General features: G+C 67.6%; 94 protein-coding genes and 5 pseudogenes (2 of these 99 only partly in view). 53 read left to right on the plus strand and 46 right to left on the minus strand.

Going from position 1 to position 115,343, the window contains the following annotated elements:
* The 10 genes from V9G19_RS20445 to V9G19_RS20490 all read right to left on the minus strand — a co-directional run.
* On the minus strand, positions 1 to 73 hold the start of the coding sequence (locus V9G19_RS20445; RefSeq protein WP_462287250.1) for an FtsK/SpoIIIE domain-containing protein. Its footprint begins 4,346 nt before the window's first position; only the first 73 of its 4,419 coding nucleotides appear in the window; its start codon is at positions 71 to 73; its stop codon lies off the left edge, out of view.
* A gap of 285 nt (positions 74 to 358) precedes the next feature.
* Positions 359 to 1,549 carry a WXG100 family type VII secretion target gene (locus tag V9G19_RS20450; protein ID WP_462287251.1) on the minus strand — a complete coding sequence of 397 codons (1,191 nt, stop codon included), beginning with the start codon at positions 1,547 to 1,549 and terminating at the stop codon, positions 359 to 361.
* Between the two features lie 80 nt (positions 1,550 to 1,629).
* Complete coding sequence (locus V9G19_RS20455) at positions 1,630 to 1,902, minus strand: WXG100 family type VII secretion target (RefSeq protein WP_462287252.1); 273 nt, start codon at positions 1,900 to 1,902, stop codon at positions 1,630 to 1,632.
* 83 nt (positions 1,903 to 1,985) lie between these two features.
* Positions 1,986 to 6,416 carry an FtsK/SpoIIIE domain-containing protein gene (locus V9G19_RS20460; protein WP_462287253.1) on the minus strand — a complete coding sequence of 1,477 codons (4,431 nt, stop codon included), beginning with the start codon at positions 6,414 to 6,416 and terminating at the stop codon, positions 1,986 to 1,988.
* Positions 6,413 to 7,174 (minus strand): FHA domain-containing protein, encoded by a 762-nt coding sequence (locus tag V9G19_RS20465; protein WP_462287254.1) that lies wholly within the window; start codon positions 7,172 to 7,174, stop codon positions 6,413 to 6,415. The genes V9G19_RS20460 and V9G19_RS20465 overlap by 4 nt, the downstream gene beginning before the upstream one ends.
* Positions 7,171 to 8,802: a serine/threonine-protein kinase gene (locus V9G19_RS20470; protein ID WP_462287255.1), complete on the minus strand. Its 1,632-nt coding sequence runs from the start codon at positions 8,800 to 8,802 to the stop codon at positions 7,171 to 7,173. The genes V9G19_RS20465 and V9G19_RS20470 overlap by 4 nt, the downstream gene beginning before the upstream one ends.
* Positions 8,799 to 10,283 (minus strand): FHA domain-containing protein, encoded by a 1,485-nt coding sequence (locus V9G19_RS20475; protein WP_462287256.1) that lies wholly within the window; start codon positions 10,281 to 10,283, stop codon positions 8,799 to 8,801. Before V9G19_RS20475 ends, V9G19_RS20470 begins: the two co-directional genes overlap by 4 nt.
* Complete coding sequence (locus tag V9G19_RS20480) at positions 10,283 to 11,158, minus strand: PP2C family protein-serine/threonine phosphatase (protein ID WP_462287257.1); 876 nt, start codon at positions 11,156 to 11,158, stop codon at positions 10,283 to 10,285. The genes V9G19_RS20475 and V9G19_RS20480 overlap by 1 nt, the downstream gene beginning before the upstream one ends.
* Positions 11,159 to 11,167: 9 nt before the next feature.
* Positions 11,168 to 12,514: a PP2C family serine/threonine-protein phosphatase gene (locus V9G19_RS20485; protein ID WP_462287258.1), complete on the minus strand. Its 1,347-nt coding sequence runs from the start codon at positions 12,512 to 12,514 to the stop codon at positions 11,168 to 11,170.
* Entirely contained in the window at positions 12,511 to 13,209 is a 699-nt protein-coding gene (locus V9G19_RS20490; RefSeq protein ID WP_462287259.1) for a vWA domain-containing protein, read from the minus strand. Before V9G19_RS20490 ends, V9G19_RS20485 begins: the two co-directional genes overlap by 4 nt.
* A gap of 53 nt (positions 13,210 to 13,262) precedes the next feature.
* On the opposite strand from V9G19_RS20490, the gene V9G19_RS20495 reads away from it, so the two are divergent.
* A complete protein-coding gene (locus tag V9G19_RS20495; RefSeq protein WP_462287260.1) occupies positions 13,263 to 14,552 on the plus strand; it encodes a protein kinase domain-containing protein in 1,290 nt (429 codons plus the stop codon).
* Here the strand turns inward: V9G19_RS20495 and V9G19_RS20500 are convergent.
* The 13 genes from V9G19_RS20500 to purL form a co-directional block, all read right to left on the minus strand.
* Positions 14,549 to 14,986: a hypothetical protein gene (locus V9G19_RS20500; RefSeq protein WP_462287261.1), complete on the minus strand. Its 438-nt coding sequence runs from the start codon at positions 14,984 to 14,986 to the stop codon at positions 14,549 to 14,551. The genes V9G19_RS20495 and V9G19_RS20500 overlap by 4 nt on opposite strands.
* Positions 14,983 to 16,035, minus strand: a complete 1,053-nt coding sequence (locus V9G19_RS20505) for a hypothetical protein (RefSeq protein WP_462287262.1) — start codon at positions 16,033 to 16,035, stop codon at positions 14,983 to 14,985. The genes V9G19_RS20500 and V9G19_RS20505 overlap by 4 nt, the downstream gene beginning before the upstream one ends.
* An 8-nt stretch (positions 16,036 to 16,043) precedes the next feature.
* Positions 16,044 to 17,144: a hypothetical protein gene (locus V9G19_RS20510; RefSeq protein WP_462287263.1), complete on the minus strand. Its 1,101-nt coding sequence runs from the start codon at positions 17,142 to 17,144 to the stop codon at positions 16,044 to 16,046.
* A complete protein-coding gene (locus V9G19_RS20515; RefSeq protein WP_462287264.1) occupies positions 17,144 to 17,731 on the minus strand; it encodes a hypothetical protein in 588 nt (195 codons plus the stop codon). Before V9G19_RS20515 ends, V9G19_RS20510 begins: the two co-directional genes overlap by 1 nt.
* A gap of 26 nt (positions 17,732 to 17,757) precedes the next feature.
* On the minus strand, positions 17,758 to 20,118 hold the full coding sequence (locus V9G19_RS20520) for a transglutaminaseTgpA domain-containing protein (RefSeq protein WP_462287265.1): 2,361 nt from the start codon (positions 20,116 to 20,118) through the stop codon (positions 17,758 to 17,760).
* Positions 20,115 to 21,350, minus strand: coding sequence for a DUF58 domain-containing protein (locus V9G19_RS20525; RefSeq protein ID WP_462287266.1), 1,236 nt, complete (start codon positions 21,348 to 21,350; stop codon positions 20,115 to 20,117). The genes V9G19_RS20520 and V9G19_RS20525 overlap by 4 nt, the downstream gene beginning before the upstream one ends.
* A 43-nt stretch (positions 21,351 to 21,393) precedes the next feature.
* Positions 21,394 to 22,362: an AAA family ATPase gene (locus V9G19_RS20530; protein WP_462287267.1), complete on the minus strand. Its 969-nt coding sequence runs from the start codon at positions 22,360 to 22,362 to the stop codon at positions 21,394 to 21,396.
* A 21-nt stretch (positions 22,363 to 22,383) separates the two neighbouring features.
* The gene (locus V9G19_RS20535; protein WP_462287268.1) at positions 22,384 to 28,542 is read right to left on the minus strand and encodes an Ig-like domain-containing protein; all 6,159 of its coding nucleotides are present in this window, start codon (positions 28,540 to 28,542) and stop codon (positions 22,384 to 22,386) included.
* Positions 28,543 to 28,674: 132 nt separating this feature from the next.
* Positions 28,675 to 30,273: a serine/threonine protein kinase gene (locus V9G19_RS20540; protein WP_462287269.1), complete on the minus strand. Its 1,599-nt coding sequence runs from the start codon at positions 30,271 to 30,273 to the stop codon at positions 28,675 to 28,677.
* Entirely contained in the window at positions 30,270 to 32,150 is a 1,881-nt protein-coding gene (locus tag V9G19_RS20545; RefSeq protein ID WP_462287270.1) for an FHA domain-containing protein, read from the minus strand. The genes V9G19_RS20540 and V9G19_RS20545 overlap by 4 nt, the downstream gene beginning before the upstream one ends.
* 2 nt (positions 32,151 to 32,152) lie before the next feature.
* Complete coding sequence (locus V9G19_RS20550; RefSeq protein WP_462287271.1) at positions 32,153 to 32,932, minus strand: PP2C family protein-serine/threonine phosphatase; 780 nt, start codon at positions 32,930 to 32,932, stop codon at positions 32,153 to 32,155.
* Between the two features lie 45 nt (positions 32,933 to 32,977).
* The gene (locus V9G19_RS20555) at positions 32,978 to 35,287 is read right to left on the minus strand and encodes a sensor histidine kinase (protein ID WP_462287272.1); all 2,310 of its coding nucleotides are present in this window, start codon (positions 35,285 to 35,287) and stop codon (positions 32,978 to 32,980) included.
* 411 nt (positions 35,288 to 35,698) lie between these two features.
* Positions 35,699 to 39,628 carry a phosphoribosylformylglycinamidine synthase gene (gene purL, locus V9G19_RS20560; RefSeq protein ID WP_462287273.1) on the minus strand — a complete coding sequence of 1,310 codons (3,930 nt, stop codon included), beginning with the start codon at positions 39,626 to 39,628 and terminating at the stop codon, positions 35,699 to 35,701.
* Between the two features lie 79 nt (positions 39,629 to 39,707).
* Between purL and V9G19_RS20565 the strand changes: the two genes are divergently transcribed.
* Positions 39,708 to 40,049: a hypothetical protein gene (locus tag V9G19_RS20565; protein ID WP_462287274.1), complete on the plus strand. Its 342-nt coding sequence runs from the start codon at positions 39,708 to 39,710 to the stop codon at positions 40,047 to 40,049.
* A gap of 30 nt (positions 40,050 to 40,079) precedes the next feature.
* Positions 40,080 to 40,682: a class I SAM-dependent methyltransferase gene (locus V9G19_RS20570; protein WP_462287275.1), complete on the plus strand. Its 603-nt coding sequence runs from the start codon at positions 40,080 to 40,082 to the stop codon at positions 40,680 to 40,682.
* Here the strand turns inward: V9G19_RS20570 and V9G19_RS20575 are convergent.
* Positions 40,657 to 41,313 (minus strand): carbohydrate ABC transporter permease, encoded by a 657-nt coding sequence (locus tag V9G19_RS20575; RefSeq protein ID WP_462287276.1) that lies wholly within the window; start codon positions 41,311 to 41,313, stop codon positions 40,657 to 40,659. The genes V9G19_RS20570 and V9G19_RS20575 overlap by 26 nt on opposite strands.
* Positions 41,314 to 41,449: 136 nt before the next feature.
* Here V9G19_RS20575 and V9G19_RS20580 point away from each other — a divergent pair, with 136 nt between their 5' ends.
* Entirely contained in the window at positions 41,450 to 42,973 is a 1,524-nt protein-coding gene (locus tag V9G19_RS20580; protein WP_462287277.1) for an IS1380 family transposase, read from the plus strand.
* Between the two features lie 732 nt (positions 42,974 to 43,705).
* Here the strand turns inward: V9G19_RS20580 and V9G19_RS20585 are convergent.
* The 3 genes and pseudogenes from V9G19_RS20585 to V9G19_RS20595 form a co-directional block, all read right to left on the minus strand.
* Positions 43,706 to 44,008, minus strand: coding sequence for a transposase (locus V9G19_RS20585; protein ID WP_462286629.1), 303 nt, complete (start codon positions 44,006 to 44,008; stop codon positions 43,706 to 43,708).
* 34 nt (positions 44,009 to 44,042) lie between these two features.
* Positions 44,043 to 45,403 (minus strand): annotated as a pseudogene (locus V9G19_RS20590) (IS1380 family transposase).
* A 135-nt stretch (positions 45,404 to 45,538) separates the two neighbouring features.
* Positions 45,539 to 45,829, minus strand: coding sequence for a transposase (locus V9G19_RS20595; protein ID WP_462287278.1), 291 nt, complete (start codon positions 45,827 to 45,829; stop codon positions 45,539 to 45,541).
* Between the two features lie 48 nt (positions 45,830 to 45,877).
* On the opposite strand from V9G19_RS20595, the gene V9G19_RS20600 reads away from it, so the two are divergent.
* The 3 genes from V9G19_RS20600 to V9G19_RS20610 all read left to right on the plus strand — a co-directional run bounded on the left by V9G19_RS20600 (position 45,878) and on the right by V9G19_RS20610 (position 49,424).
* On the plus strand, positions 45,878 to 46,342 hold the full coding sequence (locus V9G19_RS20600) for a PfkB family carbohydrate kinase (protein ID WP_462287279.1): 465 nt from the start codon (positions 45,878 to 45,880) through the stop codon (positions 46,340 to 46,342).
* A gap of 148 nt (positions 46,343 to 46,490) precedes the next feature.
* Positions 46,491 to 47,714 carry an amidohydrolase gene (locus V9G19_RS20605; RefSeq protein ID WP_462287280.1) on the plus strand — a complete coding sequence of 408 codons (1,224 nt, stop codon included), beginning with the start codon at positions 46,491 to 46,493 and terminating at the stop codon, positions 47,712 to 47,714.
* Positions 47,715 to 47,717: 3 nt separating this feature from the next.
* Positions 47,718 to 49,424, plus strand: a complete 1,707-nt coding sequence (locus V9G19_RS20610) for an MFS transporter (RefSeq protein ID WP_462287281.1) — start codon at positions 47,718 to 47,720, stop codon at positions 49,422 to 49,424.
* A gap of 6 nt (positions 49,425 to 49,430) precedes the next feature.
* On the opposite strand, the gene V9G19_RS20615 is transcribed toward V9G19_RS20610, so the two are convergent.
* The 3 genes from V9G19_RS20615 to V9G19_RS20625 all read right to left on the minus strand — a co-directional run bounded on the left by V9G19_RS20615 (position 49,431) and on the right by V9G19_RS20625 (position 51,657).
* Positions 49,431 to 51,224 carry a hypothetical protein gene (locus tag V9G19_RS20615; protein WP_462287282.1) on the minus strand — a complete coding sequence of 598 codons (1,794 nt, stop codon included), beginning with the start codon at positions 51,222 to 51,224 and terminating at the stop codon, positions 49,431 to 49,433.
* Positions 51,225 to 51,323: 99 nt separating this feature from the next.
* On the minus strand, positions 51,324 to 51,512 hold the full coding sequence (locus V9G19_RS20620) for a hypothetical protein (protein WP_462287283.1): 189 nt from the start codon (positions 51,510 to 51,512) through the stop codon (positions 51,324 to 51,326).
* Positions 51,513 to 51,525: 13 nt separating this feature from the next.
* On the minus strand, positions 51,526 to 51,657 hold the full coding sequence (locus V9G19_RS20625; protein WP_462287284.1) for a hypothetical protein: 132 nt from the start codon (positions 51,655 to 51,657) through the stop codon (positions 51,526 to 51,528).
* An 88-nt stretch (positions 51,658 to 51,745) separates the two neighbouring features.
* Between V9G19_RS20625 and V9G19_RS20630 the strand changes: the two genes are divergently transcribed.
* From V9G19_RS20630 to V9G19_RS20645, 4 genes are read left to right on the plus strand one after another with little or no spacing between them, the layout of a single operon-like run.
* Positions 51,746 to 52,198: a hypothetical protein gene (locus tag V9G19_RS20630; protein WP_462287285.1), complete on the plus strand. Its 453-nt coding sequence runs from the start codon at positions 51,746 to 51,748 to the stop codon at positions 52,196 to 52,198.
* Positions 52,195 to 53,013 (plus strand): PucR family transcriptional regulator, encoded by an 819-nt coding sequence (locus V9G19_RS20635; protein ID WP_462287286.1) that lies wholly within the window; start codon positions 52,195 to 52,197, stop codon positions 53,011 to 53,013. Before V9G19_RS20630 ends, V9G19_RS20635 begins: the two co-directional genes overlap by 4 nt.
* A complete protein-coding gene (locus tag V9G19_RS20640) occupies positions 53,010 to 53,714 on the plus strand; it encodes an SDR family oxidoreductase (protein WP_462287287.1) in 705 nt (234 codons plus the stop codon). Before V9G19_RS20635 ends, V9G19_RS20640 begins: the two co-directional genes overlap by 4 nt.
* Position 53,715: 1 nt before the next feature.
* On the plus strand, positions 53,716 to 54,702 hold the full coding sequence (locus V9G19_RS20645; RefSeq protein WP_462287288.1) for an NADPH:quinone oxidoreductase family protein: 987 nt from the start codon (positions 53,716 to 53,718) through the stop codon (positions 54,700 to 54,702).
* 9 nt (positions 54,703 to 54,711) lie between these two features.
* Here V9G19_RS20645 and V9G19_RS20650 read toward each other — a convergent pair whose 3' ends face one another.
* Positions 54,712 to 55,500, minus strand: coding sequence for an SDR family NAD(P)-dependent oxidoreductase (locus tag V9G19_RS20650; RefSeq protein WP_462287289.1), 789 nt, complete (start codon positions 55,498 to 55,500; stop codon positions 54,712 to 54,714).
* 56 nt (positions 55,501 to 55,556) lie between these two features.
* Here V9G19_RS20650 and V9G19_RS20655 point away from each other — a divergent pair, with 56 nt between their 5' ends.
* The 5 genes from V9G19_RS20655 to V9G19_RS20675 all read left to right on the plus strand — a co-directional run bounded on the left by V9G19_RS20655 (position 55,557) and on the right by V9G19_RS20675 (position 59,820).
* Positions 55,557 to 56,504, plus strand: coding sequence for a phosphotransferase (locus tag V9G19_RS20655; protein ID WP_462287290.1), 948 nt, complete (start codon positions 55,557 to 55,559; stop codon positions 56,502 to 56,504).
* Positions 56,505 to 56,606: 102 nt separating this feature from the next.
* Positions 56,607 to 57,857, plus strand: coding sequence for an IS110 family RNA-guided transposase (locus V9G19_RS20660; protein WP_462287291.1), 1,251 nt, complete (start codon positions 56,607 to 56,609; stop codon positions 57,855 to 57,857).
* Positions 57,858 to 57,897: 40 nt separating this feature from the next.
* Positions 57,898 to 58,206 carry a hypothetical protein gene (locus tag V9G19_RS20665; protein ID WP_462287292.1) on the plus strand — a complete coding sequence of 103 codons (309 nt, stop codon included), beginning with the start codon at positions 57,898 to 57,900 and terminating at the stop codon, positions 58,204 to 58,206.
* An 18-nt stretch (positions 58,207 to 58,224) separates the two neighbouring features.
* On the plus strand, positions 58,225 to 58,518 hold the full coding sequence (locus V9G19_RS20670; RefSeq protein WP_462287293.1) for a hypothetical protein: 294 nt from the start codon (positions 58,225 to 58,227) through the stop codon (positions 58,516 to 58,518).
* 54 nt (positions 58,519 to 58,572) lie between these two features.
* The gene (locus tag V9G19_RS20675; RefSeq protein ID WP_462287294.1) at positions 58,573 to 59,820 is read left to right on the plus strand and encodes an ISAzo13 family transposase; all 1,248 of its coding nucleotides are present in this window, start codon (positions 58,573 to 58,575) and stop codon (positions 59,818 to 59,820) included.
* A 19-nt stretch (positions 59,821 to 59,839) separates the two neighbouring features.
* Here V9G19_RS20675 and V9G19_RS20680 read toward each other — a convergent pair whose 3' ends face one another.
* Together V9G19_RS20680 and V9G19_RS20685 are read right to left on the minus strand one after the other, a co-directional pair.
* Entirely contained in the window at positions 59,840 to 60,844 is a 1,005-nt protein-coding gene (locus V9G19_RS20680) for an NADPH:quinone oxidoreductase family protein (protein WP_462287295.1), read from the minus strand.
* Complete coding sequence (locus tag V9G19_RS20685; protein WP_462287296.1) at positions 60,844 to 61,365, minus strand: MaoC family dehydratase; 522 nt, start codon at positions 61,363 to 61,365, stop codon at positions 60,844 to 60,846. Before V9G19_RS20685 ends, V9G19_RS20680 begins: the two co-directional genes overlap by 1 nt.
* Positions 61,366 to 61,454: 89 nt before the next feature.
* Here V9G19_RS20685 and V9G19_RS20690 point away from each other — a divergent pair, with 89 nt between their 5' ends.
* The 5 genes from V9G19_RS20690 to V9G19_RS20710 all read left to right on the plus strand — a co-directional run bounded on the left by V9G19_RS20690 (position 61,455) and on the right by V9G19_RS20710 (position 67,532).
* Positions 61,455 to 62,708: an acyl-CoA dehydrogenase family protein gene (locus V9G19_RS20690; protein ID WP_462287297.1), complete on the plus strand. Its 1,254-nt coding sequence runs from the start codon at positions 61,455 to 61,457 to the stop codon at positions 62,706 to 62,708.
* A gap of 10 nt (positions 62,709 to 62,718) precedes the next feature.
* Complete coding sequence (locus tag V9G19_RS20695) at positions 62,719 to 63,876, plus strand: helix-turn-helix transcriptional regulator (protein WP_462287298.1); 1,158 nt, start codon at positions 62,719 to 62,721, stop codon at positions 63,874 to 63,876.
* Between the two features lie 103 nt (positions 63,877 to 63,979).
* Entirely contained in the window at positions 63,980 to 64,960 is a 981-nt protein-coding gene (locus tag V9G19_RS20700; protein ID WP_462287299.1) for a quinone oxidoreductase family protein, read from the plus strand.
* Positions 64,961 to 64,978: 18 nt separating this feature from the next.
* A complete protein-coding gene (locus V9G19_RS20705; RefSeq protein ID WP_462287300.1) occupies positions 64,979 to 65,761 on the plus strand; it encodes an enoyl-CoA hydratase/isomerase family protein in 783 nt (260 codons plus the stop codon).
* Positions 65,762 to 65,864: 103 nt separating this feature from the next.
* Positions 65,865 to 67,532 (plus strand): AMP-binding protein, encoded by a 1,668-nt coding sequence (locus V9G19_RS20710; protein WP_462287301.1) that lies wholly within the window; start codon positions 65,865 to 65,867, stop codon positions 67,530 to 67,532.
* 5 nt (positions 67,533 to 67,537) lie between these two features.
* On the opposite strand, the gene V9G19_RS20715 is transcribed toward V9G19_RS20710, so the two are convergent.
* Both V9G19_RS20715 and V9G19_RS20720 read right to left on the minus strand, forming a co-directional pair.
* Entirely contained in the window at positions 67,538 to 69,448 is a 1,911-nt protein-coding gene (locus tag V9G19_RS20715; protein ID WP_462287302.1) for a 1-acyl-sn-glycerol-3-phosphate acyltransferase, read from the minus strand.
* Positions 69,445 to 70,917, minus strand: coding sequence for an HAD-IB family hydrolase (locus V9G19_RS20720; protein ID WP_462287303.1), 1,473 nt, complete (start codon positions 70,915 to 70,917; stop codon positions 69,445 to 69,447). Before V9G19_RS20720 ends, V9G19_RS20715 begins: the two co-directional genes overlap by 4 nt.
* A 78-nt stretch (positions 70,918 to 70,995) precedes the next feature.
* Here V9G19_RS20720 and V9G19_RS20725 point away from each other — a divergent pair, with 78 nt between their 5' ends.
* The 3 genes from V9G19_RS20725 to V9G19_RS20735 all read left to right on the plus strand — a co-directional run bounded on the left by V9G19_RS20725 (position 70,996) and on the right by V9G19_RS20735 (position 75,091).
* A complete protein-coding gene (locus V9G19_RS20725; protein ID WP_462287304.1) occupies positions 70,996 to 72,426 on the plus strand; it encodes a wax ester/triacylglycerol synthase domain-containing protein in 1,431 nt (476 codons plus the stop codon).
* Positions 72,423 to 73,379: an alpha/beta fold hydrolase gene (locus V9G19_RS20730; RefSeq protein ID WP_462287305.1), complete on the plus strand. Its 957-nt coding sequence runs from the start codon at positions 72,423 to 72,425 to the stop codon at positions 73,377 to 73,379. The genes V9G19_RS20725 and V9G19_RS20730 overlap by 4 nt, the downstream gene beginning before the upstream one ends.
* A gap of 68 nt (positions 73,380 to 73,447) precedes the next feature.
* Entirely contained in the window at positions 73,448 to 75,091 is a 1,644-nt protein-coding gene (locus tag V9G19_RS20735; protein WP_462287306.1) for an AMP-binding protein, read from the plus strand.
* Here the strand turns inward: V9G19_RS20735 and V9G19_RS20740 are convergent.
* Complete coding sequence (locus tag V9G19_RS20740) at positions 75,075 to 75,950, minus strand: PaaX family transcriptional regulator (protein ID WP_462287307.1); 876 nt, start codon at positions 75,948 to 75,950, stop codon at positions 75,075 to 75,077. The genes V9G19_RS20735 and V9G19_RS20740 overlap by 17 nt on opposite strands.
* A gap of 79 nt (positions 75,951 to 76,029) precedes the next feature.
* Between V9G19_RS20740 and V9G19_RS20745 the strand changes: the two genes are divergently transcribed.
* Positions 76,030 to 77,190 (plus strand): acyl-CoA dehydrogenase family protein, encoded by a 1,161-nt coding sequence (locus V9G19_RS20745; RefSeq protein WP_462287308.1) that lies wholly within the window; start codon positions 76,030 to 76,032, stop codon positions 77,188 to 77,190.
* 3 nt (positions 77,191 to 77,193) lie between these two features.
* Here V9G19_RS20745 and V9G19_RS20750 read toward each other — a convergent pair whose 3' ends face one another.
* Positions 77,194 to 77,997 (minus strand): SDR family NAD(P)-dependent oxidoreductase, encoded by an 804-nt coding sequence (locus tag V9G19_RS20750; protein WP_462287309.1) that lies wholly within the window; start codon positions 77,995 to 77,997, stop codon positions 77,194 to 77,196.
* A gap of 132 nt (positions 77,998 to 78,129) precedes the next feature.
* Here V9G19_RS20750 and V9G19_RS20755 point away from each other — a divergent pair.
* Positions 78,130 to 79,296, plus strand: a pseudogene (locus tag V9G19_RS20755) (AMP-binding protein); the annotation flags it as partial.
* Positions 79,297 to 79,440: 144 nt separating this feature from the next.
* Positions 79,441 to 79,773, plus strand: coding sequence for an AMP-binding enzyme (locus tag V9G19_RS20760; RefSeq protein ID WP_462287610.1), 333 nt, complete (start codon positions 79,441 to 79,443; stop codon positions 79,771 to 79,773).
* A gap of 31 nt (positions 79,774 to 79,804) precedes the next feature.
* On the opposite strand, the gene V9G19_RS20765 is transcribed toward V9G19_RS20760, so the two are convergent.
* From V9G19_RS20765 to V9G19_RS20780, 4 genes and pseudogenes are all read right to left on the minus strand, one after another.
* The gene (locus V9G19_RS20765) at positions 79,805 to 80,683 is read right to left on the minus strand and encodes a PaaI family thioesterase (RefSeq protein WP_462287310.1); all 879 of its coding nucleotides are present in this window, start codon (positions 80,681 to 80,683) and stop codon (positions 79,805 to 79,807) included.
* Positions 80,644 to 81,015 (minus strand): BadF/BadG/BcrA/BcrD ATPase family protein, encoded by a 372-nt coding sequence (locus V9G19_RS20770; protein WP_462287311.1) that lies wholly within the window; start codon positions 81,013 to 81,015, stop codon positions 80,644 to 80,646. The genes V9G19_RS20765 and V9G19_RS20770 overlap by 40 nt, the downstream gene beginning before the upstream one ends.
* Positions 81,016 to 81,052: 37 nt before the next feature.
* A pseudogene (locus tag V9G19_RS20775) lies at positions 81,053 to 81,589 on the minus strand (acyl-CoA dehydratase activase); the annotation flags it as partial.
* Between the two features lie 41 nt (positions 81,590 to 81,630).
* A pseudogene (locus V9G19_RS20780) lies at positions 81,631 to 84,088 on the minus strand (2-hydroxyacyl-CoA dehydratase subunit D).
* Between the two features lie 73 nt (positions 84,089 to 84,161).
* Here V9G19_RS20780 and V9G19_RS20785 point away from each other — a divergent pair.
* Positions 84,162 to 85,919, plus strand: coding sequence for a CocE/NonD family hydrolase (locus V9G19_RS20785; RefSeq protein ID WP_462287312.1), 1,758 nt, complete (start codon positions 84,162 to 84,164; stop codon positions 85,917 to 85,919).
* A 14-nt stretch (positions 85,920 to 85,933) separates the two neighbouring features.
* Here the strand turns inward: V9G19_RS20785 and V9G19_RS20790 are convergent, their stop codons facing one another.
* Positions 85,934 to 86,686: a FadR/GntR family transcriptional regulator gene (locus tag V9G19_RS20790; RefSeq protein ID WP_462287313.1), complete on the minus strand. Its 753-nt coding sequence runs from the start codon at positions 86,684 to 86,686 to the stop codon at positions 85,934 to 85,936.
* Between the two features lie 133 nt (positions 86,687 to 86,819).
* Between V9G19_RS20790 and V9G19_RS20795 the strand changes: the two genes are divergently transcribed.
* The 6 genes from V9G19_RS20795 to V9G19_RS20820 are packed head-to-tail and all read left to right on the plus strand — an operon-like array spanning position 86,820 to position 92,291.
* Positions 86,820 to 87,836 carry an amidohydrolase family protein gene (locus V9G19_RS20795; RefSeq protein WP_462287314.1) on the plus strand — a complete coding sequence of 339 codons (1,017 nt, stop codon included), beginning with the start codon at positions 86,820 to 86,822 and terminating at the stop codon, positions 87,834 to 87,836.
* On the plus strand, positions 87,833 to 88,909 hold the full coding sequence (locus V9G19_RS20800) for a DODA-type extradiol aromatic ring-opening family dioxygenase (RefSeq protein WP_462287315.1): 1,077 nt from the start codon (positions 87,833 to 87,835) through the stop codon (positions 88,907 to 88,909). The genes V9G19_RS20795 and V9G19_RS20800 overlap by 4 nt, the downstream gene beginning before the upstream one ends.
* Positions 88,906 to 89,745, plus strand: coding sequence for an alpha/beta fold hydrolase (locus tag V9G19_RS20805; RefSeq protein WP_462287316.1), 840 nt, complete (start codon positions 88,906 to 88,908; stop codon positions 89,743 to 89,745). The genes V9G19_RS20800 and V9G19_RS20805 overlap by 4 nt, the downstream gene beginning before the upstream one ends.
* A 2-nt stretch (positions 89,746 to 89,747) precedes the next feature.
* Positions 89,748 to 91,013, plus strand: a complete 1,266-nt coding sequence (locus tag V9G19_RS20810; protein ID WP_462287317.1) for an aromatic ring-hydroxylating oxygenase subunit alpha — start codon at positions 89,748 to 89,750, stop codon at positions 91,011 to 91,013.
* Positions 91,014 to 91,023: 10 nt separating this feature from the next.
* Positions 91,024 to 91,506 (plus strand): aromatic-ring-hydroxylating dioxygenase subunit beta, encoded by a 483-nt coding sequence (locus V9G19_RS20815; RefSeq protein WP_462287318.1) that lies wholly within the window; start codon positions 91,024 to 91,026, stop codon positions 91,504 to 91,506.
* Positions 91,503 to 92,291: an SDR family NAD(P)-dependent oxidoreductase gene (locus V9G19_RS20820; protein ID WP_462287319.1), complete on the plus strand. Its 789-nt coding sequence runs from the start codon at positions 91,503 to 91,505 to the stop codon at positions 92,289 to 92,291. Before V9G19_RS20815 ends, V9G19_RS20820 begins: the two co-directional genes overlap by 4 nt.
* Before the next feature lie 113 nt (positions 92,292 to 92,404).
* On the opposite strand, the gene V9G19_RS20825 is transcribed toward V9G19_RS20820, so the two are convergent.
* Genes V9G19_RS20825 through V9G19_RS20835 form a run of 3 tightly spaced genes read right to left on the minus strand, consistent with a single transcriptional unit; the run spans position 92,405 to position 94,259 of the window.
* The gene (locus tag V9G19_RS20825; protein ID WP_462287320.1) at positions 92,405 to 93,421 is read right to left on the minus strand and encodes a hypothetical protein; all 1,017 of its coding nucleotides are present in this window, start codon (positions 93,419 to 93,421) and stop codon (positions 92,405 to 92,407) included.
* Positions 93,421 to 93,819, minus strand: coding sequence for a MaoC family dehydratase (locus tag V9G19_RS20830; RefSeq protein ID WP_462287321.1), 399 nt, complete (start codon positions 93,817 to 93,819; stop codon positions 93,421 to 93,423). The genes V9G19_RS20825 and V9G19_RS20830 overlap by 1 nt, the downstream gene beginning before the upstream one ends.
* Positions 93,816 to 94,259, minus strand: a complete 444-nt coding sequence (locus V9G19_RS20835) for an FAS1-like dehydratase domain-containing protein (protein WP_462287322.1) — start codon at positions 94,257 to 94,259, stop codon at positions 93,816 to 93,818. Before V9G19_RS20835 ends, V9G19_RS20830 begins: the two co-directional genes overlap by 4 nt.
* Before the next feature lie 70 nt (positions 94,260 to 94,329).
* Here V9G19_RS20835 and V9G19_RS20840 point away from each other — a divergent pair, with 70 nt between their 5' ends.
* From V9G19_RS20840 to V9G19_RS20860, 5 genes and pseudogenes are all read left to right on the plus strand, one after another.
* The gene (locus tag V9G19_RS20840) at positions 94,330 to 95,505 is read left to right on the plus strand and encodes an acyl-CoA dehydrogenase family protein (RefSeq protein WP_462287323.1); all 1,176 of its coding nucleotides are present in this window, start codon (positions 94,330 to 94,332) and stop codon (positions 95,503 to 95,505) included.
* 6 nt (positions 95,506 to 95,511) lie between these two features.
* Positions 95,512 to 97,530: an AMP-binding protein gene (locus V9G19_RS20845; protein ID WP_462287324.1), complete on the plus strand. Its 2,019-nt coding sequence runs from the start codon at positions 95,512 to 95,514 to the stop codon at positions 97,528 to 97,530.
* 222 nt (positions 97,531 to 97,752) lie between these two features.
* Positions 97,753 to 98,400: an alcohol dehydrogenase catalytic domain-containing protein gene (locus V9G19_RS20850; protein ID WP_462287325.1), complete on the plus strand. Its 648-nt coding sequence runs from the start codon at positions 97,753 to 97,755 to the stop codon at positions 98,398 to 98,400.
* A 53-nt stretch (positions 98,401 to 98,453) separates the two neighbouring features.
* Positions 98,454 to 99,602: pseudogene (locus V9G19_RS20855) on the plus strand (aldehyde dehydrogenase family protein); the annotation flags it as partial.
* Complete coding sequence (locus tag V9G19_RS20860) at positions 99,595 to 99,921, plus strand: 2Fe-2S iron-sulfur cluster-binding protein (protein ID WP_462287326.1); 327 nt, start codon at positions 99,595 to 99,597, stop codon at positions 99,919 to 99,921. The pseudogene V9G19_RS20855 and the gene V9G19_RS20860, both read left to right, overlap by 8 nt.
* A 12-nt stretch (positions 99,922 to 99,933) precedes the next feature.
* On the opposite strand, the gene V9G19_RS20865 is transcribed toward V9G19_RS20860, so the two are convergent.
* Positions 99,934 to 100,641, minus strand: a complete 708-nt coding sequence (locus V9G19_RS20865) for a FadR/GntR family transcriptional regulator (RefSeq protein ID WP_462287327.1) — start codon at positions 100,639 to 100,641, stop codon at positions 99,934 to 99,936.
* 161 nt (positions 100,642 to 100,802) lie between these two features.
* Here V9G19_RS20865 and V9G19_RS20870 point away from each other — a divergent pair, with 161 nt between their 5' ends.
* From V9G19_RS20870 to V9G19_RS20935, 14 genes are all read left to right on the plus strand, one after another.
* The gene (locus V9G19_RS20870) at positions 100,803 to 101,879 is read left to right on the plus strand and encodes an acyl-CoA dehydrogenase family protein (protein WP_462287328.1); all 1,077 of its coding nucleotides are present in this window, start codon (positions 100,803 to 100,805) and stop codon (positions 101,877 to 101,879) included.
* A gap of 74 nt (positions 101,880 to 101,953) precedes the next feature.
* The gene (locus V9G19_RS20875) at positions 101,954 to 103,129 is read left to right on the plus strand and encodes an acyl-CoA dehydrogenase family protein (protein WP_462287329.1); all 1,176 of its coding nucleotides are present in this window, start codon (positions 101,954 to 101,956) and stop codon (positions 103,127 to 103,129) included.
* Positions 103,129 to 103,878 (plus strand): SDR family NAD(P)-dependent oxidoreductase, encoded by a 750-nt coding sequence (locus V9G19_RS20880; RefSeq protein WP_462287330.1) that lies wholly within the window; start codon positions 103,129 to 103,131, stop codon positions 103,876 to 103,878. Before V9G19_RS20875 ends, V9G19_RS20880 begins: the two co-directional genes overlap by 1 nt.
* On the plus strand, positions 103,878 to 105,071 hold the full coding sequence (locus V9G19_RS20885; RefSeq protein WP_462287331.1) for a thiolase family protein: 1,194 nt from the start codon (positions 103,878 to 103,880) through the stop codon (positions 105,069 to 105,071). Before V9G19_RS20880 ends, V9G19_RS20885 begins: the two co-directional genes overlap by 1 nt.
* A 1-nt stretch (position 105,072) precedes the next feature.
* On the plus strand, positions 105,073 to 106,332 hold the full coding sequence (locus V9G19_RS20890) for an acetyl-CoA hydrolase/transferase family protein (RefSeq protein WP_462287332.1): 1,260 nt from the start codon (positions 105,073 to 105,075) through the stop codon (positions 106,330 to 106,332).
* Between the two features lie 10 nt (positions 106,333 to 106,342).
* Positions 106,343 to 107,269 (plus strand): hydroxymethylglutaryl-CoA lyase, encoded by a 927-nt coding sequence (locus V9G19_RS20895; protein ID WP_462287333.1) that lies wholly within the window; start codon positions 106,343 to 106,345, stop codon positions 107,267 to 107,269.
* 37 nt (positions 107,270 to 107,306) lie between these two features.
* Positions 107,307 to 108,068: an SDR family NAD(P)-dependent oxidoreductase gene (locus V9G19_RS20900; protein WP_462287334.1), complete on the plus strand. Its 762-nt coding sequence runs from the start codon at positions 107,307 to 107,309 to the stop codon at positions 108,066 to 108,068.
* A 104-nt stretch (positions 108,069 to 108,172) separates the two neighbouring features.
* Positions 108,173 to 108,961, plus strand: coding sequence for an enoyl-CoA hydratase/isomerase family protein (locus V9G19_RS20905; protein WP_462287335.1), 789 nt, complete (start codon positions 108,173 to 108,175; stop codon positions 108,959 to 108,961).
* A gap of 157 nt (positions 108,962 to 109,118) precedes the next feature.
* Positions 109,119 to 110,354 (plus strand): ABC transporter substrate-binding protein, encoded by a 1,236-nt coding sequence (locus V9G19_RS20910; protein ID WP_462287336.1) that lies wholly within the window; start codon positions 109,119 to 109,121, stop codon positions 110,352 to 110,354.
* Between the two features lie 127 nt (positions 110,355 to 110,481).
* Entirely contained in the window at positions 110,482 to 111,321 is an 840-nt protein-coding gene (locus V9G19_RS20915; protein ID WP_462287337.1) for a branched-chain amino acid ABC transporter permease, read from the plus strand.
* Positions 111,318 to 113,114, plus strand: a complete 1,797-nt coding sequence (locus V9G19_RS20920; RefSeq protein WP_462287338.1) for a branched-chain amino acid ABC transporter ATP-binding protein/permease — start codon at positions 111,318 to 111,320, stop codon at positions 113,112 to 113,114. The genes V9G19_RS20915 and V9G19_RS20920 overlap by 4 nt, the downstream gene beginning before the upstream one ends.
* Positions 113,111 to 113,803, plus strand: a complete 693-nt coding sequence (locus V9G19_RS20925; protein WP_462287339.1) for an ABC transporter ATP-binding protein — start codon at positions 113,111 to 113,113, stop codon at positions 113,801 to 113,803. The genes V9G19_RS20920 and V9G19_RS20925 overlap by 4 nt, the downstream gene beginning before the upstream one ends.
* 14 nt (positions 113,804 to 113,817) lie before the next feature.
* Positions 113,818 to 115,059, plus strand: coding sequence for a CaiB/BaiF CoA transferase family protein (locus tag V9G19_RS20930; protein ID WP_462287340.1), 1,242 nt, complete (start codon positions 113,818 to 113,820; stop codon positions 115,057 to 115,059).
* 1 nt (position 115,060) lies between these two features.
* Positions 115,061 to 115,343, plus strand: partial view of an enoyl-CoA hydratase/isomerase family protein gene (locus V9G19_RS20935; RefSeq protein ID WP_462287341.1) — the start only. 524 nt of this gene lie beyond the right edge of the window; the window shows 283 of its 807 coding nt (coding positions 1–283); it begins with the start codon at positions 115,061 to 115,063; its stop codon lies off the right edge, out of view.

A 115,343-nucleotide genomic window follows, 5' to 3' on the forward strand; every position in this document is an offset into this window, starting at 1 on the left:
TCGCATCGGCCGTGACTTGAATATTCACAGCCGGGCCGGAAGCGCCGCGGCGCAAGGTAACGCGCAGCTTCATTTCGGGCTACCTCCCACCTGCCGCACGCACACACTCCTCAACTGCCGCCCGGCGGGCAGCTCCTCCACCCTCCCTATCTCAGTGCCCGGGCCAACCATCCGGGAGTCCCACAAACGAGGGACTACCACTGCCAGTTGGACTGAAGGAGCAGGTCGGGCCTTGGTAGACCTGGCACGACGGGTAGCTCCCTGAACCGGGTCCCGCTTCGTCCGCGTCTCCGGCGTCGGGCTCTGGTAGACCTGGCACGACGGTTGGCTCCCAAGGTGAGGTCAAGGTGAGGCGGTCCTACTGGAACCCGGACGTCTCGGCAGCGCGTATCAGGCTATCTATGCCGCCGACCGCCGCCTGGCGATAAGCCTCCGCGGCAATGTCGTAAGCCACCGCTTCTTTGCCGTAGTTGCCGAGCACTTCCGCACCGCTGACACCTTGTGAAACCATCGGCACGACTTTGAGTACTCCACGCAATGCGCTGTCTGCGGGCGTGCCCGTGCCGGTCATGAAGTCGAATGCACCCACCTTTTCGGTTTCGATGACCATTTGGTTTAGGCGTCCACCAAACTCGCTCGTGTGCATGTCCATGATCGCCGCACCCGTGACTACGGAACTGGTGGTGGAGGAGTGAGCGCTTTCGTACAGGCTAGCGAGGTAACTATCGGCCCGGGCGTCGTATAGGCGCACGATATCACTCACATTGCCGCCCGCTACCGCCTCAACCCCCAGGCCACGAAGAGTCGCCTTCCCCCAGTCAATGGTGCCACTTGCGAACCCAACGACGCCGCTCGAAATGCCCTCGGCCCCAGAAACGCCGCGGATACTCTCCATATATCCGGGTGGAGCCTTCGCCAGACCTGCCGCAGCCACTACCGCCTCTATTCCTGCTTTAGAGCCCTCGGAATAGTTATCCACAGCGATCTTGGCAAAGCTCGAAACATCTGACCGATTCACGTGGGCCAAGGTAAGGAGATAACAGTACTTCTGAAATGCGGCGACCTCAGCAGCGCTTGCGGACGGGTTAGCCTTCAGCTCAGCTCCCCACTCGGCCGCCCTTGCGTAGGCTTCCGGATAATGGTCTTTGATATTTGGGTTTGCGATCACCTTCAAGCGCGCTTTTATGTCGCGAAGTTGCGCGTCTGTTGCCGGCTCATCGCGCGTGTATGCCCGGTGGCGTTGCCCCCCATCGGTCGTCCCGCCGGTCGAGGCACCGTGATAATCGCCACTGACGCGCCGCTGGTCGGTTGCCTGGGCCTCCAGTTTGCGGCCGAGCTTTTCTAACTCCTGCGCCAGGCGACGAAGCTGCTGCGCCGATGCCCGCCAATCGGCGAGGAACGTGCTGGCGTCCCGTCCCTTCCAGGCCGCCTGTGATTCGCTGACAATGCGCCCGACCGTGTTCTTGATCGCGGTGACCTGGCTCGCTGATGTGCGCAGACTGCGTGCGGCCGCCTCGACGGCATCGACGTCCATTCCGAGGCGCGCCATGACATCCAGCTTTCTTCTTAACGAGCGTGAGCGGATGGGGTCGCATCGGGCCGCGCGCTTTCGGCGCGGCCCGACGTCCCTTATCGGCCGGAGACCTCGCGCTGGGCGCGGGCGTTCTCCCTGGCCTTCTTGCTGAGTTCCTCGATGGCCTGGGACATCTTCTGCAACGCGGGGCGGTAGTTGCTCTGCCATTCGTCGTGGAACTGGCGCGAGTCCTGGCCTTCCCACGCCTGCACGGCCTGCTGCACTGCCTGCCCGATCTGGTTCATCGCCGTAGTGAGTTGCGTGGATTGCTGGTGGAGAGTGCCGGCGACCCGCTCGACCTCGTCGACATCCATTCCGAGACGTGCCATGATCTTGCCTTTCGTTGTTTGTTTGTTTCGATGGGATAAGTCAATCCGAGTTCGTCAAGGCTGTCGATGGGAGGGACAACCCGTCAGTCGACGAGGGGTAGCTGGACCTTGACCGCCTTGCCCGCCTTGACCCAAAAGCCCCGTCCGGGAGGGAAGTCGGCTCGCTTGACGCGTGGCAGCGGGGTCTTCAGGATCGAGTCGCCGTCCATCTGATCCGGTTGGAGCATGAACCCGACCTTCGAGCTCTTCAACTCCCCGACCAGCCCCCACGACCCGCCCCAGACCCCGACATCGCCATCCGCGATCAGCAGGTGGCCGTTCTGGCGGGCCCGCGCGGCGAGTTCCGTCAGGTCGGCATCCACGCTGGTGTCTGCAAACTCCGGCGCGTTCTCGATGATCAACGCTAATTCGCAGGTGGCGGGGTCGGCCTGGCTGTCGAAGACCGATCGGATGCGTTCGAGCACACTGGCAGTCTCTTCGACGCCTTGCGCCGTGTCTGCCCAACATTTGAGGGACACGAGGGGACTGCGCCGTGGGCTGACGAGAACCAGGTGGATGGCCGGGAAGCGGCGGCGCAGTGAATGGGCGAACCACGACAGCGCGGCGGTGCGGCCCGACTGCGGCGGCCCGGCCACCACGAAGGGGGCGGTCACATCAAAACCGATCGGTGCGAGGTCGGTGTCGCTGAGACCCAGGGCCGGCAGCCCCGCCACGTTCGCGGGCATCGTCGATGCCGGAATGTGCCCTGGCAGGGACATGATCTCGGCGGGACGCGAGCGGTGGTGTCGGGCAACGGAAGCGGCCATCTCGCGCATCAGCCGCACCTGCTCGGCCATGTTGCCGCTCTGGCCAACGATGGCGAGTTGCAGCTCTTGCGGCTTGTCAACCTGCATGGCCCGGCCGGGAGGACTGTTGGCACTGAGCACATCCTTGGGAAGGCCGTAGATCGTGTACCCGTCCTCATCAGCCTGGCGCAGGATCACCTTCCGTTGGAACGCCGTGCTGATCGCGTTGGGAACGGCTGCGGGCCGGTCCGCGGACATGGCCACGTGCACGCCCACCGCGCGCCCCTCGGCCAGGATCCGCTGGAACAACATGTAGGGCGACCCGGCCGTCAAATAGCCCTCGTACGCGTTACGGAAGGCGGCAAACCCATCAAGAAGAAGCAACAACCGCGGTTCGCTCGGCCGGTCAGCATTGGCGCGATACTCGACAATGTCCGAAGCGTCGACCGTGCGATACCGCGCCGCCCGTTCGTCGATTGACTCGACCAGCATGCGCATGAGCCGGGCCACCCGCTCCTCGTCGTCGCCACTGACGATCGAGCCGACGTGGGGCATGATCTCCAGGCTCTTCAATGCCCCTCCGGCGGCATCGATACCGTAGACGTGCACGAAGCCACCGCGGGGGGTGACCGCGCTCGCGAGGGCCAGCGTGCGCAGCGCTGTGGTCTTGCCCGAGCCTCCAGCGCCGAGATAGAGGATGTGCCCATCGGCATCGGGCAGGAAGTACTCGTGCAGCTGCCGTTGACTGTCGGGATCATCCAGAATCCCCAAGACAATGGCCGCATCGTGCCGCTGCGGCATCCGTTCGATGTTGTAGGTCGGAGCGAGGGACTCCAGCCACGGCTTGCGCGGATCCGGTATGCCGCCCTCCCGGCAGGCGCGCACGACTGCGTTCACGACGCGATCGATGTCCTGCGGCAAGTCCGCGGAAACCTCGGCTCGCTGGCGCATCTTCCAGGGTTTGCTCCCGCCGAAGTCCAGCTCGACGATCTCGATCGGAGGCGTCGGCGGGACGAGCGGAGTTCTCGATCCCGGGAATGCCGACTGGAACTGGGTGATTCGCCCGGGACCGGTTTTTGCCGCGCCACGGCCCGGGATCGACGGATCGAAGTGTGCCGCAAGGGGAGTGCCGAGAACATCCGAGGAGTCCTCCTCGTCCGCCATCCGCAGGGCCACCCGGAGGTTGGTGTTGGCCCGCAGGTTGTCCTTGATGACACCCGAAGGTCGTTGCGTCGCCAAGACGAGGTGCAATCCCAGCGAACGTCCCCGTTGCGCAACGTCCACCACACCGTCAACGAACTCGGGTATCTCCCCCACCAGGGCGGCGAATTCGTCGACGATGATGATCAAGCTTGGCGGGCACTCGGGGTCCCCGCTCTTCTCCAACTCGACCAGGTCCTTGGCGCCCTTGCGGTTGAGTAGGTGCTCGCGGTAGCGGATCTCGGCGCCCAGACTGCGCAAGGCGCGCCGGACAAGGTAGGGCGAGAGGTCCGTCACGAGGCCGACACAATGCGGCAGCTCGATGCACTTGGCAAACGCGGCGCCCCCCTTGTAGTCGACGAACAGGAAACTGACCCGGTCGGGGCTGTTGGCGTGCGCCATACCGAGAATCCACGCCTGGAGGAACTCGCTCTTGCCGGCCCCGGTCGTGCCCCCGACGAGGGCGTGCGGTCCCTGGGTGCGCAAGTCCAAAGTCAGCGGTTCGAGGCCGGCGTGCCCGACGACCGCGCGCAGGTCCGCCGGCCGGTCGCGCCGACGCGGCGGGTCGCCCGAGCGATCGGAGATCGAATGATTCTCCCGCCAGCGCCCAAGCACCTGGGCGGGGTCGTCAACGGAGTCCGCGCCGAGCAGGGTGACGACGGGAACCGAGCGGGGCAGGTCAGATTCGTCCTCCGTCGGCCGGCCGCCGTCAACGATGGGAGCCAACCCTCGGGCAACTCGCGTGGCGGTTGCCAGGTCGACCGCCTCACACCGGACAGGCGTTAGTTCGCGTTCGGTGCGAACCAGTCCGACGACCCCAGCCTTGCCCGGCGCGATCTGCAAGAACGCGCGACACACCCCGGGAAGGTTGGCCAGCGCGTCGGCGACCCACAGCACGAAGACGCCGACATCGCTGCCTTGCTCGGCGAGGCGCACCAGCCGGGACGCGTCAAGCTGAGGATCGTCGATAATCACGAGGACGCTGGGAACGATTGGAGCAGAATCAGATTCGTCCTGGCTCCGCTGCAGCGGACCCCGGATCACGCTGCCTTGGCCTTCTGTGCCCCGCGTTGCGACCAACCCCTCCAGGTCGTCCAAAAGCACACGTGCGCCCGCCGAATCGGCGGCCAGATGCTGGCGCAGCGGCGAATGGGGAGAGGAGGTGTGCGGTAGCCAGTCGAGCCAGGACCAGGTTTCCCGGCCAGCGGCGGACGTCAGACAGGAAACCACGACCTCCGCCGGCGAGTGCAGAACCGCCAGCTGGAGAACCAACCCCCGCAGGACCCCCGCAATCTCCGCGCGAAGTCCACAGGCGCCCACGGCGCCCACCTGCCGGAAATCAACGGCCACGGGAGCCTCCGGGAGTCGCCGAGCCACGGACGCGACGGCGGCATACTCCTCCACGGCCGAGCTGGGGGGTTGACGGGACAGATCGATCTCCACGGCGGGCATGATCTCCCCGGTGCCGAGTCGGACGCCGAGGAACTCCGGATGCTCCGGTCGACGCGACCACAAGGGATTGACGATCTCGGTCGCCGCGGCGAGGCATTCGCCCACGGTGGGGAAGAGCTTTTCGAGCTGGTTGCGCTCCCGGGCATGGCCCCCCTCGATCGTCTCTCGCAGCCGAATCAGGCCAGCCCGGTATTCGGCTTCGGCGACCTTGGTCCGACGGCGATTCTCCAGGCGTTGGTCGACATAGCTGCCCACCATGAGCAGCGGGCTGAGCGCGACGAACAGGATGCTCATCAGTGACTTCGTTGCCAGATAGAGAACCAAGCCCATGATCAGCGGTGCGATCATGGCGAGATAGGGAAAGCGCTGGTTCTCGGGTGGACTTGGCGGGTCGGGAGGAGCCAGTTTGCGCAGCTCCGGACGGTGGAGAACCAGAGGGGGCCGCAGATAGCCAAAGTCCGTGCTCTGGAGGTCACCGGAAGCCGAGAGGCGAAGCTGCACAACGGCTATCTCGTCGGCGCCGAGCAGGGCGCGATCCCCGGGCGCGAGTACGGCACGTGAAACGCGGACGCCGCCGACGAGGAGTCCGTTCGCGGAGTTGGCATCCACGATCTCGATCCGGTCGGTGACGTTCACCCTTGCGTGCCTCTTGGAGACGCTGGGATCTCGCAGCTGCACGTCGTTGTCCGCCCCACGGCCGATGGTTGACGAGCCGGACGACAGCGCGACGTCAAGCCCGGTGTCGGGCCCGGCGACGACCTTGAGCATGGCTGTCTTGGGGCCGCGATCGCGGCCGAAGTCGTGCTCGGGATGGGCGAGTTCGACGGTTGCGCCCGACCGCAGACCCGTGTCGAGCACGAGGGAATGGGGCGGCAACGTCAAGGCACGTCGACCGGCCAGGTCGAACACGCGCAACGTCAGCTGTCGTTGCGTGGCTCCGGCGTCGGTGCGCGCGTCCGGGCCCGAGGCGAGCGCGGCAGCGACGTCGGCGACGGTCGCCGTCGCATCGGCGGTGACCTGGACTGTCGTTTCTGGATTGGCGGAACCCGGTTGACGCAGAACGACTTTGAGTCTCACCGACGGCTACCGGTGGCGGGGCCCTCGTCGGATTCGTCACGCAACCGCATCGCGTTCGAGCGGGCTTCGCGGTCGAGCATCGTCAAGTCGCTGGCGGTGACGAGCAGGGTGGAGACGGCATACTCCACCAGACTCAGTCGGCGATTGGTGGCGCTCGCGCCCACTTCGCCGCGCAGCCCGGTCACGCCCGCCTGGATCAGCTTGTCGCAGACATTGTCGAGCTTGCGGTTGAACCGCGTTTGGGTCCAGCCGAGCCGGCGGGCCGCGGCGACGGCAGTCGGGACCTCGGCCGCGCCCGTGCCCACGCGCCGGAGCAACGGTTCCGCCAGAGCAAGAACCGCCAGCAGTTGGGACTCGGTGAACGCCGTGGGCGCGATGGTCGTGTCGCCAGCGGCGGGCAAGCGGTGCGGTTGCGGGTCATAGTCGTGCGCCGTCGTCGTCAGGATCAGCTCGTATGCCGTGGAGCCGGCCGTGAAGGTGAGTAGCGACTCGGGAAACACCAGGGGACTGCGGGCGCCGGGCGCCAAGGTGGCGCGCATCAGTCCACTGCGATCGGTCAGATGTGTGGCCAGTCGCGAACCGACATTGGCCACCCACCACAGACCGTCCTGGAAGTCGATGGTGACAAAGACGCGGTGGAGGTAGGGGTTGTCGTCGATCGCGAGATCGCCGTCGCGGCCGATCGTGAAGGTCTCGCCGGGCTTGATGGTGAACAACTCCCCCGCGAAGTCGAGCGTCAGATCAGTCTCGGTTGTCATAGGCACGCCCTTTCCGGTTCCGAGGATGTGCCGTCTGAGCGACCCACCATCACGCTGACACAGTCCTCGCCTGCATGATTGCTGGTTACCCGCCGGGATGTAGTGTGCCGAATCGGTCCCGCGTCGGGATCGTCCGGGCGGTAGAACGTGTAGAGGTACTCCTCGCCCTGGTTCAGCGCCGGACCAGTCCAGCTCGCTTCGACCAGTTTGCCTTTCGCACGGATTTCCAAGCCGCTCACGGGAGACGCACGTTGAGCCGCGAGCGGGTCTGCTGGGGTAGCCGAGGTGGTCGAGTGGGAGGAGCTTGGGCTGGCGAATCCGAGACTCGCCCGCAATGGCGTCACGGTGATCGCCACGACGAGCAGTCCGAGTGCCGCCGCGATCATGGCAATGGCCAGTCCGCTGCGGCGGGACCCAGGTGCACCGGCGTCCGCCGGGGGGACCTGAGAACCGGCACCGTGGTCGGCTCCGCCGACGTGTGGCTGGGCCTGTCGGATGACCGTCTGTGCGACGTCCTCGGTGGGGAAGCCGCGGGCGATGAACTCCTGCTCCGGCGCGGGACGTCGCCCGGCATGCGTGCCCCCCAACTGCGGGCTGGTGTCGCTTTGCTCTCCGGCAAACCCGGGCCGAGTTCTTTCAGGGCCAGGCACACCGGCGCCACGTTGCGTCGGTGGCGATTCGGGATCCGGATCGATGGATACGAAGCCGACGACCCGCGTGCCCGAGCGTTGCTTCGGTTCCGGGTCGACGCGTCCGTCTGGGCCAACGACTTCGATTGCTTCGAGAATCGTTTGGGGCAGGTGCAACTCGGCCTCGACGGCTTGCAAGGCGCGCGCGAACGCCTCGGCGCTCGCATAGCGTTCGTCCGCCTTCTTGGCCAAGGCCGTGTGCAACGCGCGTTCGAGCGACTCGGGAACGTCGTGGCGCCCAATGCGCGGTGGCGGCTCGGTGCGAACCCGTTTGCTCAGCGACAGGGTGTCGTTGGGGCCGCCCAGCCGCTCGAACGGAGACCGGCCGGCCAACAGCGTCCAGAGCGTCGCGGCGAGGGCGTAAACATCGGCGGACGGGGTCAGTGGTGTGCCGCTGGTCAGTTGTTCCGGGGGTGCCCAGGGAACCGAGACGCCCTCCGAATGTGCCGAGTGGTCGTCCAGCGCGGACGCGATCCCGAAGTCGGTCAAGGCGGGGCGGTTGTATGCCGTGATAAGGATGTTCGCGGGCTTGATGTCCCGGTGAAGGATGTGCAGGCGGTGCGCGGACTCGACCGCGCCGGCGATTTGGATGCCGGTCTGCAGGGTCTTGGCGACAGAGTACGGCTCGCGCTGCTCGCGGATGCGGACCGCAAGGTTGGGTGGTGGGCAGTACTCCATGATCAGGTAGGCGCTGCCGGACGGAGTGCGGCCGACGCCGTAGATGCTGACGACGTTGGGGTGCTCGGAAAGCTTGCCCATCGTGCGGGCTTCTGCCTCGAACGCACGCTGGTTGTCGCTCCCGAGACTGTTGTGCAGCACTTTGACCGCGACGAACCGACCGAATTGCTCGTACTTGTAGACGTCCGCGAATCCGCCCTCCCCGAGGAACTCGACATACCGGCAGCCGTCGAGTTCTGGGGGAGTGGTCTTCTTGCTCACGGGAGGAACTCGAAGGTGATCTTCACGTCGTCGCCGAAGTCCAGGACGTCCCCGGCATACAGCGGAGTCGGCGAGTCCGGAATGCGTTTGGGTGGGGCGTCCCCGCGGCGCAGGAAGGTGCCATTGGTCGAGTTGAGGTCCACCGCCAGCAGGGACCAGCCGTCCACCCGGAGCTCGAGATGTGATCCGGAAATGTGGGCAAAGGGGAGCGACAACAGCCGAGGGATCTGGCTGCCCTGGAAACGCGAGGCACGGGGATTCCTGCCGACGATCACCGGGCCGGTCAGGTCCACCGACTCCCCCATCGAGGTGTGGAGACGGCCGATCATGGGCTGGGGGATGCGTGCGACTCCCCCGTCGACGGCCCGCCCGCAGATCCGGCATTGAGCGCTCTGAGGCGGGTTGGGATGGTGCTCATGACACATGCTCGCCAACACCCCGCCATCGCCCTCGCGCGGTTTCGGGGGAGACACGCGGCCGAGTTCGTCTCGCGCGACCGTCTCGCCATCGTGGTCACCCGCGGGCATCGCGTCCACGACCGGTGGCCGGACCGGTGCCGGCGGTGACGGATAGTGCCTGGGCACCGCGTCGATGAACACGTCCGAGCGGGCAGGCGGCGCAGACAACTCTCGGGGTTCTGGCGGCGCGGCGGAACCTGCTTCGGTATCCGGGGCAGTGTGTGGCTGGCTCAACGTGTCTTCGGCGGGGCGAGGGGGCGGGGCGACCTCATCGTCTGCCTGCACCCGAACCGCCGCCTCTTCGACAGAGTGCGCGACAGTCTGGCCCCACAGGGCGTCGAATCGACCCCCGGTGGCTCCGCTGTCCGCAGCGCCCGGGTCTACCGCCGACGCGACCGGGGTTGGTGCGGGGTTGGGCGTGGGTGGCTCGATCCCGCCGGCTTCGGCGTCTCCTGCGTCCGGTTGCGTCACAGCGCGTTGCGTCGCCATGGGCCGCGGCTCCGCGGCCTGCGGCGGGCGGTCGACCGTGTCCGGATTCGGCGCTGGGGTGGGCGAGGAGGCTCGGTGGGGGTCGAATGAGGCAACCGATCGTCGCCATACCAGCATACGCGCCGGGACGACACCGCCAACGAGGATCAGTCCTGCGGAGGGGCTGGTGCCAAGACGGCTCACGCTCACCTCCTGTCCGCCCGCGATCAGCCGCTCGGTCCAGGTCGTGACGCCCGCGCCCTCGACGCGGGTTTGTTTGGAGTCGTCGGCGACGACGGCGCAGAAATCCCCGCGAACGGCGAGGTGCATGTGCTGTTCGGTGGCCAGGCCGATCGCGAACCCGGGCAGGCCGAGCAGACCCGACCCGCATGCCTGGCTCAGTCCTTCGAGGAAGCCGGGCAGGTCTGCCCCACCTTCGAGAAGCAGCCACATTCGTTCCACGACATCGGGGCTCACGGAGCCCTCAAGCAGCGCCGCTCCGCCGCTCCAGACCAGACCATGGTCGGAGCCGGGGACCCAGACGGCGCGCGGCATCAGGTGTTGCCCCCCTGCCCGCGCCGGGCCGGCCTCGTTCTCGCGTCGAGATCGACGGGTGGCAACTGGTCAAGGTCAATCTCGCGCGTGGGATCTGTTGCAAGAGGGGCGCCTGCGACGGCCACGGCGTCGACGACGACGACCGTGACGTTGTCGCGGCCGCCCGCACTGATGGCGGCCGCCACGAGGTCGGCGGTTGCCTGCTGTGCGTTGGACACGCTCAGCAGGGTCGCCGCGATGAGCTGGTCGGTGACCTCACCGGTGAGCCCGTCGCTGCAGACGAGCATCCGATCGCCTTCCTCGATGCGCAGCAGCCACTGGTCTGGGTCGGGCCGGCTCGGCATACCTCCACCGAGGGCGCGGGTGATCACATTGCGCCGTTCGTGTTCCTTGGCCGAACGGGGGCTCAACTCCCCTGCCTCGACGAGTTCCTGAACGTGGGAATGGTCGATGCTCAGCTGCTCGAAGTCGCCGTCTTGTCCGAGGCGATAGACCCGCGAGTCGCCGATGTTGAACACCAGCCAGCAGGCGAAGCCGTCTTGCTCGGTCACTCCCACACCAGCGAGGGTTGAGCCCGGTGCGCGGCCGTCGCCGGCGAGGCCGTGGACGGCATCGTCGGCCGCATCGATGGCTGCGCGGACGTCGTCGACGCTGATCCACGGCCGACCGACGAGGTGCCGGAATGCCTCCACCACGCACGCCGACGCCGTCCGGCCATCCTCGTGCCCGCCCATCCCGTCGGCGACGAGGAAGAGCGGTGCCTCGGCGAGGTAGGCATCCTCGTTCTGCGGCCGCGTCCCCCGGTCGGTGCAGACTCCTGCGGCCAGCGTGACGGCCGGGCGGGGGTCGGCAGAATCGGGTCGAAGGGACGACACAGAGGCAACCTAGCTGCCGGCGCCATTCGGCAACAGAGTTTGGCCCTCGTTGTCCCCTGAAGAGAGGACACAGCCGGGGGGAAAAGACTCCACTGGACGTGGGTCGACGGTGTAGGTCGGATCGGTCGGCATTGGCGTGTATGTCGGGTCGAACGCCCGCGGCGTGCTCTCTCCCTGGGATAGGTAGAGGCACGGCGGACCGGATTGCGGTGACGTGTCGCCGACAGGCGCGGTCGATCCCACGGAACTGGTCGCGGGAGTGACCGGATTGGAGTGGGTTGCCACGATCGGCGCCGAGCCGCTGAGGGCGCGGACTCCGAGGAAGACCCCGATCGCCACCAGCACGGCTGCCGCCGCCACGAGCCCGTATGCCGCGCGCCCCCGCGCACGTGGCTCTCGCGTTGGGCCCTCGCGTTCGCTCGCCAACACCGGCGACTCTGCGCTGACCCTCGCATTCGCCACGGGAACGGTACGATCGAGGTCGTCGTCGGCGTCCGTGATCCGGACGATCGTCGCCATCGCCTCGGGATCCGCAACTGCCCTTCCCGGAGTGGCCCTGCGACTCGCCAGCACCACGGTCGTGTCGTCCCCGCCGACTGCCGCCGACTGGCCGGTCCAGGCAGGCAGTTGAGCGGCGACCGCTGCCACCCCGTGTCGTTCGATCGCCTGGGCGAGATCACCCAGGACCTCTGGTGCCCAGTCGTCGGCGGCGAACGAGTTGCCGTAGCCGTCGGTCGCGAGCAGGACGAGATCGCCGGGCGCGGCCCCGCGCAGGACACCGAGCCGGAAGTCGTTGGTAGCGTCCGGACCGCACAGGCTGGTCGTGGCGTTTCCGACCAGCCGGTCGTCCCCGGGGACCGGGCTGCGGCACGCGCCGCCCGATGCCACGATGATGTCGCCATCACCGATTTGAGCGGCCCAGAGCCCGTCCCGACCGAGCGCCGCGACGAGCAGCGTCGCGCCATACAACTGCAGCGGCTGAGCCAGCGTCTCCGCCGTGGCCCGGGTCCGCTCGAGCTCGTCCAGTGGGTTGGCGCTCAGGTGAGCCAGCACGGCCTCCCGCCAGGCCTCGACCAGGGATCCGGGGAAGTCGTGTAAGGCACTCCATCCCGTCCCGCCCTCGGACAGCAACCGGGTGACGACCTGAGTTGCCTGCTCGGTTGCCATGCGTGACCCGGCGTCGCTGCGCACATACCCGCGACCGCCGTGCCCGTCCGCGACAGCGATCACGATCGTCCCGTCCGGGAGGGCCGCGATCGCGTGGGCGTCCTGGTTCGGCAGGCCGTTGGACACGTGGCTGGCTCCCCGGGCGGTCGCCGAGATCACCTCCCACGAGGGTGCCGGATGACTGGTCACCAGAGCACGTCCGAGAGATCGTCAGCTGCCGCCGCCGGAGGTGGCGGGGCGATCGGTTCGGCGCGGCCGGCCACTTGGCTCGCCGCCCGAGAGGCGTGCACTGACGCCCACCGGATGGCATCAACCAACTGCTCGGGGTTACTCGCGGAGGCGGGGATGACATCCGGCCCACCGTCCATAAACCGGACGAGCACATCGAAGTCGGCATCGCGTCCGATCCCCACCGCCACCCGGACGGCGCGTTTGCCCCACGGCAGCGCCTCGAGAGCTGCCAGCGAGGGCTCGAAGTCGTCGGTCGGCATACCGTCGGAGACGAGGATGACCGCGGGCGGCATCGCGCGGGCCTCCATGGGCGGCACCGTCAACGCATCGGACAGCAGCCGCAGCGCGGCCCCGAGGTCGGTATAGCCGCCGCACTCGAGATCGGCCCACTCCAGATCCTCCACCTCCCGCGGACGGGAGACATGCCAGCGCGCGCCCGACGAGAACGCAATGCAACGCAACAGAAGTTGTGCGTGCGGGTTGGCCGCAGCGACGTCGGCGAGGTGCGGGAGGGTCTCGCGGATGGCGGTGTTGAGGGCGATCATCTTGCCGTCCGCGGCCATCGACCCCGAGCAATCGGCGAGGATGATGAAATGCAGGGGACGCCGGGACAGCGCGCTGCCGGGCCGCTTCGGGACCTTGTTGTCGCTCATCGAGGGCCGCCCTTAATCTGGTCGAGAAGGTTTCCGTCGGGAAAGGCAGTGCGGTGGTTCGACACGGTGAGGTGCTCACCCTTCCTCGCCTGGGCAGTTCCTGGCGGATCAACGAATTGCTCGGCCAGGGCGGGCAGGGCTCGGTCTATCTGATCCGCGCCGTCGACGGGTCGCAACGGCAGCTGGCCCTGAAGTGGTATGCGCCGTCGAAGGCCATGCAGGCCCAGCGTGAGGCGATCGGTGCCCTCGTGCAGCGGGGCAGCCCCAGCCCGGCCTTCCTGTGGCCGATCGACATCGTCGACCAGGACGACAGCTTCGGCTATGCGATGGCGCTGCGCCCGCCCGGCTTCGTGGGCCTCGGTGACCTGATGCGCGGACGGGTCGAGGTCGGGGTGTCGATTGCCTTGCGCATCTGCGTCGGCCTGAGCGATGCCTTCCTCCAACTGCACAGCCTTGGGCTGTGCTACCGAGATATCAGCCTGGGCAACATCATGTTTGATCCCAACGACGGTCGAGTCATCATCTGCGACAACGACAATGTCGGCCTCGACGGGAGCGAAGGAGTGGTCCTCGGAACCCGCCGATTCATGGCGCCGGAGATCGTGACGGGCCGGTCGTTGCCGAGCATCCAAACCGACCTGCACTCGCTGGCAGTGATGATCTTCTACGTCCTGATGGTCGGCCATCCCCTCCTCGGGAAGCGGGAACAGGCCTACTCGTGCCTCGATGAGGGGGCCGAGCGAGAACTCTTCGGACACAAAGCGCTTTTTGTCTTTGATCCGGCATCGTCGGACAATGCTCCGGACCCAGCCGAGCAGGCGACCATGCTCGCCAACTGGGAATTGCAGCCGGACGGCATCCGCGCGCTGTTCACCAAGGCGTTCACCTCGGGGTTGGTCCGGCCCGACCAGCGCGTGCGCGAGAGCGCCTGGCGCAAGGAACTGGCGACCGCGCTCGACCACGTGCTCGCCTGTCCGAGTTGCACGGCCGAGAACGTCCTTCGTAGCGGGCCGACCAACCGCTGCTGGTACTGCGGCGGCTCCATAGCCGCGGAATTGGCACTCGCCGTGGGCCGTTCGCGCGTCTTGGTCGGAGCCGGCGCCTGCGTCACCCAGCACCATCTGCGCCACGACTACGTGGTCAACAAGGCGGTCGGCGAATTCGTCAAACACCCCCAAAAGGACGTATGGGGCCTGCGCAACCTCAGCCCCAGCGCGTGGCATGCCACCATCCCCGGCCGCGCCCAGATCGAGGTCCCGCAAGAACGGGCGATCGCGATGGTCCCGGGCACGAGCATCGACTTCGGCGGCGCCACGGGACGGGTCGAGGAGCTGTCTCACTAGTCCTCGCCAGCCTCGGCGGCGCCCTCCACCAGGAAGCTTCGCCGGATCGTGACCCCGGTGACGTCAGGACCGAAACTGTCGTCATCCGCACCGTCGTTGGGCAGCGACGCGTGCACCGGCAGCCGCAATGCCTCCACCCACGTGCGAACCGCATGATCCGCCGCCTCGATCGACCAGGCCCGGCATGCAGCCAAATGCTTTGCCTGCCAAGCGATATCGGATGTCGTCAACGGAGCCAACTCGATCAGGCTCTGCGGGATGTTCTCGTCCAGGGCGCCGACCACCAGGTGGATGTCGCTGCGATAGTGCGCACCCTGCTCACCCAGCCGCCGGGTCAGAGCGGATCTGAGGTATGCCGGTTGCTTGGCCATGCTCGGCGGCGTCACCGCCACGACCTGCCGCAGCGCGCTGACGAAGGTGTCGTCGCTGGTCATCCGTAGAGCCTCTTCCCGCACGGGTAGTTCTTGTTGCAGTCCGCCTTAAGAGTCAGGCTCGCAAGGTCGTAGTACTTCCCATTGCGTAGCGAAACCTGGATGTGCACTGTGAAGGGGCCGTTCTGCTCGACCTGATAAGTGACATTGCCCTTCTGGATCCAGACCCGACCAACGGGCCCGTCCAGCCGCCTTGCGGCCACGATCGTCGTGCCCTTCCGGCCAAAGCTCTCGGGCCAGACGTACCAATAGCACGGCGAATAGGATCGTCCAGATCGAGCCTTCATCCGGCAATCGGGTCCATCGCTGACCTCGGGCGTGAACTCCATCGTGTAGTCCGACGCTTGGAAGTGCGCCGTGTCGAAGGTGACGCCGTTGGACACGGTCACCCTGTGGGTCCGAGTCTTCGTCACGGACCGAGTCTTCGTCGTGGTCGTCGACCGAGTGACGGTGACGGTGGGCGTGGTCACGGGATGGGGGGCTACCGAGTCAGCCTCGGCCGGGTGGGTGCTGGCATACACGATGCCTCCGCTCACCAACGCGGCCGCCGCCATCAGGCCTGCGGTCAGCACCACGGGAACGAGGCGCCGCGGCTGGCTTTGCCGCTGGTCAAGACGACCGGTCACGCCAGTCACGGACATCGCGCGAGTTGCCGGTGTTGGCCGCTGCTCCGGCTCGGGGCGAGTGGGTGTCGAAGTCGCCTCCGCGATCGGCTCGGTCGGTGGGATCACGGTGGCCAAGGCGCGCACGGTTGCGTGCGCCATTTCCGTAGTGATTCCCTGCGCTGAAATCCGATTGGCGAGGTCGGAGGCCACCGGGCTGGGAAGGCCCACCTCCGCGCGTTTCGCGAGCGAGGCCGGCACACCCGCTTCCGCTGCCAGCGCAATGGCGTCGATCTCGGCCCGATGAGTGCGCGCCGAGGCGCCCAGTACATCGCTCAGGGCCGCCCGCAGCCGCGTTGGCGATTCGAGGACGGCAGGGTCCAATTCGGCCACCACCTGCTCCAGGGCTGCGGAAATGGCCTCGCTGCCATGCGGATTCGTCGATGTCATGGCTCAGCTCACTGCGCGCCGCAGGGGAAGGCGGTGTTGCATTTCATCTCCAGGATCCAGCGACTCGGTGACTGATAGCCACCGCCCTCGACCCAATAGGTCACGGTTGCCGCATACGGGCCGTTGTGAGAGTTGCGGTAGACGATCGTGTCGGGGCCTGCGATTTCGACAGACCCCGGGCCGTGCAGTTGGACGCGAGTCACCCGCCAGTCAGTGACGCTGCCGTCGACCCCAACCTTGAGAACGAACGCACACGGAGTTGCATCCACGCCGCTCGTGGGGGGTTTGTCGCGGGTGCATCCCAAGTCGCTCCAGGCAAAGGGGACCGCGTCGTCCCACACCGTTTGCCGAGCCGACAACGACGCCGAATCCGTTGGCAGCGTGCTGACTTGCCCCTGCTCGGTCTGACTAGGCGACGGCCGCCCATTGCCGTTATCGACGTAGCGGAAGGCCAGCCAGGCAAGGGCGACAAGGATTGGCGCCATGACGGCAGCCAACGCAACCAACCCCAATGACCGCCGCTCCGGCGGGGACGTGGACGGCACGCTCGACTTGGGTGAACTTCGGGTGGACGTTTTGACTGCTGACGCTGCCGGGGCGACGACAGTGGGTGGAGTCTCGGTCGCCCTGGCGTCGCCGACCTCCTCCGGTATTGGTGACTGCGGCGGCGCCACAGCTGAATCCGGGTGATTGACCTTGGCCGAACCAGCCCCGGGCCGCGTGGGTCGTCTCACCGTACGCTGCAGATCGTCGGCCCGATACACGACAGAATCGCCGCCGGCGTGGCTCCCTAACAGCGCTCCCTGCCACGCGGCGACGGCGTATGCCGCCATCTCGGGCGAGATTCCGCGGCCGGTGATGGCTTTGGCCCAGTCGTCCGGCGCGGCACCTTCGGCCGAGATGGCCGCAGCCACGCCCTCCTCGGCGGCGACCGTCACAGCATCGACCTCGGCCCGGCACTGGCGTCCGATCGCACCCAGGACGTCCGACAGCGACGCACGCAGCCGGCCCGGTGAATAGATCACGCTGGGGCCGAAATCCGAGACCACCTGCGCAAGCGCGCCCGCAACCGGATCGAGTGGGGGTCCGTGGGATTGGCCGGCGGCCATCAACTCCACCCGCTCCCGTGTGCAGCAGAGGCGATAATCACCCAGCCGAGCAGCAACAGCAGCACGACGATCAGAGCCGGAATAGCAAGTTCCCGAGAAACGAGCCCCCGCGAGCGCGTCACGTCGAGTGGCGGCTCCTTGAGCGATGGCACCACGGCTGGAGGTTCCTCAACCGGAGAGTCGGCCGATAGGTCGGATCGCATCACAGTGGCATCGACCAGATCCGAGCGTCGAACCGTGGCCTGCACCAGTGGTGACTCCGCTATCGCCGCGCGCCATGCGTGCACTGCCCAGTGCGACACCGGGACGGTCAGCCCTCGGGCGACAAGTCTTGCCGTGAGCAGCTCGGGGTCGCCGTCCGCCGCATCATCGGGAATGCCCTCCTCGGCGGCGAGGGCGAGCGCGTCGATTTCTGCCCGGTGCTCGCGGCTCTCGGCACCCAAGATGTCGGCCAGAGCGGCGCGCAAGCGTTCCGGCGACCCGGTGACGACGTGCCCGAAGTCGCTGACCACTTCGGTGAGCGCTTCCGCGGCCCGAGTGTTCGCCACGGCAAGGCCATCAAGGTCGACCCAATCCGGTTGTGCCATAAATGATCCGCTCTCCCATCAGCCAATCAGTTGCTCGCGCGCCGCAGCCGCAGGGCCGGTATCGCCAGCCGACGGCGCGTGCTCAGGACCTCGGTTGTGATCACCGGATCGCGGACCAGGAAGCTGCGCGGATTCCACGGGCGGAGCAGGCGGCGATACCAGGGAGCCCGCTTACTGGCGTCGCGGCGCGCCTTCGTGAGCAGACTCCAGTAGGCGCTGACCTCCGACACATCCGGGTCGCCGTGCCCAAAGACGGCCCGGTTGGCGGCGCCGGCGAGATCCGGCCGCCCGATCACCCGGGCCTGCTCCTGCCGGGTCAGCCGCGGGTTAACGGCCACCCCGAGATCCCGGGTGTGGTCGACCAGATCGCGCCAACCGGCAGCAAGCTGATGACTCGTCGACCCGATCGTGCGCCGCCGGTAGCGGCGAGCCCCGCGCGCCGCGGCGACCGCGAACGCCAGCAAGGCGAGGCCACCGGTCGGCGGTCCGCCATAGCGGACGGTCTGGCGCACCCAGGGCGGGACGGTGAAGGGGAGCGGCCCGTCTCCAGCGCCGGTGTTCGTCCGTGTCGGACTGCGCAGGGCACCCGTCTCGGCGCCGGTCTGCGCCTCGACCGCTCCCGGTGCCCCCTCGCCGAGCGGTGGCGGCACGAGATCGCGATTCACCGGCAGGCTCTGTTGCGTGTTGTTGTCGTCAGGTTTCTTGCTCTCGGTCCCCATGAACACCGTGTCGGGGACGCGCAGCCACTCCCCGGAATCGGCCTGCATCTCCACCCAAGGGCGCACGTCCCGCCCATGGACGGTGCCGTCGCGGACGAACGCGCCCAGGACGACGCGCGTTGGCATGCCGAGGTCGTTGGCCATCAGCGCGTAGGCCGCTGTGAACTGTTCCGGACTCCCCCTCCGGTCCGCTTCGAGGAAGGTCGTCAGGCGCCCGACGCTGTGCCCGGGAGGGATGTTCTCGTCCGTGGTCGCTGCGCCATCGTTGTAGGTCCAGTTGCCTTTGAGGGAGTTCCCCATGGCCATCAGACGAGTCCACAGGATCGGTGAGTCACCGGCGATCGCTTCCGCGGTGGAATCGACGAATGCCGTGCTGTCGGCATCCAGTAGCGGGGTTGCGTTCGCCGCCAGCCCCTCCTTGGGCACGTCCCGCACCAGCCTGGCCGTCGTGACGATCACGTCATTGGCACCGAGGCGCACCGGCACCACACCTTGCCCGGTTTCGGTGTTGTAGCGCAGCGAATCTCGCAGCTGATCCGACCGGTCGCCATCAAACTGGACATGAGTCCAGGGCCCGGCGTTGGGCACCCACATGTTCAGTTCGAGGATCGACGAATAGCTGGCCGTCACGGTGATGCGGGACGTCACGCTGGTGGAGGACGCCCAGTCGCCGGCGCGGATGTTGCGCCCGACCCGACGGAACACGCCGCCCGCTCCGCTCGATCCCTGCCCCGAGGTCCACACGTGGCCGGAGTAGTAGTCCAGGACCGCGAGCCGCAGGGGTGAACCGTCGGGCATCCCGGAGACCCGCAGCAGTTCCTCATCCCAATAGAGCTTCATCTTCTCGCTGTAGTTGCGAATCCCCATGAGCGGCGAGGGGTATTGGCTGACGTCGAAGGGCGGGTCGACGACCGTGCGCAGCACGAACCGGGTCGGCTTCGCCCCCGGCAGGTGCGGACCGGCCACCCAGGCGACCAACCCCGACGCCGCGAGCAGGGCCGCGGCAATCCCGGCCTGCTGCACCACCCCGGCACCCGTCCCGACCACCCGCAGCCGACGGCGCCGGCGAAGCGATGCCCAGCCGACTGCGGCCACGGCACAGGCGAGTCCGGTGGCCAGCGGCTGCCAGGCGTCCAGCGTCCCCGTCACCACGGTCAGCACGAAGGTCGCCAACCCGGGCACCACAGGCGCCCACGGCCCCCGGCTGCTCCGCGCGATCAGATAGGACCCGCTCGCACAAACCAAAGCCAACAGATAGGGCAAGACCGTCAGGACGCCGCTGCCGTCGACCGGCGGCACGGTCGTGAGCAGGATCTTCCACCCGCTCACCGGCAGGCGCAGCGCCCGCGTGAATGCGGAACCCCCCGGCAGCCCGCCCGCGACGATCACCGCCGCACCGAGGACATAGGCGAGCCCCGCGAGCGGCACCGCGAGCCACGTGCGGCCGAGCAGGATCGCCAGCCCTGCGGCGCCGACGCCGAGGACCGCGCCAACGAGAGCGATTGCGAGGTAACGCAACCCGTCGAAGGTGCCCATCCACGGAAGCACGGCGACGAGCGCCGTCAGGAGCGCCATCGCGATGTCGACCTGGACGCCCTTGCCGATGACCGCGTCCCGTCCCTGCGTGCGGGACATGAACAGCGACCGGCCCAGGCTTGCACTCGTCATACCGGCGCTCCCGCAACCAGCGCCCGGCTCAAGTCACTGAGCGAGCCGATCGTGATCAGCGTGCGCCCGGCGGAGCGCTGCCGGGCCAGCTCGGCGCCGGGCGAGATCTGCAGCATCACGGCGTGCACCCGGGAGGTGAACACCGAGGCGGCCTTGGCGAACACCCGCGTGTCCACCCGCGAACCGGACACGACGACAACCGTGCTCATGTTGGGCGAACGCCGCGCGAGCCGCGCTGCGACCAGGTCGACGCGTTCGTCACCGAGCCGCACCCGCGAATAGAGGTCGATCGCCGAATGGCCGGTGGTGCGGGCCAACAGGAATGGCCCGGATGCCTCGGACAGGTCGACGTGATCCGACGCGGCGCGACGGGCGATCGAGGCGGCCGCCTGCACCGCGGTCTCAAACTCGTTCTCGTTCGCGTAGGACGCTTCGTCGCAGTCGAGGACAACCCCGACATGCGTGCGGCGCGTATCGAGGAACTGCCGGACCATGAAGGCGGTGTCGCCGGCGACGCTGGAGCGTTTGGCCGTGGACGCCCAATGGATGTGCCGCTGGTCATCGCCGGGCTGGTATTCGCGGAGAGCGTGAAAGGCGAGGTCGCTGAGCGAGACGTCGTTGGTCGTCCGGCCCTCCAGATCGCGCAACACCCCGGTCCCGAACGGCTCGACGAAAACCGTTCGCGGGTGGACGAAAAAGTCGCTCGACTCGGTCCAGGACAGTGTCCGCCGGACTATCCCGAAGGGGTCACCACGCAGCGTCATGGCCGGGCCGATCGGATAAACCCCGCGCCGCTGGGTCGGCAGCACGACGACGTCGTCGTGGTCCTGCCCGGGCGCCAACCCGGGCACGAGGAAGCGGGTCGAGGTGTCGCCGCAGGGCACTTCGAGGGGCACCGGCAACAGCGGGGCCTTGCCGGTATTGCGCACCCGGATCTCGGCGACGGCCACGTCGCCGGAGGCGACCCGCGAGGGGTGCACCCGCAGCGAGACCTGGAGTTGGGTGCGGCCGATGGTGAGCAGGCAGGAGAGGGCAAAGAGGACGAGGAGGCCGACCGCGGCATACGCGGCCTCGGTCCACCCGAACAGCGCGGCCAGCACCCAGCAGCCGACCGCCCCGGCGAGGACGCCCCAGCCGAGCGGCGAGACGCAGTGCAACACCCGCGCGACCGGCTCGCGTTGCTCGCTGGTCGCTTCCCACGTCTCCCGTATGCCGTCCCGCGCCTGCGCCATCGCCTGAGTCGCGCCGGCGAAGCGTGGCGGGCGCGGCGCCGGGTCAGTGGCCGCGGTAGGCCGGCGCCGCAACATCGTTCATCAGGTCGTCGATGACGCTCGCGATCTGGACGCCGGTGAACTGCGCCTCGTCGCTGAGCAGCAGCCGGTGGGCGAGCACCGGGTGGGCGAGGTCCTTGATGTCCTCGGGCGTGACGTAGGGGCGGCCCTGGCCGGCCGCCCAGGCCTTGGCGCAGCGGATGAACGCCAGCCCCCCGCGCACGCTGAGCCCGAGCGAGACGTGCGGGTGGCGACGGGATTCCTCGGACAGGCGGGCGACATAGCTGAGGATCGCGTCGTCGACGTGAACCTTGGCGACCATGTCGACCATCTGCCCGACAACGCTGGAGGTGATGATCGGGCCGACGCCGCTGCTGCGGTCGCGGTTCTCGGCGTCGGCGAGCAACGCGACCGTGATGTCGTGCCCGGGGTAGCCGATCGAGGTCTTCATCAGGAACCGGTCGAGTTGGGCCTCGGGCAGGCGATAGGTGCCGGCCTGCTCGATCGGGTTCTGGGTGGCGATGACCATGAACGGGTCGCCGACCTTGTGGCCGACGCCGTCCGCGGTGACCCGGCCCTCCTCCATGACCTCCAGCAGCGCCGACTGGGTCTTGGGCGAGGCCCGGTTGATCTCGTCGGCCAGCACGATCGTCGCGAAGATCGGCCCCTTGTGGAAGCCGAACTGCTGGTTGCGCTGGTCATAGATCATGACGCCGGTGATATCGGTCGGCAGCAAATCGGGCGTGAACTGGATCCGGCTGTGCGTCCCCTGCACGGTGTTGGCCAGCGCCTTGGCCAACTGGGTTTTGCCTGTCCCGGGGTTGTCCTCGAGCAATAGGTGACCCCCGGCAAACAGGCAGGTCAGCGTCAACCGGATCACATGCTGCTTCCCGCGCACCGCAATCTCGATATTGTCCGCCATCCGCCCGCACGTCTCGGCGAACCAGCGGGCCTCGTCATCGGTAATAGTCATTTCACTGCCTTTTCATTGACGTCAAAAGGTCTGCGTGCCAGTAGTGTCACCACACGTCACCGTGACACTTCCGCTCCCTGTCGGGACGAAGTAGTCGATCGTTTTTATAGACCCCACCGTAACCGTGTCTCCTCCTGGTCCGTAACTCGTCCCATTGAAGATCTCAGACACGCAATAAACGGTCGAATCTGGGAAATCCGTCGGCGTGACCATGACCGACCGACATCCCTCAATCCCCTCGCACTCTCCCGTGCCGTCCCCGATGGAAACCGAGACGACGGGGTTTCGGGCAGCTGGCACTTCCGCAGTAGTTGATCTGCTCACTTCGGCCGATCCATCGCTTCTGCGAATAGTCGCAACCACCTTAATAGTTGTGACGGTGGAGCCTGGGGTGAAGGCCTTCGAGCCAGCGACCGAACAGCTACCACTGCAGGAATCGGTGACATCTACAGCCTCTCCCGCAATAGTCAACGTTAATGACGAATCCTTGCCCATTCCGTTTCCGGATGCGCTCGCTTTGATCTCTCCCGCTGCACTGTCCCAGGTGGCATTGACGTCGGGAGTGGACAATTGCCCATAGATGATCACCGTCGCGGAGGTGCTGGGGTCGCTGCAGGCCACTTGCTGATTGCAGACCGTGACACTGACCTCGTACGATCCGTAGTCCGGCGTTGTAATCAAGAACGAGCCCGAGCCGCCAGCGGAATCCACGGTGTCATGCCCGACATCCACGCCGCCGATTTTCGCGGTCACGGTGCCAGTACCACCGTTTGTTGGCCCACTTGTAAAATTCAGCGTGGCTGTTTGGTCGACCCCAGACGCGACAATGCTGTTGATGGTGGCGCCTGCGGGCGTACCGACGGCAACATACGAATCGCTCGCCTGGCCTGACGGGAGTGGGACGCCGTTGGTTGCGGTGATCACGTAGTTGTGTGTCGACCCATCGAGCGTCACGGATGTTGAGCAACTCGTGGCCTCGGTCCGACATGCGCTTACATCCACACCGTTGTCGGTCACGGCGTACGTGACCGGCCCGGGGCCGTTCGCCCTGCTGGCCGACCAACTGAGGTTCACGGTTCCGTCGCCAACTCCTTCGGCTTGGAAGTTTGCCGGAGTGTCCGGAGCCCCAATGGGCATCGCTGAGGTTGACGCCCAAGGGCCAGGCCCGGCGTCGTTCACTGCCCGGATCTGGAAGGAGTAACTCTCGCCATTGGTCAGCGGGGAGACCCGTGCTGTGGTGCTCGGACCATATGAGCGTGGGGATCCACTGTCCACCGAGATCTCGTAGTCCGTGACTGCTGAACCTTTCGTGGGCGCCGCGCTCCAAGCCAACTCGACGAAGCCGTCGCCCGGAGTGACGCGCGGGCCCACCGGCGCCCCGGGGACCTCGTCGGCGATCACTTCGGGGGACGGGGCCGAGGCTTCGCTGCGATCGACGGCGTTGACGGCATACACCACGAAGCGCACCTTCTGGCCGGCCTCGATGCCGGTGATCAAGCACGGGGCGGCCGTGCAGCGCTTGGGCCCGCTGCCGCCGCCTAGGGTCTCGACCTCGTAGTACTCGATCGGGGAACCGTTATCGTCGCCGGGACGGAAGTCGACGCGGACCTGGCCGTTCTCGATGGCGCCCTGGGCCACGACATCGGTCGGCGGGTCGGGCTTGTTGATCACCTGCAGCCGGATCGTCGAGGTCGCGCTGCGTGTGGCCTGCCGGTCCGGCTCCGACACGTCGCTCGCCCGGGCATCGAAGGTCAGGATTCCCGAGGCGTCGCCGGGTGGGGTGATCTCGACAACCGAGCCCTTCCAGTTGACCCCCGAGTTGGAGCCGCCCGTCTGGCGCACGTCAAGGACCGTGAATTGCGGCGACTGCAACGGGGAGGTCATCAGGCCGCGCAGATCCACCTGATAGGTCTGGCCGCCCTTGGTCTGCGCCGAGACGGGGGAGAGCGTGGGTGGCAGCTGCTCCGCCACGGTGATTTTCAGGGTTTCGGCTCGGCCCTCGAACCCGACCGGGAACACCGCCACCTCGCCCGACCCCGTGGCCGCATCATTCGCCGTCAACTGCACAATCCGGCCCTCGGCCTTGATCTCGACCCCGTCGATCGGCTGCCCGGCCCAGCGCGCCTGATACGCCTGCGCGTCCTTGCGGTCGGCCGCCCAGACCGAGCACACGCTCGGGATGTCCAGCCGCAGCGGGCTGCCGGGCGACAGCGAGAAGGGAACGGTCGGACAGGTGAGCAGCGGTCCAGGGGTGCCCACGGTGACCGGGATGCTGAGGACGGTGGGCGGCGTCCCCTTCGCCGCCGCCGCGTCCACCACGGGGACGACGACCGCGCCGGGGCCATCCTTGTCCCCGGCCGTGAGCGTGAACGAGTCGAGCTTCTTGGTGGCCGTGACCTTCGGAAGCAGCTTGCTCGGGCTCGCGACCAGGCCCTTCTCGACCAGGTGAACCTGCTTCCCGGACGTCGAGGCTACATACTCGCCCAGCGTGAAGTTCCGCGTTTGCTCCTTTTCGATCGCAATCGCCGCATCGGGCAACAGATAGTGCCCGTCGCCGCGGGCGGTCGGCACCGCGATGGCGCCACCGGCGACCGCGCCGTCCTCGTCGGTCACCGTGAACGGAATCGAGCGCGGCACCTCACCGCTGACATCGATGGTGACCTTGCCCCCGCGCACCGTGGCCCGAGGGTCGTCGACCGTGACGGTGAGCTTCGTGGAATCCCCGTCGGGGTCGTATGCCCGCTCCAACACTTCGGCCGTCGCCGTCGGCTTGTCCTTGGCCTGGCCCGAATCGTCGACGTCGAGCGTGGCCGCCACGTCATAGACCCGCGGGGGGTTCTGGAAACCCTCCCGGCTGCGGACCGTGATCGAGCTCGGGATCGACTGCCCGGCCTGGCTGGTCAAGCCATAGGCGAGCACCAGCGGCCGGTCCGGCTCGGCGGGTGCAGGGGCCGTGACCACGCCTGCCTTCTGGTCCAGCGCGACCCCCTTGGGCAGCTTGGTGTTCATCGACTCCAGCGGCCGCACCTGCACCGGATCACCCCGCGGGATCAGGTCGTTCTCGGCGGGATACACCGTGACGTCGGTGCCGGGAGCGGCCGTGACCGCATCCTCGAGCGGAATTGCCGGTTGTAGCTGGCCCGGTGTGCCGACGGCCACCCGCACCGTGCCGGTGCCCGTCAACCCGAAGCGATCGGTGACGACATAGGTGAAGGTGTCGGTGCCCAGCGTCGTCCCGATGGGGTAGGCCTGGTAGGTCAGGTTGTTTGCGCCCACGCTGAGGATGCGCCCGAGCTTCGGCGCCGAGCCGATGGCGGTGACCGTGACCGAGTCGCCGTCCGGATCGCGGCCGGACGTCGGGATCGGGATCGGGATCGTCTCCCCCTGGGGGACGCGGGCTTCCACCAATTCAGGCTGAGGCGGAGAGTTGCCCGTATTGTCCTCAGTCGGCTTGGGCTTGACCGTCACGGTCAGGATGGCGCCGTTGCGGACACCGTCGGGCGTCTGGGCGACATACGGGATGTTGACGGTGCGCTCGGAGGTGAGGTTCTTGGGGGCGAAGTAGCGCACCGAGGACCCGGCAACGAACGCCGTCCCGACCTGCTTGGAGGGGTCGGCGTCGTCGGTGGCCGGCAACTGGCCGACCGGCAGGTCGTCCTCGGTTTGAGCGTCAGGCAGCAACGACAGCGACGCACCCGAGAGCGCGCTGTCGTTCTCTACGACCGGAAAGGTCGCGATGTCGCCTGCCCGGACGGTCCCGCGGTCCGGCCGGGTGGTCACGACATCCTGGTCGCCCGGCGCGAGCGTCGTCACCGACACCTCCCCGGTCTGCTGCTCGACGCCATTGGTGACGGCATACGTCAGCCGGGAGATCGATCCCGCCGCTGCCTTGCCGGTCGGAACGATCCGCAGCCACCGCCCACCGACCACAGCAGCCTGGAAGGGCGGCGGTTTGCCGGGGTCGGCCCACTTCACCGACTGGACGGACAGCAGCCGTCCCCGGGGGTCGACGTCGTTCTCCAGCAGGTCGACCGTGGTTGGGGACTGGCCACGCACCACGGCGAGGTCGGGCATGACGATCGGCTCCGGCGACGCCTTGGTGGGATCGACGACGTCGAGCCGGATGGTCCCTCGGTCGCTGCCATCCCCGTATGCCGCGGTGTAACTGACCAGATAGGTTCCCGGCTGCGCGGCTCGAAGGGTCACCGCGGTGCTGTCGTCAGTCGTGACCGTGACCTTCGCATCGCCCTCGGGTGAGACGTCGCCAAGGCTCCAGGTCGCGTCCGGGTCCCTCGGATCCGATCCGGGGAGGTCATTGTCGAGCGGGCTGACGACGATGTCGTGTTTGGGCACGCCCCGCACGATGTCGGGGAAGGCGACCGGGTTGACCGCGGCGGACGTCGCGGGCTGAACGGCAATCTCGACCTTGCCCGGTTGTGACGTTTCTCCGTCGGAAACCTCGATCTCGACCACCATTGTCCCCGCCGCCGCTGCTGCGGCCTCGACCTCGACGCTGGCGCCGTCGGGGGTGATCGACACCGTGCCCTGCTTGGGGTCTTTGGCGCTCGCCTTGGTCAGCACGATCGGGTCGTTCTCGGGGTCGCGCCAATACATCGTCACCGGGATGATCGCCTGTTGCCCCGCGACCACGACCGGCTTGGGATGCGTGAGCCCGGTGTCCAGGTTCGGGCCTTTGTTCTTGCCCTTGGCCGCCCGGATCGTCACGTCGGCTTCGGACTTCTTCTGGCTGAGGCCGTTGGTGATCGTGTAGCGCAACTTCATCGACTTCTTGCCCTCGGCGAGTTGCACGCCAAGGGTTTGGCCGTCGGGCGAGATCGTCGCACGGCCATTGCTGACGCCTTCCACGGCCGTGATCGACAGGACACCGCCGGCGGGGTCCTCATCGTTGTCGAGCGGATTGATTTGGGCGGCCTGCCCCGCGTGAACCGTGAGGGAATCGTTGTTGGCCGTGGGGGGGTCGTCCTTGTCGGCTTCCCGCGCATTCTTGGCGTTCTCGTCCGATGTCGTCTTCGGTCTGACCGTCTCCCACGAGTCGTCAAGCGCCTCGGTTTTCGGGTCGAAGATGCGGCCTGACCTCTGGTCGTTGAGGACCACGTAGCCGCGGTTGACCCGCAGAACCGGCTGGGTCAGCTCTGTCTCGCGATCGGCGAACAGTTCCTGCGGCGGCAGGTCGCCGCACGCTTCGGTGAGCCGGCCGGTCTTGCCGGCCCAGGCGGCATACGAGCAATCACCGACGACAAGGGGCGGTGCCGCGGAGCCGGTGCCGCCGGAAAAGACGACCTCGGGTTTGCCTCCGGCCAGCGGAACCGCGATCAGCTCCCGAGCCGATGCCAGCAGCACAGCCGGCCGGTCCGGTCCCGGCTGCTGGACCTGCAGCGTCGCCTTCCCGTCAGCCCCCTTGGCCACGCCGTCAAGGGGAGCCGGCCGGCCGTCGTCCACCTGCACGGTGGCCTCGACCGGATCGACCAAGACGACGTGATCTCCGACCGAGGTGACGCGCACCTCCTTCCGGCTCACCGTGGTGGCGACGGTTTGGGGTTTGTCGAAGGCATCCCCCTTGGGCGCGATCCGGATCCGTCGGCCGGTCCGGTCCGCGGCCAGGATCGTTCCGTCCTCGGTGACCGCGACGCCGGTGTCGTCGTTCTGGCCGCTGGTCAAGCTCGCCAGCGGCTCGCCGTCTCTCTCCAGGCCCGCGAGGTCGGGGATGGGGTCGTCGGCCGAATAGCGAGCGCCCCAGATTTTGCCGCTCTTCTTGTCGAGGACGGCGATGGTCCCGCCGCGTAGCGCGACCGTGGCATCCCGGGGCGGCACGTTGACGCGGCCATCGGTCTGGATGGTGCCGAGCACGGTGTCCACCGGCCACAGCGAGCCGTTGCCGCGGTCCTGGGCAACGACCGTGTCGCCATCCTGATGGATGTCCAGGGTTCCCGTCGGCTGGGTGGAGTCCGGCGGACGGACGGCGAGGTCCAGGGTCCGGGCGGTCTTGTTGAACCGGCCGAACAGATTGTCGGCGTTGGTGCTGACCCAGACCCCGGAGTCGGCGCCCTCGACGGTGTTGACCGGCACCCCGGAGGACAGCACGGCGAGCCCGGTCACACCGGTGAGGGCGCAGGTCGCGGCGACTACGCTCGCGAGGCTGCGGACCCGGCCACGCCTCATGACTGTCGTCCTCCTGACCTAACCGCTCCACGGCATCGTATGAATGCTGCCTCGCCCCGTCTGTCCCTCGATTGGGGGGCATGTGATTGGGGGCATGTCCTCATCGGGTGTCTCGGCTCATCACGGCCCGGCTCAGCCACATACCCGATCGGACGCCGCGCTGATGGGGATCCCCTTGCGCACCACCTGGACGACCACGCACGCCTCGCTGCCCTGGGGCACCTCTCGCACCACGTACTTCGGCTCCTCGACATATTTACCGACCGGCTCCCCGTTGTCGACCTCCACGTCGAGCTCATAGTCGTCGCCGTCCTGCTGGCCGTCGTAGGTCCAGGTGAAAGTGACCGTGCTGCCTTTGCGCTTGGCGGTGATCTCTATTTCTCCCACGTCCGCCGCCGGTGCCCCCGGACGAGACTCCGCCCGGGTCTGGCTCACCTGCGGCGCTGGCCCGCCCGGGTCGGGTCGGTCATCTCCGCGGCCAAAAATGACATAGCCGAGCGCTAATGCGGCGACGGCAACAATCGCGGCCCCGGCCACCAGCAGGCCGGTTCCGATCGGCGGATCGTCATCGGCCACCGGGGCACGGCGTGCCCCGGACCGGCCGGGCGGCGGGTCACCGGTCAGCGCCTCCAGATCCTTGGGCCGAGTGCCGCTGGACCCGTCGAGGGGGCGCCCGGCATACGGACCGGCGGCGCTTTGGCCGGACTCGCCGAGGGGGCTGACCCGCTGCACCCCGGAGCTGGTCGAGGGCACCGGGGCCTCCCCCATCGGCGCGCGGCGGCGCGTGCGGTCCAGCCCCTCGCCCGGCTCGCCCGCGGGCCCACCCGGCCGCGAGGGCGCGACCGGCGGCGGGTCGGAGCTGCGCCCCTCCAGGACGACGAACGGGCATACCGGCAGACGCATCTCCATCTGGACCGACTGCAGCGAGCGCGCCAGCTCGGCGACGGTCTGCGGGCGCAGCGCCGGGTCCTTGCCCATCCCGCGGCGCAGGATACGTTCCAGCGAGGACGGAACATCGGCGCGACCCGTGCCGGGTGGGACCGCGTCGCGGATGCGGGACATCAGCGACATCCGGGTGTTGTCGCCGGAGGGCAGCTCGAAGGGGGAGCGGCCGACGAGCAGATGCCAGATCGTCGCCGCAAGCGAGTAGACATCGCTGGCCCGCGAGCCGCGGGTCGTCGTGAACAGCATCTCCGGCGGCGACCACGGGATCGAGACCCCGACATCGTCGTCATCGGCCTCCGGGCCCAGCGAGGCGGCGACACCGAAGTCGGTCAGCCCGGGAGCTCCCCAGGGCATGGTCAGGATGTTGGCCGGCTTGATGTCCCGGTGCAGGACGCCCGCCCGGTGCGCGCTCTCGACGGCTCCGGCGACGCACACCCCGATGTCGAGGACCTCGTGGACGCTCAGCCGGCCACCGAGGGCCCGCTCGGCCATCGTCGGCTTGGGGCAATACATCATCGAGATGTATGGCCGCCCGTCCTTGGTCATCCCGGTCCCATAGATCCGCACGACGTTGGGATGCTCCAGGGCCGCCATCGTCTTGGCCTCGGCCTCAAACCGGCCCCGGACCGACGGCTCCAGCGAATGGTCTCGGATGACCTTGATCGCGACCTCCCGGCGCAGCGCCTCCTCCTGATAGAGATAGACGTCGCCGAAGCCGCCGCGACTGCTCAGCAGCTTGACGACGGTATGGCCCGGTATTTGTGGCGCCGACGGCGCAGCTTTCACGGGCTCGCCTCGAAGGTGACGTTGACGGTTCCCGCGAGGACGATCGTCGTGCCGGGGTCGATCGGGACGGCCACCTGCGGGGTGAGCGTCAGCCGCTGCCCATCCTCATAGATGACCTCGGTGCCATTGGTCGAGCCCAGGTCGGTGACGGAGACCACCCAGTAGTCCAAGGACACGTGCAGATGCTGGCTGGAGACCTCCAGGCTCGGGTCGACCAGGCGCAGCAGGTGGGGTTGATCGCCCTCGAAGTCCGCTGGCACCCGCGGCGCTCGGCCGAGGAAGACGTCCCGGTCGAGTTCGATGCTCTGCCCGGAGGAGGCGTTCAGGTGACCCAGCGGGGGCCGGGGCACCTCGATCGGCTCCTGCTGCGGAACGACTTCCCGGCAGACCCGGCAGTGAGTCTGGAAGGCCAAGGTGAGGTGACCCTGCGGGCAGCGCGCCGCCCAGACGAGCTGACCGCGGTGCGGTGCGGCGGCCGGCGGCTCGAAGCGAGCGATCGTGACGTCGAGATCGCCCTCGGAGGGCTCCGGGATTCGCACGGTCGTCGCATCCAGGCCCGCCGCCAGCGGCCCCCCGGGCGGCTGGATGACCGGCGGGTCGATCACCGGCGGGTCGATCACCGGCGGGTTGGGTTCTTGCTCCTGCGGAGCGGGGCTCTCGTATGCCGCTGCCCCCGTTCCGCTGCCCCCGAAGGGAACGCGCTCGATCAGCCCGTGCTCGTCGCCAGCCGCGGCAAGCGGCTCCTTGGACAGTCGTGGGCGGTCGTATGCCGGCGGCGCAACCAGGCCGTCGTCGGTGTCGTTCCAGGACCACGGATCGCTCACCCGGGGTTGCTCCGGCCCGGGCTCCTCCCCAGGCTCCGGCCCGGACGCCACCCGGCCCTCGGCTTGCCGTTCCGCGGGTTCCCCCTCGTCCCGGGTCGATTCCCCCCAGACGAAGAAGTCGTCGGTGGGGCTGGCCTCGGCCGCTGGTTCCGGTGCGGGCTGCGGCTCCGGCTCGGGCGCTGGTGCGGGCTCCGGCTCGGGTTCGGCCGCCGGCTCCGGCGTCGGCTCGGGCTCCGGCTCGGGCTCCGATGCTGGTGCGGGCTCGGGCTCGGGCTCCGGCGTCGGCTCGGGCTCCGGCTCGGGCGCTGGTGCGGGCTCCGGCTCGGGCTCGGGCTCGGGCTCCGGTTCGGGTTGCGGCTCGGGCTCGGGTTGCGACTCGGGCTCGGGTTGGGACTCGGGCTCGGGTTCCGATTCCGGGTTGGGTTCAGCCATCGGTTCGGGTTGCGGCTCCGGCGCGAGTTCAACTTCCAGCTCACGCTGGGATTCCGGTTCGAGGGCCAATGCGGGCAGGGGCGGGTCGGGCGATTCGTCGCCTGCATCGTCGACCCGGACGTCGTCCGCCTCCCCACCAAGCGCAACCCCCGAGTGCGCGGCGAGGTCGTCCCCGGCGACCGTCAGGGACCGGCCATACACGATCCCATCGGCCAGCGGCAGGCGCACCTCGGCCAGGCCTTGGTCCGGCCCGGTGAGCGCGAACTCCACCGCGCACGCCGCGGCGACGTCGCGGTCGGCGATCCCCCGGGGCTCCTCGATGGTCTGCTCATCATCGCCCGCACGCACACATGCACGCAGCTTCCCGCGCAACAACACCCGGGTCGGGTCGCCGCCACGGCCGCGACGCACGATCGCGAACTCGGGAGCGGCATACAGACCGTTCTTGAGGAAGAGCGTGAGGATCGCCTCGACCGGGTCCGCGCTGCCGGCCGCGGCATAGCACTCTCGGGCGAGATCGGGGCCGGCGGCCCCGGTCAGCAGGACGGCGACCGGGGCGCGCAGCACCACTAGGCCCGCGCCCGTCACATAGTCGGCGGGGCCGAAACCGTCAGTCGTCATGGTCAGCTCTCCACTTTCTCCCGTGGGATCGTCGTCTGGGCCACATCGAGGGCCGCCAGCTCGGCGTCGGTCACGTCCACGACGATCACCGACACATTGTCTCGCCCGCCGGCGCCCAACGCGGACTCGACCAGGTGTGCAGCCGTCGCCGATGCGCTCTCGCCGCGACCAAGCTGACGGGCAATGTCGTCATCGTCCAGCTCGGACGTCAGCCCGTCACTCGTGATCAGCCAGCGATCGCCGTGGATGACCGGCACGACCACGAGATCGAGCACCGGCGGCGGGATCTCGCCGATGACGCGAGTGACGATATGCCGCGAGGGGTGGTGGCGGGCCTCCTCCCGCGAGATCAGCCCGCCGGAGACCATCTCCTCGACCTCCGAGTGGTCGACGGTCAGTTGCCGGACGGTGCCGTCGGCCAGCCGATAGACCCGTGAGTCCCCGATGTTGAACACCGCCCAATGTGGAACACCGGATTCGGTGATGAGCGCGATACCCGCCAACGTCGTGCCCAGCCCCGCCCCTTGCGGATGGGTGCGGCCATAGTGAAGGACCGCGTCGTTGGCCACCGCCACCCGCGAGCGCAGGGCACCGGGGTCGAGCGGCGCGCCGTCGAGGTGAGCGAGCACATCGACCACGGTCCGGCTCGCGACGTCACCGGCAGCGTGCCCGCCCATGCCGTCGGCGACGGCGAACAGCCGGGTGCCTGCAAAAATGGCGTCCTCGTTGATCTCACGGACCCGGCCGACATGGGAAGCGATCCCCACCTCCACCGCGAGCACGCAAGAACGATAGCCACTCGACGTGGGCGGCAAACAGGCGTGTCCTCAAAATGAGGGACACAGCGGCGCCACTGCTCGGGGGTTCCCCTGCTCGGGGACCACCGCACCGATCTCGCCGCTCACCTCCTGGCGCCGCGGTGTGGGCTCAGCTGTCGCGTCGTGGAGTTCGACAATCACAACGTCCTCGTCCGCGTCGACCCGCAGATCGGTCCGGGCCAGGGCCGCACACGACTGGGCAACGTCCCTAACGAGGTCGTCGTCGAGAACCAGCACGACGAGCGTCGCGAGAAGCGGCGTCGTGTCGACGGGCTCGGGTTGGGCCATGCCCGGCACCGGCCCTTGCCACGTCACTCGTACCAATGCGCCACGCGGAACGAGTGGCAGCACATCGCAGACGAGGTCGCGCAACGGCTGCGCCCGCGCGAGGGAGACGCGGGAATCCACGGCCAGCTCCACCCGCACATTCCGGGCGCGCGCGGTTTTGACTGCGGCCGCGAGCCGCTGATTGACCAGCGGCCGCGCCACGAGATGGTCGCGAATGGCGGCCTCGATCCGCAGGCACTCTGCCTGGTCCGCTGGCGGCAACGGCACGCCGTCGGCCAGACGATGCAGCATCGGGAGGCAGGCCTCCCCGAGCTGATCGATGCGAGCCCGGACCTCCTCCTCCCGTGCGGCCCGGGCCGTTTCTTCGACGCGCAGGTCGTAGGACCGGCGCGCGACGCGATGCAGCGTTGCTGCGGCCTGGCCTAAGCCACGCCGCAGCAGTGCGCCGAGGATCGCGCAGACCAGGAGCTGGGTGCTCGCGGTGGTGACCGCTAACGGGTTCAGGTCGGCGCCGACGGCAAACACGGTGATCGCCATTGCTGTCGGTATGGCGAGTGCGGTCCCAATGGCTGCCCAGCCGCTGAACCGGAAGGCGACAACGGCCACGATCCCGTCGAACGCCCCGACGAACCACAGCCGCCAATCCGCGATCTGGGGGTTGATGACATTGGCCATGAGCGCTGCGGCCAGCGTCACACTGACGACGCAGGCAGCCAGCCACGAGGCCCGCCGCGGCGGTGTCCACCAGGTCCAGGCGAGGATGGACGCGATCGCCAAAGGAGCGAGCGTCGTGACCCAGGCGAGGTGCGTCTTGTCGAGATAGTCGACCGCAATGGCACCGTGACAGGCGATCGCGATGAAGGCCAGCGCCACCATCGGCGCGAAGTCGCCATGGCTCCACCGCGCCGGCTCCACGTGGAGCGGCTGCGGCCGCACTCGCAAGGTGACCTCGGTCCCTTCTCCGGGCCCGGTGACGATGGTCGCATTGCCCCCGAATGCCCGGAGACGAGCGTCGATGCTCGTCGCGATTCCTGCCCGGCCGACACCCCGCGCTTCCGGGTCGAAGCCCCGGCCGCGGTCGGCCACCGTGACGGTGAGCAGTCGCGGCGTGAACCGCGCCGTGACCCGCGCACTCGACTGACCGGAGTGACGAGCGACGTTGACCAGTGCCTCGTTGGTCGCCGTCATGAGTGCGTCCGCCAGAAGGGGATCCCCGATCCGCCCGCGGGCGTCCAGGTCAAGGCTGAGCCCGAGCCGGGCGGCGGTGTGACCGATCCGCCCGGCCCAGTCCCGCGCGGACCCCGATCCGCTCGGGCCCTCGGACTCCAGGACCGCTACGGCCTCCTCGGCCAGCCGCGCTGCGGCATCGCGGTCCTGCCCCCGTCCCGCGACCAGCAAGGCCCCGAGGACGGCGTCATGCACGAGGGCATCGAGTCGCCCCCGTTCGAGTTCTCGTTGGCGGCCCGCGACGGCCGTAGCTTGCAGTTCCCACAACTCACCGGCGGCGGAGCCGACGGCTCGGCTGACCGTGCCGAGCAGGATGACGACGCCGACCGCGGCCAGACACGTGACCGCAATCAGGATGGCCTCCCACATCGGCTGGCTGGTGTGGATCTGTTGGGCCCGAGAAAGATAGGTGCTGACCGCCGCGATCACGCCAGCGAGGACGCCGATGCGTTGGCCGAAGCTGATCGCGCTGGTGATAGCCCCGATCACCAAGAGGTGGGTGAGCGGCGAATAGTCCGGGACCGTCGTCGTCGGTCCAAGCCACCAGGGCTGGACGATGAGCGCGACGACCGCGAGCGAGCCAAAAATCTGCAGCGCTCGTCGGTCGAGAGGGGCGACGATGGCACGCTCGATGGCCCAGCCAGCCACGACGGCGAAGGCCAGCAGGACGAGGGCTATCCGTGGCCCCGGGAAGTTGCTCCATTGCGCGGGCAGGTTGATGAGCCCGAGGAGGCACCCGATGGCCGCGGCGAGGGCGGCTGCACGGTAGAGCGCGGTTCGTAAGTGGCGCTGTGCGCGGCGCATAGCCGACTCGGGGCTCAACGGGCGGCGAGCCGCGCCGTCTGGCGGCGAAGCGCACGGCACAGCGTCTGCCAGGAGGTCGACATTCGACGAGTCCATTCCATCGAAGGGCCTTTCTTGCGATCGGTGGGGGCGATCGGTATGCCGATCAGCCTCCCGAATCCACGCTCAGACCCCAAGCTTCAGTGGGGAAATGTCCAGAACTTGTCAAGTCCCACGCCCGACGGACACGCGCGAGCCTGGGAGGGCCGTCGAGATCGACGCGGACACTCAAACTATCAATGCCGAGCGACACGCGGCACTTGCACGATAAAACCCGTCCATCAGACACCCATTGATCGTTTGACTGTCCGGCCACCCACCGCGAAGCGGGCCGCGATCCTCGAGCACCTATCCCGTGGGACCGATCGCGAGCTAGCCAACCCACACCCGGGCGTTGCGGAACATCCGCAACCACGGGCTCTCGCGGGCGATCGGGCCATCGGTCCACGACAGTTGGACATTGCGCTGCACGCGCTCCGGGTGCGGCATCATCGCCGTGAACCGGCCGTCCGGGGTCGTCACCGCGGTCAGGCCCTCGGGTGAGCCATTGGGATTCGCCGGATAGGTGACCGCAGCGCTTCCGGTGGCGTCGACGAAACGAGCTGCGCGCCATACGGTCTCGGAATTGCCTCGAGCGGAGAAGTCGGCGAAGCCCTCCCCGTGCGCGACGGCGATCGGCAACAGTGAACCGGCCATGCCGGTGAAGAACGCCGAGGGACTGTCGAGAACCTCGACGAGCGAGAGGCGGGCCTCATATTGCTCACTGCGGTTGCGGGTGAACCGGGGCCACGCCTGCGCGCCGGGGATCAGGTCGGCCAGGGCGGCGAACATCTGGCAGCCATTGCAGATGCCCAACCCGAAGGTGTCGGCGCGGCGGAAGAAGTTGTGGAAGGAAGCGGTCAGCTCGGGGTGGAAGAGCACCGATCGGGCCCAGCCCTCCCCCGCGCCGAGGGTGTCCCCATAGGAGAAGCCGCCGCAGGCGACCAGACCGGTGAAGTCGGCGAGGTCGGCCCGGCCGGCGAGCAGGTCGCTCATGTGGACGTCGTATGCCGCAAAGCCGGCTCGGTCGAAGGCGAACGCCGTCTCGACGTGACTGTTGACGCCCTGCTCACGCAGGATCGCCACCCGCGGCCGGGCACCGAGGTTGAGATAGGGCGCGGCGACATCCTCCCCGGGATCGAAGCTGGGCGCCACGAGCAGCCGACCGGCCACGCCACCCACAGCGCCGACGTTTGCGTGCTCCTCGTCCGCGCATTCGGGGTTGTCCCGCAACGCACTTATCCGCCAAGAGACCTCGTCCCACGCCGACGCAAGGTCGCCGAGGGGCTCGTCGAGGAGGGACTCGGTGCTCCCGTGCACCCGCACCCGCGCGGATCCCGTGGTAGCGCCGAGCACATGGGTCAGCTCGCCGAGACCGTTCTCGCGCAGGACGGCGACCGCCTCGGTTGCCCGCTCGACCGGAACCGCGAGCACGGCGCCGAGTTCCTCGGCGAAGAGAGCCCGGGCGTCCGCGCCTTCCCGGTTGTCGTGGCGGGTCAGCGACGTCAGGTCGATGTCGATGCCGAGTCCTGAGGCAAAGGCCAGCTCGCACACGGCTGCCCACAGGCCGCCGTCGGACCTGTCATGGTATGCCGTCACGATTCCCTTCTCGCGCAACGTATTAACCCCGTCGACTAAACCGACCAGTCGTGCCGGATCATCAAGGTCGGGCACCACCGCGCCGAAGCGGCCGTGCATCTGCGCGAGCATCGACCCGCCGATCCGGTTGCATCCGACGCCCAGGTCGACGACCAGTAACACTGAGCGCGCCGGGACCTCGGGAGTCAGCGTGCCGCGCACATCGGCAAGCGTCGCGAACGCCGTGACCACCAGCGAGACGGGCGAGGTCACCTGCCGCGCGGTACCGGTGTCCGGATCGGTCCACTTGGTCCGCATCGACAAGGAATCCTTGCCGACCGGGACACTCACGCCGAGCGCCGGGCACAGCTCCATCGCGACGGCATGCACGGTGTCATAGAGTGCCGCGTCCTCCCCCGGCTCGCCGCACGCCGCCATCCAGTTGCACGACAACTTGGTGGCTGACAACGAGATCGGCGCAGCGAGCAGATTGGTGATCGCCTCGCCCACCGCCATCCGGCCGGACGCCGGCGCGTCCACGGCGGCCAGCGGCATCCGCTCGCCCGAGGCGATCGCCTCGCCCTCCAGGCCGGTGAGGTCGGCCAGCGTCACCGCGACATCGGCGACCGGCACCTGCCACGGGCCGACCATCTGGTCGCGATGCGAGAGTCCGCCGACGGTCCGGTCGGCGATCGTGACGAGGAAACGCTTGCTCGCCACACTCGGGTGGCGCAGCACGGCATAAGCGGCCGCCCGGAGGTCAATTCCCGCTCCGTCGAAGTCATCTCCCGCCCACGCTGCCCGCTGGACATCGCGCAGCATACGCGGGGGCTTGCCGAGCAGCACCTCCATTGGCATCGACACCGGCACATCGTCGGCCGGCTCTTCCTGCGGCCCAGTGGCGAGCACGAGCTGGCCGTCCGCCCGCGCCACGCCGACGACGGCATAGGGACAACGCTCCCGGTCGGCGAGGGCGGCCAAACGAGCAAGCGACTCTGGGGCGATCGCTAAGACATACCGCTCCTGGCTCTCGTTGCACCAAATCTCCTTGGGAGACAGACCTGATTCCTCGACAGGAACGGCAGCCAGGTCGAAGCGAGCGCCGAGGCCCGCACCGTCCACCAGCTCGGGGAAGGCGTTGGACAGGCCACCCGCGCCGACATCGTGAATCGACAGGATCGGGTTGTCTTTGCCCAGAGACCAGCAATGGTTGATGACCTCCTGCGCCCGCCGCTGCATCTCCGGGTTGCCGCGCTGCACCGAATCAAAGTCCAGCGCAGCGGTGTTGGCTCCGGCAGCCATCGACGAGGCCGCGCCGCCGCCCATCCCGATCCGCATTCCCGGACCGCCCAGCTGGATGAGCAGTGTCCCGGCGGGGAAGGCGATCTTTTCGGTCTGGTCGGCGTCGATCGTCCCCAACCCACCGGCACTCATGATCGGCTTGTGATAGCCCCGGCGCACGCCGGCCACCGTCTGCTCGAAGACGCGGAAGAAGCCACCCAGGCCGGGCCGGCCGAACTCGTTGTTGAACGCGGCCGCCCCGATCGGCGCCTCCAGCATGATCTCGAGCGGACGAGCCAAGTGCTCGGGCGCTGCGGAATCCCCTCTCTCCCAGGGTTCGTCGGTCCCAGGAAGGCGTAGGTTGGACACCGCAAAACCCGTCACGCCCGCCTTGGGTTGCGATCCGCGGCCCGTGGCTCCCTCGTCGCGGATCTCCCCGCCCGCCCCCGAGGCCGCGCCCGGGAAGGGCGAGATTGCCGTGGGATGGTTGTGGGTCTCGACCTTCATCAGGACGTGGACCTCGTTCTCACGCAGGACATATCGGCTTGGTCCCTCAGGCGCTCCCTCGGGCAGCCACCGCGAGCGCACCGAGCCCCGCATGATCGAGGCGTTGTCCTTATAGGCGACGACCGTCCCCTCACCCGCGACCGCTTCGGTGTGCCGGATCATCCCGAACAGCGACCTCGGCATCGCCTCGCCGTCGATCACGAAGTCACCGTTGAAGATTTTGTGCCGGCAGTGCTCGGAGTTAGCTTGGGCAAACATGGTCAGCTCGACATCGGTCGGGTTGCGCCGCAACCCCGTGAAGGCCGCGACGAGATAGTCGATCTCGTCCTGCGACAACGCCAGCCCGTATGCCGCATTGGCCTCCTCCAGCGCCGCCTGCCCGGCGCCGAGCACGTCGATGTGGGCCATCGGGGCGGCGTCTCGTTCGGCGAACAGCGCCGTGGCGCCGGCGAGTGAGGGAAGGACGGACTCGGTCATCCGGTCGTGGAGCACGCCGGCGCAGGCCGCCCAGTCCACCTCGCTGAGCGGCTCGCCACTTAGCACGTATTCGGTCACCCGCTCGACGTGGCGCACGTCGAAGCCGCAGTTGTTGGCGATGTCGCTCGCCTTGCTCGCCCACGGCGAAAGCGTGCCCAGCCGGGGCGTGACGACGACGACCGTGCCGGACTCGGCGACCGGACCGGCATACGACTGGCCATAGGTCAAGAGCAGGTCGAGGGCTGCCGACGCCTCGGGCGAGAGCGGACCGGCGCTGGCGACCACGTGAACATAGCGCGCATCCACGCCGGTCACCGACGGCGCCACCGCCTGGAGCCGCCGCAGCAGGGCGCGCGTCCGGAAGGGCGAGAGCGCCGCGCCACCGGGAAAGAGCGTGACGACGGGGTTGGGCTGGCTCATCGGGCGGGCACGTGGTCAGCGGGCACGGGCATGGACCCTATTCTCTCAGGTGGCGACGTGGCCCAGTACTGTGGCAGGCATGTCGACATCGACCCACCTTCCGGTGAAAGCGTCCACCGACGTGATGACCGCCCCGGTTGTCGCCGTTGGGCTCGCGGGCGGCTACCTGGTCGCCAGTGAGACCGGGATCCGGCCGCTCGGCGGCGTCGTCCTCGCGCTGGCCGGGCTGTATGCCGGTCGCACCTGGCTCGCACGGGGCGGCCCGGCCGTCGCGGGCGGCTTGGGAGCGGCATACCTGCTCGCCTTTGGCGCCTCGCACCCCCTGGCCAAGCAGATCGGCGCCTGGCCCTCGGTGGCCGTCGTGACCGCGCTCGCTGCCGCAGCCGCCTATGTCGTCTCCGACCGGCAGCGTCGTGACTGATCCACAGTATCGATCGGCGTAGGCCCCACCATGGCAAGACCGACGCGCTGGCAAACCGAGACCCAGCCCGGACACTCACAGTGGTACATCGAGCGCTTCCGCGGCATGGCCGCCGACGGCACCGACCTCGTCGGCGAGGCCCGCCTGGTCGATGCGATGGTTCCCCGGCAGGCCCGCATCCTCGACGCCGGCTGCGGCCCGGGCCGGCACGCGAGCTACCTACACGCGTGCGGGCATGCCGTCGTGGGTGTCGACGCCGACCCGGCGTTGATCGCCGCGGCGCGCGACGATCATCCCGGACCGCGCTGGCTGGTCGTCGATCTCGCCGACCTCGACCTCGCAGCCGCCGGAGAGACCGAGCCCTTCGACGCGATCCTCGTAGCAGGCAATGTCATGGTCTTCCTCGCGCCCGAGACCGAGGAAGACGTGCTGCGCCGGCTGCGCGCGCACCTGGCTCCGGAGGGATTCGTGATCACCGGCTTCCACCTCGACCGGCACCTGACCCTGCCGGCCTTCGACGCCGCAGCGGCTGCCGCCGGCCTGCGCGTCGAGCACCGCTTCGCGACCTGGGACCTGCGGGCCTTCCACGACGGCGCCGACTTCGCGGTCACTGTGCTGCGCCACCGCGACTGATCCGGGAAGACTGCCAACGTCTCGCTGCGCTCAGCCCTTCAACCCCGAGAAGGTCATCGTCGCGACGAACGTGCTTCTGGGCGATCAGGAAGAACACGATGAGCGGCAGGGTCGCCACCACGTGGCCGGCCATCAACAGTTGCCACTGCGTCCGGTGCGCACCCTGGAAGTTGGCCAGGCCCAACTGGATTGTGTAGAGCTCCTCCCGGTTGATCGCGATCAGCGGCCAGATCAGGTCGTTCCACGAGCCGAGCAGCGTGAAGATCGCCAAGGTCGCCAGCGCCGGCTTGGCCAGGGGCAGGATGACCCGCCAGAAGACCCCGAACTGGCTGCACCCGTCCAGCACCGCGGCCTCCTCCAGCTCCTTTGGCAGCGAAAGGAAGAACTGCCGCATGAGGAAAACTCCGAAGGCGGACGTCAGCCACGGCAGCATCATCGCCGCCATCGTGTCCACCAGGTGCAGCTTGGAGAACATGATGTAGGTCGGGATCATCAGCAGCTGGGTCGGGATCATGATGGTGGCGAACACCGCGATGAACCCCATGTTGCGGCCGGCGAACTTCAGCCGCGCGAAGCCGTAGCCCGCGAGCGAGCACAACACCATGTGCGACAGGATCGCCGTGCACGACACGATCACCGAGTTCAGACCCGGATCCGCGAGTAATGGTCGGGGGGTGCGGCGTGTGACGTGACGAAGGTGCTTGTCCTACTGGGAGAATCGGGGTTACGAAGCCTTCGATCGTCCAGCGAGGAGAAGCACCTTGTCGATGAAGAGAGTACGTGGTCGTGGCCGGGTTCGGAAGCGGGTGCGGATCGGCGCGCCGGATCCGGCGTTGACCGGGACCTCGGGGGTGGCAGCGCTCGCGGAGTTCATCGAGAAACTGGACCTGGTCGGGCGCCTTGACCGGGGGATCGGTGCGATCAAGGAGCGGGAGCGGGGCGCGACGGCCGGGCAGGTGCTGGTGTCGCTGGCGCAGTGCCAGCTGCTCGGCGGGGATGTGCTGGCCGCGTTGGACCGGCAGCGCCAGGATGTGGCCGGGTCCGCGTTGTCGGCGGTGCCGGTGTTGGCCTCGACCACGGCGGCGGGGTTGGCCCGCCGGTTCGGGCCGGCGCAGCTGGCCGGCCTGGAGAGTGCGGTCGCGGACCTGACCGGTCATGCGGTCGGGTTGTTGCCGGCGTCCCGCCGGGCGGTGCTGGCGGCGGCGGTGACGGTGGACTTGGATTCCACCGATGTGGAGGTGTACGGGCCGACGAAGCAGGGCGTGGCCTACAACTATCACGGTCAGCGCGCGGGCCGTCCGCATCTGGGGACCTGGGCCGAGGCCGGGCTGACCCTGGCCGCGGAGTTGCTCGCGGGGAATGAGGATGTGAGGCCCCGGGCCGCTGACCTGTTGCGCCGCACCCTGGCCGGGATCCCCGAGGACATCCGCTCGGCCGCGGCCGACTGGGATCGGTTGCGGGTGCGCGCGGATGCCGGCTACTTCACCGCCGACCTGGCCCACGCCGCGGTGGAGGCCGGGTGTGACTTCGCCATCGCCGCGAAACGGAACACCGCGATGTGGCGCGCCTACGCCGCCATCCCCGAGGACGCCTGGGGTGCGGCGGAGGGGATGCCCGGCGCGCAGGTCGCCGCGGTCGACTACGCCCCGCAGGGGTGGCCGCCGCACACGTACACCATCGTGCGCCGGGTCCGCATCGAGGCCGAGGACATCTCCGACGACCCCCGCTCACGGCGTCGACGCACCATCGAGAAGAACCAACTCACCCTCGCCTTGGAGGGCGCGGCCAGTCACGCCCACGCGGTCTCCTTCATCGTCACCAATATCCCCGCCAACGACCACCCGGCCAACCCCACCGAGCCGGCCGAGCCGGCCGAGCCGGCCGAGCCGGCCGAGCCGGCGGAGCCGGCGGAGCCGGGTGAGGCGGCCGCACCGGTTGCCTCGATCACGCAGGTCGAGTCCTGGTTCCGCCGCCGCACCGACATTGAGGACCGGATCCGGGAAGCCAAACTCGGGGCCGCGCTGCGGCATCTGCCGTCGGGCGACCACGCCATCAACACGGTGTGGATGTGGGCTGCCCTGCTCGCCGGGAACATCTCCGTTCTGCTGCAAGCCCTGACCGGGATCGACCAGCGTCACCGCGCCCACGGCGCCCGCCTACGCCACGAACTGCTCTGCGTCCCAGCCCGCATAGTCCGCCACGGCCGCCAGCTGATCCTGCGGCTGCCGCCCGACCGCCAGCTCCTGCCCACCGTCCTGGCCCGGATCCGGGCCTTACCCACCGCGGCCTAGCCCGCGAATCCCCCGTCCCGACGACCCAGGACCCCGAAGACCCGCCCACCCGAGCGCCACCGGGCCATCCACCCTGCCCGCACCCAAAAACACACTGCCACAACACAAAATCTATCCGCCGTTCACTGGCCGCCCAACCCACACGCAAGCTACTCGCGGATCCGGGTCAGAGCGGTCCCATGCTCATGGCAGGCGGCACTGGTTAACCGATTGAACAAATCTTGATGGTCTGGCCCCTTCGCTCCACACCCGTTACAGATGCTTCACCACTACTACGAACCAGTCCGCCAGCACGCCCCGCATCGGTACTCAACGCCTCACAGTTTCCGCTGCCCAGCGCACTCCCTCACACCAACCCCAAACAAACATCAGAGTCGGAACTATCGAGACATGCCTTCCCACGTTCCATGCAGATCCAGCAGACCAAGCTCGCGTCGCCTCCATGCCGGACACCACCTGGCCAGTAAGCGGGCACCCGCCAGGCTCATCCCAGAACCGAAAAGAAGCCCTGGTTTCGATGTCACCTATATTCCGTTTCGACACGTCAACAGCGATTCACTCACGTTCGCCTTCCTGGTCCCCACCTGACACCTGAACGGCGCCTTTTCCTCATCGCTCACCACGCACAGTATTCAAACCAGCGCAGCATGAGGTGGTTTGAAGCCTCCCCCCACAGGGCGACTCCAAAGGGCCAAACCTTCATCACCTGCACAGCACCGCCACCAGCCACGATCACCTACACATCGCGACCTCCAACGTTCGTGGCACACCTTTTCCCAGGAACTCCCGTTCCAGCCGGAGTTCCTGAACTTCGCGTTCGAGCTGTTCGAGTCGTGCGCGTTCGGAAATCGTCAACGGCGCCTCGTCGGTCGGGTTCGCCTCCTGGTGTTTCTTCACCCAGTTCCGCAACGTCTCCGCGCCGATACCATTTTCCCGAGCGACCTGGGACAGGTTCTTACGACCCTTGACGCTCAAGTACAACTCGACCATCTGCTCACGGAACTCCGGTGAGAAGTTCCCTCTGCTCGTACTCATGAAACTCATTGCTCCCTTCCCATGGAAACCTATTCTATTGGGCTCCAACTCCGGAAGGAATCAGGCACGCCACCCACAGGTCGGTGAAGTCCAGCTGCCAGGGCCAGTTCGTCGGTAGGTGCAGGGTGATCTGGCGGGCGGAGGAGGCGATCCGTGCGGGGATGGTGATCAGGTGGCCGCGCAGGGTGTTCCAGCGGGCCCTGGTATGCCCGGTGCCGGCGGCGATCCCGGCGGCACGGAGCAGGTTGTAGGCGATCGCGGCCAGCGCCAGCCAGGCACCGTTCGCGGCGAAGCGGCCCGACGGCGCGTGCGCGAGCGGCCCGTTCTTCAGGTCGGCGATGACTTGTTCGACCAGGGCGTGGTCGCGGTGGCGGGCATCGGCCTCAACAGTCGTCAGGGTCGAGTTGGTCAGGAACGCGTGATGCCGGTAGGTCGGGAACAACTCGCCTTGTCCGGGTGGAATGTCCGGGTTCAACCTGGGCACCCGCCGCACCACCAGCCGGGCAGAGACCTGCTTCTGTTTCGGGTAGGAGTTGAACGCGGTGTAGCGGGTCTCGGCCATCTGCGCCGTCGAGATCCATTCCTTCGCCTGGTCATCCCAGATCGCGTTCTTGTAGTTGATCGTTGTCCACGCGTCCTCGCTGATCGCGGCGATCGCCCGCGTGATGGCGGGATTCATTCGCACCGTGACCGAGTACCACGCCTTCGCGGTGAGGGCAGCGTGGATGACGTCGTGGCGGTAGTACCCCGAATCGGCACGGACCATGACCTGCCCGCTCGCGCCGGCGCGCCGGGCGGCCGCGACCGCATCGGCGATCAGGCGGGCCCCACCGTGACCGCACCGTGACCGGAGACCTGATTGCCTTTGCGCAACCGGGTCGCCGCGATCACTGTCGCGCTGATCGGGGAGGAGAGGGTCGCCAGCTGCGCGTTCAAGCCCTTGACTTTCGAGAAGCCGTACGCGGCGCCCTGTTTGGCGTAGCCGTGGACCTCCCGGATGGTGTCATCGATATCGACGAACGTCATCGCCTCGCACCCCGCCAACAGCCCAGGCACCACCCGCGAGAGCCCGGCCAGCGTCGTGCTGGCTGCGGCATCGAGTTGCCGGACATGCCCGAAGGTGAAGGAGCGCAGGAACGACCCGAACGTCGAGGGCGCCTTGATCCCCGTGAACACCTTCGACATCCCGCCATGACGCAGCACATCCAGGTCATCGATGCTGTCGGCGCCGGCCAGCATCCCCGCGACCACCCCGGCCGCCTTCACGGGCGCGTTCGGATTGGCGACCGTCAACCCCTGCAGCTGCTCGTGCAGGCCGGCGCGTTCGGCCAGCCGCAGCACCGGCACCAGGCCTGCGGAACCGATCAGGTTCGGGTCATCGAAAACCGGTGTAATCGTGTGCGTGCTTGCATCTAACGGATGCCCTTCGTGAGCCGGTCAGATCGAACCTTTGAACAGTCCAATCCTCCCGCCCCACAAGGGCATTCGTGCTCAACGACCCGCCGCAACCACTAAACCGGCTCTTCGAAGTTAGCCGGGCATCTCGTGGCAGATGATGGCTGTTTTCCGCCGGTGTTGGCGGGTGCAGGCCCCAGCGTATGCGGCGTTTCTGGTTTCGGGGTTGCGGAAGCCGAAGGCGTTGCGGCCTTCGTGTTTCCCGAGGCGGTTGTAGCCCTCACTTCGGGCGTTGCTGTATCCGGTGATCAGGCCGGCTTCGATTGCGGGCCACCAGGTTTCGACGGTCTCGGCGAGCCGGTGGACTTCGGGGATGTCGCAGCTGGCGGCTTGGTCGAAGAACCGCCACAGCCGGTGGGAGATCACTGCCCGGTCCGGGACGGAGGTGCCCGGTGCCGGCGCTAGGTCGAGCAGGTGGCGCGGGCGTTCTTTGACGGTGCGACAATCGTGGACTGCGACGGGCCGGCGCTGCTCGCTGCGCTGGACGCCGGTGCCAGCGTGATCAAACCCAACAGGCACGAGCTGATCGCGACCGTGGGTGCGGGCGGCGCCGAGGGGATTGCCGCGTTGCGGCGGCGGGCACCGCACGCGATCGTGGTCGCCTCGGACGGACCGAATGGTCTGCTCTGCTCCGGACCGGCCGGTCGATGGCAGGCGCGTCCCGACCGCGCGCTAGTGCTAGTCGGCAACCCCACGGGTGCAGGAGACGCCGTGGTTGCCGCGCTCGCCCTGGGAATGGTTCGCGGTGACGACCTGCCTGCGATGCTGCGCGCCGCCATTGGCGCGTCCGGCGCCGCCGTGCTCGCTCCCGTCGCCGGCGAGATTGACCCGGTCGTTGTCCGACGGTTTGCCGGGCTAGCGCAGGTCGCGGCCCGCTAGCGAGGGACGGCCGCCCTCACCATCATTCCATCCAGCGGAATGTGGCGTGTCACGCAAGTGACTTTTCGGGAAATTGTGCCCTTGCGCGACCCATGGGGTTCACGCGATTGTGGACCGACAAACTCCACCGCGAGAGAGGCGGCATCCCGTGGGTCGTTCCCAACGAGTCCTCGAGGGACTGGCAGATATCACCCCGTGGCAGGAGGAGCTCTACATCGACCTGCACCGCAATCCCGAGTTGTCGATGCAGGAGAGCGAGACCGCCGCCGAGATCGCCCGGCGCTTGGAGTCGTTCGGCTACGCCGTGCAACACATCGGCGGTGGTGTCGTCGGGGTCCTCGAGAATGGCGACGGGCCGACCGTCCTCTTCCGCGCCGACATCGACGCGCTCCCGGTCAAGGAAGCCACCGGCCTGGACTATGCGTCCACCAAGACGGCGACCGACGCCGAGGGCAACACCGTTCCGGTCATGCACGCCTGCGGACACGATGCTCACATCGTGGCCGGGCTCGGCGCAGCCGCCCTGCTCGCCGACAATCGTGACGAGTGGGCCGGCACCTATATCGCGCTCTTCCAACCCGGCGAGGAGACCGCATCGGGGGCGGCGTCGATGGTCGCCGACGGCCTGGTCGACAAGGTGCCCAAGCCCGATGTCGCGCTCGGCCAGCACGTCCTGGTCACCCCGTGGTCAGGACAGGTCGGAACCATCGCCGGCCCGATGCTGTCGACCGGGACCTGCCTGAAGGTCACCGTCTTCGGGAAGGGCTCACACGGCTCGATGCCCCACCTCGGCGTCGACCCGGTGCTGTTGGCGTCCTCGATCGTCGTGCGGCTGCAGTCGATCGTGGCGCGCGAGATCGCCCCCAGTGACTTCGGCGTGGTCACGGTCGGCAGCCTGCAAGCAGGCACCAAGGCCAATATCATCCCCGACCGGGCGGTGCTGCTGCTGAACGTCCGCGCCTACGATTCGGCCATCCGCGACCAGATCGTCGCCGCCATCGAACGCATCGTGCGCGCCGAGTGCGCGGCCACCGGTTCCCCACAAGATCCCGAGATCGAGCTGTTCGACAGCTACCCACTCACCGACAACGACCCCGAGGTCACCGCAAAGGTCACCGCAGCCCTCGTCGCCGTGCTCGGCCAGGACCGCGTCGTCACCCTCAAGCCGATCACCGCGTCCGAGGACTTCAGCATCATCCCGGACGCCTTCGGGATTCCTTACTGCTACTGGGGTTTCGGCGGCTTCGCCGAGGGCACCCCGACGCTGCCCAACCACAACCCGGGCTTCGCTCCGGTCATCCAACCCACCCTGTGCACTGGCACCGAGGCGGCCGTCGCCGGCGTCCTCGCCTATCTCGGCAAGGAGAACTAGTCCGTGGCGACAACCACCCAAGGGCCGGCACCGACGACGGCGAAGGCACCGGCATACCAGGGCAACGACAAACTGCTGCTCGGCATCGTGTTGGCGGTGGTGACCTTCTGGCTCTTCGCGGGGTCGGCCGGGACGGTTGCTCCGGCCATCCTCGACGATGTCAACTCCTCCAAGGAATACCTCGACGCCGCGTCGATGAACCTCGCGGTGTCCATCACCGCGCTCTTCTCCGGGCTGTTCATCGTCCTTATCGGTGGCCTCGCCGATCGCTTCGGACGCGTCAAGGTGACCCAGATCGGCATCGTCCTCGGGATCATCGGCTCGGTGCTGCTGATCTTTGCCTCCGGCTCGCTCGCCCTTCCGCTGCTGCTCGCTGGGCGCGCGATCCAGGGGCTGTCGGCTGCCTGCATCATGCCGGCGTCGATGGCCTTGGTGAAGACCTACTGGGATGGCCCTGCCCGACAACGGGCCGTCTCGATGTGGTCGATCGGCTCGTGGGGTGGCTCCGGTCTCGCGGCGATCTTCGGCGGCACGATGGTCAAATACACCGGCTGGCGTGGCATTTTCGTCGCCTCAATCGTCGTGTCGGTGCTGGCCTTCGTGCTCATCCTCGGCACACCGGAGAACAAGGTGGAGCAAAAGGGCCCCCGGAAGTCGTTCGACGTCCTCGGGTTGCTCCTCTTCGTCGTCGGCACCCTGGGGCTGATGATCGTCCTGCTGTTCGGATCCAAGATCGGCTGGGCGAGCCCGACGGCGATCTTGCTGGCGGTCGTGGCGATTGCGGCATACGCCGCCTTTGTCATGGTCGAGAAGCGGCAGAGCAACCCCTTCGTCGACTTCTCGCTCTTCCAGAACACGACGTTCACCGGAGCGACGATCTCCAACTTCCTGCTCAACGGGACGATCGGCATGCTGATCGTTAGCCAGCAGCTGATCCAGCTGGCCGGCCACAAGTCCAATGGCGAGTTGTATTCGGCGTGGGATGCCGGGCTGCTGACCCTCGGCTACGGCGTCTTCATCATCGGGTTCATCCGGGTCGGTGAGAAGTTGTTGCAGCGGTATGGGCCCCGCAAGCCGATGATCTGGGGATCGGCGATCGTCATCGTCGCGTGCGTTCTGCTCATGGGGACCAACGTCCTCATCGGGCGCTACGTGATCTTGTGCGTCGTCGCGTATTCGCTGTTCGGAATCGGGTTGGCGTTCTATGCGACGCCATCAACCGATGCGGCGCTGTCCAACCTGCCGGCCGACAAGGCGGGTTCCGGTGCGGGCATCTACAAGATGGCGTCCTCGCTCGGAAGCGCTATCGGTGCCGCCGTCTCCCTGGCGGTCTTTGCCGGCCTCGCCGGGACGAAATCGGAGATCGTCGGCTCGGTCGTTCACATGGAAGGCCGCGCCGACAACATCGGCCTGCGTCAGGCAGGCATGATGGGTGTCGGGGTCAGCTTGGTCTTCCTGCTGCTCGCGATCATCTCGATCACGATGACCGTTCCCCGTGGCGGTGGAAGCCGAGAGGTGGGTGCAGTTGCGCCGTCGCCCGCGCCAACGCCGCAACTGCCGCCGGATGACGAGAAGGCCGCGATCTTGAGCCGCCTGTCCCAGCTTTCGGTCGCCGAGTTGCAGGAGGTCGAGAAGATGGCGCTGCTGCACGAGTTGGGCGAACTCGACCCCAAGGTCTTGCGGCAGCTGGTCAGCACGCGCAAGGGCTGATCGGGCTCAGCGCGGCGGCGCGAGCCGGACGATACGCAGGAAACGCACGATGACGTCGCTGTCCTCGTCGGCCACGACAGCCAGGTCGGTTTGACCCGGCTGATCACCGGCGAGGGCCGTGACGGGCATCGTCACGGTGGCGGTGCGCCACCTCGTAGTCCCGCCCGGCTTGACCACATCGGATTCGTATGCCGAACCCACCACTCGGAAGGGCCCGCCGGCATCCCAGAAGGTCACCTTGATCTCGACCTTCGAGTCCGGATCAGTCGCGTCGAGGAAACGGTCGTCGACGTCGAAGGCGAGCTTCGTGTCTCCCCTCGCGACGGCGGTCGCAAGGCCCTCGCGAGCCTGCCCATTCTCCTCGGTGAAGACATCGGCGTGCACATCGACATCGGTCGTATGCGCGGTCGCGCCCGTGACATCCTTCTGCACCACCCAACGTTCGAGGTTGCGCACCCACGGTTTGTTGGTCCACTCGGCCGTGCCGTCGAACGGCGGCAGGTCGTTGTCGCGCCAATAGACGTCCTCGGCCTCGCGCAGGTTTGCCCAGGCGTCGGGCGAGGTCTGCGCGGTGTGCCCGACGGAGAGCCGGACCCAGTCCCACAGCTGCGGGAATTGCTCCATCTTCGATTGTGTCGGAATGACATAGACCCAGTTCGCGCGCAACTGAAGCGACTTCAAGTTGGTCTGGGTGACGGCATACTCGAGGTCGTCGCCCGCGTCGAAGCCGCAGTCGGTGAAGCACTCGTTCTCCACGGCGACGATCCGTTTGCCGTCGTGGATCGGCAACGACTCGTCGACGATGAGATGCCCGCCCGGTTGGATGTGCGAGCCATATGCCGGTGCCTCGTTGAGGTGGAAGTTGAAGAGTTCGGGGATGCCGTTGCGGATCCCGATCTCCGCGTCGGTGGCCTGCTTGGCGAGGGTGGCGACCTCGTCGCCCAGCCCCTCGGACCAGGTGTAATCCTCCCCGGTGAAGGCGAGCTTGGCCTTGTATGGGCCGAAGATCTCCACCAGGTCGCTCCACGCGTGCGAAAACCATTGGAGGTACTGCTCCTTGGTCAGCTTGCCCGTCGCGATCGCGTCATTGATCGTCTCGGAGTCGTACTCCGCCCAGGTGAATGCGCCCAGGACCCAGACGAATCGCAGCCGTGGGTCGGCGCGCAGTCCCTTGGTGACAAAGACGTCGTGATACATGGCAAGCAGGTGTTTCCAGACGCAGTCATCCCAGATCGGCAGGTGCGACATCCCGTCGTAGTCGGGGGCGAACCCCTCGACGTGGCACACCTGGGGGATCCACTCCGGTGCCCAGTCCACGCCGCTGGCAAAGATCCGCATCCAGTAGTCCCCCGGTTCGGCGAGGGCCTGGTCGAGCGATTCGAAGCTCATCTGTTGCGCAGAGCCGGTCTCGGTATAGATCGTCGCGCCGCCCTGGGCCGGCTGCAGCTGTCGCCAAGACTGGTCGATGGCGCGCACGAGCACGCCGTCCGGGGCGGAAGCGCTCTCCGAGAAGAAGCCGGAATTCTCCGCTGGCCGAACCCAGTCGGGCATCCGCCAATCGATCCCGTCGACAATTCCCGCCTCTTGGGTCAGGGGATAGCGCGGCCCACTGGGGGCCTGGTCGATCCCGGGAAGCTCGGCGGATGGCGCCGCGGACGAGGCGGAAACCGTCGCTCCTTGCCTGCCAGCAGCGGTCGTGCTGCTGGCGTTGGGCGTCGGGCTGGACCCGGCGCTGCAGGCAGCGAGGCTGGCCACCGCGAGCAGGATCGGGACGACGCGGCGGCGGCGAGACGGCGGCATTCCGGCAGTCTCGCTCGCGAACTGCACACCGGGCGCGAAGCGCGCACTCGTCCTGCGCAGGCCGCGCAACCACGATGTCCGAATCGGAAGACGGACCGCCTACTTCGGCGGCAGTGAGCGGGCGTAGTCCACGCCGATAGCCACGTGCCGCTTCAGCGCCGCGTCGCTGCTCCCCGCGGCATCGACGACGAACAGCCAGCCGTTCATTTCCTTCCCCCGCATCACCATTCGCTCGACGTGCACCCCATCCACCAACTCGGCGGCGCGTGCCGGGTCAACGCGCAGCATCATCCCGCCTTGATCAGCTGCCGCGACCGCCATATTGCCGTTCACCATAATCGCGAGCCCCCCCGAACATCCGCTTCTCGGTGATGCCCGGTTCGTCGTCGACGGCGGTGCGGATCCGATTGGCCAGGTCTTCGTCATACGCCATGACTGCAGTATGCCGCTCTCTTGAATTTATGGTCCTACCATAATACCTTATTGCTCAGGAGTGGAATGGAGACGCGATGGCAACTCGAATGACGAGCGGGCCCGTGGGCCACGACGATCCGGAGGGGTTGCGGGCGGCCAACCGTCTGCTCGCCGCCCGGCTCGTCATCGAGGAACGCTTCGCCGCCGCGTCCGGGCGCGGCCTGGCAGCCGCCGTTCGTTGCTGCCACGAGTTGACCGGTGTCCCAGCGGCCCTGGTCGATGGCGACGGGCGGATGGTCTGTCAGTTCCCGGTGGACGCGATCGCTCAAGGATCGGCACTCGCACTTGCCCGCACGCTCAAAAGCCGGGAGGACACCGCGGCACCCTTGCCGGCCGGCCCCGCAGCGGGCTTGCCACGCCGGGTTCTGGCGCGGCCGGTCCTGCACGACGGGCAGCGCATAGGCTGGCTGATTCTCGAAGAGCGGGGGACCACGTTTGACCCCCAGTCCCATGTCGTGATCGATCGTGCCGGGTCGCCGCGGACGCTCGTGATGCCTTGACCCGGCAACTCGCCAAGGGCTCCCGCGGCCTGGGCGACCTGCGCGCGAGCGCGGAGTACCTCGGTGTCGATATCGACGCCCGCCGGGTGCTCGTGCACATCCTCGATCCGCTGGTCAGCAACGACGAGCCGGAACCCGAGGCAGATCATCGCCTCGTTGTCCACCTGTCCCGCCGCCTCGGCGTTGAAATCCTGCACACCCGCGGGTCCGAAGGCGTGCTGCTGCTCATCGAGGTGGATCGCGCACTACGGGAGCACGATGTGATCTCGCGGGTGCGCACCGCTGTCTCCCGGACCCTGGTGGAGTGCTGCGCGCCGGGGGCGGTCGCAGGCGTGTCCCGGGCCTGCGAGCCCGCAGACTTCGCCGCGGCCTACCGCGAGGCGCGCGAGGTGGCCCGCTGCGTGCAGCGCTTGGGGGACGGATCGGGTGCCTTCGTGCTTGCCGTCGATGACCTCGGCCCGGCCCGGCTCTTCCTCGCCAACGCCGACACGGCTGCGCTTCGGACCTATGTGGACGGGCTGCTCGGGCCCCTGCTCAGTGGCGCACCCGGTATGGCCGAGCTACTCCTGACAACACAAGTCTGGCTCGACTGCGGACGCAGCATCCGGGCGACGGCGGCACGGCTCGGGCTGCACGAGAACACCATCCGGTTGAGATTGGCGCGGGTTGAGAAGTTCACCGGAGTCGACGTGAGTGACACCAACGGCCAGCTGGCGTTGCAGACCGGCGTCCTCCTGCTGCGTTTGCAGGGCCACCCTGCCCTGGCGCGACTCGATGCCCTGGACGAGGGCGATCCGGGCCGGATCACGGCATGACCGCACCGCTGAAGGCACTCGTGACCGGCGCAGCCAAGGCGGGCAGCATCGGGCAGGCCGTCGTGGCCCGGCTCCGGGCCGACGGTATGGAGGTCGTGACCCTGGACCGAGACCCGGGCTGCACCTGGCAGCTGGACATTGCCAGCGATCTGCTGCCTGACCTGTCCGATATCGACGTCTACATCGGAAACGCCGCGCTGACGACCGTTTTTGGTGCCGCGCACACGATGGACCTGGCCCGGTGGGAGAAGGATCTCCAGGTCAACCTCACCGGCACCTTCCGGGTGTTGCAAGCCGTCCTGGGCGGCATGCGGGAGCGCCGCTTCGGCAGGATCGTGCTCACCTCGAGCACGGCGGCGATCGTCGGCCTGCCCGGGCAGGTCTCCTATTCGACGACCAAGGCCGGGCTGTTGGGAATGATCAAGACCGTTGCGGCGGAGACAGTTGGGCTGGGCATCACCGCCAATGCCGTGCTACCCGGGATGACCGCGAGCTCGGGAGTCCTGAGCATGCCGACGGATATCGTTCGGGCCTGGCGGGAGTCCATGCCGGCCGGGATGGTCGAGCCCGGCGAAATCGCGGCGGCCGTGGGCTTCTTTGCCTCCCCGGCCGCCTCCGGAGTGACCGGCCAATACCTCATCGTCGATCGTGGCGACGGGCTGAACACGCGCTCGGTCACCGCCTCGGTCGTGCCCCGCTGACATGCGCGCGTTCGTTATCCCCACGCCCGACGGGCCTTCGGCCGGTGAGCTGCGTGCGGTCCCCGAGCCCCAGGGCGCGCACACGTGGGCCGCGGGTGAACGGCTGCTCATCGACGTCCACGCCGCCGGCATCTCCTTCCCCGATGTATTGCAGGGCCGCGGCACGTATCAGCACGGGCAGCCCCCGCCCTATGTCGCCGGCGGCGAGGCCTGCGGCGTCGTCCTGGAGGCTCCGCCCGGGTCGCGATTCGCCCCCGGCGATCGGGTCGCGAGCCTGTGCCTGTGGGGCGCGCTCGCCGAGCGAGCGCTGGGCTTGCCGGCATACACCGTGAAGTTGCCGGACGACATGTCCTTCATCGATGGCGCCGCCCTGCAACTGAACTACTCAACCGCGTGGTTCTCTTGCCACCGCATCGCGGTCCAGCCGGGTGAGCGGGTGTTGATCCACGGCGCAGCCGGCGGCGTCGGCACCGCGACGATCCAGGCTGTCACAGCGCTCGGTGCCATCCCCATCGCCCTCGTCTCCACACCAGCGAAGGCCGAAATCGCGCGGGCGGCGGGCGCCGAAATCGTGCTCGGCAGCGGCAAAGCCTGGTTGGCGGACGTCCGCGACCTCACCGGGAACAGTGGCGTCGACGCGGTGATCGACCCGGTCGGCGGCGACGACATCACCGACTCACTGCGAGCCCTCGGCGTGGGCGGACGGCTGGCGGTCGTCGGCTTCGCGAGCGGTCGGATCCCGCAGGTCAAGGTCAACCGGCTGCTGCTGCGCGACCTCAGCCTCGTCGGCATCGCGCTCGCCCCCTTTGTCGAACGCTACCCGCAGATCGCCGGGCAACTTGCCGATGCGCTCGAGAGCATGGCGTGTTCGGGAGCAATCCGTCCGGTCGTCGGCGCCGTCCTCGACCTGCCCGACAGCGCCCGAGCCCTCGAACTCATCGAGTCCCGCCAGGCGCTCGGCAAGGTCGTCGTCCGAGTGCGGTCGTGACCCGGATTGCTAGTTGATCAACACCCCGCCGTCGACCGGCAGGCTCACGCCGGTGATGTATGCCGCGGCCTCGCTGGCGAGGAAAACCACCACGGCGGCAATCTCTTCCGGCTTGCCGATACGGCCGATCGGGATCTTGGCCGCGACGATCTTACGCCTATAATTCTCGCTGTAATGCGCCGTGGCTTCCGACGGGAACACCCCCGGGAGGATCGCGTTGACCCGAATCCCCATGGGCCCCAATTGGGCTGCAAGGTCTCGGGTCAAGCCGAGGACCCCCGCCTTGCTCGCGCTGTATGCCGCGGCCGGCATCTTCGCGGTCGTCAACGCCATCACACTGGAGATGTTGACGATCGAGGAGCCCGGCCCCATGACCCGGGCGCACGCCTGGATCATCCAGTAGGAGCCGTGCAGGTTGATGTCGACAGTGCGCCGGAAGTGCTCCGGTGGGTCGTCAACCACACCGTGGTATTCGCCGCCGGTTCCGGCGTTGTTGACCAGGATGTCGACCCGTCCGAAGCTCTCCAGCGCGCCCGCGACGAGCGCGGCGCAATCCTCGATTCGGCAGACATCGGTCGGGATACCGATCGCCTGGCCGCCGGCCTCCCGGACGGCGCGGACGGTGTCGTCGAGCCGGTCGGCGCGCCGGGCACCGAGGGCGAGCGCTGCGCCCGCCTGGGCGAGCGCAGCGGCATACGCGACCCCGAGGCCGGACGACGCGCCGGTCACGACAGCAACCTTGCCGCTCAGGTCGAATCGGTCAAGGATGGGTGTGACGGGTCCCGCCGCTGCTGTCATCGCCCGTGTCTACCACCGGCCCGCAGTCTTCGCTGGGCAGCGGGCCACGGCGTGGTGTGGCAATCTCCATCACCTCAGCCAGCATCGCCTTGCTGCTCGCGCCGGCAGCGGTTTGGGTGGGTGCGGTGACCGAGATCCCAGCGGCGACTGTGCTTGCCCGATCCGGTGCCGCCCTGCAACGCACCTATCCGGACGCGACCCTCACCGACCTGCGGCGCCTTCCCGGCGGCGTGTCCAGCCTCACGTATGCCGCGACCATCGTCCGCGGACCGGTCGCGGAGGCGGTCATCAAGGTTGCGCCCGCAGGGCTGCCGGCGGTGCGCAACCGCGACGTGCTCCGCCAAGCGCGGATGATGCGGGCGTTGGCGGCGATCCCCGGCGTTCCCGTCCCGTGGGTCCTTGGCGAAGACGACGGTGACCCGCCACTCTTCGTCATGGAGCGGATCACCGGTGAGTGCTATGAACCCGGCACCGACATCACGACCCTGCCCCCGGCCCCAACGGACGTGCGGGCGCGAATGCGCGCAGCGGCCGAGGCCCTGGCCCGGATGCAGGCGATGACGCCGGCCGCGCTGGGAATCCCTCCCGAGGAGCCGACCTTCACTCCCGAAGCCGAATTGCGGCGCTGGGCGCGGCTATTGGAGACGGTCGGGCCCGAGATCGCGGCAGGGCACGAACGGCTGCGCGACCGACTCGCCGAGCATCCACCGGCGCCCGGCGACCCAGCGGTCCTGCACGGGACTACCGCCTCGGCAACATGCTCTTCGCCGGTTCGGAGCTGCGCGCGATCATCGACTGGGAGATCTGGTCGGTGGGCGACCCCCGGCACGACCTCTCCTGGTTGCTCACTGGTCTACCTTCCTTGTGTCAGTGATCGCCTGATCGCTGATGCACCCGTGGTGCCACCAGGCCATCGCCCTGCTCGCTCGACGCGTTGGATGTCCAGCATGAGATCTGCGGGGTCTGGTGGTTACCCGGGACGTACGGACCGTCGACAGGGCTGAGCGCCTCCGAGCGCCGATCAGTGAGCGAACCGGCAGCTGCGTCCCGGAACCATCGGCACATGCGGGTGCCTCCCCACTGGGATTAGCAGCGAGGAGGCTGACGTGAAGTCTGCCAGTAACACCCTGCCCGATACACCCCCGAACGCGGTGACCGCGGGCATTGATTGGGCCCGCGATGACCATGCCGTGTGCATCGTCGATGACCGCGGCCGTCAACGGGCCCGCACCATGGTCGACCACACCGCCTCCGGCCTGAGTGCGTTGGTGCGGTTCCTGGGCCGCCACGGCGTCGGTGAGGTCGCCATCGAACGCCCGGACGGGCCGGTCATCGACGCCCTGCTGGCGGCCGAGCTGACCGTTGTGGTGATCAGCCCGAACCAGGTCAAGAACCTGCGCGGTCGTTACGGCTCGGCTGGAAACAAGGACGACGGGTTCGACGCCTTCGTGCTCGCCGACACTCTGCGCACCGACCGGCCCCGGCTGCGGGCTTTGGTCCCCGACACCGAGGAGACGGTCGCGTTGCGGCACGCGTGCCGCGCCCGCAAGGACCTGGTCAATCACCGGGTTGCGGTCACCAACCAGCTGCGCGCCCACTTGCGCAACGTCTTTCCTGGCGCGGTTGGCCTCTTCGCGGCCTTGGACTCGGCCATCAGCCTCGCGTTCATCTCCCGGTTCACCAGCCAAGCCCAGGCCGACTGGCTGACCCCCACCCGGCTGGCCGCCTGGCTGGCCAAACACGGCTACTCCGGCAAGAAGGACCCCGCCGTCCTGCACGCCCACCTGACCGGCGCGCCCCGCGGCCTGACCGGGCCGACCGCCAAGACCCAAGCCGGGATCACCCGCGCCTACCTCGCCGTCGCCGCCACCCTGGCCGAGCAGATCACCACCCTCACCACCCAAATCGAGGCACAACTGGCGGCGCACACCGATGCCCACATCTTCACCAGCCTGCCGCGCTCCGGAACCGTCCGCGCCGCCCGGCTGCTCGCCGAGATCGGCGACTGCCGCGGCAAATTCCCCACCCCCGAATCCCTGGCCTGCCTCGCCGGCGTCGCCCCCTCCACCCGCCAATCCGGCAAGGCCCGCGCGGTCACCTTCCGCTGGGCCTGCGACAAACAACTGCGCGACGCCGTCACCGACTTCGCCGGCGACTCCCGACACGACAACCCCTGGGCCGCACAGCTCTACAAACGCGCTATCGACCGCGGACACGACCACCCCCACGCCGTCCGCATCCTGGCCCGAGCCTGGCTCTTCGTCATCTGGCACTGCTGGCAAAACAACACCGCCTACGACCCCGACCGACACCCAGCGCTCCAACGACTCCTCACCCAACAAAACAGGGCGGCTTGACACAGGGCTTCTCATGCACTGTGACCCGCCGCATCGCTTCGTGACCTCGCGGCCCGAGGCCGACGAGCGGGCCGCCGCCGGACTGCCGTTCGCGACCGAACTACTCGCGGACTACGCAGCAGTCCACCCTCAGCCGTCCACGGTCACCGAAGAGCTCGACTGGTTCCTTGCCCTCTGCCACTACAAGGTCGTGTCCACGGTCGCCGTGTTGTCGAAACGCAATCGGCGCCAACCCAATCCGGACCACCGCATGCAGGTCGCCGAAGCCAGCCTGTCCACCGTCATCGAGCGGGCCCACCGCATCCTCGACGAGCCTGGACGAATCGAACTCAACAGGAGCGGATCATGACCACCGACCTTGACGTCGGTGTTTGGCCGGCGCGCCGACCAGCGATGGAACCGCATGGCGGTGGGCGACATCTTCGAACGGCTCACCTGGAGCGCCCCGGGCAAGACCGCGATCATCGGCTGGAAGGGTGCCTATGGCAGTGGGCGGTTCGCTCGCCTCACCTATGGCCAGGCCGACGCGGCGGCCAACCAGGTGGCGAATGCACTGCTTGCCGAAGGACTGCGGCGGCAAGATCCGCAAGTTCGAGCTGCGCCGCCGGCTCGCCGACGGCTGATCCAGCCGGTTCGCCGGCCGCTGATCCGCCGCGGTTAGGGCTTGTGACGAAATAACTTCGTTTTAGGGGGTTGGGACGGCTACGGTTGTGGTATGTCCACGTCCGCGGTGTCGGTGTCGGAGTCGGAGTCGTTGGCGCGCCGGTATGCGGTGGTGGCGCCGCATTTGTCGGAGTTCCAGCGTCGGTTGTGGCTTGGGGCGGAGGCGGCCGAGTTCGGCGCCGAGGGCGTGGCGGTGGTCGCCGCGGCGACCGGAGTGGCGGCGGACACGGTGCGCCGGGGTCGGGCCGAGGCCAGTGGTGGGGTGGAATTGGCGCCCGGCCGCTCGCGCCGCCCGGGCGGTGGGCGCAAGCGGGTTGAGGCCCATGATCCTTCGCTGGCAACGGATTTCGATGCGTTGATCGAACCGGCCACGCTGGGGGATCCGATGTCGACGTTGCGGTGGACGAGTAAGTCGATCCGGACCTTGACCCGGGAGTTACGCGCGAAGGGTCACCGGGTCAGTGATCATGTGACCCGCAGGTTGCTGGCCGAGGGCGGCTACTCGCTACAGGCCAACGCCAAGGTCCTCGACGGGAGCCAGCACCCGGACCGGGATGCCCAGTTCCACTACCTGGCCGACGCGGCAGCGGCCCATCAGGTCAGCGGGGACCCGGTGATCAGCGTCGACACGAAGAAGAAAGAACTCATCGGACCGTTCAAGAACCCCGGTCGGGAATGGCACCGGGCCGGCCAGCCGGAACGGGTCAACGTCCACGACTTCGCCGACAAAGACCTCGGCAAGGTCAACCCCTACGGCGTCTACGACGTCGCCCACGACGCCGGCTGGGTATCGGTCGGGGTCGACCACGACACCGCCGCGTTCGCCGTGCACACCATCGAGACCTGGTGGCAGCGGGTGGGATCCGCGGCCCATCCCGGGGCCACCCGGCTGCTGATCTGTGCCGACGGCGGCGGCTCCAACGGCTACCAAAACCGGCTGTGGAAGAAGGAACTCGCCGACCTCGCCACCCGGACTGGGCTGACCATCACCGTCACCCACCTACCCCCCGGCACCAGCAAATGGAACAAAATCGAACACCGCCTCTTCGCGCACATCTCCATGAACTGGCGCAGCCGCCCACTGACCAGCCACGAAGTCGTCGTCAACACCATCGCCGCGACCACCACGACCACCGGCCTGCACGTCGACGCCGACCTCGACACCAACCCCTACCCCGCCGGCATCAGAATCGCCGACACCGTCATCCCCGACCTCGAACGCCGCGGAATACTCCACCGCCACACCTTCCACGGGGAATGGAACTACACCCTCTACCCCGACACGCCCGACCCAAACTAGCTTAATTCCTCACAGGCCCTTAGTTCCCCGGGACCGGGGAGTCGGCGATCATGACGACGACCTTGCCGATGGCGGCGCGTTGTTCGAGCGCGGCCATCGCGGCACCAGCCTCCTCCAATCGATAGGTCGACCCCACGAGAGGATGGACCTTTCCTTCTGCCGCAAGCCGTTCCACGGCGTCAGCGACGCGACGAAGCGTTCCGGGGTATTCCGCCTCCATGTTGTCCATCGTGATTCCGGTAACGGTCAGGTTGCGGTGGAGGAGGCGATTGACCTTGACCGTCGGGATCGACCCGCCGGTGAAGCCGATGACGACCAGCCGGCCGCCTTGTCTCAGGGAGCGCAGCGAGTCGGTGAAGGTGTCCCCGCCCACGGGGTCGAGCACGACGTGGACGCCGCGGCCGTCGGTGGCCTCGCGGACGCGCTCCAGCCAGCCCTCCCCCGCCCGGACGACGATCTCGGCGCCGAGCCGTCGGGCGACGGCTTCCTTCTCCTCGCTCGATACCACGGCCACCGCCCGGGCACCGAAGGAGCCCGCCAGATCGAGCGCGGCGCTCCCGACGCCACCGGCAGCGCCGTGGACGAGGACGAACTCGCCCGGTTGCACGCGCGCCCGGTCGTAGCCGTACCAGGCCGTCGAGTAGTTCATGTAGAGGGCGGCGCCGTCGGCGAACGTCATGCTGTCCGGCAGCTTGACCGTGTAGTCGGGCAGCGCCAGAGCGCGCTCGGCGAGGCCGCCGTGCCAGATGATCCCGCCGACCCGGTCACCCGGGGCGAATGACGAGCCGGCAGAAGCCTCCAACACCGTCCCCGCGATCTCGCTCCCCGCGACATAAGGAACCGGCACACCGTTCTGATAGAGCCCGCGCGTCTGGAGGGGATCGATGAAGGACAGCCCCACAGCCGCCACCTCGACCAGCAGTCGCTGCCCGTCGGCACGCGGGTGGGCGCCGTCCGGCTCGGGAATGTCGGTGAGCTCGACGTTCAGTGGCCCGGTCAAGTCCCGCACGACGATCGCGCGCATCAACCCTCCTGTGGTGGCGTGAAACCCGGCGGCAAGGTGTGAAAGTAGGCGATGAGGCCATCGGCGACACACGCCGGCTTGCCCTGGCCGTCGATCTCGAAGGTCTCGCGGACCGTGAACCGCACTCCGCCGGTGATGGGTTCGGCAGCAACCAGATCGGCGACCATGCGGATCCGGCTCCCCACCCCCACCGGGGAGAGGAAGCGCACCTTCTCGAAGCCGTAGTTGAGCCACAGGACCGGTCCGGTGATCGAGTAGATCTCGTAGAGCATCGCCGGGCCCCTGGACAGGGTGTATAGCCCGTGGGCGATGGTGTCGGGCAACCCGGCGGCCCGGGCCTTGGCCGGATCCAAGTGGATTCCCTCGAAGTCCTCGGTCGCCTCGGCGAAGCGAACGATCGTTGACTGGGGAACCTCGTGCCACGCGCTGGTGCCGAGGCGCTCGCCGACGACGGCCTGCAGGTCGTCGATCCCGTGGAAATGCCGCATACCGAGATCCAACCAGACGAGCACCACGCCCACAGCCGCCTCCTTGCGCCCCACTGGAGATGTCCACACTGCTGCGCCGCGACGCCGCAGTCCTGCCCCGCTCGGCTCTCTAGCGTTCGGTCATGGACTGGACGATTCCTGACGACATCCAGAGCTTTGTCGCCTCCCTAGACGCGTTCATCGAGGCCGAGATCACCCCACTGGAGGCCGAGCATCCGCAGTTCTTCGACCATCGCCGCGAGTGGGCGCGCACGGACTGGGAACGCGATGGCTACCCCCGCAAGGAGTGGCTCGAGCTGCTCCACGAGATGCGGCGGCGCTCGGATGCTGCCGGCTTCTTCCGCTATCCCCTTCCGGCGGCGCTCAGTGGCCAGGATGGCAGCAACCTGGCCATGGCGGTGATCCGCGAGCATCTCGTCGCGCGCGGGTCCGGACTTCACTTCCCGCACACCGACGAACACAGCGTGGTCGCCAACCTCCCCGTCGCTCTGGTGCTGCACGCCTATGGCACGTCCGAGCAGCAGGAGCGCTGGATCGAGCCGCTGATCACCGGCGCCGCCGAGATTGCGTTCGGGCTGACCGAGCCGGGACACGGCAGCGACGCGACCTTTCTCGAGACGACGGCTCGCCGTGACGGCGACGATTGGATCATCAACGGTGCCAAGCGGTTCAACAGCCTGGTCGATCAGGCCGAGGTGGATCTCGTCTTCGCCCGCACGGGTGGGCGAGACGGCAAGGCCGAGGGCATCACCGCCTTCCTCGTCCGGACCGACGCCCCCGGCTTCTCGGTGCCGTTCAACCACTGGTGCTTCAATATGCCGAGCGACCACCCCGAGGTCCATCTCGACGATGTGCGGGTGCCCGCGGAGGCCGTCGTCGGAGAAGTCGGTCGCGGGCTGGACTGTGCGCAATTGTTCATCCACGAGAACCGGATCCGGCAGGCCGCGTCGTCACTGGGGGCGGCGCAGTACTGCATCGACCGCAGCGTCGAATACGCCCAAGAGCGAGTCGTCTTCGGCAAGCCGCTGCGCGATCACCAGGGCATCCAATGGCAGCTGGTCGAGTTGCAAACGGATGCCGATTTCCTTCGCAATACGCTGCACAAGACGGCGGCGATGATGGACGCCGAGGGCAAAACCGCAGTCACCGACAAGGTGGCGATGGTCAACATGCGGGCCAATCAGCTCGCCTGCCGGGCGGCCGATCGCGCGATGCAGATCCACGGCGGCATGGGATACACCCGCGCCTACCAGTTCGAGCATCTCTATCGTCATCACCGGCGCTACCGGATCACCGAGGGGACCGACGAGGTCCAATTGCGTCGGATCGCCAGCCGGCTCTTCGACTTCGGTCGCCGACCGACCACGACCGGATAGCCTCTTTCGGGTGGACCGACGGCGCACGGAGAGCCTGCTGGCCCGTGCCCGGGAAGCCCTGGTCACGGCACGCGAGATCCTTCCGGCTGGCCTGGCCATCGATGAGCAGGCCGACGTGCCGAGCGCCGACGGGGCGCTGGCGGAGGCCGTGGCGCAGTTGCGCGAGTGGCTTGCGAAGGCACCCGACGGGAGTTCCCCCTCCGAGGTGCGGGCGGTCAGCACCCTGCTGTCGGAGCTGCATACGCTGCGCTGGGATGTTCGTGTGCACCTCGTCGAGGAGCGCGAGCGACGCTTCGCCGAGGTGCGCCGCGGCCTTCGTGAGCTGCGCACCCAGGACCGGCACGCGCTCGTCGACGGGATCTGCGAGAGCGTGTTGTCCTCTGCCGGCTTCGACCGGGTGTTGGTCTCGCGTGTGGAGAACGGCGTCTGGCGGCCCTGGCGCAGCCTCGGCCGGGGACCGCGCGATGCCGCCGAGCGACATTTCGCCGAGTGGCTGGCCCAAGCCCCGAGGCTGAGCTTGGATCCGCATACGCACGAGGGCGATCTCGTCGAGGGCCGGGAGGCGTTGATCGTCTTCCCCGGCCACGACGAGCGCCGGATGGCGCTCCCCTTCCTCCTCGCACGCCCGCAACGCGCCGGATCGTATGTCGCAGCATCGCTTTCGCCGGCAAATGGGGTCGTGGGGATGATCCACGCGGACTACGCCGACAAGGATGTCACTCCGTTGGATCGCGATGTCCTCGCCGAGTTCGCGCGCGGTTTCGACCTGCTCTATGAACGAGCGGTCCTGCTCGACCGGTTGCGCGAGCAGAAGGAACAGGTGAGCGCTGTGCTCGCGTCAGTGGATTCGGTCTTCGACGAACTCGCCGGAGCCGAGATGGCGCTCGGGTCGAGCCGGCGCAGCACCCGCGTCACCAGCGGGCGCGGACCGCGCGAACGCGAACAACAAGCCGCTCGCCGAGAACTCAGCCGCATCCTGTCGGCTCGTGAGATCGAGGTGCTCTCCCTCATGGCCACCGGCGCATCTAATGACCGAATTGCCGCCGGGCTGCACATCACGACCGACACCGTCAAGAGCCACGTCAAGAACATCCTGCGCAAGCTCGGCGCCGACAACCGCGCTCAGGCGATCGCGCATTATCTGCGCGTCGTCCTCGGGTCCGGCTGACCCCATCCGGGTGCTTCTTTACCCCGCGCAGGAGCACCCCGGGGTTGTGGGAACCCAGCCCGTGCGATAGCTTATTGGTCAGACCAAAAGGGAGATGGCACTCATGCGCGCGGCAGTGATGCACGCCTACGGTGATCCCGGCGTGCTCGTGGCCGAGGATGTTCCAGACCCCGTGCCGACAGCGGAAATGGTCCGGGTCGACCTGCACGCGAGCGCCCTGAACTGGCACGATTGCCTTGTGCGGCAAGGGCTTTATGGCTCTCCGTTGCCGCATGTGCCGGGTGCAGACGGTGCCGGAGTGCGGCACGACACCGGCGAGGAGGTCATCGTCGCCCCCTCGCTCTGGTGGGGTGATCGCCCGCAGGCCCCCGGCCCGCGCTGGGAGATCCTCGGTGATCACCGGTGGGGCACCCTGGCCGAGAGCGTGCTGGTCCCGGCCGATGTTCTTCTGCCACGTCCTTCTGGATGGTCGTGGGAGCAGGCCGCCGCGCTGCCGCTCGTCGGCATGACCGTCTACCGCGCGCTGGTCACCCGCGGCCGGCTGCGCGCCGGTGAGAACCTCCTCGTCCTCGGCGCCGGCGGCGGCGTGGCAACGATGGCCACCGAGCTTGCCGCTGCCCTTGGCGCCCAGGTCTGGGTCACCCACGGATCCCCGGAGAAGCTTGCCCACGCCGTCGCCGCGGGCGCGCGGGATGCTGGCTCCTATCGCGAGCCCGATTGGGCAGTCACCGCGCGCGCAGCATCGCCGGACGGAGCGGGTTTCGATCGCATGCTCGACTCGGTGGGCTCCTGGCCGCAGGCCCTGACCACGCTGCGACCGGGCGGGCGGCTCGTCGTGCTTGGCGCCGCGCGTTCCAACGATCAACTGCTGCAAGCCCGCCCCTTCTATTTTGGACAGTTTGACCTGCTCGGCACCGCGATGGGGACGACTGCCGAGCTGGCCGCCGTTCTCCGTCTCGTCGAGGACGGTGGGTTGGGGCCGCCGGCGATTGCCGCGGCATACGACCTCGATCGGGCGAGCGACGCCCACCGGCACCTCGAGGCTGGCCAGACGATCGGCAAGGTCGTCGTCCGGACCCGCTGAACAATCAGGAGAAGGACATTGACTGCGCTTGTCGATTATGCGATCACCGACGGCCGGATCGCGCGGATCACCCTGGACGATCCCGCCCGGCGCAATGCCCTCAGCGACGCGATGCTCGATGAGTTGCTCGCCGCCCTGGAGCGCGCCCGCGACGACGACACCGTCCGGGTCGTGGTCATCGGCACCTCGCACGACCGGGTGTTCTCGGCGGGCGGCGACCTCAAGGCGTTCGCCTCGGCCACACCCCCGATCGAGAAGTATGCCGGTCTCGACCGCTTCCCGCGGCTGTTCACCCTCCTGGGGGCCATGCACAAGCCGGTCGTGTGTGCCGCCGGTGGCGACGTCCTGGCCGGCGCCTTCGGGCTCGCGCTGGGGTGCGATCTGATCCTCGCCAAGGAATCGGTGCGCTTTGGCTGCCCCGAGATCAACGTGGGCGTCTTCCCGTTCATGATCTCGGCGCTCATTTATCGCAATGTCCCGCGGATGCGGGCCAACCAGCTGATGTTGCTCGGCGACACGATCACTGCCGCCGAGGCGGCCACCCTCGGAATCGTCAATGCGGTTGTCCCCGATGCGGACTTCGACAAGGAGGTCACCGCCTGGGCGACCCGGCTGGCGGACAAGTCTCCGCTGCTGATGCGGCTCGGCAAGGACGCGCTCGACGCCACCCGCGACATGACCCTGCCGCAGGCCCTGACCGCCCTGCAGGCTCAACTCGGCCTGGCTTTCACCACCGAGGACATCGGCGAGGGCGTCGCGGCCTTCCTCGACAAGCGCCCGCCGCAGTGGAAGCGGCGCTAGGGCCGGGGCGGCGGCATACCCACCCGATTGCCCTTTTGGTCCGACCATAATATCCTTTGGGTCAGCGCGGAGAGACCCGTGCCAGATGCAGCGGAGGTCGATGATGGGGTTCGCCACGGTCGCTGACCGGTATTCGCCGGACGACATCGCCCGCTTCTACGAGAGCGGCCAGTGGAAGCCGGACACCCTCTTCGAGATGCTGCAGGCCCAGGTCGCCGCCCAGCCCGATCGCGTGTTCATCACCGACGACCACCAGGCGCTGACCTTCACCGAAATGCGTGATCAGGCGATCGCCTTCGCCGCCGGCCTCCACGCCCGCGGGATCGCCGCCGGCGACCGGGTGGCTGTGCAGATGCCGAACTGGGTCGAGTTCGGCGCCATCGCCGCCGGGCTGTCGCGTCTCGGCGCAATCATGGTGCCGATCATGCCGATCTATCGGCGCGATGAGGTCTCCTTCATCGGGGCCAACGCCGACATCAAGGCCGCCGTCATCGCGCCGGAGTTCCGCAAGTTCGACTACGCACAAATGTATGCCGAGTTGCACGGCGAGATCCCCAGCCGGCGCGACATCATCCTGCTGCGCACCGAGCCGGGCGCGCATGATGGCTCGTTCACCCGCTATGACGATGTGCTCGCCGATGGCGCCGGGGCAAGCGCCGACGATCTCGGGCCGGGGGTCGGACCCGACGACCCCATCGTCATCGTCTTCAGCAGCGGCACAACCGCTCGGCCGAAGGGCTGCCTGCACACCTTCAACACCCTCGCCTGCGGGTCACGAATGCTCGCCAAGGGCTGGGACTACTCCCCCCAGGACGTGCAATTCGGCCCGTCACCGGTCACCCACATGACCGGGTTGGTCACCTCGATCATCCTGCCGATGATGCACGGCGCCCCGACCCACATCATGGAGCAGTGGATCCCCGAACTGGCGGTCGGGCAGATCAAGGACCACAGCTGTTCGGTCGCGGTCACCGCCACCACCTTCCTGCAGACCCTCCTGGACGCCTACGACCCGGACGTTCACGACCTGAGCAGCCTGCGGGTGTGGACCTGCGCCGGATCACCCATCCCGGCGGCGATCGTCGAGCGCGCCAAGCAGGCGCTGCCCCAGCTGACCGTCCTTAGCCTGTATGGCCGCACCGAGAACGTCACGACGACGATGTGCACCGTGCGCGACCCCTACGAGCGGTCGCTCACCTCCGATGGAGCGCCGCTGCCGCTGCAGTCGGTCAAGATCGTTGACGACGATGGCGTCGAGGTGCCGCGCGGGGAGGAGGGCGACATCGCCTATCGCGGCGCGATGCACATGCTCGAATACATCCACAACCCGCAGGAGACGGCCAAGCTGTTCACCAGCGAGGGATACTCCCGCTCGGGCGATCTCGGCCGGATGGACGAGAACGGTTTTGTGCGCGTCACCGGGCGCACCAAGGACATCGTCATCCGCGGCGGAATGAACATCAGTGTCCGCCAGGTCGAGGATCTGCTATCTCACCATCCCGCGATCCGCGACGCCGCCGCCGTCGCCATGCCCGACGAGCGCCTCGGCGAGAAGGTCTGCCTGTATGCCGTGCCCGCACCCGGGCACGAGGACGTCACGCTGGCCGAGATCAGCGACTACCTGCTGGGTCACGCGGTGGCCATCCAGAAGGTTCCGGAGCGTCTGGAACTGATCGGCGCGTTGCCGATGACGGCCAGCGGCAAGGTGCAAAAGCACGTACTACGATCGATGATCGCCGACAAGCTCGCCCAGGAGGCGGCCGCGCGCTGACGCCGTCAGCCGGGAGTTGGGGCCAGCGCTCGCGCCGACTCGGCATGCGCGCCGATCTCGGCGACCAACCGCTGCACCGCCGCGATCTCGGCAAGGAAATCGGCGCGGCGCTCGGCCAGCCCGTCCGGGTCGGCGTCGGTCACGATCAGCCCGCGGTGCGCGGCAAGCCGGATGCCCGAGGCGAACACCTCGCCCGAGATCGACTCGGCGCTCGCGACCCGCCGCTGCATGACCCACTGGTGGCCGAGCTTGAGGCATTCGGCGACGAAGGCCTGGCCCCCGTCCACCGTCCGCCCGCCCTCGTGGGCCAGCTGGGTCGCGACGATCCAGTAGCCCTCGATGAACGGCCGCAACACCAGGTGAGCCACAAGCGGTCGGGCCGCGTCGAGGAAGCCGCGGGCGTGCGCGGGCGTCAACTCGTCGACCGGCACCCCAGTGGGGTCGATAAGGCCCAACTCGTGCTGCAACTCGATCGCGAAGTCGGGGCGCGAGGAGAAGAAGAAGTCGAACTTGAGTAGCTCGCGCAGCGCCAGGGCGAACGACCAGCCGCGATCGGTGCTGATCTGGGAGTCCTCGGCCTGGGCGAAGTCGCTCAGCACGATCTCGGTGATCGCCCGGTTGACGAGGACATGCACGGCCGTGTTGCGATAGATCGCCGCGGTCAGCTCCTCCCCCGGGACGATGCCCCAGACCGTGGTCGAGCCGGTGTAGCTCTCCAACACACCGGTGTCGACGAGGTCGCGCAGCGCGTGGCGCAAGGTTGCGCGGTCGTGCAGGTTGGCGCCGCCCGCCGTCTTCCAGTTGCGCTGACGCAGATACTCGGCCATCGGGTGGACGGTCTCGACGATCTCATCCAAGGTGAGCGCCCGGTCGGCACCGAGGAGCGCGATGCAGACGATGGCGGTGGGGGTCACCGGGGTGGCCATGTTGATCCGGTGGCACATCTCGACCGCCACCCGCTCGACGACCGTTCGCGAGGCGTCATCCTCGGCGCGCAACTCATCGAGGCGGGCGCGCAATGGCAGTGGCTCACCGAAGTCGAGATAGACCCGGCCGAGCCGACGGGCCAGGCCGCGCAGGTAGCCGACGAACCACGAGACGTTTTCCGGAGTCTTTCCCTGACCGCGCGCCTCGGCAGTCATCAGCGCCACCTCGCGTTTAGGCAGTTGGTCATAGACGATCGAGACAGGCACGAGATAGACCTCATCGCTGCGGACCCGGTCGACGCCGTCGACGACATAGCGAAGCAGGCCGAAACGCGGCGGACGCAACTTGCCCGTCCGGGACCGCCCCCCCTCGATCGACCAGATCAAGTTGGCGTGGTGACTGACGAGCTGCCCCATAAACGAGCGCAGCGCGAACTTATAGATCGGCAGGTCACCGGTGGCCCGGCGGATGTGGACGATGCCGGTGCGGCGGGCGATCGTCCCCAGCGGGAAGAAGTCGAGGTTGGCCCCGGCCAACCCGAACGGCGGTTGCAGGCCGAAGCGCATCACGGTCGGCGGCACGATCCACTCATCCAGGTAGGACTTGTGCGAGATGAGGAAGACCAGCGAATGGTCTCGGTCGAGGTTGCGCAGGTGCGCCAGGCTGTCCTCGTCGACGATCAGGTCGAAGCCGCGCAGCATCCACTTGCCGAGCCGGTCCCAGTAGGCCGTGATCGTCTGGTCGTGGGTCGAGGACATCCCCCGCAGGTCGGCGCTGGCCTCCTCGTAGACCTCGGCATACGGCCGATCGAGCTGCTGCGCCAGGCCCCGCACGCCCTCCTGGAAGCGCGGGGAATCGCGCAGGTCGGTGATGAGCGGGGAATCCGGGACCGGTTCGTTGCGGGCCCGGAAACCCTCGAACGCCGTTGCGGCGCGGGTTAGTCCGGCCCGGGCCAGGCGGGTAGGTCCGCGACGTGGTCGGCTGCTCATCGGCTACTCCGGGTGGATTCGTCGGGCCGCGTGATGGCCGCCCAGTCGGACAGGGTGTCGACATAGAGTTTGTGGACGCGCTCCACGGTGTCATCAAGGTCGGTCTTGGTCCAGCCGGTCGTCGGAATCGGCTCGTGCACGTGCACATCGACGACGCCGGAATGGGCGACGGTGGCCCCGCGCCACATCAGCTGACCGGCGTTGCGGATGACGATCGGGACGATCGGCACGCCCGCCTGCCACGCCAGGTGAAAAGCCCCCTTCTTGAACGGGCCGACCTGAGGGGTGTAGGAGCGCGTCCCCTCGGGCGAGATGACGATTGAGATGCCATCGCGCAGCCGATCCACCGCCTCGCACATGGCGTCCATGGCCTGGACGGTGTTGCCCCGGTCGACGTAGGCGAAGTCGAGCCAGGTCGTCACCCGACCGAAGACGGGGATGTCCTTGACTTCCTTCTTCGCAACTGCCGTCACGCCATTGCGCAGAACCTGCGTCACGACCACGAGGTCGATGAGCGCGCTTTGATGGTTGATCAGGAAGACGGCCGGCCGGTCAGACCAGACGTTCTCTTGACCGGTGACGTTGACCTGCACATCCCCCAGCGGGCCGGAAAGAACGCCGAAGACCTCCAAGGCAAAATCCTTGCCGCGGCGCCCATCGCCGGTCAACGCGCTGACGCCCAGACCCGCGACCACGGAACCTACGAGAGTGCCGTACATCGCCGTCGTTCGCAGCGCTGGCAGAGGGTCTAGCCGACCCGGCCGGCCGGAAAGGGTCAACACGCTCCAGCCTCGCTTGGCGGCTTCGGCCGCCAGCAACGGCTGCGGATTGACCGCCACTGGGTGCCCAACCGTGTTCAGATAGGCGATGTCCTCATCGCCATTGCCGTAGGCGAAGGACGCCTGCCGATTGAGTCGCTTCCGCTTGGCGAACGCGGTGACCGCCGCGCGCTTGCCCTCGCCCCAGGGCGGGCGGCCGGCGACCCGTCCGGTCAGCAGGTGCTGCTCGACCTCGAGTTCGGTGCACAGAATGTGCTCGATCCCCAGTTCATTGGCCAGTGGCGCCACCTGGAGCCGAGTCGCCGACGTGGCCAAGACGACGGTATGCCCCATCCGCTGATGTGCCTTGACGAGGCGGAAGGTCTCGTGGACGAGCATCCCGGCGATCTCGGTGTTCCAGAGGTTCTCGCCGATCTCCAGGATGTCGCTCTCCGCCCGCCCGGCCCAGCCGGCGATCCCGAGTTCGACCAGCTCGCGGAACTCGTCCTCGGTCATCGGCTCGCCTCGACGCGCGTGCCGCACACCGTGGACGATCTCCATCGGATTGATCTGCAGGCTTTTGGCCCGGTGACGATAGAGGGCAACCGAGGAGTAGCCGTCGATCAGCGTGCCGTCGAAGTCGAAGAAGGCTCCGATCCGGGCTCCGCGAGGTCCGGAGCGGATCTGCTCGATCACGTCCTCGACATCCATGCGACCCCTTGGCAAGCTGCATCGACCGGGCTATAGAATTGGTCTTACCATACAGCCAATAATGGATCGAGGCCACCGGTGACGAACGCGGAGAGCTGGGGCGGACCCGCTCGGCTGAGCGGGTGGGACGCCGTCATGTGGCGGGCGGAGGCCGATCCACGAACCCGCTCCGGTGGGGTTCTCCTGGAGATTCTGGACTCCGAACCCGAGTGGGACCGGTTCTATGCCGGCCACGAGCGGGCGGTCGCCGCCATTCCGCGCCTGCGCGAGCGCATCGTCGAACCCCTGCTCCCGCTCACCGAGCCGGCCTGGTCAATCGACCCGCACTTCACCCTCGAGCTGCACGTTCACCGGACGCGGCTGCACGACCCCGGAACCGAGCGACAGCTGATGGAGTGCGTCGAGTCCATCTTCCACCGGCCGCTCGATCGCGCCCGGCCGCCGTGGGAGGCGACGTTGATCAGCGGCCTCGAGGGCGGCCGAGCGGCATACCTGCTGAAGTTCCATCACAGCATGAGCGACGGCCTGGGGCTGGTGCAGCTGCTCGGCCACGCCCATTCGCCGACCAGTCGCCCCAGTCCGATCCGGCATACGGTCGCGCCTGTTGCTCGCCGCAGTTACACGCCGGTCAGCCTGCTCACCGAGCGCGCCCGCGAGGTGGTCGAGCAGGCCCCCCGGAGAGGGTTGCACCTGGCCCGGTCGGGACTGGATCTGACGAGTTCGCTGGTCACCTCACCAGTGGACACGCTCACCCGGCCGATCCGGTATGCCGCCAGCGCCCGCAGGGTGCTCTCGCCCCGGCGTGTTCCGCGCTCGCCGCTCCTCGATGATGCCGGCCTCGGGGCGCGCTTTCTCCGCCTCGATGTTCCCTTGGACGACCTGCGTGCCGGAGGTCGCGCGGCCGGGTGCTCTCTCAACGACGCCTTTGTCGCCGCGATGCTCGGCGGCCTGCGGCGCTATCACGAGGCCAACGACGTGATGGTCGAGGAGATCCCCATCGGCATGCCGATCAGCCTGCGCCAAGAGAACGATCCCGGCGGGGGAAACCGATTCACCGGCGCACTCTTCAATGCCCCTCTCGCCGAAGAAGATCCAGTCCGGCGTATGCACCTCGTCCGCGAGCAGGTGACGACCGCACGCACAGAACCGGCGATCGGCATTCTCGCCGAGATCTCCCCGGTCATCTCCAAACTCCCATCGGCGCTGATCAGCGAGATCTCCGCGACGGCGACAACTTCGTCGGACATGCAGGTCTCGAACATCCGCGGGATCGGCCAGCCGTGCTACATCGCCGGCAGCGAGATCCTCGGCATGTATCCCCTCGGCCCCCGGCCCGGGGTCGCCGTGATGGCGGCCATGATCACGTACAACGGCACCTGCTGTGTTGCCTTGAACGTCAATCCCCACGTCTTTGCCGACGTCGAGCAGCTGCAGCGCTGCCTGCGGGACGGCTTCGAGGAAGTCGTTGCCCTCGGCCGGCAACCCAAGCCCGCCGAGAGCGCCACGTGACCCCCCAGGCGACCGCTTCCGTCGATACCGAGATCCGGGCGCACGAGGCGGAGTGCTATGCCCACTTTGACGCCCGCCGGATTGAGGATGAGGTCGTCGTTCGTTCTCCGGTGGGCCGTCATCTGGTCCGACTGCAGGTCTTCGGCGACGAACACCGCAACCTGCCGCCCATCTTGTTGCTGCACGGCATCGGCTCCATGCAGGTGTTGGCAGCGCCGCTGCTGCCCTACCTGCGCGAGCGCCGGGTGATCGCCGTTGATTGGCCCGGGCACGGATTATCCGCACCGTGCATGCTTCCCAATGGCACCGACCTGCGCCGCTTCGCGGTCAGCGTGATGGACTCGCTGATGGACGAGTTGGGGATCCACCGCGTCGATCTGGTCGGCCACTCCCTTGGCGCCCAGTTCAGCGTCTACGCGGCCTTGGATCTGGCGGCTCAGGTGCGGCGGGTGGTCCTGCTGGGTGCCCCCGGGGCGGCGTTCGACGGGGCCAAGCCGGCCCATCTGATGAAGATCCTCGCCTTGCCCAAGGTCGGGGCCAGGGTGCTGGCTACCCACCTCACCGACGGCGCGTTCGTGCGAACCAACGAGGCGTTCGTCCTCGGGCCGGGAGCCTTCCGCGACGTGCCGCGCGCGATGATCACCGCGGGACGGCTGATGGCTTCGCGGCCCGGGAACCCAGAAAGCATCGCGAGCTACTTCCGCAATCTGATCCGGGGCAACCGGCTTCGCGCCGGGGTTGCCGTCTCGACCGACGAACTGGCCAGAATGAGTCAACCGACCATGCTCGCCTGGGGCGACGACGACGCCTTCCATACCGCGGCGGCCGCCGCCGCGTCCATCGTCGCGATCCGCGACTGTCGCTTGTTGCGGTTCCCAAACGCGGGTCACGCCCCCTGGCTGCACAACCCCAGGGCGGTCGGACTGGCCGTGGCCGAACACATCGCGCCCTGACGACACTTGCGCTTTCGGTCTTGTCAAAGATATGGTCTGACCAAAATTCCCGAAGGAGTGAGACGGCCATGCTGCAGGTGAGCGACCGATACTCGGCCGAAGACGTCGAGCGCTACTACGCGGAGGGAGTGTGGCTGCCGGAAACCCTCGGAGAGACGCTGGCGCGCCAGGCCGAGCAGCGACCGGACAAGGTCTTCATCTTCGACAGCACCACGAGCTACACCTACGGTCAGATGCTCGAGGCCTCGATCCGGCTCGCGGCGGGGTTGCGGCGGGCAGGCATCCAGCCCGGCGAGCGCGTCGCCGTCCAGCTCCCCAACTTCGCCGAGTTCGCCCTCGCGGCTTTCGGCATCAACCGAGCCGGCGCCGTCCTGGTTCCGATCATGCCGATCTACCGGGGTAACGAGGTGGGCTACTGCCTGGAGCACTCCGGCGCCAAAGCCGTCATCACGGCCGGGGAGTTCGGCAAGTTCGACTACCTCGCGATGTTCCGTGACCTCCGAAGCGACAACCCGGCAGTCGGGCAGATTTGGGTTGTCCGGGGGAAGGACGTGGCGGGCGCCAACCGGTTCGAGGACTTGCTCGTTGACGGCGACATCGCCGACCTCGAAGCGGAGACCGGTCCGGACCGGGGTCCTGACGAGCCCCTGCTGATCGTCTACACCTCCGGCACGACCTCACGTCCGAAAGGGTGTGTGCACACGGTCAACACGGCGCGGTCAACGGCGCTGGCGATGCGGGATGGCCTGCAGTACACCGAGAACGACGTCCAGTTCGGTCCCTCGCCGGCCACCCACAGCACGGGGATGATCACGAGCATCATGATCCCGCTGGTCTGCGGGGCATCGTCGCATTTCATGGAGGCCTGGGAGCCGAATGCCGGCATGCAGCGCATCATCGAGCATGGCATCACCTGTGCGGTCACGGCCACGCCCTTCTTGCAGATGCTCCTTTCCGTCTATGACGCCGACAAGCATGATGTGTCCAGCTTCCGGGCGTGGGTGTGTGCCGGGTCCCCGATCCCGGGGTCGGTTGTCGAAGCCGCAAATGCCATGTTCCACAGGGGCAAAGTGCTGAGCCTCTACGGCCGCTCCGAGAATTACGTCACGACGATGGTCGACATCACCGACCCGACGGAGAAGTCGGTGACCTCCGACGGCCGGCATTGCGCCCACGCGGAAGTTCAGATTGTCGGCGAGGACGGCAATGCCCTGCCCCCTGGCGAGGAGGGCGATATCGCCTACCGAGGTCCAAGTCACATGCTCGGCTATCACGCCGATGAGGTAGAGACGGCGAAGCTGTTCACACCCGACGGGATGTCCCGGTCCGGTGACCTCGGTCGGATGGATGCCGACGGCTTCGTCCGGGTGACCGGCCGCCTGAAGGACATCATCATCCGCGGCGGCATGAACATCTCTGCCCGGGAGATCGAGGACCACCTGCTCACCGCCCCAGGCGTGGCAAATGTCGCCGCTGTCGCGATGCCCGACGAGCGCCTCGGCGAAAAGGTCTGTGTCTACGTCATCCCCAAACCCGGGGCAGAGCTGACCCTGGAGGATCTCAACGAGCATCTGCGTACGCACGGAGTCGCCACGCAGAAGCTCCCCGAGCGGATCGAGGTCACCGACGCCTTCCCGATGACCGCCACCGGCAAGGTGCAAAAGCACATTCTGCGGGGACTGGTCGCCGACAAGCTCAATGCCCAGGCCTGAGCTTTCGAGGCGGGTCAGCCCCCTCCAGGTCGCGGTAGCGCGCGTGGACGATGGCCGTCCATCGCGAACTCAACTCCTCCATCCGTTGCGATACTCGACGCCCGATCCAGTTGGGCAGCAAGGCTTCCGGCAACTGCGGGTCAAAGCGCGGGAACTCCTGCCAGGCGTTCATCGCGCGGACATGAGCAAGGAGGACCTGCTCCGGGCTCCTCGGATCGAGGTGATCAAGCATTTCTTCGACGGCGTGATAGCGCTGGCGAGGTTCCTCCAGATCCCAGCCACGGGCGACGACTTCTTCGGGAGACATCCCGATCGACTCCACCGTCCCGGCCACGGCGATCGCGTGCTCTCGCAGACCCAGCTGGGCGACGAGCGCCGCGACCTCGGGCGCGCGTTCTGTGTGCGGCGTGACCCATACCCCGGGCGCCGGATCACCAAAACCGGCCCAGGTCAAGCCCGCGTAGAGCGGTCGACGGCTGGCACGCAGTTCGTGCGGAATGGTGACCAGGACCGCCAGCCAGCGACCGTCCCACTCGGCATACGGGTCACTGACCGAGCTGACCCGGGCGACACCGTCGCGGAAGATCGCGACCAATCGCGCGCTGAGGCTCCAGCTGACCTCGCGACCACGGCGCTCGGGAACGATCCAGTCAGACGCCGCCGCTCGCGCGATCGCCTGCCGGGCGGTCTGCTCTTCGATTCCCAGCCCGTCAAGGATCTGCACGAGCGTTGCCGTGCGCACCGATCCACCCACCGGCCAGGTCATGACGCCGAGCACGGTGAACAGCAGCGAGCGGGCGCTCCCCGCCGTCAGTCCGGCCAGCGTGTCGCGCTGGCCGGGGAACGCCACCTTCGTCATGACCGAGGTTCCCTCCGGGTAGGCAGCTTGCCGCAATGATTGACACGATACGTGATCGAGTCTTAAGGAGTGTCAGGCGATGGATTTCGGTCTGAACGAGGATCAGCGCGCGATCCGGGACACCGTTCGGAGGTGGGCGCGGCGGGAACTCGCACCGGGATACCTCGAGCGGGCACGCAGCACGCGCTTTCCGTGGGACATCCACCGGCAGGTCGCCGACCTGGGGGTGCTGGGGCTGCTCGCCGGACCCGATCACAGCCCGCTCGAGGCAGGCACGCACGTCGCGGCGGGGCTGGCCGTCGAGGAGTTGGCGTATGCCGATTTCAACGTCGCCAATGCGGTGATCCCGGCGCTACTGATGAGCGCACTGATCGCGCAGCACGGCTCGTCGGCGACCCGCGAGCGTTGGCTCGGGCCATTGATCGCCGGTCGCAGCTATATCGCGTTCGGACTGACGGAGCCGCATGCCGGTTCCGATGCCGGGGCCCTGGTCACGACCGCAGTCGCCGACGAGCACGGCTATGTGCTCAACGGGGAGAAGACCTCCGTGACGATGCTTGCCCATGCCGAGGCCATGATCGTCACTGCGCGTACCTTCCGTGACGGTCGAGATCTGGGCATCTCGGCCTTCCTGATCGACCTGGACAGCGATGGCCTGACGAAATCCGATATCCCCGACACCGGCTGGGTGCCGATGGGCCGGGGGATCTTGCACCTCGATGATGTGCGAGTCCCCGCCGAGGCGCTGATCGGCGCCGAGGGTTCGGCCTTCCGCAGCGTGCTCGCGGGCTTCGATTTCACCCGGCCGTTGCTCGTCTTGACCGGCATTGGCGCGGCCTATGCGTGCCTGGACGAGACCGTGCAGTACGTCCGGGACCGCGACGCCTTCGGCGCGCCTCTGGCGCGCAACGAGGGTGTGTCGTTCCCACTCGCCGAGCACGCAACGCAACTGCACGCGGCCCGGCTGCTGTGCTACGAGGCGTTGTGGCGTCGGGACGCGGGCCAGCGGCATACGGCCGAAGCGGCGATGGCCAAGTGGTTCGGACCCGCGATGGCGAGTGCCGCAGTCAAGGAATGCTTACTCCTGCACGGACATTACGGGTACGCCGTGGAATATGGGCTGGAGCAACGCCTGCGGGACGTCATGGCCGTCGAGATCGCCGATGGCACCGCGCAGATCCAAAAGATCATCATCGCCCGCGAACGCTTCGGCCGGGACTTCGTGCCTTACGGCCGGTGAGGCTTAGGCGGCCGAGATGCCGCCGTTGACGCTGATCGCCTGGCCGGTCAGCCGGGCGGCGCCCGGGCCGCTGAGGAAGACGACGACGTGGGCGAGGTCCTCGGGTTCGCAGACGCCGAGGTGGGCCATGGTGGCGGCCTTCTCGAAGAGCCTCTTGGAAAAGCCTTCCGACAGAACGCCTTCCGCCGTGATCGTGCCCGCGATGAGCGAGGGCGTGAGCACATTCACCCGGATGCCGTCGCGCTTGGCCTCGATCGCAGCCGTCCGGGAGAACATGACGATCGCCGCCATGGCGGCACCGAGCACGGACTCGCCCGGAGTCGTCACCTTCGCCGCGTCCGAGGCGATATTGACGATGCTGCCGCCGTGCTGAGCACGCATGATCGGCAAGACGGCGCGAGTGAGGAAGAGCGGCGGAAGTGCTTGGCGAGTCAGGATGCCACCGACATCCGCCAACGGAATCCGGTGCAGCAGCTCCGGCCGGTAGCCGGCCGTAGTGCTGTTGACGAGAACGTCGATGCGGCCCAAGACGTCATGCGCTTGCTCGATCGCCGCCTGGGCCTGCGCGTGATCCTCGGCGTCGACGGGGATGAAGTGCACCTGGGCGTCCGGGCAACTGCACGCGACCTGCTGCCGAGCGGCCTCGCCCCGCTCGGGATTCCGCCCGAGCAGCACGAGCCTGCGGACGCCGGCGGTCACGAATTCGAGGGCGCTGGCTAGGCCGACGCCGGAGGTGCCTCCAGCGATGACGACCCTCGATTCGGGGTAGTCACGGACGACGGGCACAGCGGCGGCGGGCTCTGACACGACGAATCTCCTGGAAGGACGACCTGAAACTTTACAGACATTGCAACCGAATTTTCCTGATTGTAGTATGACGCTACGGTCATACCTTTGCACCGATCTCCGGATCAGACCAACCCACCCGAGGAATCGTCAATGACGTCGACGCCATCGCTGTCCATATCCCACTTCCCCGCCGAGCCGGGGAACGTCCGCGAGATCACGGTGTGCGAGACCATCCGTCACGCTGCCGCAACGGTTCCCGACCGGTTGGCCCTCGTCGACTTCGTCGAGGACAGTGCCGCTCGTCGCGAGTGGACGTACGCCGAATTCCTCGCTGACATCGAGCGCGTCGCCCGCGCCCTCCTCGAGCGCTTCGAGCCCGGAGACCGGATCGCGATCTGGGCGCCCAACTCGGCGGAGTGGGTGATCCTGCAACAAGGCATCATCATGGCCGGAATGGTCGTCGTCGCGCTGAACCCGGCATACCGCGCCAGGGAGGTGTCCTTCGTCTTGGAGCAGTCCGGGTCGTCTGCGGTGTTCGTCGTGGACGAGCACCGCGGGTTCGACATGCGGGGCATGGTCGAGGACATCCGGCCCGAACTGCCGCAGTTGCGAGAGGTGATCTCCTTTTCCGCCTGGGAGGACTTCATCGCGAGCGGGGATCCCACCCGGCCGCTGTCCGAACCGGGACCATACGACCTGATCCATGTCCAATACACCTCCGGGACAACCGGATTCCCCAAGGGAGCGATGCTCCACCACATGGGCCTGGTCAACGAGGCGACGTTCGTGGCCGAGCGCGCCGGCATGTCGGACGGTGGCGTCTATGTCAACGCGATGCCCATGTATCACATCGGCGGTGGCGCGGTGACGTCTTTCGGCGCCTGGTCGGAGCGTGGCACCTTCGTCCTACTTCCGGGCTTCGACCCGGCGCAGGTGATGGAAGCCTTCGAGGCCTACCGCGGAACGCACTCCCTGCTCGTGCCCACGATGCTGTTGGCGATCTTGAACCACCCGGACCTGCACACTCGTGACCTGTCGAGCATCCAGACGGTCCTTAGCTGAGCCTCGGCCGTGCCAGCGTCGCTCGTGCGGCGCACGACCGAGACCCTGAACTGCCAGTTCACGATTCTCTTCGGGCAGACCGAGACTCACGGAGTTATCACGCAGACCCGCGTCTGGGACTCCCCGGAGGACCAGTCGGAGACGGTCGGCCAGCCGCTCCCTCAGCTCGAGGTCAAGATCGCCGACCTCAATACCGGCGAGCCGGTGGCACTCGGCGAGCAAGGCGAGATCTGTTGCCGCGGCTACCAGAACATGCAGGGCTACTACAATCTTCCGGCCGAGACAGCCGAAACCATCGACAGGGATGGGTGGCTACATATGGGCGACCTCGGCGCCATGGACGACCGCGGCTTCGTCAAGGTCACCGGGCGGATCAAGGACATGATCATCCGCGGCGGAATGAACCTCTATCCCGCCGAGATCGAGCACGCCCTCGAGGCCCACCCGGCGCTGTCCATGGTATCGGTGATCGGGCTGCCGGACGAGAAGTGGGGTGAGCAGATCGCGGCCATCGTGACCCTGGCCCCCGGTGCAGACGCACCGAGCCCCGACGACCTGAGCGACTTCCTCAAGGGCCAGCTCGCCCCGCACAAGACACCCGTCTATTGGGCGTTCGTCGACGCGCTGCCGATGACGACGACCGGCAAGGTGCAAAAATTCGCCCTGCGCGAGCAGGCGGCTGCCGGCGGGCTGACCTTCGTCCAGCGCACGGCCAGCGCCTGGACGAACTAGGTCAACCCACACGCACCCGAATCGACCGGGCCTACTCGTCTTCCACGATCTCGTCGGCGCCGCGGACGCCGGCGGTGATCGTCGCGGTGGCATAGAGGCGCTCGTCCGGTCCTGTTGCTTTGACGTGCGCGACGGCGAAACTGCGGCCAGGATGGGTGCAGGTGCCCGTGAAGCGCAGCGCGGTTCCCGCGGGGATGGCCCGCAGATAGCAGACGTGGATGGACGCGGTCACCAACCCGGGCGAGACGGACCGAATCGCCGACGACCCCGCAATCTCCGCGGCACACAAGGTGATTCCCCCGTGCACATTGCCGAGAGGGTTGCTTGTGTCGATCCCGGAAACCCAGTCCAGGGTGCTGACCCCCGCATCGGGCCTCAGGGTGGCGTGGAGCAGGTCCAGCACGGTGGCACCGGGCTGCCCGGAGGGCAGGGGCGCGTCGCCGACCTCACCGGAGAGCGTGGCCGGCGGCAGTTGCTCGATGAACCGGGCGTGCTGACGGCACAGGCCGAGAAGGCGCCCGGAGTCGTCGAGGATGCGGCCGGAGGAGATCGAGCCGTGACCGCTCGTGTGCTCCGCGACGCCGACGGCCCGGACCGCACCGAACGACGGCAGCGGTCGGCACAGGTCCACCGACATCTCTGTCGTGACCGACCAATGGTCCACCGGACGGTGGAGCATGGCGGCATACCCGATGACATTGTCGATGAGCACGCCGAGCGATCCGGCCGCGACGGTGCCGTCCGGGCCGGCGTGAAAGGAACGCACCGGCATCGTCGAGGAGAGGACCAGCTCGTCCTGCTCGACCGTGGCGACGCCGAAGACCAGCTCGGGCCGGCTCTCGGCGATGAACAGCGGCTGGAACTCGCCGGTCACGGCGCCCGCCGATCCGGGGCCACGGCGTCGGTCCATAGCTCGATGTCGATGGGCTGGAACCGGTTTCGGCCGTGCGTGCAGCTCGTGCAGTCCCGGCCAGTGGAGGTGCCGGTGTGCACGTGGTCGCGGTCGACGGCCTGCCCGATGACGGTGGTCTCACCCTGGAGCGACTCGAGCGCGAGCAGGGCGGCGCCATAGGCCCCGCTGATCTGCGGATGGTCGGGGACCTCGATCGGGACCCGCAAGGCCTGGCCGAGGAAATACACCGCGGCCCGGCTGCGCGCCACCCCACCGGTCATGACGACCGGCTCCTTCTTGCCGGCCTGGGAGACCAGGCCCACCGTCCGCGCGGCGACCGAACGGTGCACGGAGGCCGCGATATCCGCCGGCTCGGCGCCCTCGGCGAGCAGGGGAGATGATCTCGGTCTCGGCGAAGGTCGCGCACATGCTGGAGACCTCGAGATCCTCGGTTCCAGCCAGGGCCAGGTCGTCCAGGTCGCCGAGTTCGACGCCCAGGGCGCGGGCGAGCACGTCGAAGAAACGCCCCGTCCCGCTCGCGCAGCGATCGTTCATCGCGAAGTTGTCCACAAGCCCGACGGCGTCGACGGCGATCGCCTTGCTGTCCTGGCCGCCGATATCCACGACGAGCGCGACGCCGGGGCACATCGCCGCGACTCCGCGTGCGTGGCAGGTGATTTCGGTGAACGTGCGATCGACGCCCGGGACAAGCCGGCGGCCGTAGCCGGTGGCGACCACCTTGTCCAGGGCATCTCGGGTCAGTCCGGCATCGGCAAGGACGCCGTCGATGGCGACCTCGACCGCCTTCCGGCTGACCGCGCCCATCTGGACCACACGATGAGCGAGCATGACTCCCGACTCGTCGACGACGACCGCCTTGGCCGTCGTCGAGCCGAGGTCGACCCCCATGGTGCGTAGCGGCATACCGATCCTCGGGGTTGGCTTGTCGTGGCGGTGAATTGGGGCTAGCCGGCCTTGGCGCGGCGGACGTCGATGCTCTCCAACATCGCGACCAGCCGGCTCTCCAGGACCTCGTCCTTGTAGAAGGACGCGTCGGCGACATCGCCCTCGAAGGTCATCGACGGGATGCCGAGCTTCTCCCGCGCCGAGGTCCCGAGCATGGTCATCGGATTGGTGAACGCCCGGCAGGTGCGGGTGGAGTGGAAGACCAGGCCGTCGATGCCGAAGCGCTCGCAGTCGCGCAGCATAAGGTGTTCGAGGTTCTTGAAGCTGTGGTTGATCGGGCACAGCAGGTAGTGCTGGGCCATCCCCCGCAACGGGTCCTCGGGGTCGATCAGCTGCGGCTCCTGCCAGAACGAGGAGTGGGTGTAGCGGCCACAGATGACCGCCGCGTCGAACTCGGCGAACCGCCGGGCGAGGAAGCCGAGCTTGTTCCAGTTCATGATGCCGTCGAAATAGAGCCGGTAGCGCTCGTTCTCCAGGGCCGGTATGCCGTTTTCCACGCGAGCGGCGATCTCGTCGCGGATCGCCTCGAAATAGGTGACGAGCTCCGGGGTGCCGGGGAGGAAAGTTGATATGGGCGACGCTGCCGATCCAGTCCCAATAGGTGGCAGGGGTTGGCTTGTTGGCGCACAGGGCCATCCCCGCGAGGCGCGCCTCCGAGGCCTGACGGATGTAGGACATGCTCTGCGACAACACATCCCAGTCGAAAGGGGTGCCGGTTTGGCCTTCGATGAAGGTGATCAGCTCGCGCAGCTGGCCGACGACGAAGTCGGTCGCGTCCTCCCATTCCTGGCCGCCGAGATAGGTGGCGTCGGGCTTGTTGCTCCACAGGTAGGGGATGTTGACATTGAAGATCGGCACCCGCTTGCCGAAGATCCGATAGGAGACCTCGTCCCACTGCTGGCCGGTGCTGCAGCCGGAGTAGCCGTTGACGAAGAAGTCGGGCAGCGGGAGTTTGCTCGCCAGTTCGGCCTGATCGTGCGCATCGACGACCCCGGTCTCGCTGGCCGCCTCGCTGCGGCCGAGGCTGAGCACGGCGCAGCCGAGGTGGGTGCGCGAATAGGAACACAGCTCGTTGATATAGCCGTATTCCTGGCCGGCGAGTTGCGCCGGACCCTCCAGGTGCAGCGCCGCCAGCCGGGCCGAGAAGGCCTCGCCGTGGCACCACTCCAGACCGGCGGCCTGGAAGATCGGGTTCAGGGCCGATCCGTTGTACCACACCACTTTTGCGCCACGGTCATGGGCGTTGAAGATGTTGTCCCAGTAGTCGGTGATCAGCTTCGCTCCGGATCGGCTGGACTCCATCCGCCGCACGGTGCTGTGGCTCGTCGTCGTCATCGGGTGCTCCTCGTGGGGGTCAGGCCGGTGCTCCATCGGCATGCCCTCGTGCTCGGTCTCGATGAGCAGGTGGGGTATGCCGCGGGCGTCCATCATGCGCTTCAACTCGGGATACATGAGCATGTGCGGCTCGCAGAACTTCGGCATCAGGACGATGACGGCATCGGCTCGCGACTCGTGGACGACACGGTCGAGATAGGCGTCCCAGTCGGCGTCGTGCTGGACGCGGGTGCCGCACGGGACGTTGACGTTCCGGTCGAAATACCACCGCGCCAGGGCATCGACGGGATCGATGTCCTCGCGCACATCGGTGGTGATGTAGCGGCGGCCGTGATAGAGATCGTCGTCGACGACGACCGCGCCGCAGTCCTCGATGAGGTCGAAGAGTTGCCTTTTCGGGGCATGGCAGAAGTGCCCGGACAGGTGCACCCGCACCGGCGCCGTCTCGTGCGCTGCCATCGGTGGATCGGCCAACACCTGTTCCAGCAAGGCCACGTGTTCGGCCTTGTCCATGACCATGGACGACTTGACGAGGTCCTGGACTTGCTTGGCGGACAAGTCGATCCGGCCATCGCGGCGATCATCGAAGATCTGGTGGAGCAGGCGGCGGTCGGTGTTGTAGATCCGGATGCTCTCGGCGAGCCGGCCCGTGTCCAGTGGCGCCCCCGCGCAGGCTTCTACCTGGTCGACGATGTCCTGCAGGACGGCCCGGATCCGGCCCGGAGTCGACGGCTCGCCCATCGAGGCGATGAACTGGCCGAAGTGGTGGGGCTTGTCCGGCGCCCGGTGGCGGATCACGTCGACTGCTCCCAGCAATTGGACGCAGTGGTCGGCGTCGAAGAAGGCGTCGTAGATCGCGAGGCGCCCCTTGGCGGCCTGGTCGGCAAGATTGCGGGTGTAGCCACAGTAGAACTCCGCGAGGGCGACCCGGCCCTCGGTGTCGGGTTCGTCGTTCTCCTGGATGACGACCGGAAGCACACCGGCGGCATACAAGAGTTCCTCGGGGAAGTTCATGGGGAAGACGCCGGCGACCAGGCGACCTGGACAATCGTGCTTCCACGACCGGACGTAGGAGTCGGGATCCGCTGCAACTTGCGTCAGGCGCTGCAATGCTTCGGTCATGATCGTGGTCCCTTCGCACTCGTGCGTCCACGTTATTCTACATAGCTAGCAACTGCGTCACAAGGAGTGTCTTATGTTGGGTGAGACGAGTTCCGGCCAGTCTCGCCGGGTCGACCGGCCTGGCGATCGGCTCCGGGCCCGAACCGTGGACGCCGTCCTCCGGCTGCCACACGTGTCGGCGGCCTACACGCTCTACACCGACGTCACGACTCCACTGGAGGAGGGCGTGACCTTACTCGGAGATCTCTACCGCCCCGACACTGACCGGCAAGAGGGGGGCGACCCTCGCCCCACCGTGCTGATTCGGGTCCCCTATGGCAGGCGCGGGGTGGTGGGCGCGATGTATGGCGATGTCCTGGCTCGCCGCGGCCACCAGGTTTTCATCCAGTCCACGCGCGGGACGTTCGGCTCCGGGGGGCAGTTCCGCCCGTTCACCACCGAGCACGAGGACGGGATGGCCACGCTCGCCTGGCTGCGAGCCCAGCCGTGGTGCGACGGCCGGGTGGCGATGCTCGGCGCGAGCTACTTCGGGCACACGCAGTGGGCAATCGCCCCCTATGCGGAGCCTCCTCTCGCGTGTGTATCCCCAGCGGTCACGGCCGCCCGGATCGCCTTCGCGCTCTATGACAATGGGGTCCCGCAACTCCTCAACGCACTGCTGTGGACGTCACAAATCGCCGGGCAGGAGACGCGGGCACCGCTGCGGGCGATCCTGCCCGACCCCACGCGGATGCTACGCGTTCGCCGGGCAGCTAAGAAGTTGCCGCTGCAGGCCGTCGATGTTGCGGTGACGGGCGGACCGGTGCCCTTCTGGCGCGATTTCGTGGCCTTCGCCGACCCGGACGACACCAGCTTTTGGGACGTGAGCGATCACAGTCATGCCGATCTCACGGCGATGCCGCCGACGTCCATTGTCACCGGGTGGTGGGATCTGTTCCTCCGGGAGCAATTGCACGACCACGAGCGCCTCGTCGCCGCAGGCGTGCCCACCCGGCTCGTCATCGGACCGTGGATGCACGTCGAGCCCGGAGCGGCGCGAGAGAGCATCACCCGCGACCTCGCCTGGCTCGATCACCACCTCGACGGGGGACCCGCGCCTACCGGCGCCCCGGTCCGGATCCTCCTGCAGGGTCCCGACACGTGGCTCGACCTCCCGAGCTGGCCGCCGCCGCAGAGTCGTTCGCTACAGCTACATCTCGGTCCGGGAGGCACGCTCGGCCAAGAGCCGCCAAGTGGACGCTCGCCCACGAGCAGGTTCACCTACGACCCCGGGGACCCGACCCCATCGGTCGGGGGCCCGATGCTCAACCCGCCCGGCAAGCAGGCCGACAACGGGGACGTCGAAGAGCGCGCCGACGTCCTGGTGTTCACTGGCGACCCGCTGCCGGCTGATCTCGACGTCGTCGGGCAGGTCGATGCGCGCATTTACGTGCGGACGAGCCTGCCGCATGCCGACGTCTTCATCCGGGTCTGTGATGTCGACGAGAAGGGAGTGTCTCGTAATGTCGTCGACGGCATCCGGCGCCTCCACCCCGCCACGATGACAGCCGCTGACGTGCGCCTCGGCGAGGAGGGCATCGTCGAGTTGAACCTCGAACTGTGGCCCACGGCATACCGATTCGCCGCCGGCCACCGGATCAGGGTCCAGGTCGCCGGCGGCGCCTTCCCGCGCTATGCCCGCAACCTCGGCACCGGCGAGCCGCTCGGAACCGGGTTGACCATGCGCCGCTGTGACTTCCAGATCTTCCACGACGACGCCCATCCGTCCCGAATCGAGCTCTCGGTTCCGGCGGCCCCGGGCGGGTCAGCGACGGGCAGGAGCCAGGCCTGATTCACGGATTTCGCTCATTGTTCGGGCAGGCCGCCCCAGATCGGGCCCATGCTCATCGGATCGGAGAGTGAGTCGGTTCCGCCACGGATCAGTGAGGCGTACTGAGTTCGCTCCCAGTGGGTGAAGGCCGCGAAATCCTGGGCACGCAGGGCGTCAATCAATTGGCGGTGAATGGTGATGCTGCGTGCCCGGTAGGCGCTCGACTCGGCGGGAAAGACGGCTCGTGCCAACGCAACTCGCAGGGCGGTCAGGACCATGCGATGCATTTCCTCGAGCAGATCATCCGCAGCGGCCGCGACGAGCACATGATGGAAGGAGAACGCCGCCTCGAGATACTCGGCGGCTTCGGTCGTGTGGACCATCGTGGCGTGGAGCGTCTCGAGTTGGTCGAGGCTGGCAGCGGTGACGCGCGCAAAGGCCTCCGGCATGGCGCGGTGTTGGATTCGCACCCGCAATTCGAACATCCACGCGGGGCTGACATTCGTGGGGTGGAACCAGAGGTGCACGGCACCCAACCGGACGTGCGGTGGCTGATCAGCGACATACACCCCGCCGGCGGGTCCGCGGCGCACTTCGACCAACTGACGTTCACGAAGCAAACCGAGCGCCTCATTGATGACCGTCGGGCTGGCGCCGTAGCGCTCCATCAGGTCGGTCCGCAGCCCGAGCCGCGCGCCTTCCGGCCACTCGCGATCCAGGATCTCCCCCTCGATGTCCGAGGCGATGGCCTGCGCCCGCGAGGCCGGCCGCGGTTCGCTATCGCGCATGTGGCCAAAGGGTAGCGTCCCCGCCCGCTGTGTCATGCTCCACAATCTACATACAGATATCCTTGCAATCTATATGCAGATTGTGTCACCCTGGCAGAACGTCAGGGACGACAGGTTGCGGGAGGTGAGCGCGATGAACGCCAGCATCATCGATGTTCACACGCATGTGTTCGATCCCGACCTTCCCGATTTCGGGCGTCCCGACGTGCCGGTCGTCCGGCACCGCGGGCCTACCCAGATCGAGGTTTGGTATGCCGATCGGTTCTATCGTCACCTGGACGAGCGATCGTGGGCGGTCACCGCGCGCCTGGCCGACATGGACGCCGAGGGAGTTGGCGTGCAGGTGCTCTCGCCAACCCCGATCACCTTGTGCCACAACACCGAGCCAGCCACAGCGGTGCGCCTGGCCGCTCATCAGAACGAGTTCCTCGCCGGCCTCGTTGCCGCCTCGCCCGACCGCTTCCTCGCCTTCGGGCACATCCCGTTGCAATCACCGTCCGAGGCGGTCCGCGAACTCGACCGCTGCCTGAACGACCTCGGGTTCGCGGGCGTGGAAATCGGCACACAGGTCGGTGATCTGGCCTTGAGCGACGAGACGTTGACGCCCTTCTGGGAAGCCGCGCACCGGCATGCCGCCACCGTCTTCATTCATCCGCTCGACCACTGCGTCGACCCCCGGATCGTCAGCAGCGGCGCTGGGTTCGGCCTGGGCATGCCAACCGAGACCGCGCGCGCCGCGGCCGACCTCCTGCTGGCCGGAACCCTGGATCGCTATCCCGACGCACGCGTGCTCCTCGCTCACGGCGGCGGCAGCCTCCCTGCCGTGCTCCCGCGATTGGCCTTCGGGCAAACCATCCTTTCCCCGCGCGAGCCCGGCGTCGCCAGCGTCCTCGACACCGCCCGCAGGCTGTGGAGCGATTCGCTCACCTATGACGCCGAGTCGCTCATGCTGTGCGCCAGCCGGTTTGGGCCCGAACACCTCGTCGTCGGCACCGACTACCCGTTCTCGGCCCGCGAACAGCCAGCCGGCGCAGTGCTCGACGGCTCCCGCTTCACCACACCCGTCGCGGATGGCATACGGCATGGGAACGCGCTGGCCCTCCTCGGTCGGAGCCGGTCGAGCGCCTTATCGCACAAGGAGATTCGATGACTACTCAGTTCCTCGGCCTCGGGATCACCCACTACCCCTTGCTCGCCGGAACCGACAAAGACATGGCCGGCCTGCTTCGGTTCACGCTGCGCGATCCCGACATCCCGCCCGAGTTGAAGGACCCGGCGAATTGGCCCGCGGCCATGCGTGCCGAGTGGAGCGACGACGGTGGCACGGCCGCGGCCGCCGGGCATCGGCAGGCCCTGCTGGCCGGGCTCGCCCGCTGTCGGGAGGCCCTGGAGGCCTTCGCCCCCGACTATGTCGTTGTCTGGGGAGACGATCAGTACGAGAACTTCCGTGAAGAGGTCATCCCACCCTTCTGTGTTCTCGCCTATCCCGACCTGGATGTGGCCGCCTTCGGCATCCTCAACACCCTCGGCCAAGCCAATGTCTGGGGTCTGCCGGACGACCAGCAGGTCACCATCCACGGGGACAAGGCATTCTCGCGCAGCCTCGCCGACCGGCTCATCCGCGACGGCGTCGACATGGCCTATTCCTATGTCAAACGCGAGAACGCACACTTCCCCCACGCCGTGCTGAACACCCAGCTCTTCCTCGATTATGACCATGCGGGAAGGGAATTCACCTATCCGCTCGTGCCGATCACCGTGAATTGCTACGGCGAGCACGTCATCGCCCGGCGCGGCGGGCTGGCCCACTTCGCCCAGATCAAGGACGAAACCACCGACCCGGCTGGCCCGACGCCCGCACGCTGCTTCGAACTCGGCGCGCAGGTCGCCCGGGCGCTGCGCGACACGGACAAGCGCATCGCCCTGATCGCATCGTCGAGTTGGTCGCACGCCTTCCTGCACGACAAGGGCTGGCACCTGCGCCCCGACACCCCCGCCGATCAACGGCTGTATGCCGCACTCGTCGCCGGCGACTTCGACGCGTGGTTGACGTTGACGCCCGCCGACGTCGTTGCCGCTGGACAGCACGAGATCCTCAACTGGTTCTGCCTGCTCGGCGCCGTCAACGAGCTGGGGCTCACCTTGCAGTGGTCGGACTTCGTGACAACGGACATCTTCAACTCCAACAAGTGTTTTGCCATCTATGAGGAGGTCAGCGCGTGACCAGTGACACGGATACGGCCAAGCGCATCCGCACCGGCGAATTCGAGACGCACTATCACGAAGCAGGGCAGGAAACAGGGCAGGGCGAGCGGACCGTGCTGCTGTTGCACGGGTCGGGGCCGGGTGTCTCGGCCTGGGCGAACTGGAGCACCAACCTGCCGGTCCTCGCCGAACGCTTCCACGTCATCGCCCCGGATATTGTCGGCTATGGCGCGACCGAGCGGCCGCGCGACATCATCTATTCCTTGCGGTCGTGGACCGATCACGTCTGGTCCTTCCTCGACACCCTTGGCGTGCAGCAATTCGCGATCATCGGGAACTCGCTCGGCGGTCGGATCGCCCTTGAGATGGCAGCCGATGCGCCCGACCGGGTTGAGCGAATGGTCCTCATGGGATCGCCCGGCTTGGGCATGTATGTCACCGAGGGGCTCAAGGCACTGCGTGCCTACGAGCCCTCGCCGGAGAATATGGCCGCACTGTTGCGGGACTACTTCGCGGTCGACAAGAGCATCATCACCCCAGAACTGGTCCAGCGGCGGTATGCCGCGTCGCAGGAGCCGGAAGCGCACGCGGCATACCGCTCGATGTTCTTCGATCCCAAGCACAAGGGCAACGAGCTCGGCATCACCGAAGAGCAGGTCCGCGCCACGACAACGCGCACGCTGGTCGTGCACGGTCGCGAGGACCTCGTGGTGCCCAAGGACGTCGGCTGGACGATGGCCAACGCCCTCCCGGACGCCGATCTGCACCTATTCGCGCATTGCGGACACTGGACCCAGATCGAGCGGTCGGCCGACTTCAACGCTGTTGTCACTGCATTCCTAGAGGAGAACTGACCATGACCGAGACGGCACAAGCAACCGGGGTGGGCAGCGAGCACGTCATCGAGGGACCCGGGCTGCGCTTCCGGGTCAAACGCACGGCAATGACGTCGGAGGAGGTTTTCCGCGCCGAGTTGGCCAAGGTCTTCGGGCGCACCTGGCTCTATCTCGGCCACGAATCGGAAATCCCCAATCCCGGCGACTTCGTCCGGCGCCCCGTCGGCGGTCGGCCGCTGTTTATGGTGCGCGGCGCAAAAACGGGTGCGGTCAACGTTTTCCACAATACCTGCACTCACCGGGGCGCCGTCGTGTGCCGCGTCGACAAGGGCACGTCGAAGGTCTTCCAATGCTTCTATCATGCGTGGACCTTCGACTCCGAGGGCAGGCTCGTCGGGGTTCCTGGCGAGGATGCCTATGGTGACGACCTCGACCGGTCCGCCCTGGGACTCGGCAGGGCGCGGACCGAGAGCTACCGCGGCTTTGTCTTCGTCACCTTCGATCCCGACATTGAGGACTTGCCCACGTATCTCGCGGGCGCGCGACAGTACTTGGATTATGTCGTCGACTCGATGGACGGCAACGTCGAGGTGGTGCCAGGCACGAATGAATACGGTTTCGACGCTAACTGGAAGCTGTTGGTGGAGAACAGCATCGACGGATACCATGCGGCCTCGACCCACGACACGTATTTCAAGTATCTCGTGGCTCTGGGCACCGATCTGAGCATCGGGGTCACCGGCGTCACCAAGGACCTCGGCAACGGCCACGCCGTCCTCGAATACCAGGCACCCTGGGGCCGCCCGGTGGCCCTGTGGGAGCCGCTTTTCGGCGAGGATTCCAAGGAGGAGATTGCCGCCCTGCGCGCCGAGCTGACCGACAAGCACGGTGAGGAGAAGGCGCTCGTCATGGCGGAGCGCAACCGCAACCTGCTCATCTACCCGAATCTGATCATCAACGACATCATGGCGGTGACCGTGCGGACGTTTGTGCCCACAGCCCCCGACCGGGTCGAGGTGACCGCTTGGGAACTCGCTCCCCAAGGGGAGTTGCCGCAGTTGCGCCAGCGACGCCTAGACAGCTTCTTGACCTTCCTCGGCCCCGGCGGTTTCGCGACGCCGGATGACCTCGAGGCCTTGGAGTCCTGCCAACAGGGATTCGCGTCCGGCGGGGTGGAGTGGAACGACATCTCGCGCGGGATGGGACGCGATCCACAGGCCACCGACGAGGAACAGATGCGCGCCTTCTGGCGGCGCTGGCGCGTCCAACTCGACGCGACCGATTGAGAGGGAGACGATGACCGACCTGACCCGTGCGAACGTCGAGGACTTCCTCTACGCCGAAACCGCCCTACTCGACGAGTGGCAGCTGGAGGACTGGCTCGCGCTGTTCACCCCCGACGGCAGCTACCAAATCCCGTGCAATGACGACCCCGGCGGCAGCGGCGACAGCTCGTTGATGCTGGTTGACGACAACCGGCTGCGGCTGACGTCACGCGTCGAGCGGCTGCAAAGCCGCAAGGCCCATCGTGAGTACCCGCACTCCAATCTGCGCCACTTCGTCACCAACGTCCGTATCCTCGACCAGGACGCCGAGTCGGCAACCGCGACCTGCTCGCTGATGATTGGCCGCTTCCGCGCGAATCGGGAGATCTGGTATTGCGGCCGTGCCGATTATGCGCTGGTCAGGACGGGCGAGAGCCTCGCCATCCGGCGCAAGCGGGTGACCCTCGACATGACGACGCTGCGGCACGCCAGCGACGTCGCGCTGATCCTGTGAGCGCGCTCGACGTGACGCCCGATGGGGCCGCAGTCGCCATCGTCACCGGCGGGGCGTCGGGGATCGGCCGCGGGATCGCCACCCGCCTGCTGGGCGAGGGTTATCGCGTCATGGTGAGCGTCCTGGGCGATGTCGACGAGGCGGCAGTCTGCGCGCGGCTCGGTGGTGATGCCGACCGGCTCGCGTTCTTCACCGGAGACCTCGCCGATCCTGGGGTCGCCGAACGGCTGGTCACGCAGACGCTGACGTGTTTCGGGCGCCTCGATGCTCTCGTCAACAATGCTGGCGGCGGCGTGATCCGGCCGACCTTGGAGCACACCGAGGAGACCCTGACCGCCACCATCCGCAACAACCTGTGGACGGTGCTGCGCTGCACCCTGGCCGTGCTCCCGCACTTCCAGGCATCCGGTGGCGGGCGAATCGTCAACATCGGTGCCGAATCCGTGCGCAACGGGTTGACCGATCACGCGATCTACAACGCCGCCAAGGGTGGCGTGCACGCCCTAGCCACCGGGCTCGCCCGGGAATTCGCTGGTGACCGGATCACGATCAACGTCGTCGCGCCGTCCTACACCCGCACCGACGAACTCGACGCCCGCCTGGCCGCCGGGGAGGTGCCGACGCGTTTTGAGGTGGTCCTACGCGACGCCGTCGATCTCATCCCGATGCACCGCCCGGCCGAGGTCGACGACGTCGCCGCCGCGGTCAGCTATTTCCTCTCCCCCGGTGCCGCCTTTGTGACCGGCCAGGTGCTCAGCGTCAACGGCGGCAGCAGCATGGGATAGTTAACCCCACGAAGTTCTCCGCTCCTCCCACGCAGAGCGTGGGACCCAGTCGCTCCGATACTTCGCGGGGACCCCAGACAAGCCACCTCCAGGAAGTCAACCCCGGCAAAGTCCTACAAGCTCGGCCGGTAGGTGTAGCTGTTGCTGCGGGAGAGCGCGAACTCGAAGATCCCCGACCCGGCCGTCCCCTCCCAGTCGAACGTGGCCAACCGATCGGTCAGCGACGAGTCGAGCTGCCGTGGGGTGACCGACCCGTCCAACGGCCAGACCGAAGCCTCGCGGAAGTCCCGGCCGCGCGCCTTGCCATGGTGGCCGCCGTATCCCGCTCCGGCCAGATAGAGCCCGCGGGCGCTCGCGTCCGCGTGGATGCGATACGAACGCCCGGCCCTCGTCTGCACCAGAACGGTTCCGGAGCGCAGGTCGAGCCCGTCGTCAAAGATGAGGTCATGGGTGACATCGACAATGTCATCGACCTCGCCGTCCGTATGCATGACCGCGCCCTCCAGCAACATCCGTTCACCGGTGCGGCTCTCGACGAGCAGGAAACCCACGCACCGGTCGGGGAATTGCGCCTGGTACCAGATGTGCAGCCCCTGCCCGCCCTGCATCGTGCGCACCCCGCGCGAGCGGTCTCGCTGCCCATACCAGCCGTCGATCGAACGCTGTTGACCGTGGATCGTGATCGTCCCCGAGTAGTGGCCGGACTGGACGAGATGGTCGAACGACGTGGCCTCGTCGCTGGCGTTGTCGACGTCCACCCGGCTCCAGGAGTATGGTGCGCGGGCCCTCCAGGTCGCGTCCATCTCCAGGCCGGTCTCGTTGGGGCCCAGGCGAAGTCGCCATTCCTGGTTCTCGGTGACACACTCGAAGGAGAAGGGGCCGGCAGAGCGCCAATCGGTGTCGCTCAACTCGGTCGAGTGGACGAGGCTGCGCTGCTCGGTCTCGGTGGCCAGCAGCACGAAGCCGTCCGCCACATCCCGCGGCGGATAGAGGCCGCACCCGACGATGATCTCGGGCGGGCTGCCGTCGACCGCGTGCATATTGAACATGAAGCGGTCGAAGAAGCGCTCCGGTAAGCCGTCGGCCTCGGCCGGCAGCACGGGTTGGTCGTGGAAGGACTCGGTCGGCATCATTGGCTCCTTGTCGTCGCAGTGCCGGTCAACACCGGCCCGTCATCCTTGGTCACCTGCAGCTCGAGGGTGGCGACCCCGGCGTCGACGCCGGTCACCGTGCCACCGATCGTCACCGTGTCCCCGAGCACGAGCGGCGCCACGAAGCGCACCTGCAGGCTGCGGATATGCTCGATCCCAACCCAGTCGCTCAGCCACGAGCCGAGCAGACCGGCCTGGAACTGCCCCATGGAGATCACCGTGGAGAAACCGGCCGCGGCCGCAAACTCCGGGTCGTGATGCAGCGGGTTGAAATCGCCACCGGCGCCGGCAAAGCGCACGATGTCGGTCTGGGTGATCGGTCCGATCGTCCGCGGCGGACCGTCCTGGCCGGCAGTCAACTCCGGCGGCGGCCTCATGCCGCACCTCGCTCGATGAGCACCTCGCGCACCCGGGCCGCGATTGCGCCGTCCTGATCGACGTATGCCGTCTCTAGGGTCACCAGCCGCATCGTCCCGCCGCGCTTGCCTTCGCGGGTCTCGTCCCCAACGACAGCGCGCGTTCCGGTGAGCAGGTCGCCGGCGAGGAGCGGACGAGCATACTCCCACTCGACCGAGCCAACGACGATCCGTCTCAAGTCCATCCCGAGGGTCGCGACGACTGCCCGTTGATCCCGGTAGTGGCCGGCGGCCACCACGTGGATCGCCGTCGCAGGCACCGCGGCAAAGCCAGCCTCCCGGGCAGCCTCGGGGTCGGTGTGCACCGGGTCCTCGGCATACGTCGCGCGGGAGAACTCGCGGATCTTGCCGCTCTCGACGGGGAGCCGCACTTCGTCCACGATGGTTCCGACGAGGGTCACCGTTGCATCCTCTCGTGACTGTTTTGGTCTGACCTATAGTATCATTTAGCGTCCCGCCTGAGGAGGCCATGTGGATCTCTCCGACACTCCCGAGGAGGCAGCCTTCCGTGCCGACCTGCGCGCCTGGCTCGCCGAGAACCTCCCCAAGCTGCCCTGGCCCGAGCCGGTCGACCTGGCCGAGCGCCGGCCCTTTTGGGAGCAGTGGCAGGGCATGCTGCACGCGGCTGGCTACAGCGGAATTTCCTGGCCGACCGAATACGGGGGTCAGGGCAAGGATCCGATCATCCGGGCGATCTTCACCGAAGAACTCGACCGCGCCGGAGCTCCGGAGCGACTCAACATCATCGGCGAGGACTTCGGCGGCCCGACCATCGCCCAGTTCGGCACGCCCGAGCAGAAGCAGCGCCTCCTGCCGAAAATCCTGGAGGGCAAGCACATTTGGTGTCAGCTGTTCTCGGAGCCGGAAGCCGGCTCGGACCTGGCGTCCTTGCTCACCCGGGCCACCAAGGTCGACGGCGGGTGGTTGATCAACGGCCAGAAGATCTGGACCTCGCGGGCACAGGTCGCCGACAACGCGATTCTGTTGGCGCGCACCGGCGGCGGGCCACGCCACAAGGGAATCACCTACTTCCTGCTGCCGATGGATACTCCCGGAATCACCGTTCGCCCGCTGCAGCACATGCTCGGCGAGGCCGAGTTCAACGAGGTCTTCCTCGATGACGTGTTCATCCCCGACGACCTCGTCGTCGGCGATGTGGATGGCGGCTGGAAAGTCGCGATGGGCACGCTGGCGTTCGAGCGGGTCGCGATCGCAACCGGTCGCGTCAACACGACCAAGGCGGTCCAGGAAATCGTCGCCAACATCCGTGGGATGACCGATGAGGAGGGGCAGCCGCTCGGCGCCAAGCCCGCGATCCGCCAACGCGTGGCAGACCTGTATGGCCGTGCCCTTGTCCACCACTTGATCAGCCAGCGGGTGATCAGCCTCGCCGCGACGGATGCGCCGCCCGGGCCGGTCACCTCGATCGGCAAGCTCTACTTCTGCCCGTTGGTCGAGGACCTGGCCGACTTCCGGCTCTCGCTCGAACCCATGGGTGGCCAGCTCGCCGCCGAGGACTCCCAGCAGGGAGCGGCCAAATGGCTCCGCCTTGCCTACCAGGCCCGCGGCACCGCCATCGCCGGTGGGTCGACCTTCATCCAGCGCAACATCGTCGCCGAGCGCATCCTCGGCATGCCGAGGAGCTGACCCCAGGTGACCGACAACGCGACTGCCGCCGACTACGTCTGGGAGCCGACCCCTGCGATGGTCGATCAGGCGAACGTGACCCGGCTGGCCCGGGCTCACGGCATCGACGGCATCGCGGCGTTGCGGGAACGCTCCGTGCAGGACATTTCCTGGTTTTGGGATGCGGTCGTCCGCGACCTGGGAATCGTCTTCCGGGAGCCCTATTCGGCGGTGGTCGACCTCTCTCGTGGCATCGAGTTCCCCGACTGGTTCGTCGGAGGCACGCTCAATGTCCTCGACTCGTGCCTGACCCGTTGGGCACGAGACCCGGAAACCGCGACGGAAAGTGCCGTCGTCCACGAGAGCGAGGACGGGCAGATCACGACGCTCACCTTCGCCCAGCTGGAAGCCGAGGTCGAGCGGGTCGCTGCCGGCCTGGCCGGTCTCGGCATCGGCCGCGGCGATGCTGTCGCCCTCTATCTGCCGATGATTCCCGAGGCCGTCGTCGCGCTGTATGCCGTGGCCAAGCTCGGCGCGATGCTCGTCCCGCTGTTCTCTGGCTTCGCTCCCGGAGCAATCACCTCCCGGGTCCAGGACGCGGACGCCGTCGCGGTCATCGTCGCTGACGGCACGATTCGGCGCCGCAAGCGGGTCGCGATGGAGCCGCCGCTCGAGCAGGCGATCGCTGCTTGCCCCACCGTCACGCACCTGATCGTCATCGACAACCTTCACGACGGCACCGAACGCGAAGGCACCGAACGCGACGGCACCGAACATGACGGCGCGGATCAGGCCAGCGGCACCGACGCGCGAGGCGAGCCGGCGGCATACGACCGAGTGCGGTGGGCCGACCTCGGGGGCGCCCCAGTCCCCACCGAAGCCATGGGCTCGGACGAGGTGTTCGCGCTCGCCTACACCTCGGGGACGACCGGCCGCCCCAAGGGCGCCGTGCACACGCATGCCGGCTTCCTGGTCAAGACCGCGAGCGAGGTCGCCTACTCCTTCGACGTCTCGGCCGGCGGGGTCTTCTGCTGGATCACCGACATGGGCTGGGTCATGGGCCCACTCTCGATTATCGGTACGCACGCCAACGGCGCGACGCTGCTGCTCTATGAGGGCTCACCGGATGTGCCGGATCTCGATCGGCTGTGGAACCTCGTCGAGCGGCATCGGGTGACCATGCTCGGGGTGTCCCCGACGCTCATCCGCACCCTGCGTCTAACCACCGATGCCGAACGGGCGCAAGACCTTTCGTCGGTCCACACGCTGGGATCGACCGGCGAGCCCTGGGACCCGGACTCGTATGAATGGCTCGCGCAGGGTCTCTTCGGCGGCCGCGTGCCGATCATCAACTTCTCGGGCGGCACCGAGGTCGGTGGGTCGTTCCTGGCTCCCTACCCAGTCGAGCGAATTCACAGTTGCTCGCTTGGTGGCCCCTCGCTCGGCATGGACGTCGACGTCGTCGACGATGCCGGCAATTCGATTCGCGGCGAGGTCGGTGAGCTCGTCTGCCGACAGCCCTGGCCGGCGATGACCCGCGGGGTCTGGAAGGACGAGGAGCGCTATCTCGAGTCCTACTGGCGCACCTTCCCCGGGATGTGGCGGCACGGCGACTATGCCCTCGCCGACGAGACCGGCTGGTATATCCGCGGCCGCAGCGACGACGTCATGAATGTCGCCGGCAAACGCCTGGCCCCGGCCGAGGTCGAAGGCGTGATGACGACTCATCCCGCGGTCTCGGAGGCGGCGGCCATCGGTGTCCCCGACCCAAAGAAGGGTGAAACCGTCTGGGCCTTTTGGGTGCCCCGTCCCGACGCCACCGAGGACGTCTCCGACCAGTTGCGCGCGATGATCGCCGCCGAGCTTGGGAACCCCTTCGCACCAAGTGTTGTTTGCCGCGTCGAGCGTCTGCCCAAGACCCGCAGCCAAAAGATCATGCGCCGGGCTGTCCGCGCCGCGGCGCTGGGCACCGACCCCGGTGATCTCGCCGGTGCCGAGAACCCGGAATCGATCGAGGAGATTCGCGCCGCCATCGACTCTCGCTGAGCGCGCAGGCCACGCCAAAGGGGGTATGCCGCTCCGCCCTGGGGTAGATGCGGGAGCGCCGCCGGAACCGCACACTCATCTGCAGTGATTCGGTCAGACCAAAGATGGCCGAACGAGCACACGAAGGAGTGCGCGATGCGGATCCAGGCGGCGGTCGTCGAGGAGCTCGGGGCCGATTTCACGATCGACGATGTGGACCTGCAATAGCCCCAGGGCGGGGAGGTGCTCGTCGAGATCGCGGCGGTCGGCCTGTGCCACACCGATATCGCCGTCCAGCACGGCCACCTGCCCTTCCCCCTCCCCGGCGTCTTTGGGCACGAGGGTGCCGGCACCGTCGTCAGTGTCGGCCCGGGCGTGACCAAGGTCGCCCCGGGCGACAAGGTGGCGCTGACCTTCAACAGCTGCGGTGCCTGCCCCTCCTGCACCAAGAACCAGCCGGCCTACTGCCACGACTTCCTGGCCCGCAACCTCGGCGGCGCGCGGCCCGATGGCCGCAGCCCGATCGCACTGTCCGGCACTGGGATCGGTGGCAACTTCCTCGACGCCATGAGCGCCGCCCTCGGCGCGCTCGCCCACAAGGGCACCTTCGGCATCATCGGCGTCCCCGCCGATCCCACTGCGGCACTTCCGGTTCCGATCATGCTCGCCCAGGTGCTCGGGGCCCGGATCATTGGCATCGTGGAGGGCGACAGCGTCCCCGACGAATTCATCCCCTACCTTGCCCGCCTCAACCAGGAGGGCCGCTTCCCCTACGACCGCCTCATCACGGCCCTGCCGTTCATCGGCATCAACGACGCCATCGCCGCCCAGAGCCGCGGGGAGGCCGTCAAGGTCGTCCTCGTCCACAACCTGACCGCACCGGATAACTGACATGAGCATCACCTACGACGACCTCTACATCGGCCGGGGCCTGGGCCGCGCCCCAGGCCGCCGGCCGGATCCAGGTCCTCGGGGCTGCCACCGAGACCGAAATCGGCTCCGTCCCCGACGGCACCGACGCCGACATCGACGGCGCCGTCGCGGCCGCCCGCACCGCCTTCGATGCGCCCGACGGCTGGTCCACCTGGGACGCCGCCAAGCGAGGGGAGGTGCTGGAACGCTTCGCCGTCGAACTGGAATCCCGCGCCGCGGACACCGCCACGCGGGTGACCCAGCAGAACGGTATGCCGATCTGGCTCGCCGAGAACTTCGAGGGCGGCTTTCCCCCTCTCCTGCTGCGCTATTACACCGAGCTGGCCGCGGCCGCCGAGCAGGAAGAGGTTCGCCCAGGCATGCTCGGCGGGCAGGCGATCATCCGGCGCGAACCGGTCGGCGTGGTCGCCGCGATCGTCCCGTGGAATGTCCCGCAGGCGATCACCTTCCTCAAGCTCGCTCCAGCTCTCGCCGCCGGCTGCGCCGTCGTCCTCAAACCCGCGCCCGAGACCGTCCTCGACGCCTTCCTCATGGCCGAGGCGGCCACCGCGGCCGGTCTGCCGCCCGGCGTGCTCAACATCGTCCCCGGGGGGCGCGAACTCGGCGCCTATCTCGTGGCCCACCCGGGCATCGACAAGGTCTCCTTCACCGGCTCCACCGCCGCCGCCCGGGCCATCGCCGAGACGTGCGGGCGGCTGCTGCGTCCGGTCACCCTCGAACTCGGCGGCAAGTCGGCCGCCGTGGTCCTCGACGACGCCGACCTGGCCGGCACGATCGAGTCCTTCTTCGCCTCCACCCTGCTCAACAACGGGCAGATCTGCTGGCTCGGCACCCGGGTTCTGGCCCCGCGCTCGCGCTACGAAGAGGTCGTCGACACGGTCAGCGGACTCGCGGGATCGCTGACGATCGGTGACCCGATGGACCCGAGCACCCAAGTGGGACCGCTCGTTCCGGCCCGCCAACGCGACCGCGTCGAGTCCTATATCGCCAAGGGCAGCTCCGACGGGGGCCGGCGCACCGTCGAGACGGTCAACTGCGCACCCGACTTCATGGCCGGCCGGCAACTGATCGACAAGGGCGTCCCGGTCGCCGCTGAGGCGATCGGTGATGTGTCGGTTCCGTTGCGCGACATACTTAAAGGAGTTGTCAGTCATGGTTGAGGTCACCTTCGTTGACACGTCCGGCACGCCGACACCGATCCGCGTCGCTACGGGCACGACGCTGATGCGGCTCGCCGTCGACAACGTCGTGCCGGGCGTGGTCGGTCAATGCGGCGGCAACATGATGTGCGGCACCTGCCACGTCGTCTTGAGTGAGGAGGCCTTCGCCGCCGCGGGACCGCCGCACCCCGAGGAGGAGGAGATGCTCATGTTCCTCCCGGAACGCCAAGGCCGTTCCCGGTTGGGGTGTCAGGTGCCCGTCTCGTCACTCCCTGTCGGCGCGGTCGTGCACACCCCCGAGGACCAGCCGGGCGTGTGAGGCGAGGCCGGCTCAGTCGATGTCGATGTCCGTGCGGGCTTCGACCGCGGCGACTTCCTCGCTGTAGGAGTGAACGTGCCGTTCCATCCGGCGGAGCGCGGCTGCGGGGTCCTGGTCGCGAATCGCCCGGTTGATCGCCGTGTGCGCCCGCACCGTGGTTGCGCGAACAACATCGTCGATGAACTCCTCGTTGTGGGTGGCCGAATAGATCGCCGGGCCCAAGGCCATCATCATCCCGATGAGCAACTCGTTGTGACTCGCCCGAGCGACCGCAAGGTGCCAGTCGATATTGGCATGCAGGAAGTCGGCCAGGTCGCCGGCGTCAGCGACCGCCTGGTTGAGGTCGACAAGTGCCTCCAGGTCCGCCGCGGTCCGATTGCGCGCGGCGAGTTTGGCGCAGAAGGGTTCGAGGCCCTCGCGGGTCTCGAGCAGGGCAGCCAGGCGGATCTGGCGGCCGCGGATCAACAAGCCCACGCTGCGGGCCATCGACTCCTCGCCCGGCCGCTGCACGAAGGCGCCGCCGGCGCGACCGGCCTTGATCTTGACCAGGCCCTGCACCTCGAGGATCCGCAGGGCCTCCCGGACGGTCGTGCGGCTCATGTGGGTCTGGACGACGAGTTCTCGCTCCGGGGGGAGTGCTGCGCCCTCGGGAAACTCGCCGCTGAGGATGCGTTCGCGCAATTCCTCGGCGAGGACGTCCGAGGCCTTGGGAACCGCCATCGGGGCCAAGCGGATGGACGATCGTCCCTGTTGCGCCCGTGCTTCCGCTGTGCGTGCCACGACTCCCCCTCAATATGGTCTATTGGTTAGACCTAAGTTAGGATCACCAGTATTCAATCATGTCCGAGGGTAGTTCCTCTTTTACCGCGAGGAGAGCCGACATGCGCTGGGCGCTGACGAAGGACCAACTCGATTTCCAACGAGACCTGGCCGGCTGGCTTGATCACGTCGCCGATTCCGCCCAGGTACGCGACTGGTGCGCTAGCGGCCCATCGGACTACCTCGAGGCGCTGACCGAAGCGGGATGGCTCGCCGGCGGCATACCCGAGGAGTTGGGCGGAGCTGGCGGCGGGCTGGTCGAAGTCGCGCTGGCGACCGAGGCAATGGCCGCACGCGCAGTGCCCTCCGGAGCCTGGACGGCTTCGCTGATCGCCCTTCCCGCGCTGGCCGCCATTCCCGGTCGCGTCGCCGAGTTGATCGAGGAGGGCGCGTATGCCGCCGCGGCCGTCCGCGCCGATGCCGCCCCCGACGGACCCACCTCGGTCACCGCTGACGGGGACGGCCGCCTGACCGGCCGGGTCCCGCTGGTCCTCGGCGCCGCCTCGGCACGGACCCTCATCGTCCCGGCCGCCGGGCCGGACGGCAGCCTCGGACTGTATGCCGTGGACTCCCAGGCGCTCGGCCTGCACCTGGACCCGCGCACCCTGCTGGATGCCTCCCGGGATGCGGCCGACGTCACCATGGACGACACACCGGGGACGGCACTGGATCTCGATGTCCGCGCGATACTCGCCGAGATGGCCCTTCGGGCCGCGGTGATCGTCAGCGCCGACTCCCTCGGCGCCGCGCAACGCATGCTCGACCTCGCCGTCGAATACAGCCAGCAGCGCGAGCAGTTCGGCGTTCCGATCGGCTCCTTCCAAGCGGTCAAGCATGCGGCGGCGACCATCCTCGTCGGCGTCGAGGCCGCCCGCTCGATTGTCTACCCCGCGGCCGCCGCGGTCGAGACGGGAAGCGAGATGGCCCTCCCCTATGCGGCCGCTGCCAAGGCCCAGGTCGGCGCCGCCGCGGTGGCCGCGGCAGACAGCGCACTGACCATGCACGGCGCGATCGGCTACACGTGGGAGCATGACCTGCAGCTCTACTACAAGCGGGCAAAGCTCAACGGCACGCTGTTCGGCTCCACGGCGCAGTGGAACGAGCGCCTCGCCGGGCTGCTCGACCTCGTGCCCGCGTGAACACCCCCGAGGTGACACCGGCCTCGCTTTGGCGTTATGGTATGACCAATTAGTTATCGCTACCTGTCGACAGGATGCCAGTCGTGGATTTCGAACCGACCGAGGACCAACGCGCAATCCGCAGCGCCGTGCGGGGGCTTGCGGCACGCTTCGACGACCAGTACTGGATGGAGAAGGATCTCGCCCACGAGTTCCCGCGCGAGTTCTACGACGCGTTCGCCCAGGGCGGCTGGCTCGGTATCACCACGCCCGAGGAATTCGGCGGCCAGGGGATGGGCATCACCGAGGCCTCGATTCTCCTGGAGGAGGTGGCGGCGTCCGGCGCCGGGATGAATGGCGCCAGCTCGATGCACCTGTCGATCTTTGGGATGCACCCGGTCATCGTTCACGGTTCGGCCCATATGAAGGAGCGCACGCTGCCTCGCCTGGTCGAGGGTGACCTGCACGTCTGCTTCGGCGTCACCGAGCCGGGGGCCGGACTGGATACCACCAAGATCACCACCTTTGCCCAGCGCGACGGCGACGACTACGTCGTCAGTGGCCGGAAAGTCTGGATCTCCAAGGCGATCGAGTCCGAGAAAGTCCTCTTGCTCACCCGCACAACGCGATTCGAGGACGTCAAGAAGAAGACCGATGGGCTGACGCTCTTTCTCACCGACGTCAAGGTCGACGGAGTCGAGATCCGACCCATCAAGAAGATGGGCCGCAACGCCGTCACGTCCAACGAGTTGTTCATCGACGGAATGCGCATCCCCGCCGAGGACCGCGTCGGGGAGGAGGGCGAGGGCTTTAGGTACATCCTCGACGGGCTCAACCCCGAGCGCATGCTGGTGGCCGCCGAGGCCCTGGGGATCGGCCGGGCCGCATTGCGGCGGGCGACGCAATACGCGAACGAACGGGAAGTCTTCGGCCGCCCGATCGGCATGAACCAGGGGTTGCAGTTCCCGCTCGCCGACTCGCTCGCCCGGCTCGACGCCGCCGAACTCGTGTTGCGGAAGGCGACCTGGCTCTATGACCACGGCAAACCGTGCGCCAAGGAGGCCAATATGGCCAAGTACCTATGCGCCGACGCGGCTTTTGAGTGCGCCGACCGGGCTCTGCAGACCCACGGCGGGATGGGCTACTCCGAGGAGTACCACGTCGCGAGATACTTCCGCGAAGCCCGGCTGACCCGGATCGCGCCGCTCAGCCAGGAGATGGTGCTCAACTATCTCGGCGAGCACGTGCTGCACCTGCCCAGGAGCTATTGATGAACGCGTTGTCCGGACGAACCGCCCTGGTCACCGGCGCCGGTGGCGGCATCGGCGCCGCCGTCGCCCGCGCCTTTGGCGCCGAAGGCGCCGCCGTGCTCGTGACCGATGTCGACTCGGCTGCCGCGGCCGCGGTAGCGGAGCAGATCGTCGCCGCCGGAGGGCGCGCCGAATCCGCCCGCCTCGATGTCCGAGACGCGACGCAAGCCCGTGCCGCCGCCGAGCGGGCCGCGAGCCTCGGCGGCGGCACGCTCAACATCCTGGTCAACAACGCGGGCGTGATCGCGCCCGCCATGTTCGCCAAGCTGGAGGAGGAAGCGTTTGCCCGGATTGTCGACATTCACCTGACCGGCAGCTTCCGGTGCAGCAAGGCGGTTTTGCACTTCCTCCCCGACGACGGCACCGGGCGGATCATCAATGTGACCTCTGCCGCTGGCCTGACCGGGACGATCGGCCAGGCGAACTATGGGGCCGCCAAGGCCGGAATCATCGGGTTGACGAAGTCCCTCGCCAAGGAGTTGGCGGGGCGCCAGATCACGGTCAACGCGATCGCCCCGCTCGCCGCCACACCAATGACCGAGACCGTTCGAACTAACGAAAAACTGAACAACCTCAACCTTTCCCGCGTGGCGATGGGGCGCTGGGCCGACCCGGACGAGATCGCCCCGGTCTTTGTCTTCTTTGCCTCGGACGCCGCGTCTTATGTCACCGGCCAGGTGTTGCCCGTCGACGGGGGGCTGGTGATCTGATGCCTCGCACTCCCACCGGCCCGTTCGCACAGCACGCGCGCGAGGTGCTCATCGTCGACGGTGTGCGCACCCCCTTCGGCCGTTCGCACGCCGAGCGTGGCTGGTTTCGCGACGTCCACCCCAATGCGATCCTCGCGACGGTGTATGCCGCCCTGCTCGCCCGCAGCGGTTTGGCGCCTACCGACATCGAGGACCTGCACGTCGGCTGCACGGCACCCTTCGGCGAGCAGTCCCGCAACATCGGCCGCAACGCCTGGCTGCATGCCGGCTATCCGCCGGAGATCCCCGCCGTCACCCTCGATCGCCGGTGCGGCTCGGCGCAGACCGCAGCCGAGCTCGCCGCTGGTCTGGTCGGCACCGGCACCCACGATCTGATCATTGCCGCGGGGGTCGAGCACATGCACCATGTGCCGATGACCTCTCCCGCAAAGATCTCGGAGCTGTATGGGGACCCGTGGACACCCGAGATGTGGGCGCAATACGACTTTGTGCACCAAGGCGAGAGCGCCGAACTGATCGCTGACCGGTGGGATATTACCCGCCAGGAGATGGACGCGCTCGCCGCTGAATCGCATCACCGCGCGGCCGCGGCGGCCGCTGCCGGACGGTTCGACGACGAGATCATCGCGATGGAACTGGACGGTCAGATCCGCACCAGCGACCAGACCGTCCGGCCCGAGACCACCACCGAGACCCTCGCCGGGTTGCGACCCGCGTTCCGCGAGAACGGATCGGTGACCGCAGGCTCGTCCTCGCCGATCTGCGACGGGGCAGCCGGGGTTCTCCTGGCCTCCCGTGATGCCGTCGACCGGCACGGTCTACGGGCACGGGCACGGATCGTCGACCAGACCACCGTCGGTGTCGACCCGATCCTCATGCTCACCGGCCCAATCCCCGCCACCGACAAGATCCTGCAGCGTAATGGCCTGACCCTCAACGACATCGACCTGATCGAGATAAACGAGGCGTTCGCCTCGGTCGTCATCGCCTGGGAGCGAGAGCTGAAGGCCGATATGGCCAAGGTCAACGTCAATGGCGGCGCAATCGCCCTGGGACACCCCGTCGGCGCCACCGGCGGCCGGCTGCTGGCCGCGATCGTCGGCGAGCTCGAGCGCCGCGACGCCGAACTCGGCCTGGTCACCATGTGCTGTGGTGGCGGAATGGGCACCGCGACGCTGATTCAACGGCTCTGACATGGTCGACCTGCGGCAGTTCCTCACCGCCGGCAGCGGCCTGTGGTGGAGCCAGACCAGCGCCGAACCAACCGTTCTGGTGCGAGCCTTGCTCGACCAGGTCGCCGACATCGGCCCGGTGCGCGCCTTCGTCGGCATGACGTGGGACCCGGCGATCGGCAGCGAGTTGCCCGAGGAGATCTCGGTCCTCTCCTATGGCGGGCTGGGGCGGTTGCAGGCCCTGAGTGCCGAAGGGCGACTGGATGTCCTTGCCTGCCATTTTTCTTCTTTACCAAGGCTTTTCGCTGATGGTCATTTGCCGTGCGATGTCGGCCTGGTGCAGGTATCACCCCCCGATGACGACGGCAACTGCTCGCTGGGCGTGGGCGTCGACTATGTCGCCGACGCGGTCGAACACACCCGGGTCCTGATCGCCGAGATCAACCAGCAGATGCCGCCAACTACGGGCTCACGACGAATCCCGTTGTCCCGCTTCGCGGCCACCGTCGAGACCGACCGGCCCCTGCTCACGGCGCCGACCACTGCAGTCAAGCCCGTCGACCAGCGCATCGCCGCCAATGTCGCGGCGCTCATCGAAGACGGCGACACCATCCAGATTGGGGTCGGCTCTCTACCTGCTGCGGTCCTCGCGACGCTGCGGGGACACCGCGATCTCGGCGTGCATTCGGGGATGATCGCCGACGGCGTTCTCGACCTCGTCGAGACGGGCGTGCTGACGGGGGCGCGCAAGGAGATCGATCCCGGCCTGATCGTCACCGGTGCTGCGCTGGGCAGCAGCCGGCTGTATCACTCGCTGGAGCAAATCCCGGTCGAGTTCCGGCCGGTCAGCTACACCCACGACCCGCGCGTGCTGTCCCAGTTGCGATCGCTTGTCGCCATCAATTCGGCGATCGAGGTCGACCTGACCGGCCAGGTCGGCGCCGAACGGCGCGCTGGCGTCACGGTCGGGGCCATCGGTGGCCAGACCGACTTCTCCCGTGCCGCCGCGCTCACCGGCTCCCGCTCGATCATCGCCTTGCGCTCGACCGCACGGGGCTCCTCGACGATCAAGCCCACGCTGGAATTTGGCGCCGTGACGACTTCACGAGCCGATGTCGACTTCGTCGTCACCGAGCACGGGGTCGCCAAGCTGACCGGCTGCCCGATCTCCGAGCGCCCGCACCGCGTCATCGAGGTCGCCGATCCGGCCCACCGGGAGGCACTTGCCGCCCAGCTGCGCACCCAGCGCTTCGAACCCTCCGCCAACACCGCGCTGCACTGAGAGGCCCTCGATGACGACGACCCTGCCCACACGCGTGCACATTCGCGAGGTCGGCCCACGGGACGGTTTCCAGAACGAGCCCGAGCACATCCCCACGGCCGCCAAGATCAGCCTGATCAACGCGCTCGGTCGCTCCGGCCTCAAGCGGCTCGAGGTGGCTAGCTTCGTGCGCGCCGACGTCATCCCGCAACTTGCCGACGCCGGCGAGGTGCTGACCGGCATTGAGGTCCCTGACGACGTCTCGCTCCTCGTCCTCATCCCCAACTCCAAGGGGCTGAATAGCTCGCTGGCCTATCGACAGCACTTCCACGAGGTCGGCATCTTTGTCAGCGGCTCGGAGACCCACAATAAGAAGAACGTCAATCGGACGATTGCCGACACAATGGCCGACAACGTGGTCATGGCCAAGCGAATCACCGCCGAAGGCCTGCGGTGCGGCGCCGTGATCGCCACCTCCTTCGGCTGCCCCTTCGAGGGCAAGGTCGACATGGATCGCGTCCTCGACCTCGCCGAGCAGTTCGCGGCGATGGGAGCCAGTGAGGTCGGTTTCGGCGACACGACGGGCATGTGCAATCCCGCGTATGCCGGCGACTTCTTCGCCGCCGCAATCGAGCGCCTGCCCGGGGTCGAGGTCACCGCCCACTTCCACAACACTCGAGGCCAGGGACTTGCCAACGCGTATGCCGCGCTCGCGGCCGGCTGCGACAGTTTCGAGTCTAGCTTCGGTGAACTCGGAGGGTGCCCGGTTCCCAAGGGATCGACGGGCAATATCGCCACCGAGGACCTCGTCGGGATGTTCCACGAGATGGGCGTGGCGACCGGTGTCGACCTTCCCCAGCTGATCGCCGCCGCCCGAGAGGCCCAGCAGACCCTCGGGCGCCAATTGACGAGCCACTCGATCATCGCCGGTCCCGTCGTCTGGAATACGGCCGGGTGAGAACCCGAAACTGTCACCACCACAAGGAGAACTGCACATGACCACGCGCACCGTGTTCGTCACCGGGGCGGCCCAAGGAATCGGCCGGGGCATCGCCACCAGCCTGGTCGAGGCCGGCCATCGGGTGGCGATCGCCGATCTCAACACCGAGGTTGCGCAGGCGACGGCGGCCGAACTCGGCGCAAGCGGCGCCCACGTCATCGCCGTCCACTGCGACATCACGAGCACCGCCTCGGTTCGGTCCGCGGTTGAGCAGGCCCAAGACCAGCTCGCCGGCCCGATCGACATGGTCGTCAACAATGCCGGTTGGGACAACTTCATGCCGTTCCTGGCGACGAGCGAGGACTTCTGGGACAAGATCTTGGACATCAACTTCAAGGGCGCGTTGCGCGTCATCCAGGCGACCGTCCCCGGAATGGTCGAGCGCGGTTTTGGCCGGGTCGTCAACATCGGCTCCGACGCCGGCCGGGTCGGATCCTCGCTCGAAGCCGTCTATTCCGGCGCCAAGGGCGGGATCATCGCCTTCACCAAGACCCTCGCCCGCGAGGGGGCGACCAAGGGCGTCACCTGCAACACGATCTGCCCCGGCCCAACCGACACCCCGGCCTTGCGCACCTTCACCGAAGGCTCGGGACAGGACGCCGAGAAGGTGCTCGCCGGCATGACCCGGGCGGTCCCGATGAAGCGACTCGGCACGCCCGCCGACATCGGCCCGGCCGTCGCCTTCCTCGCCTCCGACGGCGCGGCATTCATCACCGGCCAGACCCTGTCGGTCAGCGGTGGCCTGACCATGGCTTAACCCGGCCATACCGCAATCCTTCCCGGAACTGCGTCATTGCACAGCCATTCACTGCCACAAGGGATTACCGCCACAAGGATTCACTGCCACAAGGAGTTTTCACCATGAGCGAGACAGCCCAAGGCGCCGTCGGCTGGGAGATCGTCCATGACTCGATCATCGTGCTCGACCTCAAGCGGGGGCCGGCCAATGCCCTCGGCCCGCCGATCTGCGAGGGTATCCAGGCCGCCTTGGACGAGGCCGACCGCGTCGGCGGCATCAAGGTGGCGGTGGTGAGTTCGTCCATTCCCGGGTTCTTCGCCGCCGGGGCCGACATCAAGCACATGGGCGCGATCGCCGACGGGGCGGCGTTCACGGCATACGGAGATGCGTTGCGCGCCGGGTTGGACCGCCTAGCGGGCACCGACCGGATCACCATCGCGGCGGTCGACGGCCTGGCGCTGGGCGGCGGCCTCGAGCTGGCGATCGCCTGCCATTTGCGCGTGGCCGGGTCCTCGGCGCGACTTGGCCTGCCCGAGGTCAAGCTCGGGCTCGTCCCCGGAGCTGGAGGCACTCAACGCCTGCCCCGGCTCGTCGGGCGCGGCCGGGCCCTGGACATCATGCTCTCTGCCCGCCAAGTGCCGGCCCAGGAGGCGCTGACCATGGGGTTGGTCGACCGGGTCGTCGAGGCCGGCCGGGCAACCGAGGCGGCCATCGAGCTCGCCCGCGAGCTGTGCACGATGTCGCTGCCGGCGCTGCGTGCCGTCGTCCGACTCGTGGACACCTCCTTCGACACGATCCTCGATGAGGGCTTCCGGATCGAAATCGCCGAGGAACAGGAGCTTTTCGAGTCCGGCGAGGCGGCCGAGGGGCTGGCTGCCTTCCTGGGGAAACGGGCGCCCAACTTCGCGTGACTCACCCGGACTTCGCCCGAGTCACCCCCTCCGGCCACGATTTCACCCCAACGAGCTATTGCATTGGGTCTGATGGTTAGACCATTCTAGGTACTGCGCGACGACGTGGTCGCCAGCAGGACGCCTCCAGCGCCTGAACGACACCTAGGGGTGAAGATTGAACAAGACACGAACCGCCGTCTCCGCGGCGATGTTGTGTGGCCTCGTGGCGGCCTGCGGCAGCCCCAAGAGCGCCGAGGACGCCGGCGCCGACTCGAGCGGCGGGGACGCCGGCGGCGGCACCGTCAAAGTCGCCGTCATTCCCCCATCGAGCGGGGCCCTGGCTCAGTTCGGTGCCGACGCGGCCGCCGCCTGGCAGTTCGCCGCCGACGAGGCCAACGCCGCCGGTGGGGTGAACGGCAACAAGATCGAGATCATCAAGATGGACACCGACGCCAACCCGGCGACCACCCTGCGTGCCGCCAAGGAGGCGGTGGAGCAGAAGGGCGCTCAGTTCATCGGTGGTGTCATGACCTCCACCGAGCACGGCGCGCTCAATGCCCAGCTCGACGGTCTCGGCGTCTTGTCCTTCAACGCCCTCGGCAAGGATGACGCCCTCACCGGCAAGGACTGCACGGCCAACGCCTTCCGCGTCGTGCAGTCCACGAGCCAGGACGTCGCCGGGCTGAAGGAAAGCCTTCCCGAACTCCCCGGCAACACGTGGGACATTCAGGCGGTCGACTACTCCACCGGGCACACGACGGCGAGCGAATTCAAGAAGGCCGCCGAAGGTGGCGGGAAGAAGATCGGCGTGGAGTCCTTCGCGCCGTTGAACACCACCGAGTTCGGCACGTTCATCAGCAAGCTCAAGGGCAGCTCCTCCGACGCGCTGCTCGCCGTCGAATACGGCGCGGACGGCGTGGCGTTCGTCAACCAGGCCGCCCAATTCGACCTGACGAGCAAGTACGACACCATCCTCGGCTTCAACATGGTCTCCGAGCCGCTGTTCAAGGCGCTCGGGGAGAAGGTTCTGGGCTTCTACAACAACCTCGGTTATGACGCCAAGGCAGACAACGAACTCAACACAAAGTTCGTCGAGGCGTGGAAGGCCAAGCACGACGCTCAGCGCCCCTACTACGTCATCGCGGACAACTACCTTGCCGCGCAGACACTTTTCGAAGGCATCAAGAAGGCCGGCTCGACCGACCCGATGAAGGTGGGCGAGTCGTTGAACGACCTGTCGTTCGACAGCATCGCCGGCCAGGTCACCATGCGCGCCGCCGACCACCAGATGATCCGGCCGACCTATATCGGCAAGGTCGTCAAGGACGCCGAGGGCGTCGAAGGCATGGGCTGGGAGATCGTCCACACCTTCGACGGCGACATCCCGCCGAGCGCGGACTGCAAACTCTGAATCACCCCCCCAACGGCCAAACGCTCTGAGCCACCCCAGGCCGTGGGCCCTGGATCCAGCCCGGGGCCCACGTCCGTTCCGGCACAACGCATTCCGGCAGACGACAAGGAGGTCGGCCATCACACAGTTGCTCAACGGCATCGCGCTCGGGTCCTTGCTGATGATCCTCAGCTCGGGACTGGCCATGATCTACGGGCTGCGCGGCGTCACCAACTTCGCCCACGGCGCCCTCTATATGGCCGGCGCCTATATCGGCTACTCCGTCGCGCACCGGGTCTCCTTCTGGCTGGCGCTGATCGTTGCCCCGATCGCCCTGGCCGTGATCGGGGCGATCCTCGAACTCGTCTTCTTCCGTCAACTGCAGCATCGTTCCCACATCGAGGTCGGCCTGATCACCTTCGGCATTGCCTTCATCATGGAGCGGATCATCGTGCTGCTCTGGGGCGAGCGGACCCTCGCCGTCTCTGCCCCAGCGGGATTGGACGGGACCACCAACATCTTCGGGACGGCATACCCGACCTATCGGCTGTTCGTCATCGCGCTGGCCCTGCTGCTCGCATTCGCCCTTGTCCAGTGGATCCGGCGCAGCACGGTCGGCCTGCACATCCGGGCGGCGAGCTTCGACGTGGACACGACGGCCATTCTCGGCGTCAACGTCGACCGGGTCAGCCTGCTCGTTGTCTGCGTCGGCGCGGCGCTCGCCGGCCTGTCCGGCACCCTCGCGGCTCCCTACGTCTCGGTCTACCCGGCGATGGGGACCGCGATTCTCGTCCTCGTCCTCATCGTCGTCGTCATCGGCGGCACGGGAAGCATCGCGGGCGCGATGCTCGCGGGCATGGCACTCGGCATCATCCAGACCATGGGATCGATCTGGGTCCCCAGCCTCTCGGTGCTCGTCCCGTATGCCGCGCTGGTCGCCGTCTTGCTGTGGCGACCGCAGGGGCTGTTCGGAAGGAAGGTCACATGAGCGAATCGGTCCAGCATGACACCGATCTCGATCTCAGCACGACCCAAGGTCCCCCCGTCCTCGGCGGTGCCGATCCGCGCTCGCGGCATCGCGGGATGGTCATCGGGATCGTCCTGGCCCTGCTCGTCCTCGGGGCGGGCCTGGCCGTCCCCTATGTCGTGCCCTCGCGCTACTACATGGGCTTGCTCCTGGACGGTGTGATCCTCGCGATCCTCGCCAGCTCGCTGGGGTTCCTCGCTAAGCATCTGGGCTTGATCAGCCTGGGCCACACCGCCTTCTACGGTGGAGCGGCATACGCAACGGGAATCGCGATCGTTCGCTGGGAGTTCTCGCTGCTGCTCGCCGTCCTGTTTGCGATCGTCGTCGGCACGCTCCTCTCCCTCGTCATGGGCGTTCTCGTGGTCCGCGCCTCCGGCATGGGCTTCCTCATGCTCACCCTCGCCCTCGGCCAAGCGCTCTACCAACTGTGCATCCAGCGGGCCGCACTCCCCTGGACGGGCGCCTTCGACGGTCTGCAGATCAGCTATCCGCGCTCGGAACGCTTCCTCGGGCTCAACCGCACCCAGCTGATGAATGCCGCCTACTTCTGGCCGATCGCTTGGTCGGCACTGGTGTTGACGATTCTCGCGCTGTGGCTGATCGGCCGATCCCGTTTCGGCATTGTGTTGGAAGGCATCCGCGAGAACGAGGAACGTATGCGGTTCTCGGGCTATGGCACCTATCTGCCGCGCCTGGTCGCCTTCGTCATCTCGGGATTCGCGGCGTCCCTGGCTGGCGCCTTGTTCGCGCTCAACGCGAGCTATGTCTCTCCGGAGTCGCTGAGCTTCCTCAAGGCCGGAGACTCGTTGATCGCCTCGATCATCGGCGGCCTGGGCGTTCTGCTCGGCCCGGTCTTCGGCGCCTTCCTCTATGTCTATGCCCAGGCCCGGTTCAACGTCTCCGGCAACCTGCACCTCTATACCGGGCTGGCGCTCGTCCTCGTGTTGTGCTTCCTGCCCGGCGGCATCCTCGGCAGTCTGGTCGACGCGATCCGCAAACGGACCCGGCGTCGCGCGAGCCCGCCTGCACCCCCGGGAGACGGAGGTCCCATCATGAGCCTGTTCGTCGGTAGCGGAGTCAGTGTGCGCTACGGCGCGGTCAAGGCGCTCACCGATGTCGACGTGAGCCTCGAGCCGGGCATCGTCCACGGCGTGATCGGCCCCAATGGCGCCGGCAAGTCGACGTTCATCGACGGGCTGTCGGGTCGCGCCAAGGTGACGTCGGGCACCGTGACCTTCGACGGCGAGGACATCACCACCAAATCCCCTCGCTGGCGACGCCATCGCGGAATCTCCCGCTCCTTCCAACGCACGAGCGTCTTCCCGTCGATGACCGTCCGGCAACAGTTGGAAATGGTGGCCCGCAAGACGGGAGAGACCAACCTCGACGACATCGTGACCGTCCTGGACCTGAACAGCGTCCTGGACACCGTCTGCGCCGAGATCGCCTACGGCACCCAGCGCTCGGTGGACCTGGCCATCGCGCTGATCGGCAACCCCAAGGTCGTGCTGCTCGACGAACCCTGCGCCGGGCTCGTCTCCGATGAGTCGGTGCGAATGCTCGGGCATGTCCGGGAGATCTGCAAGGACCGGCAGGTGGCGGCCCTGCTCGTCGAACACGACGTCGACGGCGTCTTCCGCACCTGCGATCGGATCACGGTGCTGAACCTCGGACAGGTCCTCGCGACCGGGGAACCGGCCGAGGTGCGCGCCAACCCCGAGGTCATCAAGGCCTACCTCGGAAGTGCTGCATGAGCGCCATTTTGGAGTTCCGCAATGTCGGAGCGTCGTATGCCGGAGCGGTCGTCCTCCAGGAGGTCTCGTTCGCGATCGGGGAAGGGGAGACCGTGGGTCTGGTCGGGCGCAATGGCGCCGGAAAGACGACGGCTCTGCTGTCGGTGTACGGCGTTCCGCACGTCACCGGCGAAATCCGCATCGGTGGTCAGCCGCTGGGGAAGGCGCGCTACGAGCCGGCCAGCCGCGGGGTCAGCCTGGTCCCTCAAGGAAAGCGGATCTATCCCAACCTGACCGTCGAAGAAAACATCCTGCTCGGGGAGGCCTCCGGCCGAAAGGGCCAATGGACGCTCGACCGGCTCTATGACCTCTTCCCCAACCTCGCTCGGGCCAAGGCCCGGCTCGGGACGATGATGAGCGGCGGTGAGCAACAGATGCTCGCCATCGCCCGCGCCCTGCGCGCCGAGCCGGCCCTCCTCATGCTCGACGAGCCCACGGAGGGCCTCGCGCCCGTCATCATCGATCAGCTCACCGAGGCGCTGCGGACGATCCGGGACACGGGCACGTCCTTGCTCCTTGTTGAGCAGCACATCGGGATGATCCAAAAACTCGCCAGCCGATACCTCGCCTTGCGCAAGGGAGAACTGGTTGGCGATGGGCCCATCGACGATCTGTCCAAACGCGAAGTTCAGGAAATGATCGCGCTCTGAGGCGAAGGAGAGGGATGTTCGCGTCACCGTGCACCGGCCCCCTCGCCGGGTTGAAGGTCATCGAGATCGGCGGCCTCGGGCCCGGTCCGTTCGCCGCCATGCTCCTTGCCGATCTGGGGGCCGACGTCGTGCGGGTCGACCGCGCCCACGGCGCCGCTTTGTCCGGGCCGAACTTCGACCACCGCCTGGAGTTGCTCAACCGCGGCCGACGATCGGTTGCCGTCGACTTGAAGCATCCCGCAGGAGCGGCGGTGGTGCTGCGGCTGGCCGAGGAGGCCGACGTCCTCTTCGAGGGGTTTCGCCCGGGCGTCGCCGAACGTCTCGGAATCGGCCCGGCGCAGGTGATGGAGCGCAACCCCCGGATCGTCTATGGCCGGATGACCGGTTATGGCCAGACCGGGCCGATGGCGCAGACGGTCGGGCATGACATCAACTATGTCGCGCTCAGCGGCGTCCTGTCCCTCATCGGCCGCCAAGGCCAGCCGCCGACCGTCCCGCTGAGCCTCGCCGGCGACTTCGGTGGCGGCGGGCTCTTCCTGGTCATGGGCATTCTGGCCGCCCTCTGGGAGCGGCAACACTCGGGGCGCGGACAGGTCGTCGACGCGGCCATGACCGAGGGCGCGGCCGTCTTGGCGACCCCCTTCTTCGGCTTCGCCCAGACAGGGAGTTGGAACCTCGTGCGGGGGACCAACCTGGTCGACACCGGCGCGCCCTACTATGACGCCTACGAGTGCTCGGACGGCAACTACATCGCGATCGGGCCGCTCGAACCGCACTTCTATGCCGACCTGATCGACCTGCTCGACCTGCCAGCCGACGACCTGCCGGATCAGCTCGATCAGGCGCAGTGGCCGGCGATGAAACCGGTCTTTGCCGAGGCAATCCGCACGCGGACGCGGCAGGAGTGGGTGGACCGGGCCGACGGCCGCAACCCGTGCCTGTCGCCGGTCTTGACCGTCGAGGAAGCTCCCCACCACCCCCACCATGTGGCCCGCGAGGCGTTTGTGGACGTCGGGGGGCTCCTGCAGCCGGCGCCCGCGCCGAAGTTCAGCCGGACACCGGCACACGTCGACCGCGTGCCCCCACGGCCGGGAGAGCACACCCGAACCGCCCTGGCGGAGTGGGGAATTGCGCCGGTCCAGATCGACAACTGGTTGTCCAGCAAGGCCATCGTGGACTACTCCCATCCAGCCGAAACCGGCGACTCAGCCTGCGACAACAATCCAAGCTGCCACACCAAGGACCAAGGAGCGTGACGTGAACACCCCCGAGTTCGAGACCATCCTGCTTGACCGGCCGGTTGACGGCGTGGTCGTCGCCACTCTCAACCGCCCCGACCGGTTGAACGCCCAGACCGACACGATGTTCCGGGAGTTCGAGCGCCTCGCTCGCGCGCTGAACGACGACGACGATCTGCGAGTCGTCATCCTCACCGGGGCCGGACGCGCCTTCTGCGCCGGCTTCGACTTGGACGACGCCAAGAATCTCCCCGGCCTCGGTGCCCTCGGCTTCCTCCACCAGCAGGAGCGTGCGGCCCGTG

Source organism: Nostocoides sp. (assembly GCF_037045025.1).
Lineage (GTDB): Bacteria > Actinomycetota > Actinomycetes > Actinomycetales > Dermatophilaceae > Nostocoides_A.

What these genes read in the sequence shown, in the direction of transcription:
- purL (WP_462287273.1), bottom strand. Translation starts at nt 39,628, where the DNA reads ATGAGCCAGCCCAACCCCGTCGTCACGCTCTTTCCCGGTGGCGCGGCG.
- V9G19_RS20475 (WP_462287256.1), bottom strand. Translation starts at nt 10,283, where the DNA reads ATGCCGCGCGCCGTCTGGGTCCCCGGCTCCGACCATGGTCTGGTCTGG.
- V9G19_RS20645 (WP_462287288.1), top strand. Translation starts at nt 53,716, where the DNA reads ATGCGCGCGTTCGTTATCCCCACGCCCGACGGGCCTTCGGCCGGTGAG.
- V9G19_RS20620 (WP_462287283.1), bottom strand. Translation starts at nt 51,512, where the DNA reads ATGCTGCGCGTTGACCCGGCACGCGCCGCCGAGTTGGTGGATGGGGTG.
- V9G19_RS20740 (WP_462287307.1), bottom strand. Translation starts at nt 75,950, where the DNA reads ATGACGAAGGTGGCGTTCCCCGGCCAGCGCGACACGCTGGCCGGACTG.
- V9G19_RS20520 (WP_462287265.1), bottom strand. Translation starts at nt 20,118, where the DNA reads ATGACGAGTGCAAGCCTGGGCCGGTCGCTGTTCATGTCCCGCACGCAG.
- V9G19_RS20860 (WP_462287326.1), top strand. Translation starts at nt 99,595, where the DNA reads ATGGTTGAGGTCACCTTCGTTGACACGTCCGGCACGCCGACACCGATC.
- V9G19_RS20885 (WP_462287331.1), top strand. Translation starts at nt 103,878, where the DNA reads ATGCCTCGCACTCCCACCGGCCCGTTCGCACAGCACGCGCGCGAGGTG.
- V9G19_RS20795 (WP_462287314.1), top strand. Translation starts at nt 86,820, where the DNA reads ATGAACGCCAGCATCATCGATGTTCACACGCATGTGTTCGATCCCGAC.
- V9G19_RS20535 (WP_462287268.1), bottom strand. Translation starts at nt 28,542, where the DNA reads ATGAGGCGTGGCCGGGTCCGCAGCCTCGCGAGCGTAGTCGCCGCGACC.
- V9G19_RS20500 (WP_462287261.1), bottom strand. Translation starts at nt 14,986, where the DNA reads ATGACCAGCGACGACACCTTCGTCAGCGCGCTGCGGCAGGTCGTGGCG.
- V9G19_RS20785 (WP_462287312.1), top strand. Translation starts at nt 84,162, where the DNA reads ATGTTGGGTGAGACGAGTTCCGGCCAGTCTCGCCGGGTCGACCGGCCT.
- V9G19_RS20630 (WP_462287285.1), top strand. Translation starts at nt 51,746, where the DNA reads ATGACGAGCGGGCCCGTGGGCCACGACGATCCGGAGGGGTTGCGGGCG.
- V9G19_RS20505 (WP_462287262.1), bottom strand. Translation starts at nt 16,035, where the DNA reads ATGACATCGACGAATCCGCATGGCAGCGAGGCCATTTCCGCAGCCCTG.
- V9G19_RS20625 (WP_462287284.1), bottom strand. Translation starts at nt 51,657, where the DNA reads ATGGCGTATGACGAAGACCTGGCCAATCGGATCCGCACCGCCGTCGAC.
- V9G19_RS20745 (WP_462287308.1), top strand. Translation starts at nt 76,030, where the DNA reads ATGGATTTCGGTCTGAACGAGGATCAGCGCGCGATCCGGGACACCGTT.
- V9G19_RS20450 (WP_462287251.1), bottom strand. Translation starts at nt 1,549, where the DNA reads ATGGCGCGCCTCGGAATGGACGTCGATGCCGTCGAGGCGGCCGCACGC.
- V9G19_RS20760 (WP_462287610.1), top strand. Translation starts at nt 79,441, where the DNA reads ATGAACCTCTATCCCGCCGAGATCGAGCACGCCCTCGAGGCCCACCCG.
- V9G19_RS20815 (WP_462287318.1), top strand. Translation starts at nt 91,024, where the DNA reads ATGACCGACCTGACCCGTGCGAACGTCGAGGACTTCCTCTACGCCGAA.
- V9G19_RS20925 (WP_462287339.1), top strand. Translation starts at nt 113,111, where the DNA reads ATGAGCGCCATTTTGGAGTTCCGCAATGTCGGAGCGTCGTATGCCGGA.
- V9G19_RS20570 (WP_462287275.1), top strand. Translation starts at nt 40,080, where the DNA reads ATGGCAAGACCGACGCGCTGGCAAACCGAGACCCAGCCCGGACACTCA.
- V9G19_RS20920 (WP_462287338.1), top strand. Translation starts at nt 111,318, where the DNA reads ATGAGCGAATCGGTCCAGCATGACACCGATCTCGATCTCAGCACGACC.
- V9G19_RS20675 (WP_462287294.1), top strand. Translation starts at nt 58,573, where the DNA reads ATGTCCACGTCCGCGGTGTCGGTGTCGGAGTCGGAGTCGTTGGCGCGC.
- V9G19_RS20790 (WP_462287313.1), bottom strand. Translation starts at nt 86,686, where the DNA reads ATGCGCGATAGCGAACCGCGGCCGGCCTCGCGGGCGCAGGCCATCGCC.
- V9G19_RS20765 (WP_462287310.1), bottom strand. Translation starts at nt 80,683, where the DNA reads ATGGACCGACGCCGTGGCCCCGGATCGGCGGGCGCCGTGACCGGCGAG.
- V9G19_RS20555 (WP_462287272.1), bottom strand. Translation starts at nt 35,287, where the DNA reads ATGCGCCGCGCACAGCGCCACTTACGAACCGCGCTCTACCGTGCAGCC.
- V9G19_RS20880 (WP_462287330.1), top strand. Translation starts at nt 103,129, where the DNA reads ATGAACGCGTTGTCCGGACGAACCGCCCTGGTCACCGGCGCCGGTGGC.
- V9G19_RS20650 (WP_462287289.1), bottom strand. Translation starts at nt 55,500, where the DNA reads ATGACAGCAGCGGCGGGACCCGTCACACCCATCCTTGACCGATTCGAC.
- V9G19_RS20465 (WP_462287254.1), bottom strand. Translation starts at nt 7,174, where the DNA reads ATGACAACCGAGACTGATCTGACGCTCGACTTCGCGGGGGAGTTGTTC.
- V9G19_RS20680 (WP_462287295.1), bottom strand. Translation starts at nt 60,844, where the DNA reads ATGCGCGCGATCGTCGTGCGGGACTTGACCGGGCCACTGAACGTCGAG.
- V9G19_RS20825 (WP_462287320.1), bottom strand. Translation starts at nt 93,421, where the DNA reads ATGCCGACCGAGTCCTTCCACGACCAACCCGTGCTGCCGGCCGAGGCC.
- V9G19_RS20905 (WP_462287335.1), top strand. Translation starts at nt 108,173, where the DNA reads ATGAGCGAGACAGCCCAAGGCGCCGTCGGCTGGGAGATCGTCCATGAC.
- V9G19_RS20490 (WP_462287259.1), bottom strand. Translation starts at nt 13,209, where the DNA reads ATGAGCGACAACAAGGTCCCGAAGCGGCCCGGCAGCGCGCTGTCCCGG.
- V9G19_RS20865 (WP_462287327.1), bottom strand. Translation starts at nt 100,641, where the DNA reads ATGGCGGTTCCCAAGGCCTCGGACGTCCTCGCCGAGGAATTGCGCGAA.
- V9G19_RS20530 (WP_462287267.1), bottom strand. Translation starts at nt 22,362, where the DNA reads ATGACTATTACCGATGACGAGGCCCGCTGGTTCGCCGAGACGTGCGGG.
- V9G19_RS20830 (WP_462287321.1), bottom strand. Translation starts at nt 93,819, where the DNA reads ATGAGGCCGCCGCCGGAGTTGACTGCCGGCCAGGACGGTCCGCCGCGG.
- V9G19_RS20895 (WP_462287333.1), top strand. Translation starts at nt 106,343, where the DNA reads ATGACGACGACCCTGCCCACACGCGTGCACATTCGCGAGGTCGGCCCA.
- V9G19_RS20810 (WP_462287317.1), top strand. Translation starts at nt 89,748, where the DNA reads ATGACCGAGACGGCACAAGCAACCGGGGTGGGCAGCGAGCACGTCATC.
- V9G19_RS20930 (WP_462287340.1), top strand. Translation starts at nt 113,818, where the DNA reads ATGTTCGCGTCACCGTGCACCGGCCCCCTCGCCGGGTTGAAGGTCATC.
- V9G19_RS20640 (WP_462287287.1), top strand. Translation starts at nt 53,010, where the DNA reads ATGACCGCACCGCTGAAGGCACTCGTGACCGGCGCAGCCAAGGCGGGC.
- V9G19_RS20870 (WP_462287328.1), top strand. Translation starts at nt 100,803, where the DNA reads ATGCGCTGGGCGCTGACGAAGGACCAACTCGATTTCCAACGAGACCTG.
- V9G19_RS20455 (WP_462287252.1), bottom strand. Translation starts at nt 1,902, where the DNA reads ATGGCACGTCTCGGAATGGATGTCGACGAGGTCGAGCGGGTCGCCGGC.
- V9G19_RS20690 (WP_462287297.1), top strand. Translation starts at nt 61,455, where the DNA reads ATGGACTGGACGATTCCTGACGACATCCAGAGCTTTGTCGCCTCCCTA.
- V9G19_RS20800 (WP_462287315.1), top strand. Translation starts at nt 87,833, where the DNA reads ATGACTACTCAGTTCCTCGGCCTCGGGATCACCCACTACCCCTTGCTC.
- V9G19_RS20565 (WP_462287274.1), top strand. Translation starts at nt 39,708, where the DNA reads ATGTCGACATCGACCCACCTTCCGGTGAAAGCGTCCACCGACGTGATG.
- V9G19_RS20735 (WP_462287306.1), top strand. Translation starts at nt 73,448, where the DNA reads ATGCTGCAGGTGAGCGACCGATACTCGGCCGAAGACGTCGAGCGCTAC.
- V9G19_RS20615 (WP_462287282.1), bottom strand. Translation starts at nt 51,224, where the DNA reads ATGCCGCCGTCTCGCCGCCGCCGCGTCGTCCCGATCCTGCTCGCGGTG.
- V9G19_RS20700 (WP_462287299.1), top strand. Translation starts at nt 63,980, where the DNA reads ATGCGCGCGGCAGTGATGCACGCCTACGGTGATCCCGGCGTGCTCGTG.
- V9G19_RS20720 (WP_462287303.1), bottom strand. Translation starts at nt 70,917, where the DNA reads ATGGATGTCGAGGACGTGATCGAGCAGATCCGCTCCGGACCTCGCGGA.
- V9G19_RS20900 (WP_462287334.1), top strand. Translation starts at nt 107,307, where the DNA reads ATGACCACGCGCACCGTGTTCGTCACCGGGGCGGCCCAAGGAATCGGC.
- V9G19_RS20890 (WP_462287332.1), top strand. Translation starts at nt 105,073, where the DNA reads ATGGTCGACCTGCGGCAGTTCCTCACCGCCGGCAGCGGCCTGTGGTGG.
- V9G19_RS20515 (WP_462287264.1), bottom strand. Translation starts at nt 17,731, where the DNA reads ATGGCACAACCGGATTGGGTCGACCTTGATGGCCTTGCCGTGGCGAAC.
- V9G19_RS20525 (WP_462287266.1), bottom strand. Translation starts at nt 21,350, where the DNA reads ATGGCGCAGGCGCGGGACGGCATACGGGAGACGTGGGAAGCGACCAGC.
- V9G19_RS20715 (WP_462287302.1), bottom strand. Translation starts at nt 69,448, where the DNA reads ATGAGCAGCCGACCACGTCGCGGACCTACCCGCCTGGCCCGGGCCGGA.
- V9G19_RS20875 (WP_462287329.1), top strand. Translation starts at nt 101,954, where the DNA reads ATGCCAGTCGTGGATTTCGAACCGACCGAGGACCAACGCGCAATCCGC.
- V9G19_RS20585 (WP_462286629.1), bottom strand. Translation starts at nt 44,008, where the DNA reads ATGAGTACGAGCAGAGGGAACTTCTCACCGGAGTTCCGTGAGCAGATG.
- V9G19_RS20710 (WP_462287301.1), top strand. Translation starts at nt 65,865, where the DNA reads ATGGGGTTCGCCACGGTCGCTGACCGGTATTCGCCGGACGACATCGCC.
- V9G19_RS20510 (WP_462287263.1), bottom strand. Translation starts at nt 17,144, where the DNA reads ATGGCCGCCGGCCAATCCCACGGACCCCCACTCGATCCGGTTGCGGGC.
- V9G19_RS20580 (WP_462287277.1), top strand. Translation starts at nt 41,450, where the DNA reads ATGAAGAGAGTACGTGGTCGTGGCCGGGTTCGGAAGCGGGTGCGGATC.
- V9G19_RS20545 (WP_462287270.1), bottom strand. Translation starts at nt 32,150, where the DNA reads ATGACGACTGACGGTTTCGGCCCCGCCGACTATGTGACGGGCGCGGGC.